90 protein-coding genes, 1 tRNA gene, 3 rRNA genes and 1 pseudogene (2 of these 95 running past the window's edge) are annotated in these 115,343 nt (G+C 69.5%); 31 read left to right on the top strand and 64 right to left on the bottom strand.

What is annotated here, in order from left to right; all coding sequences use genetic code 11:
• The 3 genes from LGI35_RS31545 to recA all read right to left on the bottom strand — a co-directional run.
• Positions 1 to 451 carry the 5' portion of a helix-turn-helix domain-containing protein gene (locus LGI35_RS31545; RefSeq protein WP_227297687.1) on the bottom strand. Its footprint begins 680 nt before the window's first position, so the window shows 451 of its 1,131 coding nt (coding positions 1-451); the start codon lies at positions 449 to 451; its stop codon lies off the left edge, out of view.
• 338 nt (positions 452 to 789) lie between these two features.
• On the bottom strand, positions 790 to 1,554 hold the full coding sequence (gene recX, locus LGI35_RS31540; protein WP_227297686.1) for a recombination regulator RecX: 765 nt from the start codon (positions 1,552 to 1,554) through the stop codon (positions 790 to 792).
• A gap of 3 nt (positions 1,555 to 1,557) precedes the next feature.
• Positions 1,558 to 2,682 (bottom strand): recombinase RecA, encoded by a 1,125-nt coding sequence (gene recA, locus LGI35_RS31535; protein WP_227297685.1) that lies wholly within the window; start codon positions 2,680 to 2,682, stop codon positions 1,558 to 1,560.
• 362 nt (positions 2,683 to 3,044) lie between these two features.
• Here recA and LGI35_RS31530 point away from each other — a divergent pair, with 362 nt between their 5' ends.
• From LGI35_RS31530 to LGI35_RS31515, 4 genes are all read left to right on the top strand, one after another.
• The gene (locus LGI35_RS31530; RefSeq protein ID WP_227297684.1) at positions 3,045 to 3,245 is read left to right on the top strand and encodes a hypothetical protein; all 201 of its coding nucleotides are present in this window, start codon (positions 3,045 to 3,047) and stop codon (positions 3,243 to 3,245) included.
• The gene (locus LGI35_RS31525) at positions 3,242 to 3,388 is read left to right on the top strand and encodes a hypothetical protein (RefSeq protein WP_227297683.1); all 147 of its coding nucleotides are present in this window, start codon (positions 3,242 to 3,244) and stop codon (positions 3,386 to 3,388) included. Before LGI35_RS31530 ends, LGI35_RS31525 begins: the two co-directional genes overlap by 4 nt.
• Positions 3,389 to 3,626: 238 nt before the next feature.
• Positions 3,627 to 4,064, top strand: coding sequence for a hypothetical protein (locus tag LGI35_RS31520; RefSeq protein ID WP_227297682.1), 438 nt, complete (start codon positions 3,627 to 3,629; stop codon positions 4,062 to 4,064).
• Positions 4,064 to 4,882: a hypothetical protein gene (locus tag LGI35_RS31515; protein ID WP_227297681.1), complete on the top strand. Its 819-nt coding sequence runs from the start codon at positions 4,064 to 4,066 to the stop codon at positions 4,880 to 4,882. The genes LGI35_RS31520 and LGI35_RS31515 overlap by 1 nt, the downstream gene beginning before the upstream one ends.
• Positions 4,883 to 4,903: 21 nt before the next feature.
• On the opposite strand, the gene LGI35_RS31510 is transcribed toward LGI35_RS31515, so the two are convergent.
• Positions 4,904 to 6,190, bottom strand: a complete 1,287-nt coding sequence (locus LGI35_RS31510) for an AI-2E family transporter (RefSeq protein ID WP_227297680.1) — start codon at positions 6,188 to 6,190, stop codon at positions 4,904 to 4,906.
• Positions 6,191 to 6,249: 59 nt separating this feature from the next.
• Positions 6,250 to 6,444: a DUF3046 domain-containing protein gene (locus LGI35_RS31505; protein ID WP_116509123.1), complete on the bottom strand. Its 195-nt coding sequence runs from the start codon at positions 6,442 to 6,444 to the stop codon at positions 6,250 to 6,252.
• An 80-nt stretch (positions 6,445 to 6,524) separates the two neighbouring features.
• Between LGI35_RS31505 and LGI35_RS31500 the strand changes: the two genes are divergently transcribed.
• Positions 6,525 to 7,478, top strand: a complete 954-nt coding sequence (locus tag LGI35_RS31500) for a hypothetical protein (protein WP_227297679.1) — start codon at positions 6,525 to 6,527, stop codon at positions 7,476 to 7,478.
• A gap of 19 nt (positions 7,479 to 7,497) precedes the next feature.
• Here the strand turns inward: LGI35_RS31500 and LGI35_RS31495 are convergent, their stop codons facing one another.
• Positions 7,498 to 8,682, bottom strand: coding sequence for a PucR family transcriptional regulator (locus LGI35_RS31495; protein WP_227297678.1), 1,185 nt, complete (start codon positions 8,680 to 8,682; stop codon positions 7,498 to 7,500).
• Positions 8,683 to 8,846: 164 nt separating this feature from the next.
• Between LGI35_RS31495 and LGI35_RS31490 the strand changes: the two genes are divergently transcribed.
• Complete coding sequence (locus tag LGI35_RS31490; RefSeq protein ID WP_227297677.1) at positions 8,847 to 10,250, top strand: alkyl sulfatase dimerization domain-containing protein; 1,404 nt, start codon at positions 8,847 to 8,849, stop codon at positions 10,248 to 10,250.
• Entirely contained in the window at positions 10,250 to 11,551 is a 1,302-nt protein-coding gene (locus LGI35_RS31485) for an MFS transporter (protein WP_227297676.1), read from the top strand. The genes LGI35_RS31490 and LGI35_RS31485 overlap by 1 nt, the downstream gene beginning before the upstream one ends.
• 163 nt (positions 11,552 to 11,714) lie before the next feature.
• Here LGI35_RS31485 and LGI35_RS31480 read toward each other — a convergent pair whose 3' ends face one another.
• The 3 genes and pseudogenes from LGI35_RS31480 to LGI35_RS31470 form a co-directional block, all read right to left on the bottom strand.
• Entirely contained in the window at positions 11,715 to 12,023 is a 309-nt protein-coding gene (locus tag LGI35_RS31480; RefSeq protein ID WP_227297675.1) for an AzlD domain-containing protein, read from the bottom strand.
• Positions 12,020 to 12,841, bottom strand: a complete 822-nt coding sequence (locus LGI35_RS31475; protein WP_376569846.1) for an AzlC family ABC transporter permease — start codon at positions 12,839 to 12,841, stop codon at positions 12,020 to 12,022. Before LGI35_RS31475 ends, LGI35_RS31480 begins: the two co-directional genes overlap by 4 nt.
• Positions 12,842 to 12,954: 113 nt before the next feature.
• Positions 12,955 to 13,710 (bottom strand): annotated as a pseudogene (locus LGI35_RS31470) (AraC family transcriptional regulator); the annotation flags it as partial.
• Between the two features lie 110 nt (positions 13,711 to 13,820).
• Here LGI35_RS31470 and LGI35_RS31465 point away from each other — a divergent pair.
• From LGI35_RS31465 to LGI35_RS31455, 3 genes are all read left to right on the top strand, one after another.
• A complete protein-coding gene (locus LGI35_RS31465) occupies positions 13,821 to 18,737 on the top strand; it encodes an ATP-dependent helicase (protein WP_227297670.1) in 4,917 nt (1,638 codons plus the stop codon).
• A 212-nt stretch (positions 18,738 to 18,949) separates the two neighbouring features.
• The gene (locus LGI35_RS31460) at positions 18,950 to 19,783 is read left to right on the top strand and encodes an Fpg/Nei family DNA glycosylase (RefSeq protein ID WP_227297668.1); all 834 of its coding nucleotides are present in this window, start codon (positions 18,950 to 18,952) and stop codon (positions 19,781 to 19,783) included.
• A 68-nt stretch (positions 19,784 to 19,851) separates the two neighbouring features.
• Positions 19,852 to 20,628, top strand: coding sequence for an SDR family NAD(P)-dependent oxidoreductase (locus tag LGI35_RS31455; RefSeq protein WP_227297666.1), 777 nt, complete (start codon positions 19,852 to 19,854; stop codon positions 20,626 to 20,628).
• Between the two features lie 745 nt (positions 20,629 to 21,373).
• Here the strand turns inward: LGI35_RS31455 and LGI35_RS31445 are convergent.
• The 8 genes from LGI35_RS31445 to LGI35_RS31410 all read right to left on the bottom strand — a co-directional run bounded on the left by LGI35_RS31445 (position 21,374) and on the right by LGI35_RS31410 (position 35,233).
• On the bottom strand, positions 21,374 to 21,748 hold the full coding sequence (locus LGI35_RS31445) for a helix-turn-helix domain-containing protein (RefSeq protein ID WP_100591071.1): 375 nt from the start codon (positions 21,746 to 21,748) through the stop codon (positions 21,374 to 21,376).
• Positions 21,749 to 21,857: 109 nt separating this feature from the next.
• Positions 21,858 to 22,511 carry a CinA family protein gene (locus LGI35_RS31440; protein ID WP_227297664.1) on the bottom strand — a complete coding sequence of 218 codons (654 nt, stop codon included), beginning with the start codon at positions 22,509 to 22,511 and terminating at the stop codon, positions 21,858 to 21,860.
• Positions 22,508 to 23,188: a CDP-diacylglycerol--glycerol-3-phosphate 3-phosphatidyltransferase gene (gene pgsA, locus LGI35_RS31435; RefSeq protein ID WP_227297661.1), complete on the bottom strand. Its 681-nt coding sequence runs from the start codon at positions 23,186 to 23,188 to the stop codon at positions 22,508 to 22,510. The genes LGI35_RS31440 and pgsA overlap by 4 nt, the downstream gene beginning before the upstream one ends.
• Entirely contained in the window at positions 23,185 to 24,645 is a 1,461-nt protein-coding gene (rimO, locus tag LGI35_RS31430; RefSeq protein ID WP_227297658.1) for a 30S ribosomal protein S12 methylthiotransferase RimO, read from the bottom strand. The genes pgsA and rimO overlap by 4 nt, the downstream gene beginning before the upstream one ends.
• Positions 24,646 to 24,723: 78 nt before the next feature.
• A complete protein-coding gene (locus LGI35_RS31425; protein WP_227297638.1) occupies positions 24,724 to 25,602 on the bottom strand; it encodes a helix-turn-helix domain-containing protein in 879 nt (292 codons plus the stop codon).
• A gap of 278 nt (positions 25,603 to 25,880) precedes the next feature.
• Positions 25,881 to 28,649, bottom strand: coding sequence for a DNA translocase FtsK (locus tag LGI35_RS31420; RefSeq protein WP_227297636.1), 2,769 nt, complete (start codon positions 28,647 to 28,649; stop codon positions 25,881 to 25,883).
• Between the two features lie 115 nt (positions 28,650 to 28,764).
• The gene (locus LGI35_RS31415) at positions 28,765 to 29,448 is read right to left on the bottom strand and encodes a response regulator (RefSeq protein WP_116509145.1); all 684 of its coding nucleotides are present in this window, start codon (positions 29,446 to 29,448) and stop codon (positions 28,765 to 28,767) included.
• A gap of 274 nt (positions 29,449 to 29,722) precedes the next feature.
• Positions 29,723 to 35,233, bottom strand: a complete 5,511-nt coding sequence (locus tag LGI35_RS31410) for a HAMP domain-containing protein (RefSeq protein ID WP_227297634.1) — start codon at positions 35,231 to 35,233, stop codon at positions 29,723 to 29,725.
• Positions 35,234 to 35,504: 271 nt separating this feature from the next.
• Here LGI35_RS31410 and LGI35_RS31405 point away from each other — a divergent pair, with 271 nt between their 5' ends.
• The gene (locus tag LGI35_RS31405; protein ID WP_227297630.1) at positions 35,505 to 38,183 is read left to right on the top strand and encodes a SpoIIE family protein phosphatase; all 2,679 of its coding nucleotides are present in this window, start codon (positions 35,505 to 35,507) and stop codon (positions 38,181 to 38,183) included.
• Positions 38,184 to 38,235: 52 nt separating this feature from the next.
• Here the strand turns inward: LGI35_RS31405 and LGI35_RS31400 are convergent.
• The 8 genes from LGI35_RS31400 to thyX form a co-directional block, all read right to left on the bottom strand.
• A tRNA-Thr gene (locus LGI35_RS31400) sits at positions 38,236 to 38,308 on the bottom strand.
• An 85-nt stretch (positions 38,309 to 38,393) separates the two neighbouring features.
• Positions 38,394 to 39,056 carry a DegT/DnrJ/EryC1/StrS family aminotransferase gene (locus LGI35_RS31395; RefSeq protein ID WP_227300603.1) on the bottom strand — a complete coding sequence of 221 codons (663 nt, stop codon included), beginning with the start codon at positions 39,054 to 39,056 and terminating at the stop codon, positions 38,394 to 38,396.
• A 114-nt stretch (positions 39,057 to 39,170) separates the two neighbouring features.
• Positions 39,171 to 39,287, bottom strand: a 5S ribosomal RNA gene (gene rrf / locus LGI35_RS31390).
• Positions 39,288 to 39,376: 89 nt separating this feature from the next.
• Positions 39,377 to 42,499 (bottom strand): 23S ribosomal RNA (locus LGI35_RS31385).
• Between the two features lie 318 nt (positions 42,500 to 42,817).
• A 16S ribosomal RNA gene (locus LGI35_RS31380) occupies positions 42,818 to 44,345 on the bottom strand.
• Together the 16S, 23S and 5S rRNA genes form the textbook arrangement of a ribosomal RNA operon.
• A 527-nt stretch (positions 44,346 to 44,872) precedes the next feature.
• The gene (locus LGI35_RS31375) at positions 44,873 to 46,558 is read right to left on the bottom strand and encodes a ribonuclease J (RefSeq protein ID WP_227297629.1); all 1,686 of its coding nucleotides are present in this window, start codon (positions 46,556 to 46,558) and stop codon (positions 44,873 to 44,875) included.
• A gap of 135 nt (positions 46,559 to 46,693) precedes the next feature.
• Positions 46,694 to 47,593 carry a 4-hydroxy-tetrahydrodipicolinate synthase gene (gene dapA, locus LGI35_RS31370; RefSeq protein WP_227297628.1) on the bottom strand — a complete coding sequence of 300 codons (900 nt, stop codon included), beginning with the start codon at positions 47,591 to 47,593 and terminating at the stop codon, positions 46,694 to 46,696.
• A gap of 207 nt (positions 47,594 to 47,800) precedes the next feature.
• Positions 47,801 to 48,541, bottom strand: coding sequence for an FAD-dependent thymidylate synthase (thyX, locus tag LGI35_RS31365; protein ID WP_100595173.1), 741 nt, complete (start codon positions 48,539 to 48,541; stop codon positions 47,801 to 47,803).
• A 256-nt stretch (positions 48,542 to 48,797) separates the two neighbouring features.
• On the opposite strand from thyX, the gene LGI35_RS31360 reads away from it, so the two are divergent.
• Positions 48,798 to 49,037: a hypothetical protein gene (locus tag LGI35_RS31360; RefSeq protein WP_227297627.1), complete on the top strand. Its 240-nt coding sequence runs from the start codon at positions 48,798 to 48,800 to the stop codon at positions 49,035 to 49,037.
• Positions 49,038 to 49,140: 103 nt separating this feature from the next.
• Positions 49,141 to 49,701 (top strand): PH domain-containing protein, encoded by a 561-nt coding sequence (locus tag LGI35_RS31355; RefSeq protein WP_227297626.1) that lies wholly within the window; start codon positions 49,141 to 49,143, stop codon positions 49,699 to 49,701.
• A 71-nt stretch (positions 49,702 to 49,772) separates the two neighbouring features.
• Here the strand turns inward: LGI35_RS31355 and LGI35_RS31350 are convergent, their stop codons facing one another.
• The 6 genes from LGI35_RS31350 to eccD form a co-directional block, all read right to left on the bottom strand.
• Positions 49,773 to 50,225, bottom strand: coding sequence for a tetratricopeptide repeat protein (locus LGI35_RS31350; RefSeq protein WP_116509156.1), 453 nt, complete (start codon positions 50,223 to 50,225; stop codon positions 49,773 to 49,775).
• Positions 50,226 to 50,233: 8 nt separating this feature from the next.
• A complete protein-coding gene (gene dapB / locus LGI35_RS31345) occupies positions 50,234 to 50,989 on the bottom strand; it encodes a 4-hydroxy-tetrahydrodipicolinate reductase (RefSeq protein WP_227297625.1) in 756 nt (251 codons plus the stop codon).
• Positions 50,990 to 51,024: 35 nt separating this feature from the next.
• On the bottom strand, positions 51,025 to 52,404 hold the full coding sequence (locus LGI35_RS31340) for a M16 family metallopeptidase (RefSeq protein ID WP_227297624.1): 1,380 nt from the start codon (positions 52,402 to 52,404) through the stop codon (positions 51,025 to 51,027).
• On the bottom strand, positions 52,401 to 54,617 hold the full coding sequence (locus LGI35_RS31335; RefSeq protein WP_116509162.1) for a polyribonucleotide nucleotidyltransferase: 2,217 nt from the start codon (positions 54,615 to 54,617) through the stop codon (positions 52,401 to 52,403). The genes LGI35_RS31340 and LGI35_RS31335 overlap by 4 nt, the downstream gene beginning before the upstream one ends.
• 377 nt (positions 54,618 to 54,994) lie before the next feature.
• Positions 54,995 to 55,282: a 30S ribosomal protein S15 gene (gene rpsO / locus LGI35_RS31330; protein WP_116509164.1), complete on the bottom strand. Its 288-nt coding sequence runs from the start codon at positions 55,280 to 55,282 to the stop codon at positions 54,995 to 54,997.
• Positions 55,283 to 55,475: 193 nt separating this feature from the next.
• Entirely contained in the window at positions 55,476 to 56,990 is a 1,515-nt protein-coding gene (eccD, locus tag LGI35_RS31325; protein WP_227297622.1) for a type VII secretion integral membrane protein EccD, read from the bottom strand.
• Between the two features lie 315 nt (positions 56,991 to 57,305).
• Here eccD and eccCa point away from each other — a divergent pair, with 315 nt between their 5' ends.
• The 5 genes from eccCa (at position 57,306) to LGI35_RS31300 (ending at position 64,958) form a co-directional block, all read left to right on the top strand.
• Positions 57,306 to 61,274, top strand: a complete 3,969-nt coding sequence (gene eccCa, locus LGI35_RS31320; protein ID WP_227297620.1) for a type VII secretion protein EccCa — start codon at positions 57,306 to 57,308, stop codon at positions 61,272 to 61,274.
• A gap of 149 nt (positions 61,275 to 61,423) precedes the next feature.
• A complete protein-coding gene (locus LGI35_RS31315) occupies positions 61,424 to 61,873 on the top strand; it encodes a hypothetical protein (protein ID WP_227297610.1) in 450 nt (149 codons plus the stop codon).
• Positions 61,873 to 63,942 carry a hypothetical protein gene (locus LGI35_RS31310; protein WP_227297608.1) on the top strand — a complete coding sequence of 690 codons (2,070 nt, stop codon included), beginning with the start codon at positions 61,873 to 61,875 and terminating at the stop codon, positions 63,940 to 63,942. The genes LGI35_RS31315 and LGI35_RS31310 overlap by 1 nt, the downstream gene beginning before the upstream one ends.
• A gap of 122 nt (positions 63,943 to 64,064) precedes the next feature.
• Positions 64,065 to 64,478 carry a hypothetical protein gene (locus LGI35_RS31305; RefSeq protein ID WP_227297607.1) on the top strand — a complete coding sequence of 138 codons (414 nt, stop codon included), beginning with the start codon at positions 64,065 to 64,067 and terminating at the stop codon, positions 64,476 to 64,478.
• A 147-nt stretch (positions 64,479 to 64,625) separates the two neighbouring features.
• A complete protein-coding gene (locus LGI35_RS31300) occupies positions 64,626 to 64,958 on the top strand; it encodes a DUF397 domain-containing protein (RefSeq protein ID WP_227297606.1) in 333 nt (110 codons plus the stop codon).
• Between the two features lie 139 nt (positions 64,959 to 65,097).
• Here the strand turns inward: LGI35_RS31300 and LGI35_RS31295 are convergent, their stop codons facing one another.
• The 9 genes from LGI35_RS31295 to LGI35_RS31255 all read right to left on the bottom strand — a co-directional run bounded on the left by LGI35_RS31295 (position 65,098) and on the right by LGI35_RS31255 (position 72,812).
• The gene (locus LGI35_RS31295) at positions 65,098 to 66,582 is read right to left on the bottom strand and encodes an outer membrane protein assembly factor BamB family protein (protein WP_227297605.1); all 1,485 of its coding nucleotides are present in this window, start codon (positions 66,580 to 66,582) and stop codon (positions 65,098 to 65,100) included.
• A gap of 117 nt (positions 66,583 to 66,699) precedes the next feature.
• Positions 66,700 to 66,999 carry a WXG100 family type VII secretion target gene (locus LGI35_RS31290; protein ID WP_227297604.1) on the bottom strand — a complete coding sequence of 100 codons (300 nt, stop codon included), beginning with the start codon at positions 66,997 to 66,999 and terminating at the stop codon, positions 66,700 to 66,702.
• Between the two features lie 58 nt (positions 67,000 to 67,057).
• Positions 67,058 to 67,396: a WXG100 family type VII secretion target gene (locus tag LGI35_RS31285; RefSeq protein WP_227297603.1), complete on the bottom strand. Its 339-nt coding sequence runs from the start codon at positions 67,394 to 67,396 to the stop codon at positions 67,058 to 67,060.
• Between the two features lie 97 nt (positions 67,397 to 67,493).
• Entirely contained in the window at positions 67,494 to 68,705 is a 1,212-nt protein-coding gene (locus LGI35_RS31280; protein WP_227297602.1) for a S8 family serine peptidase, read from the bottom strand.
• A gap of 99 nt (positions 68,706 to 68,804) precedes the next feature.
• A complete protein-coding gene (locus LGI35_RS31275) occupies positions 68,805 to 70,349 on the bottom strand; it encodes a dermokine domain-containing protein (RefSeq protein ID WP_227297601.1) in 1,545 nt (514 codons plus the stop codon).
• A 212-nt stretch (positions 70,350 to 70,561) separates the two neighbouring features.
• Complete coding sequence (locus LGI35_RS31270; protein ID WP_227297600.1) at positions 70,562 to 71,047, bottom strand: hypothetical protein; 486 nt, start codon at positions 71,045 to 71,047, stop codon at positions 70,562 to 70,564.
• A 345-nt stretch (positions 71,048 to 71,392) separates the two neighbouring features.
• Positions 71,393 to 71,530, bottom strand: a complete 138-nt coding sequence (locus tag LGI35_RS31265; protein ID WP_227297599.1) for a hypothetical protein — start codon at positions 71,528 to 71,530, stop codon at positions 71,393 to 71,395.
• A 358-nt stretch (positions 71,531 to 71,888) separates the two neighbouring features.
• Positions 71,889 to 72,272: a hypothetical protein gene (locus LGI35_RS31260; protein WP_227297598.1), complete on the bottom strand. Its 384-nt coding sequence runs from the start codon at positions 72,270 to 72,272 to the stop codon at positions 71,889 to 71,891.
• A gap of 186 nt (positions 72,273 to 72,458) precedes the next feature.
• Positions 72,459 to 72,812: a DUF4333 domain-containing protein gene (locus LGI35_RS31255; RefSeq protein ID WP_227297597.1), complete on the bottom strand. Its 354-nt coding sequence runs from the start codon at positions 72,810 to 72,812 to the stop codon at positions 72,459 to 72,461.
• 275 nt (positions 72,813 to 73,087) lie between these two features.
• Between LGI35_RS31255 and LGI35_RS31250 the strand changes: the two genes are divergently transcribed.
• A complete protein-coding gene (locus LGI35_RS31250) occupies positions 73,088 to 73,786 on the top strand; it encodes a hypothetical protein (RefSeq protein ID WP_227297596.1) in 699 nt (232 codons plus the stop codon).
• Positions 73,787 to 73,854: 68 nt separating this feature from the next.
• Here LGI35_RS31250 and LGI35_RS31245 read toward each other — a convergent pair whose 3' ends face one another.
• The 3 genes from LGI35_RS31245 to LGI35_RS31235 are packed head-to-tail and all read right to left on the bottom strand — an operon-like array spanning position 73,855 to position 76,073.
• Positions 73,855 to 74,379, bottom strand: a complete 525-nt coding sequence (locus tag LGI35_RS31245; RefSeq protein ID WP_227297595.1) for a hypothetical protein — start codon at positions 74,377 to 74,379, stop codon at positions 73,855 to 73,857.
• 35 nt (positions 74,380 to 74,414) lie between these two features.
• Positions 74,415 to 75,710: a putative T7SS-secreted protein gene (locus tag LGI35_RS31240; protein WP_227297594.1), complete on the bottom strand. Its 1,296-nt coding sequence runs from the start codon at positions 75,708 to 75,710 to the stop codon at positions 74,415 to 74,417.
• A 57-nt stretch (positions 75,711 to 75,767) separates the two neighbouring features.
• Positions 75,768 to 76,073 (bottom strand): hypothetical protein, encoded by a 306-nt coding sequence (locus LGI35_RS31235; RefSeq protein WP_227297593.1) that lies wholly within the window; start codon positions 76,071 to 76,073, stop codon positions 75,768 to 75,770.
• 490 nt (positions 76,074 to 76,563) lie between these two features.
• Here LGI35_RS31235 and LGI35_RS31230 point away from each other — a divergent pair, with 490 nt between their 5' ends.
• Positions 76,564 to 77,112 (top strand): hypothetical protein, encoded by a 549-nt coding sequence (locus LGI35_RS31230; protein WP_227297592.1) that lies wholly within the window; start codon positions 76,564 to 76,566, stop codon positions 77,110 to 77,112.
• 18 nt (positions 77,113 to 77,130) lie between these two features.
• On the opposite strand, the gene LGI35_RS31225 is transcribed toward LGI35_RS31230, so the two are convergent.
• The 3 genes from LGI35_RS31225 to eccB are packed head-to-tail and all read right to left on the bottom strand — an operon-like array spanning position 77,131 to position 80,554.
• Positions 77,131 to 77,724, bottom strand: coding sequence for a hypothetical protein (locus tag LGI35_RS31225; RefSeq protein ID WP_227297591.1), 594 nt, complete (start codon positions 77,722 to 77,724; stop codon positions 77,131 to 77,133).
• Positions 77,725 to 77,729: 5 nt separating this feature from the next.
• On the bottom strand, positions 77,730 to 79,004 hold the full coding sequence (gene mycP / locus LGI35_RS31220) for a type VII secretion-associated serine protease mycosin (protein WP_227297590.1): 1,275 nt from the start codon (positions 79,002 to 79,004) through the stop codon (positions 77,730 to 77,732).
• Positions 79,005 to 79,018: 14 nt separating this feature from the next.
• A complete protein-coding gene (gene eccB / locus LGI35_RS31215; RefSeq protein ID WP_227297589.1) occupies positions 79,019 to 80,554 on the bottom strand; it encodes a type VII secretion protein EccB in 1,536 nt (511 codons plus the stop codon).
• A 179-nt stretch (positions 80,555 to 80,733) separates the two neighbouring features.
• On the opposite strand from eccB, the gene eccE reads away from it, so the two are divergent.
• The 8 genes from eccE to LGI35_RS31175 all read left to right on the top strand — a co-directional run bounded on the left by eccE (position 80,734) and on the right by LGI35_RS31175 (position 92,601).
• Positions 80,734 to 82,095, top strand: coding sequence for a type VII secretion protein EccE (eccE, locus tag LGI35_RS31210; RefSeq protein ID WP_227297588.1), 1,362 nt, complete (start codon positions 80,734 to 80,736; stop codon positions 82,093 to 82,095).
• Positions 82,095 to 82,913 carry a hypothetical protein gene (locus tag LGI35_RS31205; RefSeq protein WP_227297587.1) on the top strand — a complete coding sequence of 273 codons (819 nt, stop codon included), beginning with the start codon at positions 82,095 to 82,097 and terminating at the stop codon, positions 82,911 to 82,913. The genes eccE and LGI35_RS31205 overlap by 1 nt, the downstream gene beginning before the upstream one ends.
• A 336-nt stretch (positions 82,914 to 83,249) precedes the next feature.
• Positions 83,250 to 86,279: an SCO5717 family growth-regulating ATPase gene (locus LGI35_RS31200; protein WP_227297585.1), complete on the top strand. Its 3,030-nt coding sequence runs from the start codon at positions 83,250 to 83,252 to the stop codon at positions 86,277 to 86,279.
• Positions 86,280 to 86,609: 330 nt separating this feature from the next.
• Positions 86,610 to 88,514, top strand: coding sequence for an ABC transporter substrate-binding protein (locus LGI35_RS31195; protein WP_227297584.1), 1,905 nt, complete (start codon positions 86,610 to 86,612; stop codon positions 88,512 to 88,514).
• Positions 88,515 to 88,590: 76 nt separating this feature from the next.
• Positions 88,591 to 89,667 (top strand): ABC transporter permease, encoded by a 1,077-nt coding sequence (locus LGI35_RS31190; RefSeq protein ID WP_227297582.1) that lies wholly within the window; start codon positions 88,591 to 88,593, stop codon positions 89,665 to 89,667.
• Positions 89,664 to 90,608 (top strand): ABC transporter permease, encoded by a 945-nt coding sequence (locus LGI35_RS31185; RefSeq protein WP_227297580.1) that lies wholly within the window; start codon positions 89,664 to 89,666, stop codon positions 90,606 to 90,608. The genes LGI35_RS31190 and LGI35_RS31185 overlap by 4 nt, the downstream gene beginning before the upstream one ends.
• On the top strand, positions 90,605 to 91,606 hold the full coding sequence (locus LGI35_RS31180; protein WP_227297579.1) for an ABC transporter ATP-binding protein: 1,002 nt from the start codon (positions 90,605 to 90,607) through the stop codon (positions 91,604 to 91,606). The genes LGI35_RS31185 and LGI35_RS31180 overlap by 4 nt, the downstream gene beginning before the upstream one ends.
• On the top strand, positions 91,603 to 92,601 hold the full coding sequence (locus LGI35_RS31175; protein ID WP_227297576.1) for an oligopeptide/dipeptide ABC transporter ATP-binding protein: 999 nt from the start codon (positions 91,603 to 91,605) through the stop codon (positions 92,599 to 92,601). Before LGI35_RS31180 ends, LGI35_RS31175 begins: the two co-directional genes overlap by 4 nt.
• 51 nt (positions 92,602 to 92,652) lie before the next feature.
• On the opposite strand, the gene LGI35_RS31170 is transcribed toward LGI35_RS31175, so the two are convergent.
• From LGI35_RS31170 to rimP, 9 genes are all read right to left on the bottom strand, one after another.
• Positions 92,653 to 93,606 carry a bifunctional riboflavin kinase/FAD synthetase gene (locus tag LGI35_RS31170; protein WP_227297575.1) on the bottom strand — a complete coding sequence of 318 codons (954 nt, stop codon included), beginning with the start codon at positions 93,604 to 93,606 and terminating at the stop codon, positions 92,653 to 92,655.
• A gap of 123 nt (positions 93,607 to 93,729) precedes the next feature.
• The gene (locus tag LGI35_RS31165; protein ID WP_227297574.1) at positions 93,730 to 97,191 is read right to left on the bottom strand and encodes a serine protease; all 3,462 of its coding nucleotides are present in this window, start codon (positions 97,189 to 97,191) and stop codon (positions 93,730 to 93,732) included.
• A gap of 226 nt (positions 97,192 to 97,417) precedes the next feature.
• A complete protein-coding gene (gene truB / locus LGI35_RS31160; protein ID WP_227297573.1) occupies positions 97,418 to 98,326 on the bottom strand; it encodes a tRNA pseudouridine(55) synthase TruB in 909 nt (302 codons plus the stop codon).
• A complete protein-coding gene (rbfA, locus tag LGI35_RS31155) occupies positions 98,323 to 98,784 on the bottom strand; it encodes a 30S ribosome-binding factor RbfA (protein ID WP_100595134.1) in 462 nt (153 codons plus the stop codon). The genes truB and rbfA overlap by 4 nt, the downstream gene beginning before the upstream one ends.
• A gap of 33 nt (positions 98,785 to 98,817) precedes the next feature.
• The gene (locus LGI35_RS31150) at positions 98,818 to 99,111 is read right to left on the bottom strand and encodes a DUF503 domain-containing protein (RefSeq protein WP_116509238.1); all 294 of its coding nucleotides are present in this window, start codon (positions 99,109 to 99,111) and stop codon (positions 98,818 to 98,820) included.
• Between the two features lie 141 nt (positions 99,112 to 99,252).
• A complete protein-coding gene (infB, locus tag LGI35_RS31145) occupies positions 99,253 to 102,360 on the bottom strand; it encodes a translation initiation factor IF-2 (RefSeq protein WP_227297572.1) in 3,108 nt (1,035 codons plus the stop codon).
• Between the two features lie 146 nt (positions 102,361 to 102,506).
• Positions 102,507 to 102,785 carry a YlxR family protein gene (locus tag LGI35_RS31140; protein ID WP_227297570.1) on the bottom strand — a complete coding sequence of 93 codons (279 nt, stop codon included), beginning with the start codon at positions 102,783 to 102,785 and terminating at the stop codon, positions 102,507 to 102,509.
• Positions 102,786 to 102,864: 79 nt separating this feature from the next.
• Positions 102,865 to 103,854 carry a transcription termination factor NusA gene (nusA, locus tag LGI35_RS31135; protein WP_116509245.1) on the bottom strand — a complete coding sequence of 330 codons (990 nt, stop codon included), beginning with the start codon at positions 103,852 to 103,854 and terminating at the stop codon, positions 102,865 to 102,867.
• A gap of 2 nt (positions 103,855 to 103,856) precedes the next feature.
• Positions 103,857 to 104,369, bottom strand: coding sequence for a ribosome maturation factor RimP (gene rimP / locus LGI35_RS31130; protein ID WP_227297568.1), 513 nt, complete (start codon positions 104,367 to 104,369; stop codon positions 103,857 to 103,859).
• 240 nt (positions 104,370 to 104,609) lie between these two features.
• Between rimP and LGI35_RS31125 the strand changes: the two genes are divergently transcribed.
• From LGI35_RS31125 to LGI35_RS31115, 3 genes are all read left to right on the top strand, one after another.
• Positions 104,610 to 105,059, top strand: coding sequence for a hypothetical protein (locus tag LGI35_RS31125; protein ID WP_227297565.1), 450 nt, complete (start codon positions 104,610 to 104,612; stop codon positions 105,057 to 105,059).
• 1 nt (position 105,060) lies between these two features.
• A complete protein-coding gene (locus LGI35_RS31120; protein WP_227297563.1) occupies positions 105,061 to 105,543 on the top strand; it encodes a ferritin-like domain-containing protein in 483 nt (160 codons plus the stop codon).
• Between the two features lie 65 nt (positions 105,544 to 105,608).
• Positions 105,609 to 106,502, top strand: a complete 894-nt coding sequence (locus LGI35_RS31115; protein ID WP_227297561.1) for an aminoglycoside phosphotransferase family protein — start codon at positions 105,609 to 105,611, stop codon at positions 106,500 to 106,502.
• Between the two features lie 86 nt (positions 106,503 to 106,588).
• Here LGI35_RS31115 and LGI35_RS31110 read toward each other — a convergent pair whose 3' ends face one another.
• The 9 genes from LGI35_RS31110 to LGI35_RS31070 all read right to left on the bottom strand — a co-directional run.
• Positions 106,589 to 108,283: a proline--tRNA ligase gene (locus tag LGI35_RS31110; RefSeq protein ID WP_227297560.1), complete on the bottom strand. Its 1,695-nt coding sequence runs from the start codon at positions 108,281 to 108,283 to the stop codon at positions 106,589 to 106,591.
• Positions 108,284 to 108,362: 79 nt separating this feature from the next.
• Entirely contained in the window at positions 108,363 to 108,905 is a 543-nt protein-coding gene (locus tag LGI35_RS31105) for a GNAT family N-acetyltransferase (RefSeq protein WP_227297559.1), read from the bottom strand.
• Positions 108,906 to 108,945: 40 nt separating this feature from the next.
• Positions 108,946 to 109,710, bottom strand: a complete 765-nt coding sequence (locus LGI35_RS31100) for an ABC transporter ATP-binding protein (RefSeq protein WP_227297557.1) — start codon at positions 109,708 to 109,710, stop codon at positions 108,946 to 108,948.
• On the bottom strand, positions 109,707 to 110,507 hold the full coding sequence (locus tag LGI35_RS31095; RefSeq protein WP_227297555.1) for an ATP-binding cassette domain-containing protein: 801 nt from the start codon (positions 110,505 to 110,507) through the stop codon (positions 109,707 to 109,709). The genes LGI35_RS31100 and LGI35_RS31095 overlap by 4 nt, the downstream gene beginning before the upstream one ends.
• On the bottom strand, positions 110,504 to 111,322 hold the full coding sequence (locus LGI35_RS31090; protein WP_227297554.1) for an ABC transporter permease: 819 nt from the start codon (positions 111,320 to 111,322) through the stop codon (positions 110,504 to 110,506). Before LGI35_RS31090 ends, LGI35_RS31095 begins: the two co-directional genes overlap by 4 nt.
• Complete coding sequence (locus tag LGI35_RS31085; RefSeq protein WP_227297552.1) at positions 111,319 to 112,284, bottom strand: ABC transporter permease; 966 nt, start codon at positions 112,282 to 112,284, stop codon at positions 111,319 to 111,321. Before LGI35_RS31085 ends, LGI35_RS31090 begins: the two co-directional genes overlap by 4 nt.
• Entirely contained in the window at positions 112,284 to 113,804 is a 1,521-nt protein-coding gene (locus LGI35_RS31080) for an ABC transporter substrate-binding protein (RefSeq protein ID WP_227297551.1), read from the bottom strand. The genes LGI35_RS31085 and LGI35_RS31080 overlap by 1 nt, the downstream gene beginning before the upstream one ends.
• Before the next feature lie 44 nt (positions 113,805 to 113,848).
• A complete protein-coding gene (locus LGI35_RS31075) occupies positions 113,849 to 114,571 on the bottom strand; it encodes a DUF1684 domain-containing protein (protein WP_423835736.1) in 723 nt (240 codons plus the stop codon).
• Positions 114,572 to 114,732: 161 nt separating this feature from the next.
• Positions 114,733 to 115,343: the 3' portion of a GNAT family N-acetyltransferase gene (locus LGI35_RS31070; RefSeq protein WP_227297542.1), read on the bottom strand. The gene runs 238 nt beyond the window's last position; only the last 611 of its 849 coding nucleotides appear in the window; its start codon lies beyond the right edge, outside the window — the gene reads right to left on this strand; its stop codon occupies positions 114,733 to 114,735.

The following is a 115,343-nucleotide window of genomic DNA, read 5'->3' as shown; positions in this document are numbered from 1 at the left end:
TCGTGCCGCGCGAGTAGGGGAAGGCGTCGGCCCACTCTCCCAGGTCCTGCCCCTGCCGCTGGAGCCGCTCGAAGAGTTCGAGGTCGGCGGCGTACGAGAGGTGGTTCAACTCGTCCATGACGAGCCGGGTTTCGGGGTTCTGGCGGCTGCGGGGCGGAAAGCGGCGGTCACCCGGGACGGCTCGCCACCAGCGCTCACGCCCGCCCACGCTCGGTCCCTGGGCCGAGCTCTCCTCGGTGAATCCGTAGCGGGCCAGCTCACGCAGGTGGTAGCTGGTGGCGCCGGTGTTGAGCCCGAGGCCGCGGGCCAGCATCGCGGAGGTCGCGGGGCCGTGGAGGGCGAGGTGCTGGAGGATCTGCTGGCGGCGGGGCTGAGCCAGCGCCTTCAGAGCGCTGAGATCGCTCAGCTCCTGGCCGCCGGCGGGAGCGGCGGAGCCGGGTTCCGGTGTCATGCGTACACACTCGCCTGTGCACACATCCCTGTGCACTGCGGCGACCAGGCGTCATGACCCGGGGGTTAACCCCACCTGAGTGAGGGCGAGTTCGGCGTCGGACCCCCGTACCGACGCCGCCCTCTCCCTCACCCGGCAGATCTCAGGAGCCCCCTCACCCGGCGGAAAGCAGAAATCCACTCACCCGACGGAGCTCGAAAGCCCCTCACCAGGCGGACACGGCCACGTTCGCCGCGTCGGCCCGAAAACCTCACCCGGCCGAGTTCGAAAGCCCTCACCAGGGGAAGCTCAGAAATCCCCCCACCCAGGGGCTCAGAAATCCCCCGACTCGGCGGAGCTCAGAAGTCCCCCAGCCCGAGGTCCTCGGTCTCCTCGCCCTCTTCCTCCAGGGCCTGGCGGACCACCCTGAGCGCCATGCCCTCCGGGTATCCCTTGCGGGCGAGCATGCCCGCGAGGCGGCGCAGGCGCTTGTCGCGGTCGAGGCCGCGTGTGGAGCGGAGCTTGCGGGCCACGAGCTCGCGGGCGGTCTCCTCCTCCTGCTCGGAGTCGAGCTGCCCGACGGCTTCGTCGATCACCGCCGAGTCCACCCCCTTGGTCCGCAGCTCCCGGGCGAGTGCCCGCCGGGCCAGCCCCCGGCCGTGATGGCGCGACTCCACCCAGGCGTCCGCGAAGGCGCCGTCGTTGATCAGGCCGACCTCCTCGAAGCGGGACAGCACTTCCTCCGCCACCTCATCGGGGATGTCCCGCTTCGCCAGCGCGTCGGCGAGCTGCTTGCGCGTGCGCGGTTGTCCGGTGAGCAGGCGCAGGCAGATGCCTCGCGCCCGCTCCGCCGGGTCCGCGGGCGGCTCCCCCTTCTCGGCCCTCGACGAGGACGGGGAGCCGCTGTCCTGTTCCCCTCCGGCCGCTTCGCCGAAGCCGCCGCGCCGCCGACGGCCACGGCTGCGCCCGCCGCCACGGGTACCGCCACCGCCCCGTGCCCCGTCGCTCGGTCCGTCGCCGTCACGCGGCGCCCCGTGCCCGTCCGGGTCACCCGGGCCCCCGTCGCCCAGGTCCGTCGGGGAGGCGGGGTAGGCGTGATCGGCCCAGTCGGTTCGTCGCGTCACGGACTAGCTCTTGGCCGCCGCGGCCTTGGACTTGGTGGCCTTGCTCGCGGGCGCGGGAACCGTCTTGGCCGCGTCCTCGGCGGGGGCGGCACCCGCCGCGTCGGTACCGGGCTCGGCTGTGGGCGCCTCCGGCTTCACACCGACGCCCAGCTTCTCCTTGATCTTCTTCTCGATCTCGTTGGCCAGGTCGGGGTTGTCCTTCAGGAAGTTGCGCGCGTTCTCCTTGCCCTGACCGAGCTGGTCGCCCTCGTACGTGTACCAGGCGCCGGCCTTGCGCACGAAGCCGTTCTCCACGCCCATGTCGATCAGGCCGCCCTCGCGGCTGATGCCCTGGCCGTAGAGGATGTCGAACTCGGCCTGCTTGAAGGGCGGCGCGACCTTGTTCTTGACGACCTTGACGCGGGTGCGGTTACCGACCGCGTCGGTGCCGTCCTTCAGCGTCTCGATGCGGCGGATGTCGAGTCGCACCGAGGCGTAGAACTTCAGCGCACGGCCACCGGTCGTCGTCTCCGGAGAGCCGAACATGACGCCGATCTTCTCGCGCAGCTGGTTGATGAAGATCGCGGTGGTCTTCGACTGGTTGAGCGCACTGGTGATCTTCCGGAGCGCCTGGCTCATCAGGCGGGCCTGCAGACCCACGTGCGAGTCGCCCATCTCGCCCTCGATCTCCGCGCGCGGCACCAGGGCGGCGACGGAGTCGATGACGATCAGGTCGAGCGCGCCGGAGCGGACCAGCATGTCGACGATCTCGAGCGCCTGCTCACCGTTGTCCGGCTGGGACAGGATGAGGTTGTCGATGTCGACGCCGAGCTTCTTCGCGTACTCCGGGTCGAGGGCGTGCTCGGCGTCCACGAACGCCACGGCGCCACCGGCCCGCTGCGCGTTGGCCACGGCGTGCAGCGTCAGGGTCGTCTTACCGGAGGACTCCGGCCCGTACACCTCCACCACGCGGCCGCGCGGCAGGCCGCCGACGCCGAGGGCCACGTCGAGCGCGGTCGACCCGGTGGGGATGACCTCGATGGGCTCATTCGGCCGCTCGCCCATGCGCATCACTGCGCCCTTGCCGAATTGCCGTTCAATCTGTGCGAGCGCGGCGTCGAGCGCCTTCTCGCGGTCAGTACCTGCCATGGGTTCCACCCGATTTGCTTGAGTCGATCGCTTCACGTCAAAGACGCTAACGCCTGCCACTGACAATCGGCCTCGACGCCCGTCCGCCTGTGGATAACTCGAGGCTCACAGCCCTGCCACTCTCACCGAAATCCCCGAAAACACTGGGGAGAGAGCCGCCGGACACTCCATAAGAATGGATGTTCGATTTTGGTGTCAAGCGCACCACGCGCACCACGCGCCCTGCGATGCGGGGCTCGTGGACTCCGGCGCTCCCCGAGGCGACTCCGGGGCTCCCCGAGGCCTGGAGGTCCGCAGATGCCCTTGGTCCCGCGCCGCAGGACCACCGTGCTGTCCGTCCTCCTCATCCTCTCTCTGACGGGGTGCGGGCGGGATACGAGCGACTCCGGGAAGGCATCGTCCAGGCCCGCCTCGCCCACCCAGACCTCGCCTCCGCCGTCCTGCCGGAGGGGGAGAGCCGGCGCAGCGCGTACGTCAGCGAGTCCGGCGACGCCGAGTTCATGGACGTCGCCGCCGCCTCCGCCACCGACGGCTGGGCGATCGGTCGTGACAGAGCCAGGTGAGCACCGCCACCGAGAAGGCAGGCGGGTGCTCGACCTTCTTCCTCCACCACGACGGAAAGGCGTGGCAGGAACACGACGCCGCGGGCGGTGCCGGCGCGGAGAACTTCTTCCACCACGTGGTGGTGACCTACGGCTCGCCCTGAGAGCCCGACCTCCACCCGCCCGCCTTCTTGAGCCCGGCCCACACCTCGCAGTCTTCTTGAGACCGGCCCACACCCCAGCAGTCTTCCTGAGCCCGGCACGGCAGCCCTCCGAAGCCCGGCCCATCACCGGAAGCCCCACGGATATCTGGCTGCCACCCAGTGGCTACTCCCCCCGGCGTACGAGCGGTGCCTTCGGCCGGGGGACGACGGCGCGGCCCCCGATCGCGAGGCTTGTGCCATGGAGAACGCGCAGAACCACCGCCCGGGGATCCCTCCGGACCAGTTCCCGGAGCACCCGCGGGACCGCCGCCCGGTCCGGCGCCCCGGCGTCGTCGTCACGCTCGCCTCCCTGGCGCTGCTCGCGCTGTCGATCGTCGGCCAGATCGCGGCCGGCGCCGACTACCCCGCCGTGCCGCCCGGCATCGTCATCCCGGTGGTGGCCGCCGCGCTGTTGGCCTGGCGGCCGAACCGCTGGACCGCCGGGCTCGTCCTGGCCGTCGGCGCGTTCATCGGCGTCGGCGCCGTCGTCACCCCCAACACCGGCGACCACCTCTCATCGGGCGACTCGCTCCTCGTCGCCTCCGCTGCGGCCGAGCTCCTCGCGCTTGCCGGCACGGTCGTGGCCGGTGCCGTGTCCGTGCTCCGGTTCAGCCGCCCCAAGGAGGTGCGCGTCTGATGTCCTCACCCACCACAGCCGCTCCCCTGCCGGGCCCGGCGCGCCCCGCCCTGACCGGCGCGGTACGCGACCTGTGGCGCGCCGCCCGCCCCTCCGAGCGCCTCTGCTACGCCACCGGCGCGGTCCTGACCCTTTCCGGCCTCGCCCACCTGTTGGTCTTCGCGGTCGACGGAGGACCGTGGGACGGACCTGTCTCGTGGCGCAAGCCGGTCACGTTCGGCGTCTCCTTCGGCCTGACGCTGATCGCGCTCACCTGGGTGACGTCGTATCTGCGGATCGGCGCCCGCACCAGGAACGTCCTGCTCGTCGTGTTCGCCGCCGACTGTGTCCTGGAGGTCGGCGGGATCACCCTCCAGGCATGGCGGCGGGTGCCGTCGCATCTCAACATGGAGACCGGCTTCGACACGGCCGTGTCCATGTCCCTCGCGGTGGGCGGCGGGATCCTGGTCGTGCTGCTCTCGGTGTTCGCGGTCGCCTCGTTCCGGCGCCGGCCGTCGGGGCCCACGGGGATGCCGCTCGCGCTGCGGTCCGGGTGCGCGATTCTGCTCGTCGCGCTGGCGTCCGGCGCCGCGATGATCGCGCGCGGGGTGATCCTCACCAAGACCGGCCACCAGGAGGCGGCCTACCACTCGACCGCGCCCCTCAAGCCGCTGCACGGCGTCAGCCTGCACGCCGTGCTCGTCCTGCCCGCGCTGGCCTGGCTGATGTCCCGTACGGCATGGAGCGAGAGGACCAGGAACGGCGTGATGCGCGGTGCGGTCGCCTGCTACGCGGCCGCCGTCGCCGCCGCCGGAATCTGGGCGGCGATCACCTACTGAGCGCGCTCTGTCGGTAGCCGTCTACCGGGAGTCGTCCCGCGTATCGTCCCCGTCCCCGTCCCCGTCTGCTTCCGGCCTCGGCCTCACTTCGGCCCGCGGATCGTCCGGCTTGCGCAGGACGTCCCGCATGCGCGCGAAGAGGGACGCGCCGGATCTGGTGCGGTGGCCGTGCACCCGGGGGTCGTCCGTGACGGCGTAGCGCTTCACGTACGCCCCGAGGAAGGCTTGCAACGTCGCCACCGCGGGGATGGCGATCAGCGCGCCGACCGCGCCGAGGAGCGCCGTGCCCGCGATGACGGAGCCGAAGGCGACCGCCGGGTGGATGTCCACGGTCTTCGCCGTCAGCTTGGGCTGGAGCACATAGTTCTCGAACTGCTGGTAGACGACCACGAAGATCAGCACCCACAGCGCGTACCAGGGGTCGACCGTGAAGGCGATCAGCATCGGCAGGGCGCCCGCCAGATACGTGCCGATGGTCGGGATGAACTGGGACACCAGGCCGACCCAGACGGCGAGCACGGGCGCGTAGGGCACGCCCAGGGCCTCGAGCAGGATGTAGTGCGCGATCCCGGAGATCAGTGCCATCAGGCCGCGCGAGTAGAGGTAGCCGCCGGTCTTGTCGACCGCGATCTCCCAGGCGCGCAGCACCTCCGCCTGCTTGGCGGGCGGCAGCACCGAGCACAGCGCGCGCCGGAGCCGGGGGCCGTCGGCGGCGAAGTAGAACGAGAACAGCAGTATCGTCAGCAGCCGGAACAGGCCTCCTAGGACCTGCCCCGACACGTCGAGGACGCCGCTCGCGCTGTTCTGCACGTACTTCTGGAGCCAGTCGGAGTGGAGCAGGCTGTCCTGGACGGCGACCCTGTTCAGGTCCGTGTGGAACGTCTGGTTGATCCAGTTGATCACCGAGTCGAGGTACTCGGGAAAGTCCTCGACCATGCTGACGATCTGGCCCGCGAGCATCGAGCCGAGCAGGACCACGAAACCCGCGCCGGCGATCGTGACGCCCAGGAAGACGACCCCGGTGGCCATCCCCCGGCGTAGGCCGCGCCCGGCCATCCAGCTGACGGCAGGCTCCACGGCGAGCGCCAGGAAGAACGCGATCAATACGTTGATCAACAGCCCGGTGAGTTGGTGGAACGCCCAACTGCCCAGCTGGAAACAGGCGATGAGGGCCAGGGCGAGCACCATGGCGCGCGGCAGCCAGCCCGGCATCCGCGCACGCGCACGCGCGGCGCCTCCCCCAGGGGGCGTCCGGCCGGGCGGAGAGGCGTCGGATGCCGCCTGCAAGGTCTCGTCTGTGGCTGCCACGGAGCCAGTCTCGCCCACGCCACCGACAGCCGGTCACCGCCCCCGCTCGTTCGAGCAGGTCAGCGGTTCTCCGACGGAACATTCATCGTGCCGCACACGGCACGCCACACGTCCTTCGCCTCCCAGCCGGCGTCGAGCGCCTCGTGCACGGTGCGCCCACCGAGTTCCGTCATCACATGATCACGCGCGAATGTGTCGGCGTAGCCAGGACCGAAGTGATCCGCCATCCGCTGCCAGAAGACCGTCAACCGCATGACACCAGTATCCCGCCCCTGAGAGTGCAGCCCGGCACGGAAGGCTCACCGAGAACGCTTTCCGTCCTACGGTTCGGTGCATGGCCGAAAACGGAGCATCCCCACTCCCTCAGACCAGCTCGGCGCCCTCCCCGCTCTCCCGTGCCGAGCACTTCGTCTGGCTGACCGCGCGCGTGCTGGAACAGCGACGCTTCGCGTACCACTTCCTCGGCGCGGGCCGGGCGGGCGCAGACGCCGTCGAGACCGCCCTCTCCGCCTACCGCAACGAGGACGAGGGCTACGGCCACGCCCTCGAACCCGATCTCCGCGGCCCGGTGAGCCAGCCCCTGCACACCGGGCAGGCGCTGCGTGTCCTCGACTCGATCGGCCGCTGCAGTGGCCAGCGGGTGGAGCGCGTGTGCCGCTACCTGACCTCCGTGTCGACCGCCGACGGCGCTCTCCCGGCGATCCATCCCAGCCAGCGCGGCTACCCGAGCGCGCCCTTCGTGCCGGTGGTGGACGACCCGCCGAGCGAGCTGCTGGCCACGGGCCCCGTCGTCGGCCTGCTGCACCGTAACCAGGTGTGGCACGCGTGGCTGTTCCGGGCGACCGACTTCTGCTGGGCCGCGGTCGAGTCCCTGAAGAAGTCCCATCCCTATGAGATCGAGGCGGCCGTGGCCTTCCTGGACGGCGCCCCCGACCGCCCGCGCGCGGAGGCTGCCGCCGACCGGCTCGGCCGGCTCGTACGGGAGCAGCGGCTCGCCCTGCTCGATCCCGGGCGGCCTGAGGCGTACCCCGTGGCGCCCGGGTACGCGCCGGGTGAGCACCACCTTCCGCACGACTACGCGAAGGCTCCGGAGTCGCTGGCACGCGCGTGGTTCACGGATGAGGAGATGGCGCGCTCGCTGGACTTCCTCGCGGGCGAGCAGCAGGACGACGGCGGGTGGCCGATCCGGTGGCGCCAGTGGGCTCCGGTGGTCGCGCTGGAGGCGCGCCCCGTGGTGACGATCGAGGCGCTGCGCACGCTGCGGGCGTACGGGCGGCCGATCGGCTGACGCCTTCGTGGGCGACGCCTCAGGTGACGTCGACCGCGTCCCTCAGTAGAAGCGCGGCGATGGCGAGCGCCGTCCCCCGCGGAGCCGACAGGTCGATGCCCGTCTGCTCGCCGATGCGGGCGAGCCGGTTGTCGACCGTGTTGGGGTGCAGGCCGAGCGCGGCTGCTGTCGCCCTGCGGTCCTGTTGGTGGGCGAGGTGGGTGCGCAGTGTCTCCAGGAGTTCGGGCCGGCCGGCCACGGGGTCCAGGAGGGCCGCTATCCGGTGGCTCGTCTCGCTGGGACGGGACAGGTGGTACTCCAGCAGCACGTCGTCCAGGCGGTGCAGTCCGGGCGGGATGCCGCACGCGCGCGTGATGCGCAGGATCTCGGTGGCTGTGCGGGCCGCCCCGGTCACCTCCTCGGGGCCTGCCGCCTGCACGGCGGCCACCCGGACCTCGAACCCGCCGGCCTTGGCGAGACGGCCGGCCAGATCGTCCGGGGCCGAGCAGTCCTTGGGCACGATGACACGCCCGCCGTCGGCCTCCAGGAGCGCGAGCACCTCCACTCCGAAGGTGTGGTCCAGGGCGGTCTGCAGCCGACGCAGCCTGCGCCGCACGGCGACCGGTCCGTCAGCGGGATCCGCGTCGAGGCCGAGGGCGAGTACGAGAGCGGGCCCTTCGAGGCCGAGCTGGTCCAGGAGGACGTGCCCGGGCGGGACCATCCCGTCGAGCAGGCCGCGCACCAGGGAACGGACCTGGGCCCGCTGCTCGGCCTCCAGGGCGGACCGCTCGTCGAGATACGTCTCGGCCACGGCGCCCACGATCCCCGGGTGCGACTGCAGCAGTACGTCGACGAGCTCGACCAGCGCGCCTTCGTCTCCGGGGCCCGCGACGTCGCGCAGGGCCTGCCACAGGGCGTACAGGCCATGCGCGTAGGTGCGCAGGAGGAGGTGCAGCGGCATGCCCTCCTCGGCCCGCTGGGCGGCGCGCTCGCGGAACAGCCGGTTGCTGCCGGGCTGTACCAGGTCCGGCTCGCTGACACGTCGCAGGAAGAGCCGTACGCCGTGCCGGACGGTCGCGGCGACCTCCAAGTCCTTCACGTCATCCGGGAGTTCGGCGTACCCGGGCAGTTCCTCGAACGCCTCGCGAGCCATGCGGCGGGCGAGTTCGTTGACTCTCGGTTCGCAGCGCGCGGCCAGGGAGCGGGCTTCGGGCGACAGGGCCACTGTTCCTCCATTCCCCCATGGACATGGACGGGGCACTGCGTTTGTGACGCGTCACATTACCCACGGGTGGGACGTGTGACGCGAGGCGGTGTTCGATCTCACATCGGGGGCCGAAACTCGTGGCCGACGGCGGTCGACCGCACTGCACACGAGGAGCCGAGGACATGACCGGACACAAAGAGCAGGACCACGCCCAGCACTCCGCGTACGGCTCGTACGGCGACTACATCGACCGGGTCTGGCAGGGCACCGAGACGCTGCTGCCTCATCTGACGGGCGCGTACTCCGGGAGCGAACTGGTGCGCCTGCGTGACCGCGTGGGCTTCTTCCCCGCGTTCGCCAACGTGGCCGCCTTCGACACGGGCGACGGCGTGGTCCTCGTCGACTCGGGCGACTTCCGTACGGCGGCCCGACTGCACGAGGCGGTTTCCGGGTTCGGGGCGGGACCGGTGCGCTCCGTGGTGTACACCCACGGTCACCTGGACCACGTCTTCGGGGTGACCCCCTTCGACCAGGAGGCCGACGAGAGCGGCGGCCCGCGACCCGAGGTGATCGCCCACGAGGCCGTCCCCGCGCGGTTCGACCGCTACATCAGGACGGCGGGTTACAACTCCTGGATCAATCGCAGGCAGTTCGGAGTGCCCTCCCTGGAGTGGCCCACCACGTACCGCTATCCGGACGTCGTCTACAGGGACCGTCTGACGGTGCGGCGCGGTGAGCTGACGTTCGAGCTCGTGCACGCGCGCGGGGAGACCGACGACCACACCTACGTATGGATCCCGGAACTCAGGACGTTGTGCACGGGCGACCTGTTCATCTGGAACACCCCGAACGCGGGCAACCCCCAGAAGGTGCAGCGCTATCCGGAGGACTGGGCGCGCGCCCTGCGCGCGATGCAGGAGCTCGGCGCCGAACTCCTCCTGCCCGGACACGGCGTCCCCATCGTCGGCTCCCGCCGGGTGCACCAGGCCCTCGACGACACCGCGCGCCTCCTGGAATCGCTGTGCGAACAGACCAGGGAGCTGATGAACGCGGGCCACCGCCTCGACGCGGTCATCCACGGGGTGAAGGTCCCCGAAGAGCTGCTGGCGAAGCCGTATCTCCACCCGGCCTACGACGAGCCGGAGTTCGTCGTACGCAACCTGTGGCGCCTGTGGGGCGGCTGGTACGACCAGAACCCCGCGCACCTCAAGCCCGCCCCGGAGGCGGACGTCGCGGCCGAGTTCGCACGCGCCGCGGGCGGGGCGTCCGCGCTGGCGCTCCGTGCCTCCGAGCTGCTCGCCGCCGGGGAGCTGCGCCTCGCCTCGCATCTGGCGGAGACCGCGGCCCTCGCGGCGCCCGCCGACCGGGAGGTGGCACGCGTGCGTGCCGATGTGTTCGCGCGGCGCGCCCTCCAGGAGACGTCGACCATGGCGCGGGGTGTCTTCCACTGGGCCGCCGCCGAATCGGCCGCCGTGGCCGCCGGCACCGACGTGCAGACGGAGTTGACGCGCTCCCCTGAGGGACGCAGGCGGGCCGAAGGGGCGATCAGCGTCGGTGTGGTCGACGACGAAGACGGCTGCTGCTGATGAGCAGGGCGTGGCGCACCACGTGGCTGCTGCTCGCCTTCATGCTCGTGAACTTCGCGGACAAGGCCGTGCTCGGGCTCGCGGGCCCGGAGATCCGGGCGGACTTCGGCATCACGCGGCAGGAGTTCGGCACGGCGCAGTCTGCGTTCTTCGCCCTGTTCTCACTGGCCGCGCTCGGCGTCTCGGCCCTCACACGGCGCGTGCGGACGACGACCCTCCTGCTGGTGCTCGCGCTGCTGTGGTCGGTGGCGCAACTGCCGATGCTGTGGGGAGCGGCGGGATTCGGCACGCTCTTGGCCACGCGCGTGCTCCTCGGTGCGGCGGAGGGGCCCGCCTCCCCCGTCGCCATGCACCACGTCCACGGCTGGTTCCCGCAGCATGAGCGCGCCCTGCCCACCGCGGTCCTGCTGGTCGGCGCGGCGGCCGGGGTGGCCGTCGCCTCGCCGGTGCTCACGTGGGTGATCACGCACTGGGGCTGGCGCTGGTCGTTCGGGGTCGTCGGTCTGGCGGGCCTTCTGTGGGCCATCTGCTGGCGGCTGTGGGGCGCGGACGGGCCGCTGGCGCCACCGCTCACCAGGAAGCCGTCCGAGGCCGCGGAGCGGACGCCCACGACGGACACAGTGCCGTTGCGCGCCATCCTGCTCTCCGGCACGTTCCTGACCGCCGCGTTCGGCTCGTTCGCCGCCTACTGGTCGATGAGCACCATGCTGACGTGGGCGCCCGACTACCTGGAGAGCGTCGTCGGCTGGGACCTTCACCAGGCGGGCACGATGGTCGGCCTGGGCGCCCTCGCCAACGGGGCGGTCATCCTCGGCCACGGCCTGATCGCCCGGCGCTCCGCCCGCAAGGGCACACCCCGGCGCCTGCCCCCAGGGTCCGGTGCGGGTCTCCTCGTCACCGTCGCGGGCTGCGCCACCGCCGTGTACGGCACGACGGACTCCCTGGCGGTCAAGGTGCCCCTGATGCTCGGCCCCATGGCGCTCGCCATGGTGATGCTGACCGTGGCATCCACGGCCTGTGCCCGCATCGCTCCTCCGGCCCAACGCGGCGTCGCCCTCGGCGCCTTGACCTTCGTCTACGCGCTGGGCGGCATCCTGTCGCCCCTCGTGCTCGGCGGCATGGTGGACCGTGCCCGGACGGTGTCGGCCGGCTACGAAGAGGGGTGGCTCCTCACCGCCGGGCTGCTGGTGACGGCGGGGGGCCTGGCGGCGCTCTTCTGCCGCCCGGAGACAACGGCCCGGCGACTCGGCCTACCGGAACCCGCGGCAGGGTCGGTGCCGCAGGTGCCGGTGGCGCACTGAGTGGGGGCGGCAGGTGCGCAAGGGGTCCACGCGCGGGGGGGGCGCATCCCGCATCCCGGGGTGACGCTGGCGGGCCGCCGGGGTCCGCGTGCCCGCGTGGGACGCATCCCGCATCACGGGTGACGCTGATGGAGGCCACCCGGATCCACGCGCGCGTGAGGGCTCATCCCGTGACGGCGCGCAGCCCGGCCGTGACCACGACGGCCGCCGCGACGACGACCAGGAACGGCGCGCGAAGGATCAGCGCGACCGCCGCCGCGGCCAGCCCGGCCGCCTTCGCGTCGAGAACGAGCGTGGTGCCGTCGGCGAAGGTCTGCTGGGCCGTGAGCGCGGCCAGCAGGGCCACGGGGAGCAATGCCGCCAGTCGTCGGACCAGCGGCCGTTCCAGGACACCGGCGGGCACGAGGAGCCCGATGAGCTTGACGGCGTAGCAGCCGACTGCGGTCACCGCGACCGCGATCCAGATGTTCATCGGCCCTCTCCCTGTCGGCCGTCGGCCTTCCGCGGGTCCTCTTGTGGGTTCTTTCCGGTCGCTCGCCGTGCCGCCCGGCGCCCCTCCGCGTAGAGCACGGCCGGCGCCGCGAGCGCGGCCACCAGGACCGGCACACCGGCCGGCAGAACAGGCAGCAGCCCGAGGCCGAGGATGACGGCGATCCCGGCCACGGCCCGTTCCGTGGCTGTCCGCAGCATCGGCGCGAGCAGCGCCAGGAAGACCGCGGGTCCGGCCGCGTCGAGCCCCCAGGCGTCGGTGTCGCCGATGGCCTCCGCGCCGAGCGCCCCGAGCAGGGTCGTGAGGTTCCACAGCACGTACAGGGTCAGCCCCGTGACGGTGAAACCGATACGGGCGCTGCGACGCGTCGGCTGGGCGAGCGAGACGGCGGTGGTCTCGTCGATGACCCAGTGCGCGGCGAAGGGGCGCACCACGCGCGGGAGGGCGAGCAACTGGGACAGGCGCAGCCCGTAGAACGAGTTGCGCACGCCGAGGAAGAAGGCGCCCGCAGCGGCGGTGAGCGGGTTGCCACCGGCCGCGATCGCGCCCACCAGGGCGAACTGCGAGGCCCCGGTGAACACGAGCAGGCTGAGCGCGCAGGTCTGGAGCACGCTGAGGCCGCTGCCGGCCGAGGTCACGCCGAAGGCGAACCCGGAGAGTCCGACGGCGACGCCGACGCCGAGCGCGTCCCGGACGACGGCGGAATCGGCCTTCTCGGGCCTTCCGTCGCCGGGCCGCCCTGCTTGCCCGTCCCGTGCTGATCCGGCGCGTATCGCCGTGGATGTTGTCTGTTCTGCCACGCCTGTGACGGTACGAGGGAGCGCGCGGCCGGGTCTTGTACGTTCTTGCGCTCCCGCTGGTAGGCGCCGGGCGGCACGCCGACGATCCGCGTGAAGTGCCGGTTGAGGTGCGGCTGGTCCGTGAAGCCGACCGTCACGGCGGCGTCGGCCGGTGCCGTGCCGCCGTCCAGGAGGCGGCGGGCGGCCCGCACGCGCGCGTCGGTGAGCCAGGTGTGCGGCGGCATCCCGTACGCGTCCCTGAAGGCGCGCAGCAGGGCGAACGGGCTGGTGCCGAGTTCGGTGGCGAGGGCCTCCAGGGACGGCGGCTGCGCCATCCGCTCGGCGAGCACGGCACGCGCGCGTGCCGCGATCGTGGCGCCGGCGGACCGCATCGGGCGGGCGGCCATGGGCTGTCCGTGATCGCGCAGCAGCCGGGCGACCACGATGCGCAGCAGGCTGTCGGCGGCGAGCGCGTTGCCCTCCTCCGCCGCGCGGTGCACCTCGCGGATGAGGTGGGCCGCGTGCGGGTCGCTGACGATCGGCTCGGCGAACGCGGCCGTCCCGCGGACCGACGTGGTCTCGCCGGCGATCTCCGCTATGACATCGGCCGACGGATAGAGCGTGTGGTACGCCCAGCCGTCGGGCTCACCCGCCCGCGCGGTGTGCGCCACCTCGGGGTTGATCATGACGACGGTGCCGGGTCCCGCGTGGACCGTGCCGGTCGGCAGTCCCACGTCCTCGATGCCGCTGGTGACCGCGCCGAAGACGTACCCGTCGTGGCTGTGGCGGGGGAACGTGTGGCGGACGTAGCGAGCCCGCAGCAGGTCGAGGCCCGGCAGCTGTTCGTAGCGCCAGTGCCTGGCCCATTCCTTCGTTCCCGACCCCGCCATGTGTTCCATTCTGCGCCAAGAGCGGGCTGCGCCGCCCGGCGCCCGGGTCCGGGCGCGGAGCGTTTGCGCAGGTCCGGGCCATTGTCAGTGGAGAGGTGCACGATGGGGGCATGGTCAGGTCCGCACGCAGCCCGCTCGACGGTTTCTCCCCCGCGACCCGCAGTTGGTTCACGGGGGCGTTCTCCGCGCCCACGTCCGCGCAGGCCGGGGCGTGGCAGGCCATCGACGAGGGCTCGGACGTGCTGGTCGTCGCACCGACGGGTTCCGGCAAGACCCTGGCCGCGTTCCTGGCCGCCCTGGACCAGCTGGCGTCGACGCCGCCACCGGCCGACCCGAAGAAGCGCTGCCGCGTCCTGTACGTCTCGCCCCTCAAGGCCCTCGCGGTCGACGTGGAGCGCAATCTGCGCAGCCCGCTGACCGGTATCCGGCAGGAGTCGGTGCGCCTGGGACTGCCCGAGCCCGAGTTGAAGGTCGGCATTCGCTCCGGGGACACTCCCCCGGCCGAGCGCCGCGCCCTGTCGACCCGGCCGCCGGACATCTTGATCACGACGCCCGAGTCGCTGTTCCTGATGCTCACGTCCGCCGCGCGTGACGCGCTCACGGGTATCGAGACGGTGATTCTCGACGAGGTGCACGCGGTCGCGGGCACCAAGCGCGGCGCCCATCTCGCGCTGTCCCTGGAGCGGCTCGACGAGCTGCTGCCCCGGCCCGCCCGCCGGATCGGCCTGTCGGCGACGGTCCGTCCTGTCGACGAGGTGGCGCGCTATCTGTCGCCGCAGCGCAAGGTGGAGATCGTCCAGCCGCGCTCCGGCAAGGAGTTCGACCTCTCGGTGGTCGTCCCCGTGGAGGACCTGGGCGAGCTCGGCGGCTCGCCCGTCGCCGACTCCGATCAGGCGGCGGAGCGGCCGTCCATCTGGCCGCACGTCGAGGAGCGCATCGCCGACCTGGTCCAGTCGCACCGCTCGACGATCGTCTTCGCCAACTCCCGCCGCCTGGCCGAGCGCCTGTGCAACCGGCTGAACGAGATCGCGTACGAGCGGGCGACGGGCGAGGCCCTCCCCGAGGACCACGCACCGGCCGAGCTGATGGGCGGCTCGGGCGCGGCGAACGGAGCGCCGGCGGTCATCGCCCGCGCCCACCACGGATCGGTCTCCAAGGAGCAGCGCGCCCTCGTCGAGGAGGACCTGAAGGCGGGCCGGCTGCCCGCCGTGGTCGCCACGTCCAGCCTCGAGCTGGGCATCGACATGGGCGCGGTGGACCTCGTCGTCCAAGTCGAGTCCCCGCCGTCCGTGGCGTCCGGCCTCCAGCGCGTGGGCCGCGCGGGACACCAGGTGGGCGCGGTCTCCACAGGCGTCGTCTTCCCGAAGTACCGGGGCGACCTCGTCCAGGCGGCGGTGGTCACCGAGCGGATGCGCACGGGCTCCATCGAGTCCCTCCGCATCCCCGCCAACCCCCTGGACGTGCTGGCCCAGCAGCTCGTCGCGATCACGGCGCTCGACACGTGGCAGGTGGACGACCTGCTCGCGCTCGTCCGCCGCGCGGCCCCCTTCGCATCGCTGCCGGAGTCCGCGTTCACCGGCGTCCTCGACATGCTCGCCGGGCGCTATCCCTCCGACGCGTTCGCCGAGCTGCGTCCACGCGTGGTGTGGGACCGCATCGCAGGCACGATCACCGGACGCCCCGGTGCACAGCGCCTCGCCGTCACCTCCGGGGGCACGATCCCGGACCGCGGCCTCTTCGGGGTGTTCCTCGCCGGATCCGACCCCAAGAAGGGCGGTGGCCGGGTGGGCGAGCTCGACGAGGAGATGGTCTACGAGTCCCGGGTGGGCGACGTGTTCACCCTCGGTACGAGTTCCTGGCGCATCGAGGACATCACGCGCGACCGCGTACTGGTCTCCCCGGCGCCCGGCGTCCCGGGCCGACTCCCGTTCTGGAAGGGCGACCAGCTCGGCCGGCCGCTCGAACTGGGCCGCGCGGTGGGCGCGTTCCTGCGCGAGGTCGGCTCCCTGTCCCCGGAGGACGCCCGGCTCCGGCTGCTCACGGCGGGCCTCGACGCGTGGGCCGCGGACAACGTCCTGGCGTATCTGTCCGAGCAGCGCGAGGCCTGCGGCCACATCCCGGACGACCGCACCATCGTGGTCGAGCGATTCCGTGACGAGCTGGGCGACTGGCGGGTCGTCGTGCACTCCCCCTTCGGCGCGCAGGTGCACGCTCCTTGGGCGCTCGCCCTCGGGGCCAGGCTCGGCGAGAAGTACGGCATGGACGCCCAGGTCATGCATGCCGACGACGGCATCGTGCTGCGCCTTCCCGATGCCGATCTCATGAGCCTCGACCTCCTGGACCAGGAGCCCTCCAGGGCCGGTTCGGAGTACGACGCCGACCAGGCCCCCCTAGGGGCCGCCGACGTCGCCTTCGACAAGGGCGACGTCAGCCAGATCGTCACCGACCAGGTCGGCGGCTCGGCGCTGTTCGCCGCCCGCTTCCGCGAATGCGCGGCCCGCGCCCTGCTGCTGCCCCGCCGCAACCCCGGCAAGCGCACCCCCCTGTGGCAGCAGCGGCAGCGCGCCTCCCAACTCCTCCAGGTGGCAAGCGAGTTCGGCTCGTTCCCGATCGTCCTCGAAGCCGTACGGGAGTGCCTCCAGGACGTCTTCGACGTGCCCGGCCTCGCAGAGCTGATGGGTGACATCGAGTCCCGCAAGGTCCGCCTCGTCGAGGTGACCACCCCCGAGGCCTCCCCGTTCGCCCGCTCGCTCCTGTTCGGCTACGTCGCCCAGTTTCTGTACGAGGGCGACTCCCCGCTCGCCGAGCGGCGTGCCGCGGCTCTGTCGCTGGACTCGCGGCTGCTCGCCGAACTGCTCGGCCAGGCCGAGCTGCGCGAGCTCCTCGACGCGGACGTGCTCGCCGAGCTGGAGCAGGAGCTCCAGTGGCGCACCGACGACCGCCGCATCAAGGACGTCGAGGGCGTCGCCGACCTGTTGCGCGTCCTCGGGCCGCTCACGGACGCCGAGTTGGCGGAGCGGGGCGCCGAGCCGGGGTGGGCCCCGGAGCTGGCGTCCGCCCGCCGCGCCATCCGGGTCCGTATCGCGGGAGCCGACCACTGGGCGGCGATCGAGGACGCGGGCCGACTGCGGGACGCTCTCGGCACAGCGCTGCCGGTCGGCGTGCCCGAGGCCTTCACGGAGCCCGTCAAGGATCCCCTGGGCGACCTTCTCGCCCGGTACGCGCGCACACACGGCCCGTTCACCTCCGCCTCGGCCGCCACCCGCTTCGGCCTCGGCGCGGCGGTCACGGACGGCGCCCTGCAACGCCTGGCGGCGAACGGGCGCGTGGTGCAAGGCGAGTTCCATCCGGCAGGCATCGGCCAGGAGTGGTGCGACGCGACGGTCCTCCGCCGTCTGCGCCGGCGTTCGCTCGCGGCCCTGCGGCACGAGCTGGAGCCGGTACCACCGGCCGCCCTCGCCCAATTCCTGCCCCAGTGGCAGCACTTGGGCGGCCACGGACTGCGCGGTGTGGACGGTCTGGTGCGTGCGGTCGAGCAGTTGCAAGGCGCGTCCGTACCGGCGTCCGCCCTGGAGAAGCTCGTCCTGCCGTCCCGGGTCTCGGGTTACGCGCCCGCGATGCTCGACGAACTCACGTCGTCGGGCGAGGTCGTGTGGGCGGGCGCGGGTTCCCTGCCCGGCAAGGACGGCTGGGTCTCCCTGTACCTGGCCGACACGGCACCCCTCCTGCTCCCCGCGCCGCACCCGCTGGAGCTCACCGCTCTCCACCAGTCCGTCCTGGACACGCTCTCCGGTGGCTACGGCTTGTTCTTCCGTCAGATCGCCGACCAGGTCCGCGCGACGACGCACCCTGAATCCACCGATCCCCAACTGGCGGACGCGCTCTGGGATCTGGCCTGGTCCGGGCGGCTCACCAACGACACACTGGCCCCGATGCGCTCGCTCCTGGGGTCGGGCCGCACCGCGGGATCCACGGCTCATCGCGCCCGCCGCGCGATCCCGCGCGGGCGCTACGGAGGCCTCACCGCCGCCGCGCGGACCGCCTCCCGATCCGGCCCGCCGACCGTCGCGGGCCGCTGGTCGCTGCTGCCCACGGTCGACCCCGACCCGACGGTGCGCGCCCACGCCCTGGCCCGCACGCTCCTCGACCGGCACGGCGTGGTGACCCGGGGCGCCGTCGCCGCGGAGGGCGTGGAGGGCGGCTTCTCCGCGGTGTACCGCATCCTGTCCGCCTTCGAGGAGAGCGGCCAGGCTCGGCGGGGGTACGTCGTCGAGGGCCTCGGCGCCGCGCAATTCGCGATGGACGGCGCGGTGGACCGCCTGCGCGCGGCCGCGAACGCCCGCGACCGCGGCGACGCCCCGCCCGACCCCTACGCAGGCCCGCCCGCGAACCCAGCCACCGACCCGTCGGCGGCCTGGGACCCCTCATGGCCCTCGGCCACAGGACCACAGGCCGTCCCGGGCTTCCCCCCGGACCTTCCCCCGAGCGCCGTCCCGGACTTCCCCCCGGACTTCGCGGAACACGACGCCTGGCCCGCATCCGGTCACCCCAGCCCCGGACCCGGACCCGGCTACAGTCCCGGCGCCGGTCGCGCCCCGAGCGGCCGCAAAGCCGCGTCCAGAGCCGTCGTCCTGGCCGCCGCCGACCCGGCGAACGCCTATGGGGCGGCCCTGCCCTGGCCCGACTCCCCCACCGGCGCCGGACACAAGCCGGGCCGCAAGGCGGGCTCCCTGGTCGTGCTCGTCGACGGCGAGCTGACCCTCTACATGGAGCGCGGCGGCAAGACCCTGCTCGCCTGGCCGGCATCCGAAGGCGACGCCGGCGCGCTCACCGCCGTCGACGTGGCCGAGGACTCCCGGCTGCCCGCCGCGGCGGAGGCACTGGCCGACGCCGCAAAGGCAGGCTCCCTCGGCACGATCACCGTGGAGCGGATCAACGGCTCAGCCGCTCTGACCTCCCCGTTCTCGTCCCTCCTGGAAGCAGCGGGCTTCCACGCAACCCCGCGGGGCCTACGCCTGCGCGCGTAACCCCGACCCGTCGCCGAACACGCCCACCCCAACCACCGCATGCCCCAGCCCGCACCGCCCCCTTCCCACACCCCCGCACATCACCCCGAGCCCGCACCGCCCCCTCCCCACCACATCCCACCGAACCGGCACCGGCCCACCCCTCGCCGCCTCCCCGCCATGCCACCCCACGCCGACCGCCCCACCGCAGCGCCCCGTGCCACCCTTGACCCATGCCCGAAGGAGACACCGTCCTGCAGACCGCGCGGCGTCTGCACACCGCCCTCGCGGGCCAGGTGCTCATCCGCTCCGACCTGCGCGTCCCCCGCTTCGCCACGGCCGACCTGACCGGCCGCACCGTCTTGGACGTCACCCCGCGTGGCAAGCACCTGCTCACCCGCATCGAGGGCGGCCTCACCCTGCACTCGCACCTCCGCATGGACGGGTCCTGGAAGGTGTACGCACCGGGCGAGCGGTGGACCGGTGGCCCCGGCCACCAGATCCGCGCGGTCCTCGGCAACGCCACCCGCACCGCCGTGGGCTACCGCCTCCCCGTCCTCGAACTCCTGCGCACGGCCGACGAGAACAAGGTGGTCGGTCACCTCGGACCCGACCTGCTCGGCCCGGACTGGGACGCCGTCACCGCCCTCCGCAACCTCCTCCGCGACCCGGCCCGCCCCCTTGGCGAGGCGCTCCTCGACCAGCGCAATCTCGCGGGCATCGGCAACGTCTACAAGTCCGAACTGTGCTTCCTCCTCCAGGTCACCCCCTGGCTGCCTGTCGGCGACCTCCCCGACACCACCGCCGCCCGCCTCCCCGAGCTCGCCAAGAAGCTCCTCGAAGCCAATCGCGACCGCCCCGCGCGCGTCACCACCGGCAGCGGCCGCCCCGGCCAGCGGCTCTACGTCTACGGACGGGCGCCCCGCCCCTGCCTGCGCTGCCGCACCCCGATCCGCGTGGCGGACCAGGGCGACGGCTCCCGCGAACGACCCACCTACTGGTGCCCCTCCTGCCAACACGGCCCGACCCCGCGCCCGTACGTCAAGCAGCCCCCGCCCACCAGATGACACAGCCTCACCAGATAGGCCGTACAAGCTAATTGACGATCCGTCAGAAATGCTCGTACCGTCCCCTCATGCCCGTCACCGCGTACGACCTCACCGGACGCACCGCATTCGTCACCGGCGCCGCGAGCGGCATCGGACGCGCCTCCGCCCTGCTCCTGGCCGACGCCGGAGCCACCGTGCACTGCGCCGACCGCGACGCGCAGGGCCTGCACGAGACGGCGACGCTGATCAAGGCAAGGGGAGGCACGGCCCGTACACACCCCCTCGACGTCGCGGACCGCACCCAGCTCGCCGAGGCGGTGGCGGCGGCCGTCGACGCGACGGGCCGCCTCGACGTCATGGCCGCGATCGCCGGGGTCATGCACAGCAGCCCCGTCCTGGAGACCCGCGACGAGGACCTCGACCGCGTCCTCGGCATCAATTTCAAGGGCGTGCTGTACGCCTGCCAGGAGGCCGCCCGCGCCATGATCGCGACGGGCACACACGGCAGCATCGTCACGATGGCGTCGGGGGCCGTGGACACCGGCGGCCCCGGACTGCTCTGCTACGGCGTCTCGAAGGCCGCCGTCGTCCAGCTGACGAAGACCCTGGCGACCGAGGTCGGCCCGCAGGGCATCCGCGTCAACGCGGTCGCGCCCGGCTGGATCCGTACGCCCATGACCGGCCGGCACGACGCGTCGGAGCAGTCGCACACCGAGGCCCTGATGGTCCGGATGTCCCCCCTGGGCCGCGTGGGCGAGGCGGACGACATCGCGCACGCCGTCCTGCACCTGGCATCGGACGCGTCATCGTTCACGACGGGCCAGATCCTCCGCCCGAACGGCGGCGTCGCCATGCCCTGGTGAGCCACCCGCCCCCGGCCCTCTCGGGCCGCGTCTCCCCCGCAGTAGTCCCGCCCCCTCTCGCGCCCTCCACAGGCGCCCCACCGGCCCCCGCCGCTCCCGCAGACGCTCCAGGGGGCCGAGTCGCCCCCGCGGAAGTCCCACCCGGCCGCAGGGATCCCACCGCCCCCGCCGCCCGCGACTTGGGCACCGTGTGCACCGGCAGCAGGCTCAGCCCCCACCCACCGGCCGCCACGGCCCCCTCGAAGGCACCCGCGTCCGGCGAGAAGGCCAGACGCAGCAGGCCCCACCACCACAGCGCCCCGAAGGCCACAGCCGGTATCCAGCGGGCGGTCCGCCACACCCCGGCCGGTATTCCGCGCACGGTCCGCCACGCCACGGCCGCCACCTCCTGCCCGATGCCGGATCGGATCGAACCCGAACGCCGGCGCCACCCGGCGGCAGGGCGTCCCGGAGGCGTTCCCGCACACCGAAGGCGCTCCCGCGCACGTCGAAATCCCCTTCACCATGGCACGAATGCCCTGATGCGGGCATGTCGAGCCCCACCCGGCCGCCGCCCTAGGCCCCCACTTCAGGCGCCCCTCCCAGCTCCGCCCCGCCCTCCGGCCGCCCCGCCCAGCGCGCCACTCGACCTGTCACCGCCTCGACGTGCGAGTGCCGCGACATGCAAAAGCCCCGGCCGATCTCCCGGCCGGGGCTTTCACACACTTTTGAGTGACACCTGCACGAGGCGTCACGCCGCGTGGGATCACGCAGCGACGACGTCCACCGCTTCCGCAGGCGCCTTGATGGTCACCCGTTCCGGTGGGACACCGGCCACGGAGACAGAATTGAGCCGCGGGCGAACCGGTGCGGGCACCGGATCAGTAGCCGCTGCCGACTCGGCCAGCTCGGCGAGAGCGAGCTCGTCGCTCACCTCGCGCATGAGCTCGGACATCCGTACGTCAAGCGCGTCGCAAATAGCGGACAGCAGCTCGGAGGATGCCTCCTTCTGCCCCCGCTCCACCTCGGAGAGATAGCCGAGCGAGACTCGGGCGGACGAGGAGACTTCGCGCAGAGTACGGCCCTGGCGCTGGCGCTGCCGACGCAGCACGTCACCCAGCAGGCGACGGAGCAGAATCATCGGTGGCTCCCTCCTCGGACCGCGTAGCCGCATCCTTCACGCCCCACCGTACCGCCTTGCGCCGCGGCCGTGCGGGGAGCGATGTCGTGTTCACTCAGGGCTGTAAACATCAAAACCCCCCGTTCTGTTCCGTATCCTGTGCCCGCTCATTCTCTGCGCGTTCGCTCAAGACCTGCTCAAGGAGCAGCTCAAGCACACTCCGTACACTCTCCATACGGATTTCCGAACGGTCGCCGTTCAACCGCAACGCGGCTACTTTCCGGCTACGAGCGAAACTGCCCGCATGAGCCCCGGACCGCTCAACCCCGGCGCCGGCTCCCGCGTCAGCCCCTCCGGAACCCGCCTCGAACGCCGTGGAATCCCCCGGACCGGCGACGGCCACGAAGACCGTCCCCACCGGCTGCCCGTCCTGCTCGTCGGGCCCGGCGACGCCAGTGGTCGCGATCCCCCAGTCCGCGCCGAGGACCCTGCGCACCCCGGTCGCCATCTGCAGGGCGACCTCGGGATCCACCGCCCCACGCTCGGCCAGGAGAGTGCCGTCGACGCCCAGGACGTCTCGTTTCAGCTCGGTCGCGTACGAGGTCACGGATCCGCGGAAGACGCGCGAGGCGCCCGGCACCGAGGTGATGTCGGCGGCCACGAGGCCGCCGGTGAGCGACTCGGCGACCGCGAGGGTCTCGCCGCGCTCGGCGAGCAGCCGGAGCACCACGGCGGCGGTGGCGAGGCCGTCCGCCCCGCCACCGCCGACCGCCCCGGACGTCACTGCTCCGCCGCCGCCTCACGTTCGTCGCGGGCGGCACGCTCGGCCGCCATGCCCTGCCGGCGCAGCACCACGGCCTGCTTCACGTAGTCGAGGCCGGTGAGCACGGTCAGCGCGACCGCCACCGCCATCACCCAGAAGCGGAAGGTGGCCAGCGGCCCGGTCAGCGCCAGCACGTACATCCCGACCGCCGTGCCCTGCGCGAGGGTCTTCATCTTGCCGCCGCGGCTGGCCGGGATCACCCCGTACCGGATGACCCAGAAGCGCAGCAGGGTGATCCCGAGCTCACGCCCGAGGATCACTCCGGTCACCCACCAGGGCAGGTCGCCGAGGCTCGAGAGACAGATGAGCGCCGCCCCCATGATCGCCTTGTCGGCGATGGGGTCGGCGATCTTCCCGAAGTCCGTGACCAGGTTGTACGTGCGCGCCAGATGTCCGTCGAAGACGTCCGTGATCATGGCGACGGCGAAGGCCGCCCAGGCCCACGCGCGCCAGACGGGGTCGTAGCCGCCATCGGCGAGCAAGAGCGCCACGAAGCCCGGCACGAGGACGAGCCGGAGCATGGTCAGGATGTTCGCGATGTTCCACAGGCTGGCCTGGTTGACGGCCGCAGCGCCCAACTTGCCGCCGGGCGCCGGCCTACCGGAACCGCCCGTAGCGGATGCCGGGACTCCGGTCATCTGCCCGCCTCCTCAGAACACTCGAGCGGCTCGGCGACCAGGTCGACGCCCTGGGTGCCGATCACCTTTGCCTCGACGATACGACCCACGCTGAGGCCCTCGCTGCTGGTGAGCAGCACCTGTCCGTCCGTCTCGGGAGCCTGGTGCTCTCCGCGCCCGACGGCACCGTCCTCGTCGTCGATGGACTCGACGAGCACGTGAACCGCCTCGCCGACGCGCTCGTCCGCGCGCTGCGAGACCAGCTCCTCGGCGAGCCGCGACACCCGCGCGAGGCGCTCGGCGACGACGTCCTCGTCGAGCTTGTGCTCGTACGTCGCCGCTTCCGTGCCCTCCTCGTCGGAGTAGCCGAAGACGCCGATCGCGTCGAGACGGGCGCCGGTGAGGAATCGCTCCAGCTCGGCCAGGTCGGCCTCGCTCTCGCCGGGGAAGCCGACGATGAAGTTCGACCGGACACCGGCCTGCGGCGCCCTGTCGCGGATCGTGGAGAGCAGATCGAGGAAGCGGTCGGTGTCACCGAAGCGCCGCATGGACCGCAGCACGGCGGGCGCCGAGTGCTGGAACGAGAGATCGAAGTAGGGAACGACCTTGTCGGTGCCCGTGAGGACGTCGATGAGGCCGGGGCGCATCTCGGCGGGCTGCAGATAGCTGACGCGCACCCGCTCGATCCCGTCGACGGCGGCCAGCTCGGGCAGCAGCGTCTCCAGGAGTCGGATGTCGCCGAGGTCCTTGCCGTACGAGGTGTTGTTCTCCGAGACGAGCATGACCTCCTTGACGCCCTGCTCGGCGAGCCAGCGCGTCTCACCGAGGACGTCGCTGGGCCGGCGCGAGATGAAGGAGCCGCGGAAGGACGGGATGGCGCAGAACGAGCAGCGGCGGTCGCAGCCGGACGCCAGCTTCACCGAGGCGACGGGGTTGGATCCGAGGCGGCGGCGCAGCGGGGCACGGGGGCCGGACGCGGGCGCGAGACCCTCGGGCAGGTCCACGGGGGCGTGTCCGGGGAGCGCCACCTCGGCGCCCGCGTCCTGCCGCTCGGCAGGGCTGATCGGCAGCAGCTTGCGCCGGTCGCGCGGGGTGTGCGAGGCGTGGATGCCGCCGTTGAGGATGGTCTGGAGCCGGTCGGAGATGTCGGCGTAGTCGTCGAAGCCGAGCACGCCGTCGGCCTCGGGGAGGGCTTCCGCCAGATCCTTGCCGTAGCGCTCGGCCATGCAGCCGACGGCCACGACGGCCTGGGTTCTGCCATGGCCCTTGAGGTCATTGGCTTCGAGAAGGGCGTCGACGGAGTCCTTCTTGGCGGCTTCGACGAAGCCACAGGTGTTGACGACAGCGACGTCTGCGGCCTCGGCGTCCTCGACGAGCTCCCAGCCGTCCGCCTCCAAGCGGCCTGCGAGCTCCTCCGAGTCCACCTCGTTACGGGCGCAGCCAAGAGTGACAAGGGCGACGGTACGGCGTTCGGGCATGGGCTCAAGACTACTTCGTCCCACCGACAGCACCGCCCGCGAGGGTTACCCGGAGATCATCGCCGGGCAACCCCCCGCTCATCCGACCTCGGGATCGCCCTTGGTGTAGGTGAGGCGCTCGACCTGTCCGGGCTCGAACTCGTTGTCCACCTGCTTGCCGTTCACGTACAGCTGGATCGCGCCCGCGTCGCCGAGGACGAGGTCGACCTTCTGGTTGTCCTGGAAGGTCTTCGACTCACCCTGTTCGAGGAGGCCGTCGAACATGATCCGTCCGTTGTGATCCTTCGCGGAGATCCAGCTGCGCCCGTCCGCCGCGTTGATCTTGACGGTGACCTTGTCACGCGGCGCGGCCGCGATCGCGCTGTCGGTCGGGTCGGGCTTGGGGTCGGTGGGCTTGGTGGCCTTGGGGGTCTGCGTGGGCTTGGGCTTGCCGGTGGCCGGTGTCGCACCTTCGGCCGCCTGCTGCTTGGCACCGTCGTCGCTTCCGCCGAACGCGGTGAACCCGACGAAGCCGATCACCGCGACGATGGCGGCGACCATGGCCGCCGTCCAGTTCGGCCGGCGTGGCTCGGACCTGATCCGCTCGGCCTCGAAGAGCGGAGCGGCCGGGGTCGGCGCGGGCCGCCCACCGTGCTCGTCGGCGAACTGGGCGAGAAGGGGTTCGGGATCCACGCCCACGGCGCGCGCCAGGGTCCGGATGTGACCGCGGGCGTAGACATCGCCGCCGCACCGCGAGAAGTCGTCCTCCTCGATCGCGTGCACGATCGGGATGCGCACCCGGGTGGACGTACTGACTTCGTCGACGGTCATCCCGGCGTCTTCGCGCGCCTGACGGAGGACGCGTCCGATCGAGGGGCGGTCGTCCGAGGGCGTGGGCGCCTGCTCGACGGCCGGCGGGGTCGTCGCGCGAACGTCATCCGAAGGACGGTCGTCTTCAGGGGAGTTGCCGATGGACACGGGGGCGCCTTTCGAGCGTGTAACCACCTGCTGGAGGTTCAGTCTAGGGGGGGTACGAAAGGGTGGGGCAACCGGGCGGTCAGACCTTTACGCCATCGGAATGGCCGGACAGGGAGGCCGGTCACCCCGATACTGGGACACCTACCCGTTCCCTCCCCCAACTTGACGTACGCGGAGGGGAAACGGTTGCCTCACTCTCTCTTACGAGTGAGCGTCGATCGCGAGTGTGAGCCATCCGGCGGTGTTGCGGGGCGTGCGCTGTCCCGTTGACGCGCGCCTCAGGGTTGAGCCTCCCCGCGGATCACGGCGAGCACTCCATCCAGTTCATCAGGCTTCACAAGAACATCACGTGCCTTCGAACCCTCGCTCGGCCCCACGACGTTCCGCGACTCCATGAGGTCCATGAGCCGCCCGGCCTTCGCGAAGCCGACGCGCAGCTTGCGCTGGAGCATCGACGTGGAGCCGAACTGCGTGGAAACGACCAGCTCAGCGGCCTGGCACAGCAGGTCGAGGTCATCGCCGATGTCCTCGTCGATCTCCTTCTTCTGCTTGGTCCCGACGGTGACGTCGTCCCTGAAGACGGGCGCCATCTGGTCCTTGCAGTGCTGGACGACGGCGTGGATCTCGTCCTCGGTGACGAAGGCGCCCTGCATACGGGTGGGCTTGTTCTGGCCCATCGGCAGGTACAGCCCGTCGCCCTTGCCGATCAGCTTCTCGGCGCCGGGCTGGTCGAGGATGACGCGGCTGTCGGCGAGCGAGGAGGTGGCGAAGGCGAGCCGGGAGGGGACGTTGGCCTTGATGAGGCCGGTGACGACGTCGACCGACGGGCGCTGGGTGGCGAGCACCAGGTGGATGCCGGCCGCGCGCGCGAGCTGCGTGATGCGCACGATCGAGTCCTCGACGTCGCGCGGCGCGACCATCATCAGGTCCGCGAGCTCGTCGACGATGACCAGCAGATACGGATACGTCTTCAGCTCGCGCTCGCTGCCCTCGGGCGTCTTGAGCTTGCCGTCGCGAATCGCCTGGTTGAAGTCGTCGATGTGCCGGTATCCGAACGCCGCGAGGTCGTCGTAGCGCAGGTCCATCTCGCGCACGACCCACTGCAGCGCTTCGGCGGCCCGCTTGGGGTTGGTGATGATCGGCGTGATCAGGTGCGGGATGCCCTCGTACGCGGTGAGCTCGACGCGCTTGGGGTCCACGAGGACCATGCGCACGTCCTCGGGGGTCGCCCGGCACATGATCGAGGTGATCAGGCCGTTGATGCAGGAGGACTTTCCGGAGCCGGTGGCTCCGGCGACGAGGATGTGCGGCATCTTGGCCATGTTGGCCATGACGTATCCGCCCTCGACGTCCTTGCCGAGCGCGACGAGCATCGGGTGGTCGTCCTCGGCCGCGTCGGCGAGGCGCAGCACGTCGCCCACGTTGACCATTTCGCGGTCGGTGTTCGGGATCTCGATGCCCACGGCGGACTTGCCGGGGATGGGCGAGATGATCCGGACGTCCGGGGACGCGACGGCGTAGGCGATGTTCTTGGCCAGCGCCGTGATCTTCTCGACCTTCACGGCGGGGCCGAGCTCGATCTCGTAGCGGGTGACCGTCGGGCCGCGTGTGAAGCCGGTGACGTTGGCGTCGACCTTGAACTCGGAGAAGACGTTCGACAGCGAGTCGACGACGGCGTCGTTGGCCGCGCTGCGTGACTTGCCGGGGCCGCCGCGCTCCAGGAGGTCGAGCGACGGCAGCGAGTAGGTGATGTCGCCGGACAACTGGAGCTGCTCGGCGCGCGGCGGGAGGTCGCGCAGCGCGTCGGGGGCGGACTTCGTCAGGTCGGGCACGCCGGCCTTGGCCGCCACGGGCGCGGCCGCGGGCTCAGGTGCCGGCTCCTCGGTCTCCTTCGCCGGCGCCTGCGCCCGCGCGGTGGGCACCGGCGCCGTGCGCTCCGGCGCGCTCTCCCGCTCCGTACCGACCCCCTGCGTCAGATCGGCGACCAACGGCGACGGAGGCATGCCGTGCAGCACGGCCCCGTCGAGCGCGGCAGCGGCCGCAGCGGCCACGTCGACCGCGTCCATGGGCCGGGTCACGACGGGCTGCACAGGAGTGCGCCGGGGCCTGCGCCGCTTGGAGAGCGCCTCCTGCTCCGCCTGGTCGGGGTCGTACGTCTCGGGGTCCGCCGGGCGCCGCCTGGAGCGCGCGGGCAGGGATTCGCGCCACTGGTCGTCGTAGCGCTCGTCGTCGTCCGCCGCAAAGAACGCTTCGTCCTCGGGTTCCGGATGGACGACGCCGAGCTTCACGCCGAGCAGCCGTAGTCGCTGCGGAATCGCGTTCACGGGCGTCGCGGTGACCACGAGCAGTCCGAAGACGGTGAGCAGGACGAGGAGCGGCACCGCGAGCACCTCGCCCATGGTGAAGCTCAACGGGGTGGAGGCTCCCCAGCCGATGAGCCCTCCGGCGTCCCTTATGGCCTGCATCCCGTCGGTGCGGGCGGGCGAGCCGCAGGCGATGTGGACCTGGCCGAGTACGCCGATGACGAGCGCGGACAGGCCGATCACGATGCGCCCGTTGGCCTCGGGCTTCTCGGGGTGCCGGATGAGGCGCACGGCGATGCCGCCGAGCAGCAGCGGTACGAGCAGGTCGAGACGGCCGAACGCGCCCGTGACGAGCATCTCGACGAGGTCGCCGACAGGTCCGCGCAGATTCGACCAGGTGCCCGCCGCGACGATCAGTGCCAGACCGAGGAGCAGGAGTGCGAGGCCGTCCTTGCGGTGCGCCGGGTCGAGCCCCTTGGCGCCACGGCCTATGCCGCGGAACATCGCGCCCACGCTGTGCGCGACGCCCAGCCAGAGCGCGCGCGCGAGCCGGTACACGCCCCCCGTGGGGCTGGGCACCGGCTTGGGCGCGGGCTTCTTCGCCGCGGCTTTCCTCGGGGGCGCCTTCTTGGCCGCGGGCTTCTTCGCGGCCGCCTTCTTGGCAGGGGCCTTCTTCGCCGGAGCCTTGGTCGGCGCGGCCGCCTTCTTCGCGGGCGTCTTCTTGGCTGCGGGACGTGAGGCCATGAGTGCGAGGTTACCGGTGGAGACCACTGCGGACACGTGTGCCCACTGCTTCACCCGTCCGTGTCGCGGATCGGTGTGCCCTGAGGTGACGCTTCCTCAAATCGTGGGCTGCTGCTCAGTTCTGCGAAGGAAGTGACGGTGCGCCGCTTCCCGTACCGGGCTCCAGGGCGTCAAGAGCACGGCGCAGCCCGGTGAGTTTGCGTTCGAGATGCGCGGCCGTGGCGACCGCGGCAGCGTCCGCCGACTCGTCGTCGAGCTGCTTCGAGAGCGCCTCGGCCTGCTCCTCAACGGCCGCGAGCCGCGCGGAGAGTTCGGCCAGCAGCCCGGCCGGCTCCTTGGAGTCGCCGACATCGGACTTCCCGCCGCCCTCGAGCTGGAGCCGCAGCAGGGCCGCCTGCTCCCGCAGTTGGCAGTTCTTCATGTACAGCTCGACGAAGACCGAGACCTTCGCGCGCAGGACCCACGGGTCGAACGGCTTCGAGATGTAGTCCACCGCACCGGCCGCGTACCCACGGAACGTGTGGTGCGGTCCGTGGTTGATGGCTGTGAGGAAGATGATCGGGATGTCACGTGTCCGCTCCCGACGCTTGATGTGCGCCGCGGTTTCGAAACCGTCCATTCCTGGCATCTGGACATCCAGCAGAATGACCGCGAAATCGTCCGTGAGCAGCGCTTTGAGTGCTTCCTCCCCGGACGATGCCCGCACCAGTGTCTGATCGAGCGCGGAGAGGATGGCCTCCAGCGCCAGCAGATTCTCCGGCCGGTCATCGACCAGGAGGATCTTGGCCTTCTGCACCATGGCCCGCCCTCCTCGCCCCGGCATGGGGCCGCCCCTGTCCGCAGGACTTGGGGCGACTCCGGAAGCCGCCCCAGAGGGCGACTCCCTTGCGTCGCCCGTCCTTGTGCCGGTCATGGTAGCCGCACCCCGCCCGTCGCCACACCCTGTCACCGCGATGTCACTGTGCACGTAGCACAAACGCAGTGGGAGACCAGAAGGTTCCCCGAATACCGCAGTTCTACACGGCTTCGGCCACACTCGGTCAACAACTGCTCAGCAACGCACACCTACTCTGTCACTCCCCGCGCATCCACTGCTCCATCACCGTCAGCAGATGATCCGGATCGACCGGCTTCGTGACGTAGTCGGAGGCCCCGGACTCGATGGCCTTCTCCCTGTCGCCCTTCATGGCCTTCGCCGTGAGCGCGATGATCGGCAGCCCGGCGAACTGCGGCATCCTGCGGATCGCCGTCGTCGTCGCGTAGCCGTCCATCTCCGGCATCATGATGTCCATCAGGACGACCGTCACGTCGTCGTGCTGTTCGAGGACCTCGATCCCCTCCCGGCCGTTCTCGGCGTACAGCACGGACAGGCCGTGCTGCTCCAGGACGCTGGTGAGCGCGAAGACGTTACGGATGTCGTCGTCGACGATGAGCACCTTCTCGCCACCGAAGAGGAACGTGCGTCGCTCCTGCGGCGCCCCTTCCTGACCGGTGCCCGCCCATTGCTCCTGGGCACGCTCCTGCGCGGGCGCCGGCGGCACCTGCTGCCCGGGCTGTCCCGGCAGCGCCGGCCGCTGTTCGGGCGCGGCCACCTGCCTGCGGCGCCGCCTGAAGAGCGCGGCGGGACCGTGCTGGGTGTCCTGGTACGACCTGACCTCCGGCGGCATCGACGCCTCGGGCGGCATGACCTCCATCGGCACTGCGTGCATACCCGGCTCGATGGTGGGCGCGAGCTGCGGGTAGCCCTGCGGCGGCAGTTCGCTCGCGTGCAGCGGCATGTACAGCGTGAACGTGGAGCCACGCCCGGGCTCGCTCTGCGCGTGGATCTCACCGCCGAGCAGCCGCGCGATCTCACGGCTGATGGACAGGCCGAGGCCCGTACCGCCGTACTTGCGGCTCGTCGTCCCGTCGGCCTGCTTGAACGCCTCGAAGATCACCCGCATCTTGCTGGCCGCGATGCCGATACCGGTGTCGGTCACGGAGAAGGCGATCAGGTCGCCGTCCGCCTCCCGCAGGGAGCCCGCCTCCAGGAGCTGCTCACGGATGGCGTCGGGCACGTCCGCGCCCGCCGGCCTGATGACCAGTTCGACGGCTCCGGAGTCGGTGAACTTCACCGCGTTGGACAGCAGGTTGCGCAGCACCTGGAGCAGGCGCTGTTCGTCCGTGTGGAGCGTCGCGGGCAGTTCGGGCGAGACCCGTACGGAGAAATCGAGGCCCTTCTCCGCGGTCAGCGGGCGGAAGGTGGCCTCCACGTAGTCGACGAGCTGCACCAGAGCGATGCGGGTCGGCGACACGTCCATCTTGCCCGCCTCGACCTTGGACAGGTCGAGGATGTCGTTGATCAACTGGAGCAGGTCGGAACCGGCACCATGGATCGTCTCGGCGAACTCGACCTGCTTCGGGGTCAGGTTCGAGTCCGCGTTGTCGGCGAGCAACTTGGCCAGAATCAGCAGGGAGTTGAGCGGCGTACGCAGCTCGTGCGACATGTTCGCCAGGAACTCGGACTTGTACCGCATGGAGACCGCGAGCTGCTCGGCGCGCTCCTCCAGGACCTGCCTGGCCTCTTCGATCTCCGTGTTCTTGACCTCGATGTCGCGGTTCTGCTGGGCGAGCAGCTCCGCCTTGTCCTCCAGCTCCGCGTTGGACTCCTGGAGCGCCTTCTGCCGGTTCTCCAACTCCGCCGACCGCTCGCGCAGTTGCTCGGTGAGCTCCTGCGACTGCTTGAGCAGCACCTCCGTCTTCGTGTTGACGGAGATGGTGTTCACGCTCGTCGCGATCATCTCGGCGATCTGGTTCAGGAAGTCCTTCTGGATCTGCGTGAACGGCTGGAACGTCGCCAGTTCGATCACACCGAGGACCGTCCCCTCGAAGAGCACCGGCAGCACGATGACGTGTGCGGGCGGCGCCTCCCCGAGCCCGGAAGCGATCTTCAGATAACCCTGCGGCACGTTCTCCACGAGGATCGCGCGCTTCTCCTGGGCCGCCGTCCCGATGAGCGTCTCACCGGGCCGGAACGAGGTCGGCATGGACCCCATCGAGTAGCCGTAACTGCCGAGCATGCGCAGCTCGTACGCGTCCTCGGGCGCGGAACCGGCCTCGGCCTCGTCCGTCGGCAGCGCCAGGAAGAACGCGCCGTGCTGGGCGGAGACGACCGGCGTCAGCTCGCTCATGATCAGCGAGGCCACGTCCTCCAGGTCGCGGCGGCCCTGCATGAGGCCGGAGATACGGGCCAGGTTGCCCTTCAGCCAGTCCTGCTCCTCGTTGGCGATCGTGGTGTCGCGCAGGTTGGAGATCATCTTGTTGATGTTGTCCTGGAGGACCTGGATCTCGCCCGCCGCGTCGACGTCGATCTTGAGGTTCAGGTCGCCGCGGGTCACCGCCGTGGCGACGGCCGCGATGGCGCGCACCTGACGGGTCAGGTTCCCGGCCATCTCGTTCACGGACTCGGTCAGGTCGCGCCAGGTGCCGTCGACGTCGCGCACGCGGGCCTGGCCGCCCAGCTGGCCCTCCGTACCCACCTCACGGGCGACCCGGGTCACCTGCTCGGCGAACGAGGACAACTGGTCGACCATCGTGTTGATGGTCGTCTTGAGTTCGAGGATCTCGCCCCGGGCGTCGATGTCGATCTTCTTGGTCAGGTCGCCCTTGGCGATGGCGGTCGTGACCATCGCGATGTTGCGGACCTGTCCGGTGAGGTTCGACGCCATGCCGTTCACGGACTCGGTGAGGTCCTTCCACGTACCGGAGACTCCCGGTACGCGGGCCTGCCCGCCGAGGATGCCGTCGGTGCCCACCTCGCGGGCCACGCGGGTCACCTGGTCGGCGAACGAACTCAGCGTCGTCACCATGGTGTTGACCGTGTCGGCGAGCTGCGCGACCTCTCCGCGCGCCTCGACGGTGACCTTCTTGGTGAGGTCGCCGTTGGCGACGGCCGCCGCGACCTGCGAGATGTTGCGCACCTGGCTGGTCAGGTTGTTGGCCATCAGGTTGACGTTGTCGCTGAGGTCCTTCCAGATGCCCGTGACGCCCCGCACGCGCGCCTGGCCGCCCAGCTGGCCCTCCGTACCCACCTCGCGGGCCACGCGGGTCACCTGCTCGGCGAACGACGACAGCTGGTCCACCATCGTGTTCACGGTCGTGACGAGTTCGAGGATCTCGCCCTTCGCGTCGACGGTGATCTTCTTGGACAGGTCGCCGCGGGCGACTGCCGTGGTGACCTCGGCGATGTTGCGCACCTGAAGGGTCAGGTTGTTGGCCATGCCGTTCACGGACTGCGTGAGGTCCTTCCAGGTGCCGGAGACGCCCTGGACCTCGGCCTGGCCGCCGAGGATGCCCTCCGTACCCACCTCGCGGGAGACCCGCGTGACCTGCTCGGCGAAGTTCGAGAGCTGGTCCACCATCGTGTTGAGGGTGTTCTTCAGCTCCAGGATCTCGCCGCGCGCGTCCACGTCGATCTTCTGCGACAGGTCACCCCGTGCCACCGCCGTGGCGACCTGCGCGATGTTGCGCACCTGGGCGGTGAGGTTGCCGGCCATGCCGTTCACGGAGTCGGTCAGGTCGCGCCACACACCGGCGACGCCGGGCACCTGCGCCTGACCGCCGAGCCGGCCTTCCGTACCCACCTCGCGGGCCACCCGCGTCACCTGGTCGGCGAACGCGGAGAGCTGGTCGACCATCGTGTTGATGGTGTTCTTGAGTTCGAGGATCTCGCCGCGCGCGTCCACGTCGATCTTCTGCGACAGGTCACCGCGCGCCACCGCCGTGGTCACCTGCGCGATCTGGCGCACCTGCGAAGTCAGGTTCCCCGCCATGAAGTTGACGGAGTCGGTGAGTTCCTTCCAGGTGCCGGACACGCCGTCGACCCGCGCCTGACCGCCGAGCCGGCCCTCCGTGCCCACGTCACGCGCCATGCGCGTCACCTGGTCGGCGAAGGAGGACAGCTGGTCCACCATCGTGTTCACGGTGTTCTTCAGCTGGAGCATCTCGCCGGACACGTCCACGGTGACCTTCTGCGACAGGTCGCCGTTGGCCACCGCCGTCGTCACCTGCGCGATGTTGCGGACCTGGCCCGTCAGGTTGCGGAAGGCCGTGTTGACGGAGTCCGTCAGGTCCTTCCACGTACCGGCCGCGCCCTGCACATGCGCCTGGCCGCCCAGCTCACCCTCGACACCGATCTCCCGCGCCACGCGGGTGACTTCGGAGCCGAACGCGGACAGCTGGTCCACCATCGTGTTGACGGTGTTCTTCAACTCGAGCATCTCGCCGGCGACGTCGACGGTCACCTTCTGCGAGAGATCACCGTTCGCCACCGCCGTCGTGACGGTCGCGATGTCGCGCACCTGCGTGGTCAGGTTCCGGAAGACCGTGTTCACCGAATCGGTGAGGTCCTTCCACGTCCCGGCCGCACCCGGCACGTTCGCCTGCCCGCCGAGCTGCCCTTCGGCACCGACCTCGTTGGCCACACGCGTGACCTCGTCGGCGAACGTGCGCAGCGTCTCGGTCATCTGATTGATGGTCTCGGCGAGTTGGGCGACCTCGCCGCGTGCCGACACCGTCACCTTCTGCGACAGATCACCGTTGGCGACCGCCGTCGTGACCTGCGCGATCCCGCGCACCTGGGCCGTCAGGTTGCCGGCCATAAGATTTACGGAATCGGTGAGGTCCTTCCACACACCCGCCACACCAGGCACCTGCGCCTGGCCGCCGAGCTCGCCCTCCGTGCCGACCTCGCGGGCCACGCGGGTCACCTCGGAGGAGAAGGACGACAGCTGGTCCACCATCGTGTTGACGGTGTTCTTCAGCTCGAGCATCTCGCCCGCGACGTGAACCGTGACCTTCCGGGACAGATCACCCTTGGCCACCGCGGTCGTCACGAGAGCAATGTCACGCACCTGAGCGGTCAGCCGGTACGCCATGGTGTTGACCGAATCCGTGAGATCCTTCCACGAACCGGACATACCGCGCACCCGGGCCTGACCGCCCAGCTTGCCCTCGGTGCCCACCTCACTGGCCACCCGCGTGACCTCGTCGGTGAACGTCGACAGCTGGTCCACCAGGTTGTTGACGGTGCGCCCGACCTTGAGGAACTCGCCCCGCAGAGGATGACCGTTGCCGTCCGGCACCTGCGAACGCAGCTCCATGCGCGGCGACAGATCGCCCTCCGCGACCGCCGTGAGCACCCGTCCGACCTCGGAGACCGGGCGTACGAGGTCGTCCACCAGGGCGTTCGAGGCATTGATCGCCGCAGCCCAGGAGCCCTCACAGGCGCCCGTCTCCAGCCGCTCGGTGAGCTTTCCCTCCCGCCCGACCATCCGCCGCACCCGCGACAGCTCGCCGGTGAGGTGCAGATTCCGGTCCGCGACCTCGTTGAAGACCGCCGCGATCTCGGCCATGAGGCCGTCGCCCGACACCGTGAGGCGCTTGCGGAAGTTGCCGTCCCGCATCGCCACAAGACCGGCGAGCAGTCTGTTCAGGGCAGCGGTGTCCACCGCTGTGGTCCCATTGCGCGGTTTACGCTGTTTCGCCAGGGACTGTCCGCCCTTTGCGCGCGTATTCGTGCCTCGCGACGCTGCGCCAGACTCCACTGTGTCCCTCCCGCAAGGGTCGGCCGTACTGCTCGGATTGCTCGGGTTCTCTTCGGAAGCCTGCCCAGTGTTTCACCATGGCTGAACCAGGCCATAACAGTTCGGCAGCTTCGCACACCGTCCGCACACCCTCCGGACGGAAACACAGGCGACCGGCATCCGTATGGACGGCGAAGGTAAGTAACCTTGCATGCGGCTGTCCACCCACCCCGGTCCGCCCGGCCAGGGCGGTGGCACGAGGACGACGGGCACCGGAGGGGGCGGCCGCGCCATGAGTTCGGGAGACATGGGCGTCGAGACTTGTACGACTGATACAGGGAGTTCTGTGATCACCGCGCGCGCGGCTGCCACCTTCGACCCCGTCGGGCGGTCCGTCGCGACCGCCCGCGCCTTTGTGCGCGACACCCTCCAGGGGTGGGGCTTCCCCGACATCATCGACGACGCGGTCGTCCTCACCAGTGAACTCGTGACGAACGCCGTCGTGCACGCCGGTACCTCCGCCGAGGTCCTGTGCCTGCGCACCGAGGACGGCGTACGCGTCGAGGTCGCCGACCGCTATCCGGAGCGCGAGATCCCGCTCCAGCAGTCCGCGATCAACATGGGCAACCCCGACCGGGAGGGCGGCCGCGGCCTCCAGCTCTGCGCGGCCATCGCCACCCGCTGGGGCGTCGACTACACGCCGACGCACAAACTCGTCTGGTTCCAACTCGCCCTTCCCCAGCGCTCGGTGGGCACCCGCACCGCGGGCCCCGCGCTCCCCACGGACCTCCTCCCGCTGGCCGACGGCAGAGTGCGGGTCGCCGTCGTCCAGATCGACCGCACCGGAGCCGTCGCCGCCTGGAGCGAGGACGCGGAACACCTCTTCGGATACGTCGCCGAACAGGTCATCGGTAAACCCCTCACCGACTTCGCAGCCTGGCCGCACACTCCTGGCACGAGCACGGGAATCGCCGACGCGCTGCAGTTCTCGCGCTGGGAGGGCAGCTACGGCATCCGCGGCGCCAATGGCCGCGTGACGCCCGTCTACGCCTCCCACCTGCGCGTCCGCGACGCCGGCGGCGATCCCTCCACGGTCTGCCTCCTCGTACGCGACCACGAGCGCGCCGTCCTCCAGACCCCGCTGCGCGGCCAGACCACCTCGGAGAGCGGCACGCTGTCCGAGGGCAACGCGTCCGACCCGTTCCAGGTATTCATCGGCTCACCCGCCCCTGACGACCTCGACGGCCTGCTCCAGCGCACGGTCGAACGCGCCCGCGACATGCTCGACGGCGACTCCGCCTTCCTACTCCTCGCGACCGACGACGAGACCGAGCTGGAGGTCCGCGCCTCCACGGGCCTTCCGTCGGCCCGTCAGCGCTTCGCCCGCGTCCCCGTGGAGGTGGGCCCCGGCCGCTACGGCTCGGCCCGCATGCCGGCCGTCCACGAGGACCTCACGGTCGTCCCCGGCGCCGTCCCGCTCCTCAACGGCACGGGCATGCGCTCGGTCGTCACGGTCCCGCTCAAGGTCGAGGGCCGTCTCACCGGCTCCCTCGGCGTCGCGGCCGAAGCACCCGACCGCTACTCGAACGAGGAAGCCCTCCGCCTCCAGTTCGCCGCCGACCGCATCGCCCTGGCCGTCGAGTCGGCCCGCCTCGGCGAGCTCGAAAAGCTCCGCCGCGGCTCCCTCAGCTTCCTCGTCGAGGCATCCGACCTCCTCGCCGGCACCCTCGACCGCGACCAGACCCTGGCGCTCATGGCCCAGATGACGGTCCCGACGCTCGCCACCTGGTGCGCCGTCTACACGATCGCCGACCAGTCCTCGGAGCCCTACCTCTCGTACGTGCTGCACGAGGACGAGGAGCGCATCGACGGCCTCAAGGCGCTCCTCTCCAAGATCGCCCCGCCCGACCCCGTCCCCACCCCCGGAGCCCGCGTCTGGGCGGCACCCGCCGAAGCGGCCCACCAGGCGGCTCTGCGGACGTCCAAGCGCAGCCTCGGCCTCGGCGCACCGGCGAGCGTCAGCTCGGGCATCGGCACGACCCTCGCCACGGCCTCCGCGGTCGGTGGCGAGACGGTCGTTCTCCCCCTGGTCGCCCGCAACCGCGTCATCGGCATGCTCACCCTCGGCAAGCCGTCCGACGAGCACTTCCGCCAGGAAATCCTGGAACTGGCCGAGGACTTGAGCCGCCGAGCCGCGCTCGCCCTGGACAACGCGCGCCTGTACTCGGAGCGCATGGCCATCAGCCAGTCCCTCCAGCGAAGCCTGCTCCCACCGGAGCTCCCGCACATCCCGGGCGTCGAGGTCGAGGTCATCTACCGCGCGGCCGGCGAGGGAAACGAGGTGGGCGGCGACTTCTACGACCTCTTCCCGATCCGCGACGGCGCCTACGGCTTCGCCATCGGCGACGTCTGCGGCACGGGACCGGAGGCCGCGGCGGTCACCGGCCTGGCCCGGCACGCCCTGCGCCTCCTGGCCCGCGAGGGCTTCGGCGGCCCGGCGGTCCTGGAGCGCCTGAACGCCGCGATCCTCGACGAGGGCGCCCGAAGCCGCTTCCTGACCCTCCTCTACGGCGAGTTGTGGCCACAGGAGGACGGCTCGGCGGTCCTGAAGATGGTCTGCGCCGGCCACCCGCTCCCCCTGCGCCTGCGCCAGGACGGCACGGTCGAGCCGTACGCGGAGCCGCAGCCGCTCCTCGGCGTCATGGAGGACCTGGAGCTCTATGAGCAGACGATGACGCTCGACCCGGGCGATGTCCTCCTCTGTGTCACGGACGGCATCACCGAACGCCGCGAAGGCACCCGCATGCTGGGCGACGACGGCCTGGCGGACGTCCTGACGACCTGTACGGGTCTGACGGCCGGCGCGGTGGCGGCCCGCATCATGCGCGCGGTCGAGCGTTTCGCGTCTGACGCCCCGTCGGACGACATGGCCATCCTGACCATGCGCGTCCCGGAACTCCAGAAGGACTGACATCCCCAACGCAAAAGGCCTCCGCCCGAAAGGGCGGAGGCCTTTATGTCTGAGCCCCCAAGCGGAATCGAACCGCTGACCTTCTCCTTACCATGGAGACGCTCTACCGACTGAGCTATAGGGGCCTGTTGCTTTCCCGGGGTTTCCCCCGCAGCAACGGAATTAAGCATACCCGAACTTCAGCTCGGTTCGAACCGCCCCGCCCGCGCGTCAGAAAGCGGGCTGCAGCAGCCCACCGAGCGCATTGCACGCGGAGACGACCTTGTGGAGCTCGCGTCGCGACAGCGTGGCACTGACGGGCAGCGCCAGCGTCTCGTCGGCGGCCCGCTCCGTCTCCGGCAGCGCGACGTCACGCCGGAACTGCGGCAGCCGGTGCACGGGCGTCTTCACCGGCACGCGGCAGTCAATTCCCCGGGCCCGTATGGCATGTGCGAAGGCGTCCCGGTCGGGCCGCCCGTTGCCGGGCACCCGGACGACGTACTGCTGATAGGTGTGCCGCTCGCTCCCGGCGGGCGTCCGTACGCCACTGAGCCGCGCGTTCAGATAGCCGGCGTGCGCCCGCCGCTCGGCGAGCCCGTCGTGCGGCTGCTCCGACTCGCCCTGCTCCAGGACGAGCAGCCCACGCTGCCCACCGATCTCACGGAGCCGCGCCACATCGGCCGGCTGCCCGAATCGGTGAACGGCGATGATCGCCGCGGTGTGCGCGCCGACGCCGGCCTCGACGGAGGCGGGCGCGAGGCAGTAAGTGTCCGGGTCTATGTCCGCGAACACCGGCCTGGCACCGGCCAGTTCGACGGCCTCCGCGACCTCGACGTTCCCGTAGGCGGGCACGATGACCTCGTCACCGGTTCCGATACCGGCGGCCCTCAGCATTCCAACTGTCCCCATGACACGGGATGTTGGCCGCGCAACGTGAACGACAAGTGACGCAAAACAAAAAAGAGCTGGTCCCTGAACCGAAGTTCAGGGACCAGCTCTATAAAAGGAGTTCGGCGGCGTCCTACTCTCCCACAGGGTCCCCCCTGCAGTACCATCGGCGCTGTGAGGCTTAGCTTCCGGGTTCGGAATGTAACCGGGCGTTTCCCTCACGCTATGACCACCGAAACACTATGAAACTGTCAACCGCACCACGCTCTGTGACAAACGTGGGGTTGTTCGTGGTTTCAGAACCAACACAGTGGACGCGAGCAACTGAGGACAAGCCCTCGGCCTATTAGTACCAGTCACCTCCACCCGTTACCGGGCTTCCAGATCTGGCCTATCAACCCAGTCGTCTACTGGGAGCCTTAACCCCTCAAGGGGGTGGGAATACTCATCTCGAAGCAGGCTTCCCGCTTAGATGCTTTCAGCGGTTATCCTTTCCGAACGTAGCCAACCAGCCATGCCCTTGGCAGGACAACTGGCACACCAGAGGTTCGTCCGTCCCGGTCCTCTCGTACTAGGGACAGCCCTTCTCAATATTCCTACGCGCACAGCGGATAGGGACCGAACTGTCTCACGACGTTCTAAACCCAGCTCGCGTACCGCTTTAATGGGCGAACAGCCCAACCCTTGGGACCGACTCCAGCCCCAGGATGCGACGAGCCGACATCGAGGTGCCAAACCATCCCGTCGATATGGACTCTTGGGGAAGATCAGCCTGTTATCCCCGGGGTACCTTTTATCCGTTGAGCGACGGCGCTTCCACAAGCCACCGCCGGATCACTAGTCCCGACTTTCGTCCCTGCTCGACCCGTCGGTCTCACAGTCAAGCTCCCTTGTGCACTTACACTCAACACCTGATTACCAACCAGGCTGAGGGAACCTTTGGGCGCCTCCGTTACTCTTTAGGAGGCAACCGCCCCAGTTAAACTACCCATCAGACACTGTCCCTGATCCGGATCACGGACCCAGGTTAGACATCCAGCACGACCAGAGTGGTATTTCAACGACGACTCCCCCTGAACTGGCGTCCAGAGTTCAAAGTCTCCCACCTATCCTACACAAGCCGAACCGAACACCAATATCAAACTGTAGTAAAGGTCCCGGGGTCTTTCCGTCCTGCTGCGCGAAACGAGCATCTTTACTCGTAGTGCAATTTCACCGGGCCTATGGTTGAGACAGTCGAGAAGTCGTTACGCCATTCGTGCAGGTCGGAACTTACCCGACAAGGAATTTCGCTACCTTAGGATGGTTATAGTTACCACCGCCGTTTACTGGCGCTTAAGTTCTCAGCTTCGCACACCCGAAAGTGCACTAACCGGTCCCCTTAACGTTCCAGCACCGGGCAGGCGTCAGTCCGTATACATCGCCTTACGGCTTCGCACGGACCTGTGTTTTTAGTAAACAGTCGCTTCTCGCTGGTCTCTGCGGCCACCCCCAGCTCGAGGAGCAAGTCCTCTCACCAGTGATGGCCCCCCTTCTCCCGAAGTTACGGGGGCATTTTGCCGAGTTCCTTAACCATAGTTCACCCGAACGCCTCGGTATTCTCTACCTGACCACCTGAGTCGGTTTAGGGTACGGGCCGCCATGAAACTCGCTAGAGGCTTTTCTCGACAGCATAGGATCATCCACTTCACCACAATCGGCTCGGCATCAGGTCTCAGCCTTATGTGTGACGGATTTACCTATCACACGGCCTACACCCTTACCCCGGGACAACCACCGCCCGGGCTGGACTACCTTCCTGCGTCACCCCATCACTCACCTACTACAAGTCTGGTCCGTCGGCTCCACCACTTTCCTTTCCCCGAAGGGTCCGGAACGGCTTCACGGACTTAGCATCGCCTGATTCAATGTTTGACGCTTCACAGCGGGTACCGGAATATCAACCGGTTATCCATCGACTACGCCTGTCGGCCTCGCCTTAGGTCCCGACTTACCCTGGGCAGATCAGCTTGACCCAGGAACCCTTAGTCAATCGGCGCACACGTTTCTCACGTGTGTATCGCTACTCATGCCTGCATTCTCACTCGTGAACCGTCCACAACTCGCTTCCGCGGCTGCTTCACCCGGCACACGACGCTCCCCTACCCATCCCAGCGGGCGTTGGCCCTATATGCTGGAATGACACGACTTCGGCGGTACGCTTGAGCCCCGCTACATTGTCGGCGCGGAATCACTAGACCAGTGAGCTATTACGCACTCTTTCAAGGGTGGCTGCTTCTAAGCCAACCTCCTGGTTGTCTGTGCGACTCCACATCCTTTCCCACTTAGCGTACGCTTAGGGGCCTTAGTCGATGCTCTGGGCTGTTTCCCTCTCGACCATGGAGCTTATCCCCCACAGTCTCACTGCCGTGCTCTCACTTACCGGCATTCGGAGTTTGGCTAAGGTCAGTAACCCGGTAGGGCCCATCGCCTATCCAGTGCTCTACCTCCGGCAAGAAACACACGACGCTGCACCTAAATGCATTTCGGGGAGAACCAGCTATCACGGAGTTTGATTGGCCTTTCACCCCTAACCACAGGTCATCCCCCAGGTTTTCAACCCTGGTGGGTTCGGTCCTCCACGAAGTCTTACCTCCGCTTCAACCTGCCCATGGCTAGATCACTCCGCTTCGGGTCTTGAGCGCGCTACTGAATCGCCCTATTCGGACTCGCTTTCGCTACGGCTTCCCCACACGGGTTAACCTCGCAACGCACCGCAAACTCGCAGGCTCATTCTTCAAAAGGCACGCAGTCACGACGCAAGGAACAAGTTCCTTGCGCGACGCTCCCACGGCTTGTAGGCACACGGTTTCAGGTACTATTTCACTCCGCTCCCGCGGTACTTTTCACCATTCCCTCACGGTACTATCCGCTATCGGTCACCAGGGAATATTTAGGCTTAGCGGGTGGTCCCGCCAGATTCACACGGGATTTCTCGGGCCCCGTGCTACTTGGGTGTCTCTCAAACGAGCCGCTGATGTTTCGACTACGGGGGTCTTACCCTCTACGCCGGACCTTTCGCATGTCCTTCGCCTACATCAACGGTTTCTGACTCGTCTCACAGCCGGCAGACTGTGAAAGAGAGATCCCACAACCCCACATGCGCAACCCCTGCCGGGTATCACACGCATATGGTTTGGCCTCATCCAGTTTCGCTCGCCACTACTCCCGGAATCACGGTTGTTTTCTCTTCCTGCGGGTACTGAGATGTTTCACTTCCCCGCGTTCCCTCCACATACCCTATGTGTTCAGGTATGGGTGACAGCCCATGACGACTGCCGGGTTTCCCCATTCGGAAACCCCCGGATCAAAGCCTGGTTGACGGCTCCCCGGGGACTATCGTGGCCTCCCACGTCCTTCATCGGTTCCTGGTGCCAAGGCATCCACCGTGCGCCCTTAAAAACTTGGCCACAGATGCTCGCGTCCACTGTGCAGTTCTCAAACAACGACCAACCACCCATCACCCCGAACCAGCAGATTCGAGTGCACTGGGGTCGGCACTGAAGGCGACCAATCGGCCGTACCTTCAGACACCCAACAGCGTGCCCGACCCGCTTCCGCCCGGAGATCATGCTTTCCACGCTCCGAAGAGCAGTACTCACAGCCTCCGACCCGAGAACCCGGTCGAATAGTCAACGTTCCACCCTTGAGCAACCACCGTCGGACATTTGCCGACGAAATGGCTCTTGGACCACCAGGTGAAACCTGGCAGCCAAAGTGCTCCTTAGAAAGGAGGTGATCCAGCCGCACCTTCCGGTACGGCTACCTTGTTACGACTTCGTCCCAATCGCCAGTCCCACCTTCGACAGCTCCCTCCCCACAAGGGGGTTGGGCCACCGGCTTCGGGTGTTACCGACTTTCGTGACGTGACGGGCGGTGTGTACAAGGCCCGGGAACGTATTCACCGCAGCAATGCTGATCTGCGATTACTAGCAACTCCGACTTCATGGGGTCGAGTTGCAGACCCCAATCCGAACTGAGACAGGCTTTTTGAGATTCGCTCCGCCTCGCGGCATCGCAGCTCATTGTACCTGCCATTGTAGCACGTGTGCAGCCCAAGACATAAGGGGCATGATGACTTGACGTCGTCCCCACCTTCCTCCGAGTTGACCCCGGCAGTCTCCTGTGAGTCCCCATCACCCCGAAGGGCATGCTGGCAACACAGAACAAGGGTTGCGCTCGTTGCGGGACTTAACCCAACATCTCACGACACGAGCTGACGACAGCCATGCACCACCTGTATACCGACCACAAGGGGGGCACCATCTCTGATGCTTTCCGGTATATGTCAAGCCTTGGTAAGGTTCTTCGCGTTGCGTCGAATTAAGCCACATGCTCCGCTGCTTGTGCGGGCCCCCGTCAATTCCTTTGAGTTTTAGCCTTGCGGCCGTACTCCCCAGGCGGGGAACTTAATGCGTTAGCTGCGGCACCGACGACGTGGAATGTCGCCAACACCTAGTTCCCACCGTTTACGGCGTGGACTACCAGGGTATCTAATCCTGTTCGCTCCCCACGCTTTCGCTCCTCAGCGTCAGTAATGGCCCAGAGATCCGCCTTCGCCACCGGTGTTCCTCCTGATATCTGCGCATTTCACCGCTACACCAGGAATTCCGATCTCCCCTACCACACTCTAGCCTGCCCGTATCGACTGCAGACCCGGGGTTAAGCCCCGGGCTTTCACAACCGACGTGACAAGCCGCCTACGAGCTCTTTACGCCCAATAATTCCGGACAACGCTTGCGCCCTACGTATTACCGCGGCTGCTGGCACGTAGTTAGCCGGCGCTTCTTCTGCAGGTACCGTCACTTTCGCTTCTTCCCTGCTGAAAGAGGTTTACAACCCGAAGGCCGTCATCCCTCACGCGGCGTCGCTGCATCAGGCTTTCGCCCATTGTGCAATATTCCCCACTGCTGCCTCCCGTAGGAGTCTGGGCCGTGTCTCAGTCCCAGTGTGGCCGGTCGCCCTCTCAGGCCGGCTACCCGTCGTCGCCTTGGTGAGCTTCTACCTCACCAACAAGCTGATAGGCCGCGGGCTCATCCTGCACCGCCGGAGCTTTCAACCCCCTCCCATGCGAGAGGGGGTGTTATCCGGTATTAGACCCCGTTTCCAGGGCTTGTCCCAGAGTGCAGGGCAGATTGCCCACGTGTTACTCACCCGTTCGCCACTAATCCACCCCGAAGGGCTTCATCGTTCGACTTGCATGTGTTAAGCACGCCGCCAGCGTTCGTCCTGAGCCAGGATCAAACTCTCCGTGAATGTTTCCGGGATATCCCGGTGAACACCACGAGAGCGGAATCGTCGGGAGGAATAATCCCCACGATTCACTGCGTCCTCGCTAGTGCGCCTCACCCCGGTGTGGGAGTGAGGACTTTTTCAAAGGAACCTCCAACCCACAAAGTGGGCCGGGGTTGTCAATCTGGCGTTGACTTTTGGCACGCTGTTGAGTTCTCAAGGAACGGACGCTTCCTTTGTACTCACCCGAGAGACTCTCTCAGGCTTTCCTCCGGGCAGTTTCCCTTCGGTCTTGCGTTTCCGACTCTATCAGACTCTTTCGTGTCCGATTTCCTCGGTGCCTTTCAGGTTTCCGCTCCGGCCTTTCGGCTTTTCGCGTTTCCCTTTCCGGTGGTTCCGACTTTATCAGAGATTCTGAGTCGGAATTTCCGGCCCACGCGGGGAGATTGGATCGGGCACGTGAGTGCGCCGGTTTCCCCTCGGGCGGAGCCGTAAACCTACTGGAGCGGGGCGCCCCGATGCAAATCGAGACGCCCCGCTCCTCAGGTGCTTCAGACCTCTACGACGACCGGGAGGATCATCGGGCGCCGACGGTAGGTGTCGGAGACCCACTTGCCCAGCGTGCGGCGGATGAGCTGCTGCAGCTGGTGGGGTTCGACGACACCGTCCTGGGCCGACTTGTCCAGGACTTCCTGGATCCGCGGCATGACGGCGCTGAACGCCGAATCGTCGATGCCGGACCCACGTGCCTGGATGGTCGGACCGCTGGTGATCTTGCCGGTGCTGGAGTCCACCACCACGAAGACCGAGATGATGCCCTCGTCGCCGAGGATCTTGCGGTCCTTGAGCGCGGGTTCGCCGACATCGCCGACCGAGAGGCCGTCCACATAGACGTAGCCGGCCTGGACCTTGCCGACGATCTTGGCCTTGCCCTCGACGAGGTCGACGACGACGCCGTCCTCGGCGATCACGATGCGGTCGTGCGGGACGCCGGTGAGGGCGCCGAGCTCGGCGTTGGCGCGCAGGTGGCGCCATTCGCCGTGGACCGGCATCAGGTTCTTCGGCTTGCAGATGTTGTAGAAGTACAGCAGCTCGCCGGCCGAGGCGTGGCCCGAGACGTGGACCTTGGCGTTGCCCTTGTGGACGACGTTCGCGCCCCAGCGGGTCAGGCCGTTGATGACGCGGTAGACCGCGTTCTCGTTGCCCGGGATCAGGGACGACGCCAGGATCACCGTGTCGCCGGAGACGATCCGGATCTGGTGGTCGCGGTTGGCCATGCGGGACAGCGCGGCCATCGGCTCGCCCTGCGAGCCGGTGCAGACGAGGACGATCTCGTTGTCCGGGAGGTCGTCGAGCGTCTTGACGTCCACGACCAGGCCCGGCGGGACCTTCAGGTAGCCGAGGTCACGTGCGATGCCCATGTTGCGCACCATCGAGCGGCCGACGAAGGCGACCCGGCGGCCGTACTCGTGGGCGGCGTCCAGGATCTGCTGGATGCGGTGCACGTGGCTGGCGAAGGAGGCGACGATGATGCGCTTCTGCGCGCCGGCGAAGACACCGCGGATCACGTTCGAGATGTCGCGCTCGGGCGGGACGAAGCCCGGGACCTCGGCGTTCGTCGAGTCGGTGAGGAGAAGGTCGATGCCTTCCTCGCCGAGCTTGGCGAACGTGGGGAGGTCGGTGAGGCGGCGGTCCAGCGGGAGCTGGTCCATCTTGAAGTCGCCCGTGTGGACGACCATGCCGGCCGGCGTGCGGATCGCGACCGCGAGCGCGTCCGGGATGGAGTGGTTGACCGCCACGAACTGGCAGTCGAAGGGGCCCAGGCGTTCGCGGTCGCCCTCGGCGACCTCGAGCGTGTACGGGCGGATGCGGTGCTCCTGGAGCTTCGCCTCGATGAGGGCGAGCGTCAGCTTGGAGCCGATCAGCGGGATGTCCGGCTTCTCGCGCAGGAGGTACGGAACGCCGCCGATGTGGTCCTCGTGGCCGTGCGTGAGCACGATGCCGTCGATGTCGTCGAGGCGGTCCCTGATGGACGTGAAGTCCGGCAGGATCAGGTCGATGCCGGGCTGCTCCTCCTCGGGGAAGAGCACACCGCAGTCGACGATGAGCAGACGGCCGTCGAACTCGAAGACCGTCATGTTGCGGCCGATCTCACCGAGGCCGCCGAGCGGGGTGACGCGCAGGCCACCCTTCGGAAGCTTCGGCGGGGCGCCGAGTTCAGGATGCGGATGACTCAAAAGACTCTCCTGACCACGCGCGCCACGTACCTGTAAGGCACGTGGCGCGCGTGACGTTCGTGCAGTAGCAGTTGTCTTGTGTGGGTGCAGGAGCCGTGTCCTGCGGTCGTGCTTATTCAGTTGTGAAGTCTGTGTTCAGAGCTGTACCCCGCCGGCGGCGAGATCGATCTTGAGCTGGGCGGTCTCGTCGGGCGTCAGCTCCACGAGGGGCAGGCGCAGCGGACCGGCGGGCTGACCCTGGAGGGCGAGTGCGGCCTTGGTCGTGATGACGCCCTGCGTGCGGAACATGCCGGTGAAGACCGGGAGCAGCTTCTGGTGGATCTCGGTGGCCTTCTGCACGTCGCCACTGACAAACGCGTCGAGCATGGCGCGCAGCTCGGGGGTGACGACGTGGCCGACGACGGAGACGAAGCCGACCGCGCCCACGGAGAGCAGGGGCAGGTTGAGCATGTCGTCGCCGGAGTACCAGGCGAGGCCGGAGCGGGCGATGGCCCAGCTGGCGCGGCCGAGGTCGCCCTTGGCGTCCTTGTTGGCGACGATGCGCGGGTGCTCGGCGAGGCGGACGATCGTCTCGGTGTTGATGGGTACGCCGCTGCGGCCCGGGATGTCGTACAGCATCACCGGCAGTTCGGTGGCGTCGGCGATCGCGGTGAAGTGTCGCAGGAGGCCTTCCTGCGGGGGCTTGTTGTAGTACGGCGTCACCGTGAGCAGGCCGTGCGCGCCGGCCTTTTCGGCGGCGCGGGCGAGCTCGATGCTGTGGCGGGTGTCGTTCGTACCGACGCCGGCGATGACGTGGGCGCGGTCGCCGACCGCCTGTCGTACGGCTCGTACGAGATCCGATTTCTCCGCGTCGCTGGTGGTCGGGGACTCGCCGGTGGTGCCGTTGACGACGAGTCCGTCGTTGCCTGCGTCCACCAGATGGGCGGCGAGTCGCTGCGCGCCGTCGAGGTCAAGTGCGCCGTCCGCCGTGAACGGCGTGACCATTGCGGTGAGGACCCGCCCGAAGGGGGTCTGCGGAGTGGAGGTCGGAGCCATGGGTAATACGCTACTCGCTGCTCAGCGCGCGGTCCCCCCTCGGGGGATGTCAGGGGGTGTGGCGGGATGGATCCCGGCACTGCCTGCTCGGGGGTTCAAGCAGTGCCGGGTCCGTTTGATCAGGCTAGATGAACTTTCCGAAATGCCGCAATCCGGACACTTCGCACGGCTGAACCGTACATCTGTGCCGCATCCATGCTTCTCCGGCTACGGAGCGACGCGGCCGTTCCCGTTGAACGCGGCGTAGGTGAGCGGCATGAGCTTGGCCCACTCCGCCTCCATCTTCTCGCCGACCATCTCGATCTCCCGCTGCGGGAAGGACGGGACCTTGGCCAGCTCGTGCTGGGTGCGCAGGCCGAGGAAGTGCATCAGGGAGCGTGCGTTGCACGTCGCGTACATCGAGGAGAAGAGGCCGACCGGGAGGACCGAACGGGCCACCTCGCGGGCGACGCCCGCGGCGAGCATCTCCTGGTACGCCTCGTACGCCTGGCGGTACGAGTCCTCCATCACGCGCCCGGTGAGCTCCTGCTGGCCCTGCGTGCCCTCGACGAACTGGTACTTGCCGGGGCGGCCCTGCTGCACCAGCTTGCGAGAGGCCTCCGGGACGTAGAAGACCGGCTGGAGCTCCCTGTAGCGGCCCGACTCCTCGTTGTACGACCAGCCCGCGCGGTGACGCATGAACTCGCGGAAGACGAAGATCGGGGCGTTGATGAAGAACGTCATCGAGTTGTGCTCGAAGGGGCTGCCGTGACGGTCCCGCATCAGGAAGTTGATCAGGCCCTTGGAGCGCTCCGGGTCCTTGGTCAGCTCGTCGAGGGACTGCTCTCCCGCGGTGGAGACGCGGGCGGCGAACAGCACGTCGGTGTCGCTCGCGGTGTGCTTGACCAGCTCGACCGTCACGTCGCCGCGGAAGGTCGGCTTGAGGTCGTCAGCAGGGGTTTCGGTCACGGTTCGAGGGGTCCTTCCATCACTTCGCTCGGGCGGCGCCCACTCTACGGGCAGGCACTGACAACAGGGCATTCGGTCGCGCCTCGCGACATTCCGCTCCGAACATCGCCGAACTTCTGTGAATTCGGCGAAACAGGGCACCTTTTGGTGCATCCGTGCGTCTGTATGGGTAACGGGGCGGTTCGTTCGCCGCCCTCCGCGCTCTCAGCGCTTCGATGACCTGAACGTTCGATCTTGACGAGGAGAAGCAGCACCCATGTTCCGTCGGCGCGAGCCAGTTCCGTTCGCCTTCATCGCCGAAGCCGACAAGTTCCGCAGTAACGTCACTCCACCCCCGCGCGAACGCGCGTCGGCCGGCCAGATCGCCGGTCGCTCGCTCGTCGGTCTCACCGTCGTCGCCGGCCTCGTGGGCGCCCTGCTCCTGGGGATGCCCGCCCTGTCGTCCGGTCAGGCACCGGCCCACACGCAGCAGTCCGAAGCGTCCGACGGCCGCTGACGCCTCTGCTCCGTCCGGCCCCCAGGGGTGGAAGGCAGGCGCACGCCTGGGTAGCCTCACCGGGCACAGCCCGAATACAGCGTGGATTGAGTGAGGACCAGTCGTGCCCCTGCCCTTCCTGACGGCCGACCGCGCTTTCGACGAGGTGGCAGACGACGTCGCGCTGCCTTTCGACGATCGCGACCAGTGGCGGCGTCCCTACCGGCCGGGGCCGTGGCGCGTGGGATTCGCCGCGCTGCTCCTGCTGCTCGCCTCGTACGTCATGTTCGCCGCGGTGATCATCGCCTTCACGGGTGGTCTCGGCAGCGGCTCGGTGTGCGGCCTCATCGCCCTGCTCATCATCGGGGCGGCCCTGCGCCTGCTGCGGGTGGGTACGTGGGTGAGCGCGCAGGGCCTGCGCCGTGTGGCCTTCTTCCAGACCCAGACCGTCCCGTGGGCCCAGGTCGTGACGGTACGCACCGTCCAGCAGCCGGTCCGCTGGCTCGGACTCCCCCGCACCGTCCAGGGGCAGGCGCTGCTCCTCGTACGGCGGGACAAGGCCGATGAGAGGTGCGCCCTGGTCACCAGTCACGGTGCGGACTTCCTCGCGCGGAGCGAGGCCTTCGACCGGGCGTCGGACACCATCGAGGTGTGGGCCGAGGAGTACCGGCCGCAGCAGGCCTGAACCAGGCATACGTGAAGGGCCGCGCCGGATCACCGGCGCGGCCCTTCACGCGTACTCCGACGCACGCGTCCTCAGGCGCTGACCGTCCTGCCCTCCTGGAGGGCGATGGCGCGCTGCATCGCCTTGCGGGCGCGCGGGGTGTCTCGGGCGTCGCGGTAGGCCACGGCGAGGCGGAACCAGCAGCGCCAGTCCCCCGGCGTGTCCTCGGTCTCCTCCTTGCGCCGGGCGAAGACCTCGTCGGCGGAATCGCGGTCGATGCGGCCGTACTGGTCACGGCGCAGCTCGTCCACGGGCAGGCCGCCCTCGGCCTCCAGGAGCTCGGCGAGACGATTCGCCTTGCGGACGAACTGGGTGTTGGCCCAGAGGAACCAGAGGCCGATCACCGGAAGGATCAGCACGGCCACGCCGAACGTGACGGTGAGCAGGGTGCCCTGCTCGATGAGGAGCAGGCCACGGCTGCCGACCAGGACGAAGTAGAAGACCAGGACGAGGGCGGTGACGAGATAGGTGAGCTTTGCGCGCATGAGGTCCGTCAGACGTTCAGGTCGAGGAAGTGTTCCAGGCCGAAGGTGAGGCCGGGAGTGGTCACGACGCGGCGGGTGCCGAGCAGGATGCCCGGCATGAAGCTGCTGTGGTGCAGCGAGTCGTGCCGGATGGTCAGGGTCTCGCCCTCGCCGCCCAGGAGGACCTCCTGGTGGGCGAGGAGGCCGCGCATGCGCACGGAGTGGACCGGGACGCCGTCGACGTCCGCGCCGCGGGCGCCGTCGAGCGCGGTGGCCGTGGCGTCCGGCTGGGGGGCGCTGCCGGCCTTCTCGCGGGCCGCCGCGATGAGCTGCGCCGTACGGGCGGCCGTACCGCTGGGCGCGTCCACCTTCTTCGGGTGGTGCAGCTCGATCACCTCGACGGACTCGAAGTACGGCGCCGCCGCCTCGGCGAACTTCATGGTGAGGACGGCCCCGATGGAGAAGTTCGGGGCGATGAGCACACCGGTCTGCGGGGAGTCCGCGAGCCAGGTGGTGAGCTTGGCGAGGCGGTCGTCGGTCCAGCCGGTGGTGCCGACGACGGCGTGGATGCCGTGGCGTACGCAGAAGTCGAGGTTGTCCATCACCGAGTCGGGCGTGGTCAGTTCGACCGCGACCTGGGCGCCGGACTCCGTGAGGGTCTCCAGCTTGTCGCCCCGGCCGAGGGCCGCGACCAGTTCCATGTCGTCGGCGGCCTCGACGGCCCGTACGGCCTCGGAGCCGATGCGGCCCCCGGCGCCGAGGACCGCCACGCGCAGCTTGCTCATCTTCTTCGTTCCTTACGCGAGTTGCGAACGGGTGGCTACGCCACCGCTTCGTGCAGGCGCGCCGCCTGCTTGTCCTTGAGCGGGCCGATGACCGACAGCGAGGGGCGCTGCCCCAGGATGTCGCGGGCCACCGCGCGCACCTCGTCGGGGGTGACCGAGGCGATCTCCTCCAGCATGTCGCTGACGGACATCTGCTCGCCCCAGCAGAGCTCGCTCTTGCCGATGCGGTTCATGAGTGCGCCGGTGTCCTCGAGGCCGAGGACGGTGGAGCCGGAGAGCTGGCCGATGGCGCGGCTGATCTCGTCGTCGGACAGGCCGTGCTCCGCGACGTGGGCGAGCTCGTCGCGGCAGATCTTGAGCACGTCGTGGACCTGGCTCGGCCGGCAGCCCGCGTAGACCCCGAAGAGGCCGCAGTCCGCGAAGCCCGAGGTGTACGAGTACACGCTGTAGGCGAGGCCGCGCTTCTCCCTGACCTCCTGGAAGAGGCGGGACGACATGCCACCGCCCAGGGCGGTGTTGAGGACGCCCATGGCCCAGCGGCGCTCGTCGGTGCGGGCGAGGCCCGGCATGCCGAGGATGACGTGGGCCTGCTCGGTCTTGCGGCCGAGGAGTTCCATGCGGCCCGCCGCGCGCACGGGCTTACGGCCATCGCGCGGGGCCATGGGGACGGCGTCGGTGCGGGTGAGCGCGCCGGCCTTCTCGAAGGCTGCACGCACCTGTCGTACGACCTTGTTGTGGTCGACGTTGCCCGCGGCCGCGACGACGAGGTGCGTCGGGTCGTAGTGCTTCTTGTAGAAGCGGGCGATCTGGCCGCGGCTCAGCGCGTTGATCGTGTCGACCGTGCCGAGGACCGGGCGGCCGAGCGGGGTGTCGCCGAGCATGGTGTGCGCGAACAGGTCGTGCACGCAGTCGCCCGGGTCGTCCTCCGTCATGGCGATCTCTTCGAGGATCACGCCGCGCTCGGCGTCGACGTCCGCCTCCTCGATGAGGGAGCCGGTCAGCATGTCGCAGACGACGTCGATCGCGAGAGGGAGGTCGGTGTCGAGCACGCGCGCGTAGTAGCACGTGTACTCCTTCGCCGTGAAGGCGTTCATCTCGCCGCCGACCGCGTCGATCGTCGAGGAGATGTCGAGGGCGCTCCGGCGGGAGGTGCCCTTGAAGAGGAGGTGCTCGAGGTAGTGCGTCGCGCCGTTCAGGGTGGGCGTCTCGTCGCGGGAGCCGACGTTCGCCCAGATCCCGAAGGTCGCGGAGCGTACGGAGGGCAGCGTCTCGGTGACGATGCGCAGGCCGCCGGGGAGGGTGGTCCTGCGGACCGTACCGATGCCGTTCTCGCCCTTGATCAGGGTTTGGGTACGGGCGACGGCCCGCGCCTCCGAGGAGGTGCGGGCCGTCGCCTTGGAGCTACGGGACGTCACTTGTCGGTGTCGTCCTTCGTCTCGTCGCCCTCTTCGCCCTCGACGACGGGGATGAGGGAGAGCTTGCCGCGGGAGTCGATCTCGGCGATCTCGACCTGGACCTTGGCGCCCACGCCGAGAACGTCCTCGACGTTCTCCACGCGCTTGCCGCCGGCCAGCTTGCGGATCTGCGAGATGTGCAGCAGGCCGTCCTTGCCCGGGAGCAGGGACACGAACGCACCGAAGGTCGTCGTCTTCACGACGGTGCCCAGGTAGCGCTCGCCGACCTCCGGCATGGTCGGGTTGGCGATCGAGTTGATCGTGGCGCGCGCGGCCTCGGCCTGCGAGCCCTGCTGGGCACCGATGTAGATGGTGCCGTCGTCCTCGATCGTGATGTCGGCGCCGGTGTCCTCCTGGATCTGGTTGATCATCTTGCCCTTCGGGCCGATGACCTCACCGATCTTGTCCACGGGGATCTTGACCGTGATGATCCGCGGGGCGTTCGGGGACATCTCGTCCGGCGTGTCGATCGCTTCCATCATCACGTCGAGGATGTGGAGGCGGGCGTCGCGGGCCTGCTTGAGGGCCGCGGCCAGGACGGAGGCCGGGATGCCGTCCAGCTTGGTGTCGAGCTGGAGAGCGGTGACGAAGTCCTTGGTGCCGGCGACCTTGAAGTCCATGTCACCGAAGGCGTCCTCCGCACCGAGGATGTCGGTGAGGGCGACGTAGTGCGTCTCGCCCTTGATCTCCTGGGAGATCAGGCCCATGGCGATACCGGCGACGGGGGCCTTCAGCGGCACACCGGCGTTCAGCAGCGACATGGTGGAGGCGCAGACCGAGCCCATGGACGTCGAGCCGTTGGAACCGAGGGCCTCGGAGACCTGACGGATCGCGTACGGGAACTCCTCGCGCGTCGGCAGGACCGGCACGATGGCGCGCTCGGCGAGCGCGCCGTGGCCGATCTCGCGGCGCTTCGGGGCGCCGACGCGGCCCGTCTCGCCGACCGAGTAGGGCGGGAAGTTGTAGTTGTGCATGTAACGCTTGCGGGTCACCGGGGAAAGGGTGTCCAGCTGCTGCTCCATGCGGAGCATGTTGAGGGTGGTGACGCCCAGGATCTGGGTCTCGCCACGCTCGAAGAGGGCCGAGCCGTGCACGCGCGGGATGGCCTCGACCTCGGCGGCGAGCGTACGGATGTCCGTGACGCCACGGCCGTCGATGCGGACCTTGTCCTTGATGACGCGCTCGCGGACCAGGGACTTCGTCAGCGCGCGGTACGCGGCCGAGATCTCCTTCTCGCGACCCTCGAACTGCGGGAGCAGCTTCTCGGCGGCCAGACCCTTGACGCGGTCCAGCTCGGCCTCGCGGTCCTGCTTGCCGGCGATGGTGAGCGCCTGGGCGAGCTCGGTCTTGACGGCGGCCGTGAGGGCCTCGAGCACGTCGTCCTCGAAGTCGAGGAAGATCGGGAACTCACCGGTCGGCTTGGCGGCCTTGGCGGCCAGCTCCGACTGGGCCTTGCAGAGCACCTTGATGAAGGGCTTCGAGGCCTCGAGACCGGCGGCGACGACCTCTTCGGTCGGCGCCTGGGCGCCGCCCTTGACGAGCTCGATGGTCTTCTCGGTGGCCTCGGCCTCGACCATCATGATCGCGACGTCGCCGTCCTCGAGGACGCGACCGGCGACGACCATGTCGAAGACGGCGTCCTCGAGCTCGGTGTGCGTCGGGAACGCGACCCACTGGCCCTTGATCAGCGCGACACGGGTGCCGCCGACCGGACCGGAGAAGGGCAGGCCGGCCAGCTGCGTGGAGCAGGAGGCGGCGTTGATGGCGACCACGTCGTACAGGTGGTCGGGGTTGAGCGCCATGACCGTCTCGACGACCTGGATCTCGTTGCGAAGGCCCTTCTTGAAGGACGGACGCAGCGGGCGGTCGATAAGGCGGCAGGTCAGGACCGCGTCCTCGGAGGGACGGCCTTCACGGCGGAAGAAGGAGCCGGGGATCTTGCCGGCCGAGTACATCCGCTCCTCGACGTCCACCGTGAGGGGGAAGAAGTCGAGCTGGTCCTTGGGCTTCTTGGAAGCGCTCGTGGCCGACAGCACCATGGTGTCGTCGTCCAGGTACGCCACGGCGGAGCCGGCGGCCTGACGGGCCAGACGGCCCGTCTCGAAGCGGATGGTGCGGGTGCCGAAGGTGCCGTTGTCAATGACGGCCTCGGCGTAGTGGGTCTCGTTCTCCACTAGCGTTTTCTCCGTTACTTTTCGTCTTTTGTCCCGTTCCGCCCGTGTGGCGGAGGGACGGGGCCGGAGAAGCGCGCCTTGTGTGCGGGCCGGTCTTCGATCGAAGCACCCGGGGTGGACGGGATCCGTCTCCCGGGGGCCACTACCGAGGACCGGCGGCGGCGAGGGTGCGCTTCTCCTCGTGCGGCGATGCGTCGCCGTGATGCGGTGCAACTGGGTGCGGTGCATCGAAGCGGTGCATGCATGTGGTGATGCGTGCGTGGTGCGTGCGGTGGTGCTTTTGTCGTGCGTCCAGACTACAAAGCGTCTGTGACACTTCGCACGTACAGCAAAGGGAGCGGCCCCCTGTCGGTGGGAACCGCTCCCTTCACGGCGTCTTAGCGGGCGCCGGCCGCACCGCGGCGGATGCCCAGGCGCTCGACCAGCGTACGGAAGCGCTGGATGTCCTTCTTGGCCAGGTACTGCAGAAGGCGGCGACGCTGGCCAACCAGGATGAGCAGACCACGACGGGAGTGGTGGTCGTGCTTGTGCGTCTTGAGGTGCTCGGTCAGGTCCGAGATCCGGCGGGAGAGCATGGCGACCTGGACCTCGGGGGAGCCGGTGTCGCCCTCCTTCTGGCCGAACTCGGTGATGATCTGCTTCTTCGTAGCGGCGTCGAGCGACACGCGTACTCCTCGTAGTCTTTTCGTGGCCACCGAGTGCCCCTGGTCCACATCTCAGGGGAGCTTCCGTTACTCGGGAGGCGAGGTCCGCTGGGCGCAGTCTTCAGATTCCGGGGAAAACCGGAGACCTGAGGGCGCGTACACAAACGGCCGTCACACAGCGTACCAGCCGCTCCGTGTGCACCCGACCGTCCGCTCAGCCGGTCATCGCGCGGGCCTGTGCGTACACGTCGAAGACGGCGAGCGTCAGCGGGACCAGCGTGAGCAGGACGAACGTCTCCGCGATCTCCATGAAGCGTCCCCAGAAGGGGCTGACTCCGCGGCGGGGCGTGATCAGGCCGATCGACGTGATCAGCGCCGTGGCCGCCGCGATCACCGCGACGAGCCAGACCGTGCGGATGTCGAGGGCGGTGCTGTCGCCCTTGCGGAAGAAGTCGTCCAGGTAGTCCAGCGGCGGGTGGAGGGAGAGGCCGAGGCCCAGCAGGACGAGGGAGGCAAGGCCGGCGGCGAGGAGGGAGGCGACCTGCGCGGTGTAGCGGAAGAGCTGGGCGCGCATCAGCATCGCGACGCCGGTGGCGAAGGCGAGGAGCTGGCCCCACACGTCGTGCGAGAAGCCGAGGACGGCCGCGGCGCCGACGGACACCAGGGCGCAGCCGCCGACCAGGCCGACGAGCAGTTCGTGGCCGCGGCGGGCCTGGGCCGCGATGCGGTCGGCCTCGACGGGCTCCTGGTTCGCGGCGTCGTTGCCGTACTCGCCGCGGGCCATGCTCGGGGGCTCGAAGCCGATGGGGAGACGGGCGAAGCGCATGGAGAGGCCCGGCAGGAAGGCGAGGGCCCCTACGGAGAGCGGCGCGCACAGGCCGGCGGTCTCCACGGCCGTCAGGTCCGTGAGGATGGCGATGAACGTCGTGAGCACCCCGACGGCCGACGCGAAGACGAAGGCCACGAAGGGACCGTCGCCGCCCGGCGAGACCAGGGTGAGGATCACGGAGGCGAGCAGTACGGCCGTGCACGCCAGCAGGAACTGGAGCCGTCCGATCCCCTGGTGGTCGGCGAGGGGCAGCAGACCGGAGCCCGCCACCGCCACGTTCGGCAGGGCGCCGAGCCCCAGGGCGACGGCCGAGCCGCGGTCGTCGTAGACCCTGGCGCGCACGCACGCGAGGACGACGAGGAGGAGGCCGGCCACCGCGGCGAGGACGCCCTGGAGGCTGTTCATGTCGTGGTGCGGCTCGGCCGTCCACGCGACGAAGGCCAGAAGGGCGGGCAGGACGCCGCCGCCGATGAGTCCGGCGCCGCGGGTCAGGTCGCCGTTCCACAGGGTGCGGTCGCGGGTGACGGCCGAGGCGACGGCTTCGGAGACGTCGTCGAAGACGGCCGGCGGCAGCGACTCGGAGAACGGGCGCAGGGTGAGCAGCTCGCCGTCGAGGATGCGCTGCGCGGCGAAGGACCGGGCGCTGTCGAGGACGGTGCCGTCGCGGCGTACGAGGTGGTAGCCGACCGGCGCGCCCTCGGCGGGGCTCTGCTGGGAGAGCCGCAGGATCTCCGGGTTGAGGTCGGCGACCGGGACGTCGTCGGGCAGTGCGACATCGATCCGGCTGTCGGGCGCGACGATGGTGACGCGGCAGAAGCCGAGGCCCGTGCCGGCCCCCGAAGGGGCTCCGGTGCCCGCTCCGCCGGTCGCGCCGGCCGTCGCGGAAGCGGAAGCCGTCATGCTCACCTGCTGTTCCCCCTCGGTTGGTGTGTCCGGTGATGCAGCCGGATGTGGAGGTGTTGTGCACGTCGCCCGCGCACGCCCCCGCCGCCTGTCAACGAGGCTTCCAGGACCGGCATTCGCGGCCGCTCTCGCTCCCGACCGCGTGAAATGCCCTGTTTCCCCGGGCGGATCCGCGGTGCTCGACTGCACCTCCGGCACCCTACCGCCCACCGTTGTCAGTGACCGTCAGTAGGATCGCAAATCACGATCGACGTCCGCCTGACACGGGGCGGCGGACGGAACACCTCGGTCCGGCAAGGGAATTGGTGCGAAGTGAGTCACATCGTCGTGAAGCGCCCGCCTCGGGCGCTGCCGTCCGAAGTGCCCACGGAAGAGGTGGTCCTGCAGCCTCCGCCCGAGCTGCCGCGCGGGCAGCAGGAAGGCGCGATGATGCAGCTCCTGCCGATGCTCGGCATGGGCGGATCCGTCGTGTTCTTCTTCAATCCCAGCGCGCAGCCGTTCATGAAGATCATGGGCATGGTGATGATCGCGTCGACCCTGGGCATGGGCATCGCGATGCTGGTGCGCTACCGGCGCGGTTCGCAGGGCCAGATGTCGGACATGCGTCGCGACTATCTGCGTTATCTGTCGCAAACCCGGCGCGATGCCACGAAGACCGCGAGGAAGCAGCGCGACGCGCAGTACTACCTGCACCCCTCCCCCGAGCAGCTGTGGGCGCTCGTCGCCGAGGGCAGCCGCGTCTGGGAGCGGCGCACGGGCGACGAGGACTTCGGGCAGGTGCGCGTCGGCCTCGGCCCGCAGGGGCTCGCCACTCCGCTGGTACCCCCGCAGACCGCGCCCGTGGACGAGTTGGAGCCGCTGACGGCGGGCGCCATGCAGCGCTTCCTCGCCGCGCACGGCACGCTCGAGGACCTGCCGATGGCGGTCTCGCTGCGGGCCTTCTACCACGTGACGGTCAGCGGTGAGCCGCAGACGGTGCGCGGCACGGCCCGCGCCGTCGTCGCCTCGCTCGCGTCGCTGCACTCCCCCGAGGACCTGGTGATCGCCGTGGCGACGGGCCGGGAGGCCGCGCCGCAGTGGGAGTGGGCCAAGTGGCTGCCGCACAGCCAGGCCGCAGGCCAGACGGACGGCGCCGGCAGCCGCCGTCTGATCACCACCGACCCGATGGAGCTGGAGGCGATGCTGACCACGCGCCTCCAGGGCCGTCCGCGCTTCCACCCCGGTGGGGCGCCCGTCCCCGAGCAGCCGCACCTCGTCGTCGTGCTCGACGGCGTGTCCCTGCCGCCGGTTTCGATGCTGGCCAGCCCCGAGGGCCTGCAGGGCGTGTCCGTCGTCGAGGTCGTGCCCGGCGAGCTGACGACGGGTCGCGGCGACCTCTCGATCGTCGTGCAGCCCCGCTCCCTGACGCTGGAGTCGGCGCACGGCGTGGTCTACGAGGGCACACCCGACCTGCTCTCCTACGAGGCCGCGGACGCGCTGGCGCGGCAGTTGGCGCCGCTGCGCATGGCCTCGGGCGGCGACGACGACGAACCTCTGCTGGCGAACCTGGACTTCACGGATCTGCTGAGCCTCGGCGACGCCGCGTCCGTGGACACCAAGCGCACCTGGCGCCCGCGCTCGCAGGCGGAGCGGCTGCGCGTGCCGATCGGCGTCGGCGAGGACGGCCGACCCGTCATGCTCGACCTCAAGGAAGCGGCCCAGGAGGGCATGGGCCCGCACGGTCTGTGTGTCGGTGCGACGGGTTCCGGAAAGTCGGAGCTCCTGCGCACCCTCGTCCTCGGCCTCGCGGTCACGCACTCCTCCGAGACGCTGAACTTCGTACTCGCCGACTTCAAGGGCGGTGCGACGTTCGCGGGCATGGCCCAGATGCCGCACGTCGCGGCCGTCATCACGAACCTCGCGGACGACCTGACGCTCGTCGACCGCATGGGTGACTCCATCCGCGGTGAGCTCAACCGCCGCCAGGAGATGCTCCGCGACGCGGGCAACTACGCGAACATCCACGACTACGAGAAGGCGCGCGCGGCCGGCGCCCCGCTCCAGCCGATCCCGTCGCTCGTCCTGGTGATCGACGAGTTCAGCGAGCTGTTGACCGCCAAGCCCGACTTCATCGAGATGTTCGTGCAGATCGGCCGTATCGGCCGTTCGCTGGGCGTGCATCTGCTTCTCGCCTCGCAGCGCCTCGAAGAGGGCCGGCTGCGCGGCCTGGAGACCTACCTCTCGTACCGGATCGGTCTGCGGACGTTCTCCGCCGCCGAGTCCCGCGCGGCGCTCGGCGTGCCCGACGCGTACGAGCTGCCGAACGTGCCGGGTTCCGGCTTCCTGAAATACGGCACGGACGAGATGGTCCGCTTCAAGGCGGCGTACGTGTCCGGGACCTACCGCTCCGGTTCCGCGCAGACGGCGGTGGCGGGCGGGCCGCTTCCGATGGACCGGCGGCCGGTGCTGTTCACGGCGGCCGAGGTGCCGGTGCAGTACGTGGCCGTGCCCCAGCAGCGCTCCGAGGCCGCGCCCGCGACCGATGACGCGCTCTCGGACACCGTGCTCGACGTGATCGTGCGCCGCCTGGAGGCCCAGGGCCCGGCGGCCCACCAGGTGTGGCTGCCGCCCCTGGACAGCCCGCCGTCGCTCGACAGTCTCCTTCCCGGCCTCGCCGCCGTGCAGGGCCGCGGCCTCACGCAGCCCGGCTACGAGGGCGCGGGACGCCTCATCGTCCCGGCGGGCCTCGTCGACAAGCCGTACGAGCAGCGGCGCGACCCCCTGTGGTGCGACTTCTCGGGTGCGGCCGGCCACATGCAGATCCTGGGCGGCCCGCAGTCCGGCAAGTCGACGCTGCTGCGTTCGCTCATCGCCTCGTTCGCCCTGACGCACACCCCGTACGAAGTGCAGTTCTACGGGCTCGACTTCGGTGGTGGCGGTCTGTCGGCCGTCGCCGGGCTGCCGCACGTCGGCGGGGTGGCCTCGCGCCTCGACCCCGAGAAGGTGCGACGCACGGTCGCCGAGGTCTACGGCGTGATGATGCGCCGCGAGGAGTACTTCCGCTCCTCCGGCATCGCCTCGATCGGTGACTTCCGCGCCCGCAGGGCCCGCGGCGACATCTCGGTCACCGACCAGCCGTGGGGTGACGTCTTCCTCGTCATCGACGGCTGGGGCAACTTCCGTACGGACTACGAGGGTCTGGAGCCTGCGGTGCTCGACATCGCGGCCCGCGGCCTGGGCTACGGCATCCACCTGGTGCTCACGGCCTCGCGGTCCATGGAGGTCAGGGCGAACATGAAGGACCACCTCATGAACCGCCTCGAGCTGCGGCTCGGCGACACGATGGACTCCGAGTTCGACCGCAAGGTCGCGGCGAACGTGCCGACGGGCGTGCCCGGCCGCGGCCAGTCGCCGCAGAAGCAGCACTTCATGGCGGCGGTCCCGCGGATCGACGGCCTCTCGTCGGACACGGACCTGGCCGAGGCCACGGCGGCGCTGACCGCCGAGGTGACCCGGCACTGGACGGCGCCCGGCGCCCCCGAAGTGCGGCTGCTTCCGCGCGAGTTCGCGGCGGACCGGCTGCCCCCGGGCAACCTGTTCCCGGACCGCGGTGTGTCCTTCGCGCTCGACGAGGACAACCTGGAGCCGGTGTTCCTCGACTTCGAACAGGACCCGTTCTTCCTCATCTTCGGAGAGAGCGAGTCCGGCAAGTCGAACCTGCTGCGCCTGCTCATCAAGCGCCTCACCGAGCGCTACGACGGCGACTCGTGCAAGCTCTTCGTGGTCGACAACCGCCGCGCCCTGCTGGACGTGACCCCGCCCTCGCACCTGGCGGAGTACATCCCCATGTCGAACTCCATGGGGCACCACATGGACGCCCTCGCCGACCTGATGCAGCGGCGTACGCCGACGGCGGAGGTGACGGCGCAGCAGCTGCGGGACCGCAGCTGGTGGCGCGGCCCGAACGTCTTCGTGATCATCGACGACTACGACCTGGTGTCCACGTCGAGCGGCAACCCGCTGTCGGGCCTGACCGAACTGCTCCCGTTCGCGCGGGACGTCGGCGTCCGCTTCATCATCGCCCGCTCCTCGGCGGGCGGCGGCCGGGCCGCGTACGAGCCGTTCATCCAGCGTATGAAGGAGCTCGGCGCCCAGGGCCTCGTCCTGGCCGGCGACCCGGGCGAGGGCGAGCTGCTCGGCGGCGTGCGGCCACGGCCGATGCCGGCGGGCCGTGGCGTCTTCGTCTCGCGCAAGCGGGGGAAGCCGTTGGTCCAGACGGGACTGATCCCTTCCGACCAGTGACGTATAAGGATCGTCATGATTCGGCAAGGTCGCTTGAACTGGCCGAATCTCTCTGGTGAGTTGGATGTGCTGTGAGCTGCCCGTCGCCCTGCATGAGGGCGACGGGCAGCACGGGAGCACATCAGTCACACGGGGGAAGGCGTCATTCGGTGGCCTGGGACGAGTGGGAACAGCTCAAGGCGGAAGCCCTGCACAAGGGGAACGCCAAGATGCAGTTGAACCAGCTTGCCGACCCGGGCGGAGGTGGCGGGGGGAACCCTCAGGGCGACCTGACGGTCAACTTCCCTGATCTGGCCGCAATCGGTGATGCGGCGTTCCGGCTGCGCACCCGCATGGACCGGGAGAGCGACCATGCGCGGATCTCCTCGATGAAGGCCGCCGGGGGCCTCAAGGCGGAGTTCGCCGTGGGCAAGGCCCTGGACCATGTGGCGGAGCGCTGGGTGGACCAGGTGCAGTCCCTCCTCGACGCCTGCGCCCACATCTCGAACCACCTGGATTACACCAAGGGCGCGCACAAGGGCGACGAGGAACACATCTACGGCGTCATCAGCAGCATCTCCACGCTGGACAAGGGCTTTGACGAGAAGCGAGGTGCCTGATGGACCTCGATGCGCTGCGCTACGGCAACTTTTCTGCACTGGGAGAGGCCGTCGGCGACTGGGAGGAGATGGTCGTCAACCTCAAGTCCCTCCAGGACGACGCCGAGCGTGATCTCAAGGCCAAGGCCGACAGAGCGAACTGGCACGGAGCCAACGCCACGGTCTCCCGTGAGTTCGTGGACAAGACCGCCGGGGAGTTCGCCGATGCGCATACGCAGGCCAACTCCATAGCCAAAATACTCGGCGACACCCGTAGCGAACTGATCGACTACCGGCAGCAGCTGAACGACGCGATCGACCGAGGGCTCAAGAAGAACCTCACGGTGATGGACACCGGGAGTGGCGGGTTCACCGTCACGATGAACATCCACCCCGACCGCGCCGCCAAAGGCACGGAGGTTCCCGATCACAGCCCACAGGACGTCACCGACTTCCGCGACGAGGTGCAGCGGATCCTGAGCGGGGCCACCGAGAGCGACACGACGGCCGCCAAGGCGCTCAATCTCATCGTGGACCAGGCCACATACGGCTTCTCAGGGGCTGACTACAGCGACCGGGACGCAGCCGCGAAGGCCATCAAGGAGGCCGATGACCTGGCCGACCTGATGAAGAACAAGGGGGACGACATGACCCCCGAGGAGTTCGACCGGCTCAACAGCTCCATGGCCAAGTACAAGAACGACCCTCTGTTCCAGGAGGAGTTCGCCAAGACGCTTGGACCTAAGGGCACCCTCGACTTCTGGGCCGATCTCTCCGACCCCTCGGACGGTGGTGACCTGCAGCGAGCGCGCCGCGACCAGCTCGGCGACTTCCAGAAGAATCTCGGTATGACGCTCGCCGGCGCCACGCAGTCCGACTCGCCCGACATGCAGGCCTGGAAGGACCGCATGATCGACCTCGGCGACGACAAGATCCAGACGAGGGGCAGCAGCGTCTACGGGTTCCAGTTGATGAGCAACATCATGCGAACCGGTGACTACGACGACAGCTTCATGAACAAGTACGGCAACGCGCTGGTCGCCACCGAGAAGAAGATGAAGCTCCCCGACCACTACTGGCAGGGAGCCGGCGGGCCGCCGATGCCGAAGATGAACTTCATCGGTGACGACTTCGGACGCGATCCGATGACGGGCTTCATGACCGGCCTCTCCAACAGTCCGGACGCTGCGACCGAGTTCTTCAACGAGACGAATCCGCAGGACAACGCGGAATGGGTACTGAAGGACAGGCCCACGTTCGACGACACCCCGCTCGACGACGGTGACGGCAACCAGTCACGGGACGCGACCGGCAAGGCACTCGTGGCGGCCACCACCGGCATGAACCCGAACGACCCCAACGCCACCTACGTCGAGCACACTCCGGAGAACCGTCACGCCCTCGACCGGTCGCTCAAGTACCTGTCGGAGACGGGCGACGACTTCCCGCCCGAGATGCGCGACGACATGACGACGGCGCTGGTGAACTACGGGGACGAAACGCACCACAGCATGAGTTCCCAGGCCGACCACCCCGAGGACCCGAGGCAACTCGACCGGCACCAGCTTCTTGAAGTGACCAAGCAGATCTCCCGCGACCAGGACGCCTACGGAAAACTGAACGACGGCCTGAACCGCGAGATCGTCCGCGACATCAACACCGATCACCCGAGCGACCCCAAAGAGACGCTGCAGCGGGCCGGTGCGACCGTCGGATTCCTGGAGGAGGCGCGCTATCAAGCGCTGGACACCGACAAGGAAGACCCGTCCTGGAAGGCGAAGTGGGCCTACCACGGCCTCGGCGGCGCGGCCAACTTCATCCCGGTGGTCGGCGATGCCGCGCAGCGTGGCATCGATGCTCTGACCTACCAGTGGCAACAGGACGAGCAAGGTCGCATCGACGATCAGAATCACCAGCAGAACGGGAAGACGTTCACGGGCCGAGAAGGACAGTTGGAGTCTCTGGCGAAGATCTGGGCCGCCGCCAACCCTGGCCAGACGGAGAACAACTCCTACACGCTGACCAACGAGATCAACGCGGCTGCCTTTGACGGCAACGCACGGGCTCGAGGACTGGCAGGCGATCAGTGAGGCGGAGCGCACTGTCGAAACCGTTGGGTGCCGCGGCGATCTTGGCGATGCTGACAGCCACGGCATGCACCGGCTCATCGGGGAAGGACTATGACGTACCGAAGGCGGCATGCGGAGTCCAAGTGGGATCCGAGCTGCTGTCCCCTCTCCTCCCCGACGGCGAGAAGCTGACGCAGCGCGACTACAACTTCGGTGCCACACAGCCCCGTTGCGAGCTGAAGGTCGACGGGAATCTTGTCGTCCACCTCTCCGGCGACGTGGTTCCGGCCGGCACCGATGTCATCGCGGTGAACGAACGCGGCATGCGGGGACTGGGTCATCCGGCGGCTGCGAACATCGGTCAGGAAGCCCGCATCGCAGACCGCGGAGTCCTGGCTGTGGACAGCTGTACGTATGGCGGGAAGCAGCAGAAGTTCGTCGCGGAGATCGAGTTGAAACAACAGGCGATCCAGGATGTGTCCGAGCGGCGCGATGCCCTGCGCTCACTCCTGAAGGCCTATCTTCCGGCGGCGATGAAGGACGTGGGCTGCAGTTGAGCACCCCGGTGCAGCCCGGCGCCGGGCTGCACCGGGGTGCCTCGCCGGATCAGACGGGTGCAAGTCGTCCGACGCCCCGCGCACCTTCGGCGGTCCCAAGTACGCTGGCCACACTGCATGTACGTACATCGGGAAGGGGCCCGGATCATGGCCGAGGCTGCACAGGGCGCCGCGCAGGGCGTGGGAAGCGATGCCGCCGGGGAGTCCCCCGAGGAGATCAAGGCGCGCAAGGAGCGGGAGAAGAACGAGCTCTACGCCCTCGACATCTCCGACGCCGAATGGCACAGCGCCCCCGGCACCGAGGACCACGAGGAGCGCGTCGAGATCGCGTACCTGCCGGCCGGTGCCGTGGCGATGCGCTCCTCGATGGAACCCGAGACCGTGCTCCGCTACACAGAGGCGGAGTGGACGGCGTTCGTGCTGGGGGCTCGGGACGGGGAGTTCGATCTGGAGGACGCGCCGAGGTCGGACGCGGGGTAGAGGAGGCCTACGACTAAAGCGGGGCCGAGGAGTCCGGGCTACGGGGTCCGCTCTGCCGGTTCTCTGCTCGCCCTGCGCGCTTGATCTCCCACATCTCCCTACACCCAGCGTTGGGAGATGACAGCTGAGTACCCGGCTCCTAGCCGGCGCTTTCGTAGCCAACAACGCCTGGAATAAGACCCGAATCGTCGGCCTTGGAGGGCGCCTGAATCTCCTTGAGCGTGAAGAAGACCCGCCCGTGGCTTACTGTCATGTCTGCCGACTCCGGCTCTCCCAGCCGTATCGGCTCGGAAGGCATCTCGAACAGGAGAAAGGGACGTTCTGCGCCCGTCTTCGGGTCGATACTCACGACCGCCGCCGGCGCTCGGTCGTCGTTACTTGCTCTGAACGCCAGGACCTTGTCGCCAATCATCTGGATGGGATACATGGGACGGCGAGCCTTGGACTTGAACTTGCGCGCGGGCTTCCCTGAATCCAAGTCAAAAGCAGTAATCGAGTTCGCGGGACGGTCGGTGAAGAGGTCTTCAATGGCACCCTTTCCGCCCACGAATACCTGACGGCTCCCCACGATCACCGAGTCGCAGGACTCTATTGTCCCGAAAAGTGAGCCGCCACAGTCCGTGACGTAACGGTCAACTCCCAGCGCCATCGTCGATCTGTGCTTGCCGTGCGCGTCAAGAGCGATGAGGTCCGTCACCGTGTCCGCGCCTGCGGCGACAGCGATTACCGGTGGATTCGACGACACCAAGTAGGTTACCCCGACACCGCGAGACACCTGGTACGTCCACTCGGGCTTTCCTGTACGCCGGTCAATCTTCTGGACGCGGTATGAGATGTCGTCGCCAGCGCTTCCACAGGTCTGTAGCGCCAGCAAGTCACGTCCGCCCGCGAAGCCGCTGTCGTTGCAGGCTTCCCTGCCTGGAGTCTCCCAGAGCTTCTTGCCCTGCCGCAGGTCGTACGCTGCCGAGCCCGATCCCCATGCCGCCACGGCGACGCCCCGCGTCAGCGTCACATTCATATTGGTCGCGTAAGCATTGTCGGAGTGCGGCAGCGTCACTTCCCACATCTTCTTGCCGGTGTTCACATTGAATACCACGAGCAAGTTGCATGCGGACTTGGCGTTTACCTTGCCCCCACGACCGGACTGAGCAACGACGGCAGTTCGACCATCGACTGTCACATGCCGCGTCGTCGAGCAGATGGCGCCACCCAACCTGGTGCTCCAGGCGGGGTCCCATTGCCTGAATCGGTACCCCGTGAGCGTACTTCCCTGTGCCATGGCGAAAGTCTTGGCTGTAGCCCAACTGCCCGGCAGGTAAGAGCTATCGCCCGGCTTCAGCTTCTTGTCGTTGTACTCGACTGCCATGCGGGCTTCGGGGGTGACCGGAAATTTCCCATCAGCCTCGCTCACCTCATCCGGGGCTTGCCGGGCAGCACTGGGCGCGTTGCTCGACTTAGCGTCATTCGCCGCCGGGTTTCCACCCCACATGAACCATGAGCCAACGCCGGTCACAACAATGAGAACGCCGCAGATGGACAACCAACGCTTCACGCGCTGCTTTTTGCGATCCTTAGCCGCACGCAGAGACTGCGTGAACGGAGAGGGCGCCGGCCCGAATGACATGAACTGCTTTCCCTTCAACGACGAGCGTGAACCGATGCTTCATGTTCCACCCGTCGCACCAATAGGAAGGGGTGGGCGCCTCCCGCGCGCGCCCACCCCGAATCCGTACTTCTAGCTCTACTGGAAGAAGCTGGCGGCCTTCTTGTCGCCGCCCATGTAGTCACCGCCGGCCAGGTGCACCACGTGACCGATACTCTGCAGAGCGTTGTGAATGTCGCGGGCTTCCTTGTCCCACTTCTGCTGCTCTTCGCCGTACTTGCTCTGGGCTTCGCCTTCCCAGTAGGCGACCGTGCCGGCGACCAGCTGCTTGATCTCCTCCAGGTCGGCATCGAGCTGCTTGGCCATGTTTCCGATCTCCGTGGCCGCGGTGTCGAGAGCGCCGTACTTGACGACCATCTCGTCGTGGTTCAGAGCCATGATCTACTTCTCCATCTCCCGTGGTTTCGTTAACTACTGACGCGTGACAACCGAGCGTTTAGTAGCCGCTGAGCGTGGACTTCGGAGCGCCGTCGTACACGTTGATCTTGTTTACCTGCTGGCGCACGTGGTCCTCGGAGTCGTCCTTGATCTTCCGAGTACCGGTCATCGCGTCGATGAACTTCACGAGGATGTTGCCGATGTTCTTCATCGACTCGTTGATCTCGTACTGCTTCGTATTGAAGGCGTTGGCGCCGATGCCCTTCCAGTTGCCTTCCAGGCTGTCGATCGTCCCCTGGAGGCGGTGCACCGTGGACTTGATGTTGTCGAACTTATGGGCGATCTTGCGCTCGAGCGCAATCATCTGATCGTCTGAGAGCCGCTGTCCGTCTGCCATGTTCGGGCTTCCTCTCCTGAGTTACTACTGGAACTTTCCGGATGCTGTCTCGCAGGGAATGGACCTTCCCCACTCGACAAACGTCGTGTAACTGCGCTCAGCCGGAGCGCCGAGCCCGCATCACCGCGAACACCCCGCCCCCGATCACCACCACCGCAGCTGCGACTCCGAGGACGATCCACAGTTGGTCGTTGCCGTCCGAAGAAGACTTCGAAGTCGATCCTGCCGCCGAGGTCTCGCCACCTGAAGTGGATTTCGAGGGCTGTGACGAGGCTGGTACGGAGGCGGAGGGGGTAGCGCCGGTATCAGAACTGGCCGTAGAGGTGCGCTCATTGGAGACGGGGTCAACGTCGGCGGCCCCCGGCTTGCCCTCTCCGTGCAAGAGACTGCGCGATGGCCGGATCAGCCCGTAGCCGAGATATTTGCTAGGCGCGCTCTTCGGCCAGTCTCGACCCGCGGTGTCGAGCAGGACTCGGGACACCTGGTTCGCAGTCCAGTCGGGGTGAGCCGACCAGATGAGCGCAGCGGAGGCGGAGGCGATGGCGGAGGCGGCACTCGTGCCCTCCGCTCCGCCGCAGTACGAACGGAATGCCGTGTCACACCAGCGGGGCACGTCAAGACCGGGTGCCGCGAGGTCCACACCCCGGCCGTACGCCGAGAAGTCCCCGACTGAGCCCGACTTGTCGGACGCGGCCACACCGACGACGTATGGATAGGCCGCCGGATACTCCACCGCGCTCCTCTTCTGCTGCGCGTTGTTTCCGACGCCGGCGAACATCAACTTGCCCTTGGAGGCAGCGTACTCAATGGCTTCTTGCTCGCCTGGAGAAATCGTGTCTCCGGCGAAGGACATGTTGATGATCTGGGCATCGCTGTCCGCGGCCGCTCGGATCGCCTGAACCGGATCAGGGGTTCTCTTCCTTTCAGAGGCGCCCTTCAATCCCGCAAGGTTCACACGATAAGGAACGATCTTCGAACCGGGGGCCAGTCCCTTCAACCCGCCGCCCGCGCCGGTGCCGGCGATCAGTTCTGCGATGGTGGTCCCGTGCCCCGAGTAGTCCTTCGTCGCATGGAAGGCCACGGACTTAGGTACCTCGGCTGTCAGTACCTGTCCCTTCAAGGACGGGGTCGCGGGATTGACTCCCGTATCCACCACCGCAACCTTGATCCCCTTGCCGGTACTGACCTTCCACAACTGGTCGGCATCCATTGCGTCCAGGTACCACTGCTTCGGCTGGACGCCGTCTGCAACCGCGTTCGGAGCCAGCCCTGCGGACAGGGCAGTGAGGGCTCCGAGCGCCGCACCCATGGCAGCCGCTCGTCTCCCGGCGCGCCCGGCGAAGGGCGCAGACCATCTGCCGCGTCGGCTGGTCCCTGACTTCATGCTTCGTTCGTCCTCGCTCGTGACTTAGTCGATCACCGGCGGCACATCGCGCCGCGGCTTGTCCGGCAGGTGGGTCTGCTCATCCTCGACGAGATAGTCGGGCCGCTGCATGCCCTCCTCCTCGTCTCGCTCGGCGGGTCCATTGCCTCCCGGACCGCGCACCAGGCCGGAGCCTCCGCTCGTGAATCCGGCCCGTCCTGCCCGGGCCGCCGAGTTGCGTCCCTGTGGGGTGCCGGTCACACCATCAGAGTTGCCGCCGCCCAGACTGCGCCCCGCCCCGGTGCCCTTGGTGGTACTGGACGCTCCGATGACTCCGCGCTGACCGATCCGCCCCGTGGAATTGCGCGCCCCGGCCGCGTCCTCTCCACCGATGACCGTGCCGCGCGGAACCTTGGGGCCGGTCTTTCCGGACGCTCCACCCGCAGCCGCAGGCTTTCCGCCCACAACACCATTGCTGCGGCCTGCACCCGTCTGACCCGTGCCAGTGGGCCGACCGCCCGCCGTGCCGCCGCCTCTCGGCGTTCCGCCGGAGATCCCTCGGCCTGTGGCTGTCGGCCTGCCGGCAGGCATTCCACCCTTGGTGCCGGCCTGACCGGTTGATGTAGCGCGCCCCATCGGGTTCGACGTGCCCTGCCCCGGGCCCCGGACGGAACCCTGACCACCGGGCCGTCCCTGCGCTGTGAGTGGAGCCCTTGTTCCGCTCCCCGTCGAGAGACCTCGGCCGCCGGGTCCAGAAGGCATGGGCTTCACGAAGCCGGTGGCGAAGGGGCCAGGTGGCTGCCCTCCCCCAGGGACGCTCGGACCCGTGGTGGTCGGAGGCGTTCCGGTCACCGGGGTGGTCGTCTGCGGCGGAAGCGTGTCGACGCTGTCGATCTCCGTACCCACGGGCTGGTGGGGAAGGGTGGTGAAGTCATGAGTGTCGTTCACTGGCGGCGTGATGCCGTCCGTACGACCGCGAACTGCTGAAGCGTCGGCCTGGTGGTGACTCGGAGTACCTGACTCGGGCCTGGCCGACGTCGATCGGTCCGCCGTATCCACCCCGGGGTGGAAAACTTGGCGCCTGGGCGCTGGCTTCGGCACCCCCACATCAGGCATCGTCCCGAAGGTCGGCGGCTGCTGGCCCTGCAGGAACTCGCCCGACACCGCGTAGAACGACGACAGGCGATTCATCTGGTTGATCGCCTCTTGCCGGTGCTTCTCGGCCTGCACAGCCGCGGTGTAATCGTGGTTGGTCTCTACCCGCGCCGGCGTCGGAATGTCGTCGACGGCCTTGGGATTGATCCGGGTGTCACGTGGCGGCATTGAGCTGCGGACCGACGCCAGGCCGGCGCCCGCCGCGGTGATCTGGGTGCCGGCTGCATCAGCGAAGTCGCCCAGCTGGTGCGTGTTCTTGACCAGGTCCCGCCCCCATGTGCGGAACGCGTCGCCGGACTCACCCACCCGCTGGACGCGGTCGATGTGGCCGCTCAGCTCCGAGGCGGCAGCCTTGATGGCATCACGCGCATCCCAGAGAGCCTTACCTGCGTTCTCCAGGTCCTCGGGCTTCGTTCGCTGAACCAGGTCCACCATGTCGTTGAGGCGGTGGTCCTCGAAGTTCGTGCGCCCCCGAAGGGCGTCCCCCACGACCGGGACGCCCAGAAGGACGGACCGGAAGGTATCGGTGACGAAGTTCCCCTTGGGCGCGTGCGAGACCGAGTTGGCGATGTCGGTGAAGCCGTTCTGGTCCTGCACTCGCTCCTGGTCAGCCTGGTGAGGCTGGTTCTTCGGCTTGTCGCCGGACATCAGTTGTACCCCGCCGTGGACTTGGTGTTGTCGGACTGCTTCGGGGCGGCCTTGCCGTCCTTCTCAGCCTGCGCGGCTTCGCGCTGCTGGTTCTGCTGCTCCGAGAGCTGGGTCTGGATCTCCCAGAAGCGATGCCTCAAGTCCTCGTCCAGATTGGCGAAGCCGTTCTTCGCGCCCAGCACGGCAATCCCCGTCGCCTCGATCTGAAGACTGAGCGACTTGGAGAGCGCAGTGAGGTGCCCATGCACGCGGTTGTACTGGTTGTAGAGGTGATCGGCCTCGTGGAAGGCGCCGCTTCCATCGCTGAAGGACGCCCGCGAGATCGTCTGGGAGCCCACCTTGGTCGCGTTGCCGGCAGAGCCCTCGAAGTCCGCCAGCAGAGCGTCCACTCGCTTCTGGAAGTCCTTCAGCAGCTCGCCGCTGACCTCCAGATTCGCGGCAGCCGCAGCCGAGACCCCGCCCATCGCCATGTCCGCAGGCAGCATGACGTGTCCCCTTCCCCGTTCCCCGTCGGTCCTTCAGTCCGCGCCCGGAGCGCGGTGGCGCGAGCGTCCCTCATCGCGCCTTTACCACTGTAGTCACCCTGTACAACCGAACCAACTGGCCTATGTGTTAAGTCAGTTACGAAGCGCTCTTCCCGAATCGCGCTTTCGGGTGCAATCTTCTCATCTCACCTACGCGCGCTCGACGCCCGGTCCGAGGTCGCGACGCTCGCGTGCAGGCACTGCCCCGCACGAGGGCCCGGAGCGCTCCCCCGCAGGCGAACATTTCCTCCATGAAATCTTCACCGTCGTGACTACGGGAAGGCAGAGGAAGTGGCGTTCAACAATTCAGTCCGATTTCGCTTCGCAAGGCGAAGACTTCTTCAGCTCCGCCATGCATTCCGAGATCAAGTCCTTGAGCGCCGATTCATCCTTGTGTCCCGGCTCGAAGACCCTGATGACCGTGGAGATGTCCTCCTTGACCACGTCCTGGGCGGTGCACGGGTATGGATCCGGCGGCCGAGTCCGTGTACGCGATCGTGCGGGCCGCCGCGGATTCGGTCTCGTGGGTGGGGAGTTGGTTCACGGCGATGTCACGCGCCGTCGCGCCCGGTTCGCGCCGCTCGCGTTCGACGGACAGCACGACCTGCCGGTCCACCGCGACCTCGTAGGTCGCAATGGCGTCGGGGACGGGGTGTCCGGGTTCACGGCGATGCGCTTCCCGGGCGGCAGCAAAGGCGTAAGCGTCTCCGCCTTGATGCGAATGCCGCACAGCGAGGACGGCACGAGGACGGCACGACGTCCTCACGCTCGGCGCCGCCGCCTCCCGACGAGGCGATCGCGATCAAGCTCGCTGACGACTCCGCGCAAAGACGGCACCGATCGCCATGGCCACGGTGGTGTTGGCGGCGGTCCAGAACACGAGCTTGGCATTCGGCCCATTGACCGTCCGCAACTCCCCCTCTGCGTGGAGGCAGAACGAGTCGGGCGGGAAGTACCGCGAGACAGGAGTGCTGCGCGTGCCGTGGCAGGGCGACGTATCGGGAAAGAGGAACGGCTGCGCGCGCTGCGAGAGGACCCAGCCGTCGAGCACTGTCAGCCACCCGGCCACCAAGAAGGCGATCAGCATCCAGCCAGGGACCCTCGCCCGCCGCCCCAGCAGCCAAACCAGGGAGGTTGGCATGACGAAAACGACAAACGCGGCGAACAGCAGGATCAGAGCCTTCATGCTCCATGACCGTACTGATCAAAGATCCGCCGGACAGGCCGTAGAGGGCTTGTCGGTCGGCGAGTGGGCCCCGGGGAATCTTCACCATCGTTGCGGGGGAGGGAAGAATGGACACATCGAGATCAGCCGAACAAGCGGTCCGGTTTCACCTCGCGAGCGGCGCGATGCAGCCGAAAGAGTCAGACCTCAGCTCGCAGCCGGCGAAGGCGTCTCGTCGGCCTTGATGTCGAAGTTGACGTTGCCGCCGTCGACCGAGGACACCTTGACCGTCACGCCCAACGTGCTGCCGTCACTCGCCGTGAGCGTGCAGCGGCCGGTGTTGCCGACCTTCCCGACGAGGTCCTCGGGGCAGGTGACGTCCGGCTTCGGCTGGCCCGTGGTGGCGGCGAGCTTTTCGGCGACAGTGTCGGCCAGCTTGGCCTTGGACACCTTCGGGTCGGACTTCCCCACACTCACCGACCCCGAGCAGCCGACGAGCAGCGCGCCTGCAGCTACGGCCGACAGGGCCCACGTTGCGGCGGAGAGGCGGGACTTGAGCATGGGGTGGAATCCGTTCCGGTGGTGAGAGAAGCAGGTCACAAAAATCCGAAGGGTCCGGCCCCTTCGGCGCGCCCAGCATATGGCGCACAGGAGACAGCCACTTTGCACACTTCGCTGGAATCCAGGCAAAACGGATCACTTCACCGACTCTTCGCCTCACCGGCAAACGATCTCCACTCGCGCAATCTCAGGTTGAGGTCGCGGGGCCGACCTCGGTTCACAGGAGCACACTGCGTCCGCAATAATCTCCGCCCATGGAACAGCTGGTTGGGATCTTGGTGAAGGTCCTCGTGTACGGGGTCATTCTGGGACTTGTCGCGTTCGCCATCAGAGCGCTCATCCGCACGAACCGAAAGGGCGAGCGGATCCAGGAGGACTGGCAGGCCCTCGAAGGGGTAGCCGCTGCCCGTGGCTGGACCTACGAACGGCGCGCGCCCGGACGTGCCACCGAGTATTGCGGCGTGGGCCCGATGCCGGGCAAAGGCTCGAACCTGACCGCCTGGCACCACATCACAGGGGAGTTCCGCGGCCGCTCCTTCAAATGCTTCGAGTACCGCTACGTGAATCCCCTGTCGAGCACGACTCAGGCCGGGAACAAGAAACTCACGTACGAGTCCGTGTTCCTCGTCTCGGCGCCCGGCATGGGCACGTCGGTCATGCACGTGGGACGACCGAGCAAGATCGACAGGATGATGGGCCGAGGGCCCAGGATGCTGCTAGGTGCACCGGAGTTCGACAAAAGGTTCCGAGTCGACACCCGTGACGAAGCTTTCGTGCGCAGTGTCCTGACCGATGACATGAGAGCGTTCCTCCTCTCGGATCAGCGTGCCGAGACGCACCCCCTTCGCCTTCGCGACGACGAACTGTTCACGTGGTACACGGGCTACCTGAATCAGCAGGAGATCGAGAACCGGTTGAACTATCTGTGCGACGTCATGGACCGGATTCCCGCGCATGTATGGACATCCGCCTGAAAAAGCGGAGTGCCCCAAGACCCGGATCGAAATGCACCGGGCCAAGGGGCACTTTGTGCGCGCGCCGGCTAGTCGGCACCGGCAGCGGAGTCATCGGCCTGCCGCACCGTCCGCAGGAATTCCTTGTAGTCCTCGATGACTTGACCGAGTTGGTTCTGCGTCGCGGTGAGGACGATTTCGATCACCGCGCGCTGGGCCGGGTTCCGCACGTCCTCCATTCCGAGGTGCACCTGGCTCTGGCACAGCTCAATGGGCTCCCCTCGCAGCGTGGTGGAGAGAACGAGGTTCTGCACGATTCCCGGCGAATCCGTGAGACCGGGGAGGTCCGGCGTCCCGATCTCGGTCTTCTTGAGGACGCGCACGGGTCCGCCCTGCTCAAGCCGAGGTACCGACTCGTCGGCGATCTGCGAGATGGTGGCGCCATCGTTGCGCATCTCGCCAGAGATGGTGATGTTCGCAGTGAATCCGCCGTCGACGGAGGCCGCGTGGAGCGCGACGAACGCGACGTTCGGCGCCCCGACCTCGTCCGGCGGTGCCGCCTGCCAGCCGTCCGGCAGCGAAAAGGAAATCTTGACCGGCAACGTGGCCGCCATGCTGGATCCAATCCTTGAGTGAACTTCGGCTCGGGCTAGAACCAGCCGCCGACTGTGTCGTCCCAGGCATCGCCCACGGCATCGGCGCCATCGCTGAGCGCGCCGGTCAACTTGCCGGTATCAACGGTGACATTGAATCCGACCTTGCCGCCAAGGCCCAAACCCAATCCGGCGTCGCCGCCGACGGTGAACTTGCCGTCCTTCATGCCGACATCGGCATGTGCTTCGGCGCCCACGCCGGCCCATGCCTCGCCGTTCACACCAGCGCCCACACCGGCGACGTCGGCAGAGGCGGACCCTGTCGCCTTGGCTCCCGCGAACGCCTCCGCGCCGCCGTGCACTCCGTCCTTGCCTGCGGACACGTTCGCCGACGCATCGGCACCCACGAAAGCCTTCGCTTCACCCTCGACCGCGGCGAGGCCGTACTCCACACCGCCATTCGCGGACGCCTGGGCGAGATACGCGGTTCCCGAAACACCGGCCTTGAAGCGTCCGTCGGTGACACTCAAACCGGCCGAACCGTCTACGCCCAGTGCCTGGGCACCTGCCGCGTACTTGTACTTGGCGTCGCCCCATTTCCCGTCACCGTCGATGCCGTCCGACCACACGCCGGCCTTGCCCGACCACTCGGCGAGTTTGATGCTCACCTCGGTCTTCTTGGGGGGCGTGGTCGCATCGTCGCCGTCGGCTGCATCGGCCTTGTCCCGGAAGTACCACTTGCCGTCCTCGCCCTTGCCCCACTCCTTTTCCCTGTGGCGTGGGTTGTCGGTGGTGCCGAACCACCGCTTGTTCTCCTTGGACCACGCCTCAGGCGCGATGGCGCTCTTGCCGACGCCGTGGTCCTCCAACCACTTCTTGGCGTCCACGCCACTTCGGATCGCGGTGAGCCAGTCAGGGCTGTCCTTGGAATCGCCCGCGAGGTCGTGGAGCTTTTTGGTGAGCTTCTCGGCCTCTTCCTTGAGCTGCTTCTGCGCACCCTTCAGGAGGGTTTCGGCGCCCTCGTGGTCCCCGGCCTTCCACTTGTCGATCGCGGTTCCGGCCTGCCCCTGCGCCCACGTCAACGTGGAGGAGTACGAGTGGACGGCCTTGGAAGCCCCCGACATCGCGTCGCTCGCGAAGTACCAGTTGGTCTTTTCCTTGCCCAAGGTGGGCCAAAAGGCGTCACTGGCCTGACCGACCCAGCCCTTGATGCGCAGGTCGCGCAAGCCGTCGCCGATCTTCTCGAACTTGTCCGACCAGCTGTTGAAAGCGGTCTCGACGTCGCCGAGCTTGCCGGCATCCCCCGGAATGAGATCCTTCGGGTCGTCGGTCGACCCGAGCGTCGCTGCCATGAGTGCGGAATCCCTGTTCTTGTTCTTGAGTTTGCGTCTGCGCCGGGCTCGACACCGTCAGGAAAGCGCGGTCTTCACGGACTTCACGGCGTCGCGGATGGCCTCGTCCGTGTCCCGGTAGTTACCGTCGGCCTGATCCAGTCCGTCCGCCAGAGTCGCCGCGCAGTCGGCCAGGAACTCGCCCCCCGACTCCCACGTCGCGCAGAAAGTCACCAGTGACGCGGCCGCGTCATCGTTCCCCACCTTGGTGGCCACATCCGCCGCGTCCCCAAGGTCCACCTTCTTGACCGGCTTGAGGATTTCCACGATGTCCTTCGCGCCCTGCTTCAAGACGCCTGGGCCGACTCCGAGATCCGCAGCCATGGCGACTCCCCCTTTTTTCAACTGCCACTGCACGCACACCCGACAGCACCGGGCAAAGGCACGCTACCAGCGGAAACGCGCCTCGAAGTGAACCCTCACCGCCCCTTCACCACTCCACTCCACAGCCCTTTCCGGCACCCGACGAGCGTCCCGTGCGCGCTGCGCCAGAAGGTCAACCCGAGGGCGAACTCAAGTGGGAAATCGACTGGTTCGCCCAACACGGCCGGAGCAGGTGAGCAACTCGTTCTCGACAGCTGCGCGTTCGGTAACTCCCGTGTGACCGAACGCTGTTGGTGCGGCATGATCAAGCGCCCCCGTCCCCGCCGATCGCCGTCACCATCTCCTTGCCCTCGACGGACACCCCGCTCCTGTCGATAGGGACCTCACGGGCCGTAATGGCCCCGAGGGCCGAGGTGTCCGACCTGGCGGACAACTTGCACTGGCACACGGGGCAAAGGGCTCACCCAACGCGCGGAAGACTATGAGAAACGTGGAAGACACGATGCAAGGACTCCCGCCCATCAAGGCCCGTTGGGCCTGTGCCGCAGCACTCAGTGCCGCGCTCCTGGTCGCGTCGGCGTCCGCCTGTGCCTCGCCCGCCCCCGAGCACGCATACGCCACCCCCGAGGATCTGTGCGGTACGAAGGTGTCCGCCGCCTTTCTCGAGCCGTTGTTGCCGCCAGGGAAGACGATTGCGGCTCGGCCCGCGTCAGCGGTGGGTGTCGAGCGGTGTCGGCTGCTGGTCGACGGGAAGGTCGTGTTCTCCAGCAGTGTGGAGAAGCGGGCCGCCGGTGCCTCCGCGCGGGACGTGGCCGAGTCGGCCATCGGCGTCGAGCCCACCGACACCAGGACCGGAGACGGGCGGTTCATCTACTCCAAGGCCGGTGCCGTCGGCCGGGTGGAGTGCTCGGGTCGACCGGACAGTTCGCTCTGGGTGACGGCGCGGACCACGCGCCCCGCCACGGCGGCGGACATGCTCAAGCTCGTCAAGGAGTACGCGAACTCCGCTGCCGGGTCGGGCGTCTGCGACGAGCTGTGACGTCGGGGGAGGGTGCCTTCAGCAGGCTCCCTCCCTCGAAGTCACCGCCAATGCGTACGCGCGCTGGGTGAGGGTTCCCTCGCCGCCCGTGACGCCCGGCGGTGTGTAGTCGTCCTGCACCCGCCGGCTGCGCTGGATGTGCGTGCAGAACGCCGCGTCCGCTCCGTCCGCGCGCACTGTGAAGTAGGCGTCGGTGTCCGTGTTCGTGGCGGCCGGGTCGGCGTCCACGCCGGATTCCGGCGCGCCCCCGCCGCCGTACTGGACCACCTTGTCCTCGAACAGCGACTCGTAGGTGTCGAAGTAGGCGGAGTCGGTGCTCAAGCCGTCGTCCCGGTACATGTAGCCGTCCAGGTCGTCCGTGGCCTGCCGCACCGCGCCGGTCAGTTCGTCGTCGCTCCACACCGAGTCGGCGGCGACGGCCCGCAGTTGGAATCCGGAGAAGGCCACGACTCCCGCCAGGACCACGAAGACGACGCGTCCGACGGTGAAGGCGGCGTCAGGGAGTTCGTCCCCCGAAGGGTTGAAGGCGTGGCGCCAGGCCCGTACGCGATCGGCCTTCACACAGGCCGCCAGCAGAAGCACGGCGGCGAGCGCGAAGCTGATCATGCTCATCGCGTTCATGCCCGGCGGGCCATGTTCCGGCCCCTGCGCCGCGCGTCCCGTACCGCGACGGCCGTCCCTCCCAGGCCCGCCACCAGCACCGCGGTCCCGACGACCGTGTACGTGGCCAGGCGGGTGTTGCGCTGCTCCGCCGTCTCTCCGAAGTGGAGTTTCGCCGCCGTAGGAGCCTCCGCGCGGGTGACGCCCTCGTCGGGGGACGGGGACTCGATCGGGTGATCCGGATCCTCCGTGACCGCGCGGACGGGGTCGACGACGCCCCAGCCGACCAGGATGTCGTGGCCCGAGGTCGAGCGTTCCGCGGTCTGTTCGATCTGGGCGACGACCTCGGCCGCCGTCCAGTCGGGGTGCTTCGCCTTGACGAGGGCCGCGACTCCGGCCACATAGGGGGCGGAGAAGCTGGTTCCGTTGTCCGAGCAGTGGCCGGCGCCCGGGACCGTGGAGACCATGTCCACGCCCGGCGCGGCCACGCCCACGAAGTCGCCCGACTGGGAGAACGCGGCTCGTTCGTTGTTGCGGTCCGAGGCCGCGACCGCCAGGACGCCGGGGAACGACGCCGGGTAGGTCTTCTTCACCTTGCCGTCCAGGCCGTCGTTTCCTGCCGAGGCGACGACCACGATCTTGGCGGCGAGGGCCGAGTTGACCGCCGCCTCCAGCTGCGGGGCGGGCTTGACCGCGTTCGCCGTGTCCTGCGAGATGTTGATGACCTGGGCGCCCACGGACTTCGCGTACAGGATGGCCGATGCGAGAGTCTCGGCCGTGCCGTGGCCCTCCGCGTCGTTCTGCTGGATCGGGATGATCGTGGCCTCGGGGGCCAGGCCCACGAAACCGGTGCCCTTGGCCGGGCGCGCGGCGATGATGCCCGCGACGCGGGTGCCGTGGCCCACGGTGTCGGTGGTGCCGTTCTCCTTGCCGCGTTCGATCTTGCTGCCGTTGTCGTCCTTGAGGCCCTTGGGCAGCAGGTTCTTGCCCTTGGACGTGTCCACGGCGCGGGTGAGCTGTGCGTTCTTGACGTCAACGCCCGTGTCGATGACGGCGACCTTGACGCCCTTGCCCTTGGTCTCGCTCCACAGGTCGTCGAGCAGGACGCGCTGGAGCGACCAGGGGCGGCCCGAGTACTTGGGGTTCTTCGGGCCGAAGGTGCACTGCTCACCGTCGGCTGCCGCGGGCCCGGCGGGCAGGAGCGCGGTGGTCGTCACGGTCACGGTCAGCGCGGCTACCAGTGCCGCCCTGCGCGTCCACGTGGCTGCGGATTCCCCGGATGCGTACGCCATCGTGTCCCCCGGCCCTAGGAGCCCTGCGGCTGGCGGGCCGCTGTCGTGGACAGGCGCGGGCCCGTGGGCAGGAACTCCGACCAGGCGACCGGGATCGGCGCCGGGTCCACCTTGTCGTAGCCGAGGCTGGTCACCGCCAGTTTGGCCTGCTGGCGCTGGTCCTTGCGCTGCTTCTCCGTGGTGCCGATGCCCGCATCGTCCGCGCCGCTGTCGCTGTTGGACTGCATCGCGTAGCGGAGGCCCGTGTCGGTGACCAGGAAGACGGGGCCCACAGCGGTCTCCGTGCCCTGGAACTGGCGGTAGAGCTGGCCCGATCCGGCGGTGACGTAGGCGCTGGAGGAGCCGGTGGGAAGGGGCGCGGGGAACTTCGTGCCGGCCCAAGTGCTGAGCGTGGTGCGGCCGTTGTCGCTGTCGACCTTGTTCAGGACGTTGCAGACGGTGTTGCGGCTGCCGGTCCCGGTGGAGGCCTCGTTGACCGTCTTCGGTGCGTACTTCGGCCAGTTGCCGGGTCCGAAGCCCTGGCCGGCGACCACGGCGCCGGGGCTCACCTTGAGCGGCTCGCCACCCTGGGCGAGGGGAACCAGCGCGGGGCTGTACAGGAGCAGGTGCGCGGTGAAGTCGGTGATGGGGGCGACCTTGCCCGGCAGGACGACGTAGTACTGGTCCGGCGTCTTGAGGACCATGCCGACCCGGTTCGCGGAGTCGTCGAGTGTGCTGTTCGCGCCGGCGGGGTCGCCGGGCTTGCCCTCGAGCGTCGGGAAGGAGATCGGGGTGCCCTGGTGGAGCGTGTCGAGCCACTGCCTGGAGACGCGCTGCGGCTCCTGGGTCCCGGCGGTGATGTCGAGGGCGCGCAGGAGCTGCTGCTTGTCCTCCTTGGCCTGGGCGGCGATGCGGTAGGCCGTGCCATGGGCGTCGACGACGTACTCGGTCTTGGCCTTGTCCGGGCCGACGACGTACATCAGGTCGCCGCCGCGCAGCTTCGCGTCGCTGCCCTCGGTCTTCGTCTCGTCCCGCTTCGCGAGGACGAACGCCGCCTTCTGGATGGCGCGGCCGCCCTCGCCCGGACGCTCGCAGACGGCCCAGCGCTTCGCGGACTCCGCCTCGGAGTCCGGCGGCAGACGGTCGGGGGCGTACGGGATCCCGATCGTGGCGCCGTGCGGGATCTTGCCGCTGTCGAGCACCTTCTCCGACACTGTCACGATGGGGTTGTCGCTCGGGGCGACGAGGAGCTTGGCCGACGCCATGTTGAGGACGGGGTGCAGCTGTTTCTTGCCGTCCGTCTTCAGGACCACGTACCGCGTCGTCGACTTGCTCGCGACGATCACGTTCTTCGCCGTCTCATCCCATTTGGGCGGCGCTGTCGGCTTGAACATCCCCCATGCCCCGAAGACCGCGAGGACGACGATGCCGACGATGACGCCCGGCAGCACCGCACGCAGCGGCTTCGGTGCCCCTTCCTCCGAACCGGAGGGTGAGGGCTGGAGGAAGGACGCGAGCGTACGACGCTTCGCGAAGGTGTAGGCGTTGAGTTCGTCCCGCCGTGATGCCATCTGTGTCCGCTTCTCCCCGTGCAGCACTCGGGGGCACCTGCGTCCCCCGCCCTCCGTTGTCAGACCCGGCCCCTACTATGCCTGTTGCGTGGTTGTGCGTGTGGGACGGGTAGGGTGCTGGGGCCTTCAAAGGCCCTGTACGTCAGGGATTTTCGGGAGAGTTCGGGGGGTTTGGAGTGATGGCTTCCGCAACGCGGACCCGGTCGCGGTCGCAATCCCGGTCGCGGTCGAACGGTCGGCCGGGACCGGGAGACGGTGCGCCGGCGACAGGGTCCGGCGGTGGGGCCGGCTCTCCGGCGGCGCCCGCCGGCCCGGTCTCGCTTCATCTGAAGTCGCGCTCCGGGCGGGCCGGGTCGTTCCGGCTCCAGCAGATGGTGATGATCGAGGTCGCCGCCGCGCTGGTCGTCGGCGCCGCGGTCGTCGACAAGCTGGCCCTGGTGCCCGCGGGCGTCGTCGCCGTGATCCTCGTCCTGTTCGCCGTCGTACGCCGTCGGGGGCGGTCTCTGCCCGAGTGGCTCGGCACCGTACTGGCGCTGCGCGCGCGCAAGCGCCGTGCGGCGAGTACACCGGTCCCGCCCGGCACGGAGCCGGGCATCGCGCCCGCCGTCGAGTGCGACCCCTCGCTGCGGACGTACAGCTACAGCCGAGGTGACGACCGCGACCAGCGTCCCATCGGCATGGTCGGCGACGGCGGCTTCCTGACCGCCGTGCTCCAGGTCGAGTCGGACGCCACCGCTCTGCGGGCCGAGCGCTCCCGGCGGCCGCTGCCGATAGGGATCGTGCGGGACGCCCTCGACGTCGACGGCATCCAGCTCGAATCGGCGCAGATCGTGCTGCACACGCAGCCCGCGCCCGCGCTGCACCTGCCGCAGCAGTCCGTGGCGGTGAGCAACTACGCGCCGCTGCAGGCCCAGACCGGCTCCCCCGCCGTGCGCATCACATGGATCGCCCTGAAGCTCGACCCGGAGCTGTGCCCGGAGGCCGTGGCCGCGCGCGGTGGCGGCACCGCGGGAGCCCAGAAGTGCGTGGCCCGCGCGGCCCAGCATCTGGCGAGCCGGCTGACCGGCGCGGGCTTCCGCGCCAGCGTGCTGACGGAGGAGGAGCTCACGGCCGCCGTCGCGACGTCGGCGTGCGCCAACCCCATGGTGACGGCGCAGGCCGGGCGGAGCGAGCTGCCGCAGCGCAGGACCGAGGAGTCCGGCCGCAGCTGGCGCTGCGACAACCGCAGACACACCACGTACTGGGTGCGGCGCTGGCCGCAGCTCGGCGGATCCGGGCCCGCTCTGCACCAGTTGGTCGCACTCCTGACCACGGTGCCCGCGCTGGCCACGACGTTCAGCCTGACACTGTCCCGCGGTGACCAGCGGGACATCCAGCTCTGCGGGCACATGCGGATCACGGGGCGCAGCGACAGCGAGCTGACCACGGCCCGGCGGTCCCTGGAGACCGCCGCCCGGCAGGCCAAGACGGGTCTCGTCCGGCTCGACCGCGAACAACTCCCTGGAGTTCTCGCCACGTTGCCCCTCGGAGGTGCGCGCTGATGGCCATGACGTCATCTCCCCCGGCCGGGGCAGGATCCTGGGACGGAAACTCCTGGAACGGCAACGGGTACGGAAACGGCAACGCGGGCGCGGCTCCCGCGCCTGCCGCCACTGACAGGCCTCGCACCGGGTTCGGACTCTTCGGGCCGCGGCACCAGCGCCACACGCTCTCCGTAGAGCAGTTGGACTCGCTCGCGCTGCCCATCGGGGACGACGGTGTCGTCGTCGGCGTCGATGCCGACGGCCAGCCCGCCGTGCTCGGGGTGAACCGGCCGACGCCCTACGACATGGTGCTCATCGGTGGCCTGTGGACGGCTCAGGTGCTCGCGCTGCGGGCCGCCGCGACGGGCGCACGGGTCGCGGTGGAGACCGGGCGGGCACAGGCCTGGGCACAGTTGGTGCAGGCGGTCGGTGGCGGCCAGTCCGGGATGACGGTGCACGACGTCGGGCGGGTGCCGCCGCAGGGCGCGTCCGCCGGTGGCCCGGTGCTCGTGGTGCGGGACTGCGGAATGCGGCCGCCGCGCGGGCGGGTGGCCTCCGCGCCGTGGCAGTCCGTGCTGACGCTGCTGCCCTATCTGAGCCCGGTGGCGCCCCGGTTGATGCGCCAGGCGCGGCTCGTCGGGGTCCAGCGGGTTTCGCCGGACGAGGCTGCGGAGATCGGCCGTGTCATCGGGCTGCCGCGCGGCGAGTGGGAGTCCCTGCCGACGCTCGCTGACGGCGTCACTCTGTGGTGCACCGACCGCGACCGGCAGTACGTGATGACCCAGGCGACGGACGCCGAGACCGGATTGTTGGGTAACGCCCGCCGGATGGACTGAGGTCGGCCCGGAGCCTCCGCGGAGCGTTCCGGCGATCGAACTCGGTCCTCTTTGCGGCTTATTCGGGCAGTTTGCGGGTGACGGACTGAGGGGTGTTCGTCACTTCCGTATCGCTTGGACATCACTTGTTGGCCGGGTGTGACCTCCTGGACGGCGTCGGCGGGACGGACACGCCTGCCGTGCTCGTGGTTTTGGTGATTAGGCTGGGACCAGGACGCGCGCGCGAACCCACGCGTGGCTCGTACGCGTCCCAGGGGAAGAGCGCGGCGGATCGGACGACAGGAACGGTCGCCCCCCACCACGGCACGAGGGTGCTCGACCACACCAGGAGGCATTGTGAACAGCGATCGGGACGAGATCCGCGGGGGCTGGGACACACCCGTCGATGATCACTCCGACGCGGAGTCCGCCACTGAGACGACGGGCGAGTTCACCATCGACTACGCCCCACCGGCCTGGTACACGCAGAACGCGTCGTCCGGCACGGGCGAGACCCCCTCGGCCACGCCTCCGCCGCCGGTGCCTCCCGTCCCTGCGCCCGCGCCTGTGACGCCCCCGGCGCCGCCCGCGCCCTACACGCCGTACACGCCCGCCGCTTCGGCTCCCGAGCCGGACGCGGGTTCGGGGAACGGGGATCTGGAGAGCGGCGCGACCATGCGCTTCTCCGCGGCCGCGCTGAAGCGGGAGTTCGCCGAGCTGGCCGCGCAGGACGAGCAGAAGGCCGAGCCGACGGCCGAGGAGCAGGGCGGGGACGCCGCGTCCGCCAGCTCCGACTCGGGTGGCTCGAACGGCTCCGGTGACTCCGGCGACTTCGCTGTGGTCGCCGCGGCAGGGCCCGCCGGGGACGACGAGGTGGCGAGCGCCTCCGCGGTTTCCTCGGACTCCTCGGAGGACGGGGACACCGACACCGCTCAGGCCGCGGCCATCAGCACCGACTCCGAGGCCGTCTCTGACGACGCGTCCCAGGCGGAGGGCTCGGACGACACCGGCTCCGACACCACCGAAGCCGCTCCTACGAACGCATCGGCCGACGCGGGCGCGGACACCAATGCCCCCGCCGACGCCGACACACCCGCGACCCCGGACGCACAGGGCGCCCCCGCCGCCTGGGCCCCGCCGCCCGTGCCGCAGGACGGTATCCCGCCGCTGCCCCCGGCGTTCCAGCCCGCCGCGCCCCCGTCGGCCCCGCAGTGGCCCGCGCAGCAGCAGCCGCAGCCCGGCGCGCCGGTTCCGGCCCAGGCCGCTCCCGCCCAGCCCGCCTGGCCCGCGCAGAACACCCCGCCCGCACCGCAGGGTGGTTACGGCTTCCCGCAGCAGTCGCCCCCCGGCGACCCGCAGCAGCCCGCGCCTCCGGCACCGCCGCAGCAGGGCTACGGGTTCCCGCAGCCGACGCCGCCCGCACCCGCCACACCGAACCAGCCTGCTCCGGAGGGTGGTTACGGGTTCCCCCAGCAGCCCCAGCCGGGCACGCCCAACCCGCCCGCCCCGCAAGGCGGTTACGGATTCCCGCAGCAGCCCCAGCCCGGCACACCCAACCCGCCGGCCCCGCAAGGCGGTTACGGATTCCCGCAGCAGCCCCAGCCCGGCACGGGCTACGGGTTCCCTCAGCCGCAGCCCGGAGCCCCCGCTCACGGACACCCGGCCGGACCCAACACCCCGGCCCCGCCCGCCCCGCACCTCCCGGCGCAGCAGAACCCTCAGCAGCCGCCGGCACCGCACACACAGCAGCCGGGCCCCCAGCCCCCGGTCGCCCAGCAGCCGCAGCCGCACCAGCAGCAGCCCGCGCCGCAGGCCCCGGCCCCCCACGCCGGTCAGCCCGGCCAGCCGGAGCAGCAGGTCCAGGGTCAGCCCGGCCAGTTCCAGGGCCAGCCCGGCCAGCCCTTCCCCGGGCAGGCGCCCCCCGCCGACCCCCGTGCCGGCGGTGCCTGGCCGCAGCCCATTCAGCACGACCAGCGCACGCCCACGAACGTCGGCGGTGCGCCGCTCGGCTACACGGCGGCCGTGGAGCTGTCGGCCGACCGCCTGCTCAACAACAAGAAGCAGAAGGCGAAGAGCGCCCGCCCCGGCGGCAACAACTCACGCTTCAAGCTCGGCGGCAAGAAGGAGGAGGCCGAGCGGCAGCGGAAGCTCGACCTGATCCGTACGCCGGTCCTGTCCTGCTACCGGATCGCCGTCATCAGCCTCAAGGGCGGCGTGGGCAAGACGACCACAACGACGGCGCTCGGTTCGACGCTCGCGACGGAGCGCCAGGACAAGATCCTCGCGATCGACGCCAACCCGGACGCCGGCACGCTCGGCCGCCGCGTGCGCCGTGAGACCGGGGCGACCATCCGAGACCTGGTGCAGGCGATCCCGCACCTCAACTCGTACATGGACATCCGGCGGTTCACCTCGCAGGCGCCGTCCGGCCTGGAGATCATCGCGAACGACGTGGACCCGGCGGTCTCGACGACGTTCAACGACACGGACTACCGCAGCGCGATCGACGTGCTCGGCAAGCAGTACCCGATCATCCTGACCGACTCCGGCACCGGTCTGCTGTACTCCGCGATGCGCGGCGTCCTCGACCTCGCCGACCAGTTGATCATCATCTCGACGCCGTCCGTGGACGGCGCGAGCAGCGCCAGTACGACGCTCGACTGGCTGTCGGCGCACGGGTACGCGGATCTGGTGTCGCGTTCCATCACGGTCATCTCCGGGGTCCGCGAGACCGGCAAGATGATCAAGGTCGACGACATCGTGTCGCACTTCGAGACGCGGTGCCGCGGCGTCGTGGTGGTGCCGTTCGACGAGCACCTCGCGGCCGGCGCCGAGGTCGACCTCGACATGATGCGGCCCAAGGTGCGTGAGGCGTACTTCAACCTCTCGGCGATGGTCGCGGAGGACTTCGCGCGGGCCCAGCAGCAGCAAGGCCTGTGGACGTCGGACGGCAACCCGCCGCCCACCATGGCTCCCCCGGTGCCGGGCCACCAGCAGCAGCCGTACCCCGCGCAGCAGCCCTACCCGGGCCAGCCGTACCCGGGGCAGCCGGGCGCGCCCCAGCCGCCCGCGCCGGGTCAACAGCCCGCTCCGGGGCAGCAGTTCCCGGGCCAGCCCTACCCCGGCCAGCCGTATCCGCAGCAGCCCGGCCAGGCACAGGCCGGCGCCCCCGGCCAGCCCCAGCAGCAGCCCGGTCAGCCCCCGCAGCCTGGCCAGCAGCCGGCTCAGCAGCCGGGTCAGCCGAGCCAGTCCGGGCCCCCGCAGATGTGGCAGCAGCAGCCCCCGGCCCAGCCGGGCCAGCCCGCGCCCGGTCAGCCGCCCGCCCCCGGCCAGCCCGGCCAGCCCCTCCCCCCGTACACCGCACAGCCCCAGCCGCCTCAGCAGTAACAACGCTGATATCCCGGCCCCCCGGGCACACGAAAGGCCCGCACCGACACCACGGTGCGGGCCTTTTCCGTGTCTGCCGATATACCGTCAAACAGCCACCAGGAGCTCATTATTGAGCGCAACGGGCATCACGCCCTGGCCTGCAAAGCGTCAGAGGTCTCGACCAATGTGCGTGAAATGCACGTCAACTCGTTATTTCCGCAGGCCACATGGGGTTCATGTGCCGTTGACGTGCGCAGACTGCCGCTGATAGACACACACATCAACCAGCTGGCGTCCCATGATCAACCTGCCACTCCTGCGCGAGCAACGACGCGAGGTCACCGACCCATGGACACAAAAGATCAGCCCAAGAGAGCACACGCTCCGCTCTTCTCCCGTTCCCCACGGCGCGCGCCCCGCCGGACCCTGCGGGTCCTCCTGGCGGCCGGCGCCGCGGCGTTCACCCTGACGGCCGGCCTCGCCACGCCGCTCAACCCCGCACCCCAAGAGGCCAAGGCGGCCGACGGCGGCAAGAAGGTCCTCACCGTCGCCCTCGCCCAGAGCGTCGACTCGCTGAGCCCGTTCCTCGCCCAGCGACTGGTCAGTACGAGCATCCACCGGATGATGTACGAGTACCTGACCAACTACGACCCCAAGGACAACCACGCCGTCCCGGGCTTCGCCACCGAGTGGAAGCCGTCCGCGGACAAGCTCACCTGGACCTACACCATCAGGTCCGACTCGAAGTGGTCCGACGGCAAGCAGGCCACCGCCGCCGACGCCGCCTTCACCTTCAACAAGATGATGACGGACGAGGGCGCCGCGACCTCGAACGGCAGCTTCGTCACCAACTTCAAGAAGGTCACCGCCCCCAGCGCCACCAAGCTGGTCATCGAGCTGAAGAAGCCGCAGGCCACGATGGCCGCACTCGACGTCCCGATCGTGCCCGAGCACATCTGGAAGAACGTCAAGGACTTCTCGAAGTTCAACAACGACAAGACCTTCCCGATCGTCGGCAACGGCCCGTTCGTGCTGACCGACTACAAGGTCGACCAGTACGTGAAGCTGAAGGCCAACAAGAACTTCTGGCGCGGCGCGCCCAAGTTCGACGAGGTCGTCTTCAAGTCGTACAAGGACCAGGACGCCGCGGTCGCCGCCCTGCGCAAGGGCGAGGTCTCCTTCGTGGCCGGCTCTCCCGCCCTGACGCCTGCTCAGGCGGCTTCGCTCAAGGGCGAGTCGAACATCAAGGTCAACGAGGGCCCCGGCCGCCGCTTCTTCGCACTCGCCACCAACCCGGGCGCGCAGACCAGGGACCGCAAGAAGTTCGGCAACGGCAACAAGGCCCTTCTCGACCAGAAGGTGCGCCAGGCGCTGTTCCTGTCGATCGACCGCAAGACGATCGTCGACAAGGTCTTCCAGGGCCACGCCGTCGAGGGCGAGGGCTACATCCCGCCGCGCTTCGGCGACTACTTCTGGAAGCCGTCCGGCAGCCAGGCCCTCGGGTACGACCCCGACAAGGCGGGCAAGCTGCTCGACGAGGCCGGCTACAAGATGAAGGGCAGCGAGCGCGTCGGCAAGGACGGCAAGCCGCTGAACCTCCGCATCCTGTGCCACGCCACGGACCCGAACGACAAAGCGATCGGCAAGTACCTCAAGGAGTGGTGGGGCAAGCTCGGCATCGGCCTGAAGGTCGACTGCCTCGACGACGTCTCGGTGCCCTGGTACGCAGGCGAGTACGACCTCGCGTTCGACGGCTGGTCGGTCAACCCCGACCCGGACTTCGTCCTCGGCATCCACACCTGCGCCGCGCTGCCCGTCAAGGCCAAGGAGAGCGCCCAGACGGACAACTTCATCTGCGACAAGACGTACGACGACCTGTACAAGAAGCAGCTCGCCGAGTACGACCCGGCCAAGCGCGCGGACATCGTCAAGCAGATGGAGTCGTGGCTGTACGACTCCGGGTACATGAACGTCATCGCGTACCCGAACGCCGTCGAGGCCTACCGCACCGACCAGATCAAGTCGATCCAGACCATGCCCACCGCGGCCGGCAACATCTACGGCCAGGACGGGTACTGGAGCTGGTGGTCGGCCGTTCCGGCGGACGGCACGAGCGACGCGAAGGGCAGCGGCGGCGACGGTTCCGGCTCGACCGGCGTGATCATCGGTATCGTCGCGGCCGTCGTCGTCCTCGGCGGTGGCGGGCTGCTCCTCGCGCGGCGCCGCCGCACCTCGGCGGACGACCGCGAGTAGCAGCACCCGTCACGAGAGAACGCGTCACCTCCGTCCGCAGGCGTCGCAAGTACCGCACGAGTAACGAGAGTTCCACATGACAGCAGAGAGCACTCCGGCGCTCGTGCAGAGTGCGGACACCGACGGCCCGGCGCAAGCCGGGCCGTCGGCGGCCCGCGGTCCACGGGCGCGCAACACCAAGGCCTATCTCCAGTACGTGGCGGGCAAGATCGCGGGAGCGATCGTGTCGCTCTTCGCGGTCCTGGTCACCAGCTTCTTCCTGTTCCGCCTGATCCCCAGCGATCCGGTGAAGCAGATGACCGGCGGGCGCCGTGTCTCGGCGCAGCAGCTCGAAGCGCTCCGCCACCAGTTCGGCCTCGACCTGCCGATGTGGCAGCAGTTCACCAACTACATCGGTGACGCGCTGACCGGCGACTTCGGCACGTCGTACCAGTTCCACACCCCGGTCATCGACAAGATCACCGAGGCGCTCCCGGCGACGCTGCTCCTGACCGGCACGGCGTACGTCCTCTACACCGCGCTCGGCATCTGGCTCGGCACGCGCACCGCGTGGCGCAACGGGTCGCGCAGCGACCGCTTCAACACCGCGTTCGCCCTCACGCTCTACTCGATCCCGTCGTTCTGGCTCGGTCTGCTCCTCATCATCGTCTTCTCGGTGGGACTGGGACCGATCCCGGGTCTCTTCCCGACGGGCGGTCTGGAGTCCGGCGGCGAGAGCGGGTTCGCGTACGTCCTGGACGTCGCGCACCATCTGGTCCTGCCGGTGGTCACGCTGGTGGCGGTCGGCTACGCGCAGACGCTCCTCGTGATGCGCTCCTCGCTGCTCGACGAGATGGGCAGCGACTATCTGACGACGGCGCGCGCGAAGGGCCTGCGCGACGACGTCGTACGCCGCAAGCACGCGGTCCCGAACGCGATGCTGCCCACGTTCACGCTGATGTTCGTGAACCTCGGGCACGTCGTGGCCGGTCAGATCCTCGTCGAGACGGTCTTCTCCTGGCCCGGCCTCGGCGGCCTCTTCTACTCGGCACTCAGCGTGCCCGACCTGCCGCTCGTCCAAGGGCTGTTCTTCGTCTTCGCCACCGCGGTGATCCTGGCGAACACCCTCGCCGACGTGCTGTATCCGCTGCTCGATCCCCGGGTGGGCCGATGACTGCCGACACGAACGACCTCGACACCGCGCAGCTCCCGCCGCCGGCCGAGAAGAGCGCGCGGTCGCTGGCGCGCGCCCGCAAGCGCCGCTCCGCCGCCCGCTTCTGGCGCGAGTACCGCACCCACCGCAGCGGGCTGTGGGGTCTCGGCGGGCTGGTCCTGATCGCCCTCATCGCGATCTGCGCGCCCCTGCTCGTCGGCGCGGACTCACAGAGCGTCACCGACGCGCCAGGCGGCGCACTTGAGGCGCCCAGCGGTGAATTCCCGCTCGGCACCGACCAGTTCGGCCGCAGTGTGCTCGCGCTGCTGGTGTGGGGCGCCCGTGTGTCCCTCACCGTGGGGCTGCTGGCCGCATTCCTGTGCGTGGCGATCGGCACGGTCGTCGGCATCGTCGCCGGCCACTTCCGCGGCTGGTACTCGACGGTCCTGATGCGGGTCACCGACTGGTTCCTCGTGATGCCGACGCTGGTCCTCGCGATCGCGCTCGCCACCGTGATGTCCCGCTCCATCTGGACGGTCATCCTGGCGATCGGCGTGACGACGTGGCCGACGACGGCCCGCCTGGTGCGCGCCCAGACGCTCGCCGTGGAGTCGCGGCCGTACATCGAGCGGGCCCGCGCGCTCGGCGGCGGGCACGGGCACATCATGCTGCGCCACGTCCTGCCGAACGTGATGCCGCTCGTCCTCGCGCAGACCACGCTCGTGATCTCCAGTGCGATCCTCACCGAGGCCACGCTCGCCTTCCTCGGCCTCGGCGACCCGACGATCACGTCATGGGGCGGCATGCTCCAGGACGCGCGCGAGGCGGGCGCGGTCAGCGCGGGCGACTGGTGGTATCTCGCGCCTCCCGGACTCGCCATCGCGCTGGTCGCGCTCGCGTTCACGCTGTGCGGCCGCGCCATCGAAGCCGTCCTCAATCCGAAGCTGGGGGTGGCCAGGTGAGCCTTCTCGACGTCAGAAACCTCGAAGTGACGTACGCGGGCGGGGCACGGGCCGTCCGCGGAGTGAACCTCAGCGTCGACGCGGGCCAGAAGCTCGGCATCGCCGGCGAGTCCGGCTGCGGCAAGTCGACGCTCGCGCTCGCGCTGCTGCGTCTCCTGCCGGCCGGCACGAGGGTCTCCGGCGAGATCCTGCTCAACGGCGAGGACGTCCTCACGATGAAGTGGGGCCAGGTCAGGGCGGTGCGCTGGGCCGGCGCCTCGATCGTGTTCCAGGGCGCGATGCACTCGCTCAACGCGGTGCACCGCATCGGGGACCAGATCGCCGAGCCGATCCTGCTGCACAAGAAGGCGACGCCCGCGGGCGCGAAGAAGAAGGTCGCGGAGCTCCTGGAGCACGTCGGCCTGCCCGCCGCCCGCGCGGACGCGTATCCGCACGAGCTGTCCGGCGGCCAGCGCCAGCGCGTGATGATCGCGATGGCGCTCGCCTGCGACCCGGGCCTGATCATCGCGGACGAGCCGACGACGGCGCTCGACGTGATGATCCAGGCGCAGATCCTGCGCCTGATCGAGCAGCTCGTGTCCGATCAGGACCTCGGCCTCATCATGATCAGCCACGACCTCGCGGTCCTCTCGGACACCTGCGACCGGCTCGCGGTGATGTACGCGGGCCGCGTCGTCGAGGAGGGCCCCGCCTCCGAGGTCTACGAGAACGCGCAACACCCTTACGGGAAGGCCCTGTCGGCGGCGTTCCCGCGGATCGGCGACGCCGCGTCCCGGTTCGCGCCGCGCGGTCTGCCCGGCGACCCGCCCGACCCGTCGGCGCTGCCCACGGGCTGCACGTTCCACCCGCGCTGCCCGGTGGCGCTCGACAGCTGCATCACCGAGGACCCGGAACTACGGGCCGCGGCCACGGGCCGGCGGGCGGCCTGTGTGCACGTGGGCGGCGCCATCGATCCGGACGACGCCGCCGGCACCGAGGCAAGGAGCACCACAGCATGACCAGTACGTCCCCCCTGCTCACGGCCGGCGCGCTGCACGTCACCTTCCCCGGCCGCCGGGGCGCGGATCCCGCGCGGGCCGTGGACGGCGTCGACCTCGACATCGCGCCCGGAGAGATCGTGGCCCTGGTGGGCGAGTCGGGCTGCGGCAAGACGACGCTCGCCCGCTCCCTGCTCGGCCTGGTACCGCCGACGTCCGGCCGCGTCACGTTCGACGGGAAGCCCCTCGACTACTCCTCGCGCGCCCTCAAGGCGTACCGCAAGCGCGTGCAGCTTGTCCTCCAGGACCCCAGCGGTTCGCTGAACCCGCGGCACACGGTGTACGACGCGGTGGCCGAGGGCCTGCGCATCCACGGGTACGCGGGCGACGAGCGCGAGGCGGTGGCGAACGCCTTGTCACGAGCGGGACTTCGCCCGCCGGACCGCTTCTTCCTGCGCTACCCGCACGAGCTGTCGGGCGGCCAGCGCCAGCGCGTGGTGATCGCGGGTGCGCTGGTCCTGGACCCGGAACTGATCGTCGCGGACGAGCCGGTGGCGTCCCTGGACGCGTCGGTGCGGGGCGAAATCCTCGCCCTGCTGCTGAAGCTGCGCGACGAACTGGGCCTGTCCGCGCTCGTGGTGACGCACGACCTGGGACTCGCCTGGAACATCGCGGACCGGGTCGCGGTGATGTACCTGGGCCGGATCGTGGAGACGGGAACGGTTGAGGAGGTCCTGACGGCACCTCAACACCCGTACACGCAGGCCCTGTTGTCGGTTCTGCCGGAAGCGCCGGGCGACCCGGTGGTCCTCACGGGTGAGCCCCCGGACCCGTCCCGCATCCCGTCCGGCTGCCGCTTCCACGCCCGCTGCCAGATCCTGGCGTCGGGCGAGGCGGAACGGGCGGGGGTGGCGGACCGCTGCCGAGGGGAGGACCTGCCTGTGCTGTCGGGCGCGAGCGAGACCCAGGTGGCATGCCACTGGGCGACGGCACAAGTCAGCCCGTCCGGCGTTTGAGGACCGGGGGTCCGGGGGCAGCGGCCCCCGAGACCTCCGCCCACGCCCGGGTCACTTGCCGTCGTACGCCTCAATGAGCTCCCGCGACCGCTTCACGTCGTCCGCGATGGCGACCAGGAGCGCGTCGATCGAGTCGAACTTGGCCATCCCGCGCACATAGGCGAGGAAGTCCACGGCCACGTGCAGGCCGTACAGGTCGAGGCCCACCCGGTCGATGGCGTACGCCTCGACGGTGCGCTCGGTGCCGTCGAACTGCGGGTTGGTGCCCACGGAGATCGCGGCGGGCATCGCCTCGTCCCCGACGTGCAGCCAGCCGGCGTAGACGCCGTCCGCCGGGATCGCGGTGTGCGGGAGCGTCTCGACGTTGGCGGTCGGGAAGCCCAGCTCACGGCCGCGCTGGGCGCCGCGCACGACCACGCCCTCGACGCGGTGCGGGCGGCCGAGGATCTCGCGCGCACCCTCCATGTCGCCTTCGGCGACGAGCCGGCGGGTCAGCGTGGACGAGAAGGGCTCGCCGCCGCCCGCCGAGCCGCTCACGTACAGGTCGACGACCTCGACCTCGAAGTCGTACGTCGTGCCCTGCTCGGCGAGGAACGCGACATTGCCCGCGGCGCGGTGGCCGAAGCGGAAGTTCGGCCCCTCGACGACGAGGCGCGCGTGCAGCTTGTCGACCAGGACCTTCGCGACGAACTCGGCCGGCGACAGCTTGGAGAACTCGGTGGTGAACGGCAGGATCAGCAGGGCGTCGACGCCGAGCTCGGCCATCAGTTCCGCGCGCCGGTGGTGCGGGGCGAGCAGCGGAGGGTGGCTGCCGGGGCGCACGACCTCGCTGGGGTGCGGGTCGAAGGTGACCACGACGGCGGGCACACCGAGCTCACGGGCCCGTTCGACGGCCCGGCCGATGATCAACTGATGGCCGCGGTGCACTCCGTCGTAGGAGCCGATGGTGACGACGCTGCGCCCCCAGTCCTGGGGGATGTCCTCCAAGCCACGCCAGCGCTGCACGGTGATTGCTCCTCGCGAACCTGTGTACGACTGTTACGTCTCTTTGCCGAATACGCAGGTCTAAGAGTGCCATGCCGAGCGCCCACGCCCCGCATCGGGAGGCGCCGTACCGGCCGGGGCAGGTCAGGCGGGTACGCGTACCCCGGCCAGACCCCCGATCACGCGGCGGGCGCTCGGCCCGACGAGGGCGGCCCACTCGCGCGGCGCCCCCGCCAGCCACTGGACGAGGAGGGCGGCGAACCCGGGCACCGAGTCGGCGAACTCGACGAGGGCGCGGTCGAAGCGGGCGGCTCCCTCCGGAGTGCGGACGAGCCGCTGTCCGGTGCGCCGCACCAGGTCGCGGGTGCGGTTCGCTCCGGCGCCCCCGGCGCTGCGGGCGGCGGTCCGCAGGACGGCGTCGAGCACGTCCGGGTCGTCCTCGTGGGCGAGCAGTACGTCGAGGAGCTCGCCACGCAGGGCCCGTGAGGCGCCCGTGCCGGGCGCGGCGAGTACGGGCGCGAGCGCGGCCCGCCCGGGGGCCGGACAGGTCCGGAGCAGCCCTGTGACGAGGGGAAAGAGCACCGCCCGCCCGGCCGGCCCGTGCTCCAGGCACCGGTCGACGTACGCGGCGACGTCCTGAGCGGCGTCGGGCCGGTCCGCCGAGAGGTCCTGCACGAGGGCGGCCGCCCGCCGCGCGAGCGCGGGCGCGGTCACGCCGGCGAGCGTCCCCAGCACGTCGGCCGCACCGCCCGGCTCCCGCACACGGGCCCGGAAGGCGCCCAGAACCGGCTCCGGGTGCGTGGCAAGCGCGGCGGCCAGCGCGCTCACGGGCAACTGGGCATCGCCCTCCGCGAACCGCTCCAGGGCGCGCGTCAGATAGGCGTCGCGGGTCTGCGGGTCGCGCACGAGGAGGGCGAGCGCGGCGCCGTGCCGGGCGCTGTCGGTGGTGCGGGCGAGCAGGGCGAGCGCGGCGTAGCGCAGCAGGCCGCGATCGGCGTCGGTGGTGACGTGCGGGGCGACCCGCAGGGCGTAGGTGACGGCGGACGCGCGGCGGGCGGGGCGCTCGTCGTGGGCCCAGCGGTCGACGGCGCGACACAGCGCCGACGGCTCCTCGTCGGCGAGCACGGCGAGCAGTTCGTGGGCGTGCGGGTGCGCGCAGTCGGCGAGGGCCTCGGTGAGGTCGTCGACGGCGCGGTGCCGGTGGGTGTGCAGGAGCGCCTGGGCCGCGGTGGCGACGGTCGCGTCGGGGAGGGCGGGCAGCGGCCGCGCGTCGTCGAACCAGCGGGTGAGGTGGACCTGGACGCCGGCCGGGTCGGCGGTGAGCAGGTCGGCGACGGTGTCCAGGTGGCGGTCGTGGCTCCCGGGCGGCGGATCGTGCACGACGAGGCGGCGCAGGAGACCGAGGCGGTCGGCGTCCGTGACGGGGATCCGGCGCCAGAACGAGGGGTCGAGGCGTCCACGGTCGGCGAGCGGTTCGAGCACCCCGAGATAGGGAGTGGCGTCGGGCACGCGCAGGAGCGCCTCCTCGACGAGGTGGGCGGCCCACCAGGAGGCGTCGGCGTCGCCGGGCGTGAGAGATCTGAGCGCCAACTCAGCCAGGTGTACGCCCAGTTGGGCCGGTCCCTGCTGGCGTTCGACGAGGAGGAGGGCCTGGACGACGGGGCCCGCGCGGTGCCGGGGCACGGGCACCGTGGGCGCGGCCCGGACGGCGTCCCGGTCGCGGTGCACGAGTGCCCGCAGCGCCTCGTCCAGGTCCAGGTGCATGCCCTGGATCCAGTCGGCGACCTCCTCGTGCGCGAACCGGTAGCCGCGCCCCGCGGGGACGAGTACGCCTTCGGTGAGGACGGCCGGGGCCCACGCCGTGACGCCTCCGCCGCGGCGCCCCGGCAGCGCGCCCCAGGGGAACACCTCCTCGAACGCCTCCCGGTCCAGCTCGCCCTGCCCCGGCCCCAGGCAGCGCCGCGCCGCCTCGTGGACCTGCCCGGACACCCGGGCGGCGAGCCTGCGCACGGCCGTGCCGCGCAGCCCGTTCACATCGGCGAGGCGCACCGCCACCCGCAGGCACATGAGGTCGAGATAGGCGGCGAAGACGGCGTCCCGGTCGGCGCTCCCCGGCGGGGGCCCGGGCAGCGCGGCCCGCACCTCGGCGAGCAGCCGCAGCGCGAGCGGATGCCGCGCGTCGCGGCCGGCGAGCGCGTCCTCGGGCAGCCCGTACCGCTCCCGCGCCACGCGGGCCTGGTCCCCGGTCAGCTCCCCCAGCGGGACACAGGCGGGCAGCCGCCCGGCGCGTCCGTACAGCACATCAGGCGGGAACAGTACGCCCGCGCGCTCCCAGTACTCCCCCCGGCACGCCACGACGAGCCGCACGCCGGTCTCCCGCAGCCAGCGCGTCGTGCCCTCGGTCCACTCCGCCAGCCGGTGCGCCAGGACGGGCGGCATCTCCTCGGGCCCGTCGAGCAGCAGTACGAGGGGCCGGCCGGCGGCGCGCGCGGGCGCCGCGATCCGCTCCGGCGACACATCGCCGACACCGACGCCGCTGGGCTCCGGGCCCCCGGGCTCGCCGGTCTGTCCGGGTACGGCCCCGGGCAGTGACGCCGCGACGATGCGCCCGGCCCTGACCAGCGCCCGCCTCGCGGCGTCGGCCACGCTCCGGTCGTCGCCGTGCAGGTCCGCGCCGCGCAGCCAGAGGGTGGGGGCGGGGTGGGCCCCGCGGCCGCGTCGCGCGGCACAGGCGGCGAGCTCCGTCGTACGGCCACTGCCCGGCGCTCCCACGAGGGCCAGGACCGCCGCGCCGGACGCCTCGAACGCGGCGAACTCCCTTGCCACTTCGGGCCGTTCGACCGGCTCCGGGCCGAGGACCGCACCCGGCCCGTCGGACCCGACCGACGTGGCCGTCAGCTGGAGCGCGCCCGCCAGATTGAGATCGTCCCCGTACACCGGCACGGTGGCCGCGTTCCGCGCGAGGAGCGCGGCGAGGGGCCCCTGCGGGTCGGCCGCAGCGGCCTCCCGCAGCGGCACGGCGAATCCGGCGGCGGCCCGATGCCCGGCCTCGAGCGCGGTCCCGAGAACGGCGAGGACGGCACCCGAAGCGGCGTCGACGACAGGTCCCCCGGCCGCCCCTCCCCCGAGGCGCAGCGCGTCGCGGCCGTCCGTGCCGATGGCCAGCTCCATGGCCCCGGGAACGATGTGGAAGCGGTCGGTCGCGGTGTACGTGACGTCGGCATGACCGAGGACGCGCGCCTCGCGCCAGCCCCCGGCGGCGATCCGCACATAGGCCCCCGCTCCGGCCGGGCCCCGGACGGCCACCGGCAGCGGGCGCATCCCCAGGCCTTCCGTCGCGTCGGTGCGGATGAGCGCGAGGGCCGACTCGGGCAGCGGGACCACGTCTGCGGCGCCCACGACGCAGGTGATCCCGCCGGGCGCGCGCAGCACGACGCGGCCGAGTCCGTCGACCACTTCATGGCTGGTGACGACGGTGCCGTGGTCGTCGGCGACGAAGCCGACGCCGCGCGGGCGTCCGGCCAGATCGAAGACATGGACGAGGAGCGGCCCGGTCCCGGGACCCGTCGCGTCCCCGTCGCCGGCCCGGGGGCCACGTCCCGCCATCGTCGAACCTCCCGCCACGCCCCGTAGGACCGACGGTAGGCGCACGGTGATCAGCGGAACAGGCGCCGGAGCGAACGCGCCCCCTTCCACTCCCTCGGTTCACTCCGAGCGCCCGCCCGAAGGGGTGAACAGATCAGGGGTGATGGATAGACCCTTGGAGGGGGGATCGTGGAGCGGCACGCGACTGACTGCGCGCGCCGCTCCACGGCGGGGGCCGGCGAAGAGATCAGCCGAAGACGGCGAGGCTCTTCGCCTTGCCCTTCGACTCCTCCACGAGCGCGAGGAACACACCCTCGGGGTCGAACACCGCGACGGGCCCGGCGCCCGCGTACTCGCCGGGCACCTCCAGACGGACCCCGTTGAGCAGCAGCTTGGCGCGCTTGGCGTCCACGTCCCAGCGGGGGAACGCGGCGGTGGCGGCGTCCGCGACGGGCATCACGGTCAGCTCCTCCTGGAGCTGGTCGAGGGTGCGCGCGGAGTCCAGCTTGTAGGGGCCGACCCGCGTGCGCCGCAGCGCCGTGAGGTGACCGCCGACGCCCAGGTCCGCGCCCAGGTCCCGGGCGAGCGCCCGGATGTACGTCCCTGACGAGCAGACCACCGAGACGACCAGATCCAGGACCGGGGTGCCGTCCTCGGCGACCGCGTCCCTTATGTCGTAGACGGTGAAGGACGAGACGGTGACCGGCCGCGCCGGGATCTCGAACTCCTCGCCCTCACGGGCCCGCTTGTAGGAACGCACGCCGTTGATCTTGATGGCGCTGACCTTGGACGGCACCTGCATGATGGCGCCGGTCAGCTTGGCGACCCCGGCGTCGATCGCGTCGCGGCGCACGCCGGACGCGTCCGTGGACGACGTGAGGTCGCCCTCGGCGTCGTCGGTCAGCGTGTTCTGGCCGAGCCGGATCGTGCCCAGATACTCCTTCTCGGTCAGCGCGAGATGGCCGAGCAGCTTGGTCGCCCGCTCCACGCCGAGGACCAGGACACCGGTCGCCATGGGGTCGAGCGTGCCCGCGTGGCCGACGCGGCGGGTCTTCGCGATCCCGCGCATCTTGGCCACCACGTCGTGCGAAGTGAAGCCCGACGGCTTGTCGACAATGACAAGACCGTCGGGCGTCGGGGTGTTCTTCTGCGTCATTCCGAGGCTTCGCCGTCCTCGTCCGCGCCGTCCTCGTCCTCGGGCTTGCGGTACGGGTCCGCGCCCCCGGCGAACTCGGCACCGGCGGACGCCTCCCGGACCTTCGCGTCCGAGATCCTGGCCTTGTCGAGGAGGTCATCGATGGCCTTGGCGTTGTCCGGCAGGGCATCCGCCACGAAGGCCAGGGTCGGCGTGAACTTCACGCCGGCCGCCTGGCCCACCGCCGAACGGAGTACGCCCTTGGCGCTCTCGAGGCCGGCCGCGGCAGCGGCACGCTCCTCGTCGTCGCCGTAGACCGTGTAGAAGACGGTCGCCTCCCGCAGGTCACCCGTCACCCGGGTGTCCGTGATGGTCACATGCGTACCGAGCCGCGGGTCCTTGATCCCGCGCTGGAGCTTCTTGGCCACCACCTCTCGGATGAGGTCCGCCAGCCTTTTCGCCCGCGCGTTGTCGGCCACTGCGCCGTCTCCTTCTTCGCCTTGCTCTTAAAGTCAGTCTTCGTCGCCGTGGAGCCTGCGTCGAACGGAGAGCAGCTCCACCTCGGGACGGGCGGCGATCAGACGCTCGCACCGGTCCAGTACGTCGGTGAGGTGCCCCGTGTCCCCGGAGACCATCGCCAGGCCGATCTCGGCCCTGCGGTGAAGTTCCTGGTTCCCGGTCTCCGCCGCACTCACCGCGTACTTGCGCTGGAGTTCGGCGACGATCGGGCGGATCACGGAGCGTTTCTCCTTCAGCGAGTGGACGTCGCCGAGGAGCAGATCAAAGGACAGAGTCCCCACATACATGTGTGTCCGGATGTCCCGCCGGTTCGGGTTCGTGGCCCCGCCAACCACTTGGCAGGGACACCAGAACCGTACACGCAACGGCCGGGGCCGATCGACGGGATTTCGTCCCGCCGACCGGCCCCGACCTTCACCGTGCGCGGATCAGGCGCGCGGCTTCTCGCGCATCTCGTACGTCGCGATGACGTCGTCGATCTTGATGTCGTTGAAGTTTCCGAGGTTGATACCGCCCTCGAAGCCTTCGCGGATCTCAGTGACGTCGTCCTTGAAGCGACGCAGACCGGAGATGTTGAGGTTCTCCGCGATGACCTTGCCATCGCGCAGCAGGCGCGCCTTGGTGTTGCGCTTGACCTCGCCGGACCGGACGAGCACACCGGCGATGTTGCCCAGCTTGGACGAGCGGAAGATCTCGCGGATCTCCGCCGTGCCGAGCTCGACCTCTTCGTACTCCGGCTTGAGCATGCCCTTGAGGGCCGCCTCGATCTCCTCGATGGCCTGGTAGATCACCGAGTAGTAGCGGACGTCGACGCCCTCGCGGTCCGCCATCTGGGCCGCGCGGCCCGCAGCGCGGACGTTGAAGCCGATGACGATCGCGTCGGAGCCGGTCGCCAGGTCGATGTCCGACTCGGTGACGGCACCCACGCCGCGGTGCAGGACGCGGATGTCGACCTCTTCGCCGACGTCGAGCTGGAGCAGCGAGGACTCGAGAGCCTCCACCGAACCGGACGCGTCGCCCTTGATGATGAGGTTGAGTTCCTGCACCAGACCGGCCTTGAGGGCCTCGTCCAGGTTCTCCAGGGAGAACCGGACACCACGCCGCGCGAAGTTGGCGTTGCGCTCGCGAGCGGCACGCTTCTCGGCGATCTGACGGGCCGTACGGTCCTCGTCGACCACCAGGAAGTTGTCGCCGGCACCCGGGACGTTGGTGAGACCGAGGACGAGGACGGGGGTCGAGGGACCCGCTTCCTCGACGTTGTTCCCGTTGTCGTCGAGCATCGCGCGGACACGGCCGTACGCGTCGCCGACGACCATCGTGTCGCCGATGCGCAGCGTGCCGCGCTGGACGAGGACGGTCGACACGGCACCGCGGCCACGGTCGAGGTGGGACTCGATCGCAATACCCTGCGCGTCCTGCTCCGGGTTGGCCCGCAGGTCGAGCGAGGCGTCCGCGGTCAGGACCACGGCCTCGAGCAGGGAGTCGATGTTCAGCCCCTGCTTGGCGGAGATGTCGACGAACATCGTGTCGCCGCCGTACTCCTCGGCCACCAGACCGAACTCGGTGAGCTGACCGCGCACCTTGGTCGGGTCGGCACCCTCGACGTCGATCTTGTTGACCGCGACGACGATCGGCACGTTGGCCGCCTTCGCGTGGTTCAGCGCCTCGATCGTCTGCGGCATGACACCGTCGTTGGCCGCCACCACGAGGATCGCGATGTCGGTCGACTTGGCACCACGGGCACGCATGGCGGTGAACGCCTCGTGACCCGGGGTGTCGATGAAGGTGATGCGGCGCTCTTCTTCGTTGACCTCGGTGGAGACCTGGTACGCACCGATGTGCTGCGTGATACCGCCGGCCTCACCCGCGACGACGTTCGTCTTGCGGATGGTGTCGAGCAGTCGGGTCTTACCGTGGTCGACGTGACCCATGACGGTCACGACCGGCGGACGCGCGACGAGGAACTCCTCGCCACCCTCGTCCTCGCCGAACTCGATGTCGAAGGACTCGAGCAGCTCGCGGTCCTCCTCCTCGGGGCTGACGATCTCGAGGATGTAGTTCATCTCATCCGCGAGGAGCTTCAGCGTCTCGTCGGAGACGGACTGCGTGGCAGTGACCATCTCGCCGAGGTTCATCATCACGGCGACGAGCGACGCCGGGTTGGCGTTGATCTTCTCCGCGAAGTCGGTGAGGGAGGCACCGCGCGACAGACGGACGGACTGTCCGTTGCCGCGAGGCAGCATGACGCCGCCGACCGACGGGGCCTGCATGGCCTCGTACTCCTGGCGCCTCTGCCGCTTCGACTTACGGCCACGACGGGCGGGCCCGCCGGGACGGCCGAACGCACCCTGTGTGCCACCGCGGGCACCCGGACCACCGGGACGACCGCCACCGGGACGACCGGCGAAGCCGCCACCGCCACCGGGACGACCGGCGAAACCGCCACCGCCGCCACCGGGACCGGCCGGACGACCGGCGAAGCCGCCGCCGCCACCGGGACGACCGGCGAAACCGCCACCGCCACCGGGACGACCGCCGCCGCCACCCGGGCGACCGCCGCCGCCGGGACCACGGCCACCGCCGGGGCCACCACCGGGACGCGGGCTGCCGGCAGCGGGACGCTGCGGCATCATGCCCGGGTTCGGACGGTTACCACCGGGGGCACCACCCGGACGCGGAGCGCCGGCCTGCGGACGGGGCATGCCGCCCGGAGTCGGACGGGCGCCGCCCTGACCCTGCGGACGCGGGGCGCCACCGGGGCCACCCTGCGGGCGCGGGCCGCCGGGGCCACCCTGGCCGCCGCCGGGACGCGGGGCACCGCCGGGACGGGGCGCCTGGGGGCGCGCCATGCCGGTGGAGCCACCAGAGGTGAACGGGTTGTTACCGGGACGCGGGCCGGCGGGACGACCGCCGGGACGCTGGCCCTGACCCTGGCCGCCGGGGCGCGGGGCACCCTGACGGTCGCCGCGGTCGCCACGACCCTGACCCTGACCCTGACCACCCTGGCCGGGACCGGCCGGACGGGCGCCACCGGGCTTGGGGGCACCGGGACGGGCACCCGGGCGCGGACCGGCTGCCGGGGAGGCCGCGGGGGCCTGGGCAGCGGGAGCGGCCGGAGCCGCGGGCGGCGCCGTGAACTCGGGCGCGGCCGGGGCCGGAGCCGCGGGACGCGGTGCCGGCTTCGGGCCGGGCGTCGGACGCTGACCGGCGGCCGGGGTCACCGGGGCGGCGGCAGCGGGCTTCTCCGCGGCGGCAGGCTTGGGAGCCGGCGGGCGCGGAGCTGCAGGCTTTGCGGCCTGCGCCGGAGACGGGGTCGGACGGGCCGGCGAGGGCTTCGCGGGCGCGGCCTTGCGGGCGGCGGGCTTGCCGCCGCCACTGCCCTGCTGGAGGGCGTCAGTCAGCTTGCGTACTACAGGCGCCTCGATCGTCGAGGACGCCGAACGGACAAATTCACCGAGTTCTTGGAGCTTGGCCATGACGACCTTGCTCTCCACCCCGAACTCCTTGGCGAGTTCGTATACCCGGACCTTAGCCACTTCGCTCCTTTTAGGTCCGGGTTACGCCGGACCGTCGCTACTTCATGGGCGTACTCATCGCGTGCTCATCGAGTGCTCATCGCAATCTCGACCTACTTCCAACTCGCGGGGGTACCAGGACCGCACGGGGTCCCGTACGGCACGTTCTACGGTGTTACCTGCTCGACGCGGTGGCGCAGTGCCTCCGTATCGAACGGTCCAGGGGCTTTGAACGCCCGCTGGAACGCCCGGCGGCGGACCGCCAGGTCGAGACAGACCATGGCGGGGTGCACATACGCACCCCGGCCGGGCAGCGTACCGCGATGATCGGGGACACATTCACCCTCGATCACCACGATGCGCAGCAGATCGCTCTTGGCCGTTCGCTCCCGGCATCCCACACACGTGCGCTCTGGGCATGCACCGGCATGCGTCCGGCCAGACACGCTTAAGTCTACCTCCCCGCACCGACCTCACCCCTTTGGGGCAAAAATCGAACGGTTGTTGTCGTGATCTTTGTGGTGGCTACTCCGCCGGCTGCTGCTCGGTGTCCGGACGGATGTCGATCCGCCAGCCCGTGAGCCGTGCGGCGAGGCGGGCGTTCTGGCCCTCCTTGCCGATGGCGAGCGACAGCTGGTAGTCCGGCACGATCACCCGCGCCGAGCGGGCGGCCATGTCCACGACCTCGACCTTGGACACGCGCGCCGGGGACAGAGCGTTGGCCACCATGTCCGCCGGGTCGTCGGACCAGTCGACGATGTCGATCTTCTCGCCGTTGAGCTCGGCCATGACATTGCGCACACGGCCGCCCATCGGGCCGATGCAGGCACCCTTGGCGTTCAGGCCGGAGCGGGTCGAGCGGACCGCGATCTTCGTGCGGTGTCCGGCCTCGCGCGCGATGGCGGAGATCTCCACGGAACCGTCGGCGATCTCGGGGACCTCGAGCGCGAACAGCTTCTTCACCAGGTTCGGGTGCGTGCGCGACAGGGTCACGGAAGGACCGCGCACACCCTTCGCCACGCGCACCACGTACGAGCGAAGGCGCATGCCGTGCTGGTACTCCTCGCCCGGGACCTGCTCCTGCACCGGCAGGATGGCCTCGAGCTTGCCGATGTCGACGAGCACGTTCTTCGGGTCGCGGCCCTGCTGGACCACGCCCGTCACGATGTCGCCCTCGCGGCCGGCGTACTCGCCGAGCGTCGCGTCGTCCTCGGCGTCGCGCAGCCGCTGCAGGATGACCTGCTTCGCGGTCGTCGCGGCGATACGGCCGAAGTCGGACGGGGTGTCGTCGAACTCCCGGGCCTCCTGGCCCTCTTCGAGTTCCGCCGGGTCCTCCTTCGCCCACACCGTCACATGTCCGCTCTCACGGTCGAGGCGCACGCGCGCGTGGCGACGGCTTCCCTCGGTGCGGTGGTAGGCGATGAGGAGGGCCGACTCGATCGCTTCGACCAGCAGGTCGAAGGAGATCTCCTTCTCCCGCACCAGACCCCGCAGGGCACTCATGTCGATGTCCACGGCTACGCCTCCTCTGCATTCTCTTCGTTCTTGTTCTTACGGTTGAACTCGACCTGGACACGCGCCTTGGCGATGTCGTCGAAGGTGAGCCTGCGGGCGGTGGGCTTGCGCCCCTTCACGCCGGGCACCTCGAGGTCCAGGCCCTCGTCGTCGACCTTCAGGATCCGCGCGACGAGCTCGGTGTCGGCGCCGTCGGCCAGCTGGAACTTCACCAGACGGTCGACGGCACGCACGTAGTGCCTGTGCTCGGTCAGCGGCCGCTCGGCGCCGGGGGTGCCGACCTCGAGGTCGTACTCGCCCTCGCCCATGGCGTCCGTCTCGTCGAGCTTCGCCGAGAGCGCGCGGCTCACATCGGCGACCTGGTCCAGGTCGGCTCCGGAATCGGAGTCGACGACGACTCGCAGCACTCGCTTACGTCCGACCGATGCCACTTCGATCTCTTCGAGATCGAGGCCCTGGGAGCTCACGAGCGGTTCCAGTAGTGACCGCAGCCTCTCGCTCTGGGTGGTGCTCATCCGGGTGACTCCTCGGCCGCGTGTGCTGTTGTGGTCTCGTCGTGCGTCAGGTCAAAGGGTATCCGGTCCAGGGGGGTGTTGCCGTCCACCAGGCAGGGGCCGAAGGTACGGTGATCACCGGGCCTGCCGCCCGCCGCTCCTGCTGAATCCTTCCTGCCATCCTTCCTGCCGAGGACGTCTGCCGTGCCGTTGACCACTGGGGCCCCCGCCGGGCCGCGTAGAAGGAGCCTGCTGGCCTCGGTGGCCGGGGCCGCGCTCCTGACGGGCTGTTCCGACGCCGAGGACCCCGCGTCGGACGGTGCCAGGGGCGCCCGCAGCGCCTCCGCCACGCAGCGGATCAAGGCGCGCGCCGCCCGCGACAGCGGCGACCTGCTCGACCGTTACGAGGCCGCGCTCGCGGCCCATCCGGCCCTGGCCGCACGGCTCGGCCCGCTGCGCGACGAGGTGGCCCGGCACGCGAAGAGCTTCGGTGCGCCGGCCCGCCCGGCCGCACCGGCCTCCCCCTCGCCGTCGCCGTCCGCCTCACCGGCCTCCGAGAAGGACACGGTGAGCGCGCTGGCGAAGGCCGAGCGGGAAATCGCCGACCGCCGTGCGGCCGCCCTGGTCGAAGCCCCCGCCGAACTGGCGCGCCTGCTCGCCTCGGTGGCCGCCGCGGGCGCCGGCCACGCGTATCTGCTGACGAAGGACTGACATGGCCGACATGCGCGACAAGGACGACAGCGACAAGCAGCTCCTCACCGCGGTCCAGGCCGCACTGGCCGCCGAGCACGCGGCCGTGTACGGCTACGGCGTCGTCGGCGGCCGGATCAGCGAGGCCCGCAAGCCCGAGGCGCGCACCGCGTACGACTCCCACCGCGCGCGCCGCGACGACCTGCGGCGCACGGTCCGCGACCTCGGCGGCGACCCGGAGCCGTCCGCGGGCGCCTACGCGCTGCCCTTCCCCGTACCGAACTCGGCGGCGGCCGCGCGGCTCGCGGCGGACATCGAGGACCATGTCGCCGGGGTCTACTCGGATCTGGTGCGGGCCTCCGAGGGCGCGCGGCGCAGGGGGGCGGCGGACGCGCTGCGGGAGGCGGCGGTGCGGGCGGTGCGGTGGCGCGGCGGCAGCGTAGCCTTCCCTGGTCTCGCCGAGCGGGCCGCGGCGCCCGAAGCGTCCGCGACACCGCGGGCGTAGCCGGCACGGTCACACGTACGGTCCGCGGTCACGGGGACGGTCACGGGGAAGGGAGTTACTCACGCATGTCTTTCGAACCGCCGAAGCGGCTGGTCAACGCGCTCGGCGAGGTGCGGGACGACGGGGCGTCCGCGTGGCTGGCGAGGGTGCCGGAGATTCTTCAAGAAGCCGTGGAACGGCTTGAGTTGACGATCGAGCGCGTGCATGTGCCCGGCGGGCGCAGCAGTCTCGTCGTCCTGGTGCGACGGTCCGACGGATCGCCCGCAGTCCTCAAACTGGCGCCGGAGCGCTTCCGCCCGGAGGCCGAGCACGCGGCTCTCACGCACTGGAACGGCTTCGGGGCGGTGCAGCTCCTCGGCGACGGGGGCGACCTGCTCCTGGAGCGGCTGCACCCCGAGGTGTCGGTGCGCTCGCTGCCCGAGGCGAAGGCGCTGTTGGAGGCGGCCGGCACGCTGCGCAGGCTGTGGGTGGACCCGCCGTCCTGGCGTTCCTGCGAGACGGTCGCCGACCGGACGGGCCGTCAGGCCGAGGCGATGCGGGCCACCGCCGCCGCGGAGCCGGATGTCGTGCCCCTGGTCGACGCGGCGCTCACGGCGCGGGACGAGCTGATCGTGGCTCCGCCGGAGGTGCGGCTGCTGCACGGGACGTTCCGGCAGAGCAAGGTGCTGGCCGGGGAGCGGACGCCGTGGCTCGCGGTCGGGCCCGACCCGGTCGTCGGCGAGTGCGCCTTCGATCTCGCGCGGCTCGTCAGGGACCGGGTGGAGGACCTGATCGCGTCCCCGTCCGGTGCGGCGACGACGCGGCGGCGCGTGAAGCGGCTCGCGGAGTCCCTCGACGTGGACCAGGAGCGGCTGCGCGGCTGGACGCTGTTCCGTGCGGTGGAGTCCGGTGTACGGGCGCTGCGCGTGGGGCGTGGGCGGGACGCGGAGTTGTTGCTGGAGTTCGCGGGCTGGCTCTGACGCTGGTCGTGTGCGGGCCGGACGGGCTCGTCGCGGAACACGACTGAGGGCCGGGACATCGTGTCCCGGCCCTCAGTGCTCGCGTGTCAGGCCGTGAGGCGCGCGATGGCCTCTTCGACCGTCACTTCCTCGCGCTCACCGGTCTTGCGGTCCTTCAGTTCCACGACGCCCTCGGCCGAGCGGCGGCCGGCGACGAGGATCTGCGGGACACCGATCAGTTCGGCGTCGGTGAACTTCACGCCCGGCGAGACACCGGCGCGGTCGTCGACCAGGACGCGCACGCCGGCGGCGCCCAGCTTCTGGGAGACGTCGAGCGCCAGCTCCGTCTGGAGGGCCTTGCCTGCGGCGACCACGTGGACGTCGGCCGGGGCGATCTCCTTGGGCCAGCACAGGCCCTTGTCGTCCGCGGTCTGCTCGGCGAGGGCGGCCACCGCGCGGGAGACGCCGATGCCGTACGAGCCCATGGTCACGCGGACCGGCTTGCCCTGGTTGCCGAGGACGTCGAGCTGGAAGGCGTCGGCGTACTTGCGGCCGAGCTGGAAGATGTGGCCGATCTCGATGGCGCGGTCCAGGCGCAGGCCGGTGCCGCACTTGGGGCAGGGGTCGCCCGCCTCGACCACGACGACGTCGAGGTAGTCGTCGACCTCGAAGTCGCGGCCCGCGACGACGTTCTTCGCGTGCTTGCCGGGCTTGTTGGCGCCGGTGATCCAGGCCGTGCCGGCGGCGATGCGCGGGTCGGCGATGTAGCGGACCTTCTCCAGGCCCTGCGGGCCCACGTAGCCGCGTACGAGGTCGTCGCGGCCCTCGAAGTCCTCGGCCGTGACGAGTTCGACGACGGCCGGGGAGAGGTGCTCGCCGAGCTTGCCGAGGTCCACCTCGCGGTCGCCGGGCACGCCCACGGCGACGATCTCGCCGTCGACCTTGACCAGGAGGTTCTTCAGGGTCTCCGAGGCCTGGACGCCGAGGTGGGCGGCGAGGGTCTCGATGGTGGGGGTGTCGGGGGTGTCGAGCTCCTCGACGGCCGGGTGCTCGGCGCTCGCGGGGACCGGGGCGGCGAAGGTGACGGCCTCGGTGTTGGCGGCGTAGTCGCAGGCCGGGCAGTCGACGAAGGTGTCCTCGCCGGCCGGGGCCGGGGCGAGGAACTCCTCGGAGGCCGAGCCGCCCATCGCGCCGGAGACGGCGGAGACGATGCGGTGGTCGAGGCCGAGGCGCTCGAAGATCTTGATGTACGCGTCGCGGTGCAGGGCGTACGACTCGGCCAGGCCCTCGTCGGTGGTGTCGAAGGAGTACGAGTCCTTCATGAGGAACTCGCGGCCGCGCAGGATGCCGGCGCGCGGGCGGGCCTCGTCGCGGTACTTCGCCTGGATCTGATAGAGGATCACGGGCAGGTCCTTGTAGGACGAGCACTGGTCCTTGACCAGCTGCGTGAAGATCTCCTCGTGGGTCGGGCCGAGGAGGTACTCCGCGCCCTTGCGGTCCTTGAGGCGGAACAGCTCGGGGCCGTACTCCTCCCAGCGTCCCGTCGCCTCGTACGGCTCCTTGGGCAGCAGGGCGGGGAGCAGGACCTCCTGGCCGCCCATGTCGTCCATCTCCTCGCGGACCACGCGGGCGACGTTCTCGAGGACCTTCTTGCCCAGCGGCAGCCAGGACCAGATGCCGGCGGCCGTGCGGCGCACGTACCCGGCCCGGACGAGCAGCTTGTGGTTGAGCGTCTCGGCGTCGGCCGGGTCGTCACGCAGTGTCTTGACCATCAACTTGGACATGCGCTGGACCTGGGCCATGATTTTGACTCCTGCTGCGAAAGGTAGGGATGTTCAGGAGGTTAGCCGGGTCCGTCCCGCGCCCGGAAATCGGCTGCCTTCAGCGACGCAGCGGGAGCGGTGCGCCCATGACCGCGTAGGGCCGGGGAGCACTGGGGAAGAGCACCTGCCGGGCGAGGTCCTCGTAGCCGAGCGAGTGGTACAGGCCGCGGGCCGGGCTGTCGAAGTCGATGGCCGAGAGGATCGACCTGGGCTCGTCGGCGCTGTCCGTGATCGTCGTGATGAGGGACCGGCCGATCCCGCGGTTCTGGTAGCGCGGGTGGACGTGCAGTTCGGTGATCACGAACGAGTCGTCGAGCCATCCGTCCAGTGAGCGCGAACGCAGATAGGGCTCCACCACGGTGGACCACCAGTGGGAGCGGTCGTTCGGCATCCCGTAGACGAAGCCGACGAGTCGGCCGCCCCCGGTGTGGGCGCCGAGGGCGCGCGCTCCGGGATAGGTGAGGTGCCGCAGCACGATCTGGCGGCGCACGGCGATCTCGTCGTCGCTCAGGCCGAAGGCGTACGCCTGCACGGCCAGTGCCTCGTCCACGTGTTCCGCGAGGTCGAGAGGCCCGATGGTGACGACGTCGTCCTGGGTCATGACGGGGAGACTACAGGGCCGTCCGGCGGCCCTCACCTGATCAGACGGGCAGCCGGGGAACGCTGTCGAGCAGCCGCCGCGTGTAGGGGTGTTCGGGCGATCCGAGCACGTCACGGGTCTCGCCCTGCTCGACGACGCGTCCGCGTTCGAGCACGGCGGTCCGTTCGCACAGGGCGGCCACCACGGACAGGTCGTGGGAGACCATGACGATGGTCAGGCCCCGCTCCCGCTTGAGCTCGCCGAGCAGGTCGACGACCTTGACGCGGGTGGTGACGTCGAGCGCGCTGACGGGTTCGTCGGCGAGCAGGACGCGCGGTTCGCACACGGTGGCCCGGGCGATGGCGATGCGCTGACGCTGTCCGCCGGAGAACTCGTGCGGGTAGCGCGACGCCGCGTCCGCCGGAAGCCCGACCTGTTCGAGTGCCTCGGCGACCTTCGTCTGCGCGGCGGCGCCGGTGGCCACGCCGAGCGAGCGCAGCGGCTCGGCGACGATGCGGCTGACGCGCTGGCGCGGGTCGAGGGAGGCGTACGGGTCCTGGAAGACGCACTGCACGGAGCGCCGGAAGCGCCGCATCTGCTCGCGGTCGCCGAGCCGCAGCGGGTCCCCGTCGAAGCGGACCGTGCCGGTGCCGGGGCCGGCGAGGCCGAGCAGCAGCCGGAGCAGGGTCGTCTTGCCGGCCCCCGACTCGCCGACGAGCGCGAGGCTGTGGCCCGCGTCGACCTTGAGGGAGACGTCCTCGACGACGGGCGCCGCGCTCCCCCGGTAGGTGTGTCCGACCGAGTCGAGTTCCAGTACGGCGGTCATCGGGGCTCTCCCAGGTCGAGGGCGGATTCGAGCTTCCGCGCGCTGTCGACGAGCGCCTTCGTGTACGCCTGCCGGGGCGCGTGCACGAGGTCCCGTACCGTCCCGTCCTCGACGGCGCGCCCGTCCTTCATCACGAGGACGCGGTCGGTCACGCGCGAGACGACGGCCAGGTCGTGGCTGACGAAGAGGACGGCCATGCCGCGCTCGCCGACGAGGGTGTCGAGCAGGACGAGCATCTCGGACTGCACCGTGACGTCGAGCGCGGTGGTCGGCTCGTCGGCGATGAGCAGTCCGGGGTCGCAGGCGAGCGCCATGGCGAGGGCCACGCGCTGGCGCTGGCCGCCGGAGATCTCGTGCGGGAACGCGCGGGCGATGCGATCGGGTTCGGGCAGCCTGACCTGTTCGAGGGCTTCGGCGACGGCCTTGCGGAGCGCGTCGCCCTTGAGGCCGCGGCGGCGGCGCAGCGGTTCGGCGAGTTGCCTGCCCACGCGCATGAGCGGGTCGAGCGCGGTCAGCGGCTCCTGGAAGACGATCGCGGCGGCGCGGCCGCGTACGTCGACGAGCCGCTTCTCGCTCGCGCCGACGATCTGGGTGCCGTCGAGTTCGACGCTGCCCGTGGCGGTCATGCCGTCGGGGAGCAGGCCGAGCACGGCGAGGGTGGTGAGTGACTTGCCGGACCCGGACTCGCCGATGAGGCCGAGCCGTTCGCCCCGGTCGACGGAGAAGCTGAGGCCGGAGACGAGGTCGCGGCCGTCGCCGGTGCGGATGGTGAGGTCGCGTACGTCGAGCAGGCTCATGCCGCTGTCCTCCTGCGCCGGGCCGGGTCGAGGGTGTCGCGCAGGCCGTCGGCGACGAGGTTGACGCCGATGACGAGCAGGACGAGGAGGATGCCGGGCGCGAGGGCGCCCGCCGGAGCGGTCGTGAACGTCGCCTGGGCCTCCTGGAGCATGCGCCCCCACGAGGCGTTGGGCGGCGGGGCGCCGAGGCCGAGGTAGGACAGGCTCGCCTCCGCGAGGACGGCGAGTCCGAACTGGAGCGCCAGGTTCACCGAGAGCGTCGGCCAGATGTTGGGCAGCACATGCTCGCCGACGATCCGCGGCCAGGACGTGCCGGAGGTGCGTGAGGCGGTGATGTAGTCCTGCGCGAGGACGCGTTTGGCCAGGATCCGGGTGAGACGCGCGACGATCGCGCTCTGGGCGAGGCCGATCGCGATGATCGCCGAGGTGAGGGTCGCCGAGCGGGCGGAGACGATCAGCATGGCGAGCAGCAGCGTCGGGAACGCGATGAGGATGTCGAGCAGGGCCGAGACGGTGTCGTCGAACCAGCCCTGCGCGAACGCCGCGACGAGGCCGAGCGTGATGCCGACGACGGCCGCGATCACGACGGACCCGAGCCCGGCCGCGATCGCGATCCTGGACCCGGTCATGAGCTGCGTCAGCAGGTCGCGGCCGAGCTTGTCGGTGCCTATCAGGTGTCCGTCGCCCGGCCCGGCGAGCCGTCCGCCGGAGGTGTCCGAGGGGTCGTACGGCAGCCAGAAGAGGGAGACGAGTGCGATGAGGGCGATGAGTCCGGCGAGGACGCACCCCGTCCACAGGGTTGCGGAACGCTTCATCGGGCGCCTCCCGAGAGCCGGTCGCGCAGCCGTGGGTCGATGATCCGCTGCACGAGGTCGGCGGCGAAGCCGATGAGCAGCACGGCGAGGGTGGAGACGAACAGGACGCCCTGGATGACGGGGTAGTCGTGCTGGGCGATGCCGGTGGCGAGCAGGGAGCCGAGCCCCGGCAGCGCGAACACGGACTCGACGACGACCGCGCCGAGCAGGGTCGACGCCAGTTCGATGCCGAGGATCGAGATGACCGGCACGGAGGCGTTGCGCAGTCCGTGGCGCCACATGGCCTGACCGAAGGAGGAGCCGAGGGCGCGCGAGGTGCGCAGGAAGTCGCTGTCGAGGACGTCGAGCGTCGCCGATCTGACGTAGCGGATCAGGGACGCCGACATGACCAGGGCGATGGTGACGACGGGGAGCACGAGGGAGCGGATCGCCTGTGCGGGGTCGGACCAGCCGTCCTGCGGGAAGCCGCCGGACGGCAGCCAGCCGGCGTTCAGCGCGAACACCACGATGAGGATCATGCCGAGCCAGAACACCGGTACGGCGATGCCCAGTTGGGACACCCCGCTGAGCAGGGCGCCGTACCAGGTCCGGCGCTTGTACGCGGCGACGAAGCCGGCCGGGACCGCGATCAGCACGGCGAGGACGAACGCCGACAGGGTCAGCGGCACGGTCACGCTCAGACGCTGGACGACCTCGGGTCCGACGGGCAGCGAGCTGACGAAGGACGTGCCGAGGTCGCCGGTCGCGAGCTGGCCCATCCAGTGGGTGAACTGCTCGGGCAGCGGTCGGTCGGATCCGATGGAGTGCCGTGCCGCGGCTATCTGCTCCGGCGAAGCGCCCACGGAGGTGAGGGCGTTCGCCGGATCGCCGGGCAGCATCCTCAGGAGCACGAACAGGACGATGCTCGCGAGGACCAGGGAGACGACGAGGAAGGCGAGGCGGCGCAGGAGATAGCCGGTCATCAGCCCTTCTTGATGTCGTACGCGAAGAACTGCGAGTTCAGGCCGTTGAGCGGGTAGCCGGACAGCTTGCTGTTGGCGACGACGATCTGCGGGTACAGGTACAGCCAGTCGCTGGCGGCGTCCTCGGCGGTCTTGCGGTTGACCTTCTTGAGGATGTCGGTCTGCTGCTGGGTGGACGACGCCTTCTCGGCGTCCTCGACCCACTTGACGACCTGCTTGTTGTCGTAGCCCCAGTAGAAGTCGGGGTTGCCGTACCAGACGACGTCGCGGTCGTTCACGTGCTCCTGGAGCGTGGCCGAGAAGTCGTGGTTCTTGTAGACCTTCGTGTACCACTCGTCGGGCGTGATCGTGTTGATCTTGACGGTGATGCCGACCTTGGCGAGCTGCGACTTGATGAAGGTGGCGGCCGTCGGGTGCGGGTCGTAGTTCGGGGTGTCCAGCGTGAAGCTGAAGCCCTTCGCGTAACCGGCTTCCTCGAGCAGCTTCTTGGCCTCGGTCGGGTCGTACGCGTTGACCTTGGTCAGGTCCTCGTACCAGGGGTCGGTGGGCGGCACCATCGACCCGATCTCCTTGCCATAGCCGCCCCAGACGGACTCGAGGAGCTTCTTGTCGTCGATCGCGGACGAGACGGCCTTGCGGACCTTGACGTCCGTGAAGGGCTTGGCCTTGTCGTTGAAGGCGAGCAGGAGCTTGGTCGTCGAGTTGCCGTCGTTGACCTTGTAGCTCTGGTTGGACTTGAACTGGTCGAGGGCGTCGGGCGACTGCTCGCTGGTGACGACGTCCACGGCGTTCGTCAGCAGCGCGTTGTTCAGCGCGGTCGCGTCCTTGTAGTAGTGGAAGACGACCTGCTTGTTCGTGGCGGCGGTGCCCCAGTAGCCCGGGAAGCGGTCGAGGCCGAGCGCGGAGCCACGCGTCCACTTGCCCAGCTTGTAGGGGCCCGTGCCGTCCTCGGTCGTCTTCAGGTTCTTCGCCTGGTCGTTGATGATCCAGACGTAGGAGAGGTTGTAGACGAAGGAGATCGACTTCTGCTTCAGCGTGACCTTCACGGTCTTCGCGTCGGGGGTGTCGATCGTCTTGATGACCTCGAGGTTGCTCTTGCGCGCGGACTGCGAGTCCGGCGCGATCACCTTCTCCAGGCTGTACTTGACGTCCTTGCTGGTCAGCGCCTTGCCACTGTGGAACTTCACGCCGTCGCGCAGGGTGAAGGTGTAGGTGAGCCCGTCGCCGGAGACCTTGTGGTCCTTGGCGAGGAGGTTGTCGACCTTGCCGTCGTCGGTGAGCTTGAACAGGCCCTCGTAGACATTGCCGTTGAGCGCCTCGGTGACGCCCTGGCCGCCGCCTCCGGTGTTGTCCAGGTTCTGCGGCTCGTACAGGGAACCGATGTTGACCGTGGCGTTCTTGTCGTACGAGCCACTGCCGCCGTTGCTGTTGTTGTCGCCGGAGCCACCGCACGCGGCGAGGGTCACGGCGAGGGCGACGGTGAGCACACCGGCGGACAGGGGCTTCTTGGGGAGGTTCATGAGGCTGCCTTCGTGCGGGGCGCGGGGAGGGGGGAGCGCGGGGATCAGTGCTGGCCGGCGAAGCCGTCGCGGAAGACGGGGAGCTTCTCGCCCGCTTCCACGGGCAGATGGAAGCGGTTCTGCCGCGGCGGCATCGGACAGTTGTACTGATCGGAGAAGCCGCACGGCGGGACGAACGCGCGGTTGAAGTCGAGCCGCACCCGTCCCTCCCCCGTGTGCTCGACGAAGAGGAACCGGCCCGCGCCGTAGGTGGCCGTCCCGTTGGTCGGGTCGCCGAAGACGAGCAGCAGCGTGCCGTCGTCGTCGAAGGCGCTGAGCGTGTAGTCGGTGCCGTCGACGGTGAGCGCGATGTCGCCGGGGACGGCGAGGTCGCGGGTGCCGCCGTTGTCCCGGATGTGCTCGAAGGCGACGCGGCGGCCGTCCTCCACGGGGGTGTACGTGGCGTCCAGCACCCAGGCCGGGTCGAACGGGAACGCGTCGGTGCGCTCGAAGTTCTGGATCGCGGGGGACTCGGCGTCCCAGAAGCGCAGCGCGTACTCGGGCTCGCCGGTCACCATGTCGGTGCGCTCGACGGTGGTGACGGTCACGCTGTCGCGCTGTCCGGCGCCGGCCGTCGTGAGGTCGGGGCGCTCGCCCGCGGGCAGCCAGCGGGTCTCGACGAGGGCGAGGTTCCCGGTGGGACCGGTGACGGAGCGGTGCCGCTCGGTACGCCACTCCTCCCAGGCCTGGGAGGAGTCACTGGCACGGTCGGACATGGCGGCACTCATTCGCGTAGAAACTCATCAGCGTCCACGCCGGTGTGCACAGGGAGGTTGTTCACACTGGGTGAAGCTTGAACCAAAGGAGCTTCTTTATCTTCCATAAGGGGCGCTAATGTCAAATGGCGCCAGAAATGTGAGACAGGTGCCCCGGGGAGCGCGCCTACGCGTCAGAACAGGACGCTCATGAAGGCGCCGACTTCCTCGAATCCGACCCGGCGGTACGCGGCCCGCGCCGGGGTGTTGAAGTCGTTCACGTACAGGCTGACCAGCGGCGCGACATCCGCGAGCGCATAGCGCAGGACCGCCGCCATGCCCGGGGCGGCGAGGCCGCGGCCGCGGTGTTCGGGGGCGATCCACACGCCCTGGATCTGGCAGGCCCGCGTCGTCGCGGCGCCGATCTCGGCCTTGAAGATGACCTTGCCGTGCTCGTCGAGCCGGGCGAACGAGCGCCCCGAGCCGACCAGTTCGGCCACCCTCGCCTGGTACAGCAGGCCCCCGTCACCGGCGAGCGGCGAGATGCCGACCTCCTCCGTGAACATCGCCACGCACGCCGGCATGATCGTCTCCATCTCGTCCTTCCGGACGCGACGGACGTACGGGTCCGGAACGATGTCGTCGGGGAGCCGGTCGGTGACCATGAGGGGCTGCTGGGCGCGTACGTCCCTGGCCGGGCCCCAGTTCGGTTCGAGCAGCCGCCACAGCTGGGCGGTGGCCTCGGCGGGACCGACGATGGAGGAGCAGCGGCGCCCGGCCCTGCGGGCCCGGTCGGCGAACCCGC

The sequence above is a fragment of the Streptomyces longhuiensis genome (genome assembly GCF_020616555.1).
GTDB classification, from domain to species: domain Bacteria; phylum Actinomycetota; class Actinomycetes; order Streptomycetales; family Streptomycetaceae; genus Streptomyces; species Streptomyces longhuiensis.
This window is presented reverse-complemented; position numbering and strand designations above follow the sequence as displayed.

Coding starts and splice junctions, on each gene's coding strand:
- LGI35_RS31105 (WP_227297559.1), bottom strand. CDS start 108,905: ATGACCCAGGACGACGTCGTCACCATCGGGCCTCTCGACCTCGCGGAA.
- LGI35_RS31405 (WP_227297630.1), top strand. CDS start 35,505: ATGAGTTCGGGAGACATGGGCGTCGAGACTTGTACGACTGATACAGGG.
- LGI35_RS31260 (WP_227297598.1), bottom strand. CDS start 72,272: ATGAAGGCTCTGATCCTGCTGTTCGCCGCGTTTGTCGTTTTCGTCATG.
- LGI35_RS31205 (WP_227297587.1), top strand. CDS start 82,095: ATGGCCATGACGTCATCTCCCCCGGCCGGGGCAGGATCCTGGGACGGA.
- eccE (WP_227297588.1), top strand. CDS start 80,734: ATGGCTTCCGCAACGCGGACCCGGTCGCGGTCGCAATCCCGGTCGCGG.
- LGI35_RS31290 (WP_227297604.1), bottom strand. CDS start 66,999: ATGGCTCTGAACCACGACGAGATGGTCGTCAAGTACGGCGCTCTCGAC.
- LGI35_RS31115 (WP_227297561.1), top strand. CDS start 105,609: ATGTCTTTCGAACCGCCGAAGCGGCTGGTCAACGCGCTCGGCGAGGTG.
- LGI35_RS31360 (WP_227297627.1), top strand. CDS start 48,798: ATGTTCCGTCGGCGCGAGCCAGTTCCGTTCGCCTTCATCGCCGAAGCC.
- LGI35_RS31485 (WP_227297676.1), top strand. CDS start 10,250: ATGAGCAGGGCGTGGCGCACCACGTGGCTGCTGCTCGCCTTCATGCTC.
- dapA (WP_227297628.1), bottom strand. CDS start 47,593: ATGGCTCCGACCTCCACTCCGCAGACCCCCTTCGGGCGGGTCCTCACC.
- LGI35_RS31280 (WP_227297602.1), bottom strand. CDS start 68,705: ATGGGTGCGGCGCTCGGAGCCCTCACTGCCCTGTCCGCAGGGCTGGCT.
- truB (WP_227297573.1), bottom strand. CDS start 98,326: ATGACGCAGAAGAACACCCCGACGCCCGACGGTCTTGTCATTGTCGAC.
- LGI35_RS31100 (WP_227297557.1), bottom strand. CDS start 109,710: ATGACCGCCGTACTGGAACTCGACTCGGTCGGACACACCTACCGGGGG.
- LGI35_RS31240 (WP_227297594.1), bottom strand. CDS start 75,710: ATGGCAGCGACGCTCGGGTCGACCGACGACCCGAAGGATCTCATTCCG.
- LGI35_RS31465 (WP_227297670.1), top strand. CDS start 13,821: ATGGTCAGGTCCGCACGCAGCCCGCTCGACGGTTTCTCCCCCGCGACC.
- LGI35_RS31090 (WP_227297554.1), bottom strand. CDS start 111,322: ATGAAGCGTTCCGCAACCCTGTGGACGGGGTGCGTCCTCGCCGGACTC.
- LGI35_RS31270 (WP_227297600.1), bottom strand. CDS start 71,047: ATGCTGCCTGCGGACATGGCGATGGGCGGGGTCTCGGCTGCGGCTGCC.
- LGI35_RS31190 (WP_227297582.1), top strand. CDS start 88,591: ATGACAGCAGAGAGCACTCCGGCGCTCGTGCAGAGTGCGGACACCGAC.
- LGI35_RS31165 (WP_227297574.1), bottom strand. CDS start 97,191: ATGGCGGGACGTGGCCCCCGGGCCGGCGACGGGGACGCGACGGGTCCC.
- LGI35_RS31080 (WP_227297551.1), bottom strand. CDS start 113,804: ATGAACCTCCCCAAGAAGCCCCTGTCCGCCGGTGTGCTCACCGTCGCC.
- LGI35_RS31415 (WP_116509145.1), bottom strand. CDS start 29,448: ATGGTGCAGAAGGCCAAGATCCTCCTGGTCGATGACCGGCCGGAGAAT.
- recA (WP_227297685.1), bottom strand. CDS start 2,682: ATGGCAGGTACTGACCGCGAGAAGGCGCTCGACGCCGCGCTCGCACAG.
- eccB (WP_227297589.1), bottom strand. CDS start 80,554: ATGGCATCACGGCGGGACGAACTCAACGCCTACACCTTCGCGAAGCGT.
- pgsA (WP_227297661.1), bottom strand. CDS start 23,188: ATGACCGGAGTCCCGGCATCCGCTACGGGCGGTTCCGGTAGGCCGGCG.
- LGI35_RS31295 (WP_227297605.1), bottom strand. CDS start 66,582: ATGTCATTCGGGCCGGCGCCCTCTCCGTTCACGCAGTCTCTGCGTGCG.
- LGI35_RS31255 (WP_227297597.1), bottom strand. CDS start 72,812: ATGCTCAAGTCCCGCCTCTCCGCCGCAACGTGGGCCCTGTCGGCCGTA.
- LGI35_RS31285 (WP_227297603.1), bottom strand. CDS start 67,396: ATGGCAGACGGACAGCGGCTCTCAGACGATCAGATGATTGCGCTCGAG.
- LGI35_RS31445 (WP_100591071.1), bottom strand. CDS start 21,748: ATGATTCTGCTCCGTCGCCTGCTGGGTGACGTGCTGCGTCGGCAGCGC.
- eccD (WP_227297622.1), bottom strand. CDS start 56,990: ATGACGGCTTCCGCTTCCGCGACGGCCGGCGCGACCGGCGGAGCGGGC.
- LGI35_RS31455 (WP_227297666.1), top strand. CDS start 19,852: ATGCCCGTCACCGCGTACGACCTCACCGGACGCACCGCATTCGTCACC.
- LGI35_RS31185 (WP_227297580.1), top strand. CDS start 89,664: ATGACTGCCGACACGAACGACCTCGACACCGCGCAGCTCCCGCCGCCG.
- LGI35_RS31275 (WP_227297601.1), bottom strand. CDS start 70,349: ATGGTGGACCTGGTTCAGCGAACGAAGCCCGAGGACCTGGAGAACGCA.
- LGI35_RS31120 (WP_227297563.1), top strand. CDS start 105,061: ATGGCCGACATGCGCGACAAGGACGACAGCGACAAGCAGCTCCTCACC.
- LGI35_RS31420 (WP_227297636.1), bottom strand. CDS start 28,649: ATGGCCTCACGTCCCGCAGCCAAGAAGACGCCCGCGAAGAAGGCGGCC.
- LGI35_RS31195 (WP_227297584.1), top strand. CDS start 86,610: ATGGACACAAAAGATCAGCCCAAGAGAGCACACGCTCCGCTCTTCTCC.
- LGI35_RS31300 (WP_227297606.1), top strand. CDS start 64,626: ATGGCCGAGGCTGCACAGGGCGCCGCGCAGGGCGTGGGAAGCGATGCC.
- LGI35_RS31490 (WP_227297677.1), top strand. CDS start 8,847: ATGACCGGACACAAAGAGCAGGACCACGCCCAGCACTCCGCGTACGGC.
- LGI35_RS31225 (WP_227297591.1), bottom strand. CDS start 77,724: ATGAGCATGATCAGCTTCGCGCTCGCCGCCGTGCTTCTGCTGGCGGCC.
- dapB (WP_227297625.1), bottom strand. CDS start 50,989: ATGAGCAAGCTGCGCGTGGCGGTCCTCGGCGCCGGGGGCCGCATCGGC.
- LGI35_RS31235 (WP_227297593.1), bottom strand. CDS start 76,073: ATGGCTGCGGATCTCGGAGTCGGCCCAGGCGTCTTGAAGCAGGGCGCG.
- LGI35_RS31245 (WP_227297595.1), bottom strand. CDS start 74,379: ATGGCGGCCACGTTGCCGGTCAAGATTTCCTTTTCGCTGCCGGACGGC.
- LGI35_RS31310 (WP_227297608.1), top strand. CDS start 61,873: ATGGACCTCGATGCGCTGCGCTACGGCAACTTTTCTGCACTGGGAGAG.
- rimO (WP_227297658.1), bottom strand. CDS start 24,645: ATGCCCGAACGCCGTACCGTCGCCCTTGTCACTCTTGGCTGCGCCCGT.
- LGI35_RS31075 (WP_423835736.1), bottom strand. CDS start 114,571: ATGAGTGCCGCCATGTCCGACCGTGCCAGTGACTCCTCCCAGGCCTGG.
- LGI35_RS31505 (WP_116509123.1), bottom strand. CDS start 6,444: ATGCGGTTGACGGTCTTCTGGCAGCGGATGGCGGATCACTTCGGTCCT.
- LGI35_RS31395 (WP_227300603.1), bottom strand. CDS start 39,056: ATGCTGAGGGCCGCCGGTATCGGAACCGGTGACGAGGTCATCGTGCCC.
- LGI35_RS31110 (WP_227297560.1), bottom strand. CDS start 108,283: ATGGCCCAGGTCCAGCGCATGTCCAAGTTGATGGTCAAGACACTGCGT.
- LGI35_RS31515 (WP_227297681.1), top strand. CDS start 4,064: ATGTCCTCACCCACCACAGCCGCTCCCCTGCCGGGCCCGGCGCGCCCC.
- LGI35_RS31520 (WP_227297682.1), top strand. CDS start 3,627: ATGGAGAACGCGCAGAACCACCGCCCGGGGATCCCTCCGGACCAGTTC.
- LGI35_RS31500 (WP_227297679.1), top strand. CDS start 6,525: ATGGCCGAAAACGGAGCATCCCCACTCCCTCAGACCAGCTCGGCGCCC.
- LGI35_RS31150 (WP_116509238.1), bottom strand. CDS start 99,111: ATGTATGTGGGGACTCTGTCCTTTGATCTGCTCCTCGGCGACGTCCAC.
- LGI35_RS31095 (WP_227297555.1), bottom strand. CDS start 110,507: ATGAGCCTGCTCGACGTACGCGACCTCACCATCCGCACCGGCGACGGC.
- LGI35_RS31460 (WP_227297668.1), top strand. CDS start 18,950: ATGCCCGAAGGAGACACCGTCCTGCAGACCGCGCGGCGTCTGCACACC.
- rimP (WP_227297568.1), bottom strand. CDS start 104,369: ATGAGCACCACCCAGAGCGAGAGGCTGCGGTCACTACTGGAACCGCTC.
- LGI35_RS31085 (WP_227297552.1), bottom strand. CDS start 112,284: ATGACCGGCTATCTCCTGCGCCGCCTCGCCTTCCTCGTCGTCTCCCTG.
- LGI35_RS31480 (WP_227297675.1), bottom strand. CDS start 12,023: ATGAACATCTGGATCGCGGTCGCGGTGACCGCAGTCGGCTGCTACGCC.
- LGI35_RS31350 (WP_116509156.1), bottom strand. CDS start 50,225: ATGCGCGCAAAGCTCACCTATCTCGTCACCGCCCTCGTCCTGGTCTTC.
- mycP (WP_227297590.1), bottom strand. CDS start 79,004: ATGGCGTACGCATCCGGGGAATCCGCAGCCACGTGGACGCGCAGGGCG.
- LGI35_RS31175 (WP_227297576.1), top strand. CDS start 91,603: ATGACCAGTACGTCCCCCCTGCTCACGGCCGGCGCGCTGCACGTCACC.